Genomic DNA, 101,263 nt, shown 5'->3' with positions numbered 1-101,263 from the left:
CCCAAAAATTCAGTGGCATACTTCAGTGCCCATGTGAAATCCATTTGCTAGATTCTCCTTAAAATTTTTTAGATAATTCTTATTCTATCAATTTTTATATCTTTTAGCAACTACTTTCCCAAAAGATTATATAAAAAAGCGATTTTATTTATTGTAATACTCAATGAAAATCAAAGAGCAAACTAGGAAGTTAGCCGCAGGCTACTCAAAACACCGTTTTGAGGTTGTAGATAAGACTGACGAAGTCAGCTCAAAACACTGTTTTGAGGTTGTGGATAGAACTGACGAAGTCAGTAACCATACCTACGATAAGGCGACGCTGACGTGGTTTGAAGAGATTTTCGAAGAGTATAAAAAAGCAAAAGGATTAAGGGAGTGAATTTCCTTAATCCGAGAGTTCTTATTCTTGACGTTGTCCGAAATCTGCAATCATCTGCTCCATTTCTTGTCGACTCGGAGTTGTCAGCATATACAGGTAATCTCCTTGAAGTTCTGAAAAGGCCGCTGGCATGATTTTCTTAACCTTGAACTGATGGCTGTATTTGGCAAGCAAGTCCTCCTCAGAATAGACATAATGGGCATTTGCACGACGTGATGTAGCCAAACAATACTGAGATGCAAATTCTGACGCTGGGAACTCCTCTCCTGCAACAATATCTGCATAGCCACGATAGAGGTCTAAAGAATGCGCAAAGTTATAAACATCGATAGTGAAACCACCTGCAGGGCGGTTATTGTACTCAATAGCGATAAAATCGTCTCCCTCACGGAAGAACTCAATATGGAAGAAACGTTCTTTCATCCCAAATTCCTTAACAATAGCCTCACCATACTTGCGCAGTTTGAGGTCCATATCCTTGAGCACATAGTAAGAATTGTCCATCTTGTACATCATGAGATCAAGCGGTGTATAGGCGTAGTCAAAGGTCGTTGAAAAGACAATCTTTCCATCCTTGTCCACAAGACCATCAAAGGTACAAATTTCACTGGAAGTGACAAATTTCTCAAAGAAATAAACGGTCGAATGGTCCCATTCTCGCTTGAAGTGATTGATATCGTTTTCTGTCTCAAGCTTAAAGGTTGCGGCTGCTCCCACTCCATTATTAGGTTTGGCAATCATTGGAAGACCGATTTCTTTCACTGCTTGATCAACATCTGCTTCCGTCTTGATAACAGCTCCAGGTACCACAGGAACACCTGCTTTTTTGAAAAGTTTCTTCATTTCAGACTTAAATTTAGTCTTTTTGAGATCCTCTGGTTTGGCACCAAAAATATTAAATTGTTCTCTGAGTGCTGCGTCCAACTCAAGCCAATATTCATTGTGGGACTCGATGCGGTCAATTGGGCCATGTTTATAAAAGAGAAAAGCAACTGCTCGTTTGACTTCGTCTATGTTCTCAAGATTGTCTACACGGAAATACTCGGTCAAGCTATTGCGCAAGGGCTCATCCAATTGCTCGTAAGGTTCTTGACCAATTCCCAAGACTGTGATGCCTTTATTGGCTAGTTCGATAGTAAACTGTTGAAAATTTTGCGGATAATAGGGAGAAATAACAAGGTAATTCATAGGTAGCTCCTTTTATAAATAGAGATTGCCGAGGAAATAAGGTATTTGTTTGCGCCACCATTCCCAGTCGTGAGCGACATCGTGTCCCCATTCAGCAAACCAAGCTGGAATTTGTTTCTGATCAAAAGCTTCTTTGAGCTTGTAGAAAGATGGTAGACCGTCTTGTTCCCAGGCACCAAGTCCCGTACAAAGCACAATCTCTGCCTGACGGTAACGGTCGATAAACCAGCCATCGTTCTGATTCCAGATATAATCTACTGGCGAGTTTTGGTAAATGGCATCATCATTGTAATAATCGCCGACAAAGAAACGTGCATCGTAAACACCACTAAGAGCGATCACCTTGGTAAAGACATCTGGATGCTGGAGGAAAAAGTTGACTGCATGGTAGGCGCCCATGGAGCAACCTGTCGTCATCATGCCATCAAACCAACCTGTTTTATGCTTGATAAAAGGAATAGCCTCCTCAATCACATAGCGTTCGTAGGCACGGTGCATCTCTGCTTGGTCGTGACCATTTTTCCAAGTGGCCAACCAGCTCTCACTATCTACACTGGATAGGGTAAAGAACTGGACACGACCTTCTTCGATCAAGGAAGCACAGGCATCAATCATGCCAAAATCATAGTATTCGTTGTGACTACCACCTGATGAAGCAAAGACCACAACTGGAATCCCAGCATGTCCATAACGGTTGAGGTACATTTCACGGTTAAGATTGCCACTCCAGTGGCTAAGATGTTCAATATTCATTTCGTTTTTTCCTTTCTTACTTTACCATTTTTCTGCAAAAAATCTCAAACAATCTGGTAAATTTTCCGACCAAGGAATTTCACTATGGATGGCACCAGACTGAACTTTCAGTACAAGATTATCCAGATGAACTCCCCCTGCTATCAAATCATGGTAATAGCGTAGCGACGAGTCGATATAGGCTTGTTTGATATTACCAGCCATCAAGGTCTTGTCTGTATCATCTGCTTCTTCTGTTCCTACATAGATGAAGATGCGCTGGTCAGGCGATAGTTTCTGTCGCTCGATATAACGGTTAAATGCTTCTTGGTGGAGCCAGTTAGCAGATGAAAAGACCCCTAGACAACCAATTTGGTCTTGGTATTCCAAACCGATAAACTGGGTGATATTTCCTCCTAGTGAGGAACCAATCATAGCCGTATGCTGGCGATCAGCTTTGGTACGGTAGGTCTCATCAATAAAAGGCTTGACCACCTCCATCACAAACTCAGCATACTCCACCCCTTTACCACCAAACTGCTGCCCCGGAATAGGAGATTCTTGGAACTTCCAAGCCGCATACTCATTCATCCGCCCCATGCCATCATTGTCAATGGCAACGACAATCATGCGACTGATATCCGGATTTCGTTTAATAGCTGGGATAATCTTCCACGAGTGACCAATAAAAGATTCCTTACTATAAAAGACATTTTGCCCATCATGAAAGTAAACAACAGGATAAGAACGATCCGTATCTTTCTCATAATCTTTAGGAAGAAGAACACGTACACGGCGTTCCTTACCTGTATAAGGAACCTTGAGTTTGTGTTCTTTCATTTTTAAATAAAAGTAGGATTGATTCATTGTCAGAAAACTCTCTATATTCAAAATTTTATCTCATTATATCATAAAAATAGAAAAAAAGTCAGTTTTTCACCTATTTTTAGAGAAAAAACTAACTTTTTTTACTGATTTTCGCTATTCTTTTGGATTTTCTGATTAGAGCAGATTGTCAATCAAGTCATCGACTTCATCTTTTTCGGCTTGAGGTGTAATCTCAGTGATCATAATCCCAGCCACTGCTCGCTCAACCAAGCCTTCAACATCCATACGCGCTTCGTACTGCTCTGCATTCTTAATCTTAGGATTTGTTTTCGGACGGTCAGGTGCAAAAATAGTACAACAGTCTTCAAAAGGCTGGATTGAAATGTCAAAGGTATCAATTTCCTGGGCGATGTCAATGATTTCCAACTTATCCATTGTCACAACTGGACGGATGATGGGAGTGTTGGTCACAGCGTTAATAGCCTGCATACTTTCAAGAGTTTGACTGGCTACTTGACCAAGACTTTCCCCATTGATGATAACTAAACCATTTCGTACCTCACGAATACGGTCAGTAATCCGCATCATAAAACGACGCGTCAAGGTCATGAGGTAGGCTTCTGGCGCCTTGGCCTTAATTTCCTCTTGAATCTCAGTGAAAGGCACCTCGATAAACTGGATATTGCCGCCAAACTTGGTCAATTTACGGGTCAAATCCTGCGCTTTCTTGAGGGCACCGGGACTAGTATATGGTGGACTAGCAAAGTGAACAGCCTCAATATCCACCCCACGCTTAAGAGCAAGATAACCTGCTACAGGTGAATCAATCCCTCCTGACAACATAAGCATCCCTTTACCTGAAGTTCCAACTGGCAAACCACCAGCCCCACGAATAGTTTCATAAGAAAGGTAGGCTGCCTCTTCTCGAATCTCTACTTGGAGATTGATATCAGGACTCTTCATTTGAGCCTGCACATTTGGAATAGCTTCGAATACAGCCCCTCCAAGTGTTTGATTGAGTTCACGACTGTCGAGTTCAAAGTTGTGGTCGCTACGCTTGCTAGAAATCTTAAAGGTCATGCCATCCTTGTAGATATCTTTCATAATCTCTTGGACAGCAGACTTCAGAACTTCTACAGATTTTTCTACCTTATATACTGGAGAAAAATTTTGAATTCCAAAAACTTGTTTGAGCGATTCTGCTACTGCTGTGTAATCAGCTCCATTGAGATAAGCATGGGCACGGTCGCGATCTGCTGTTACCTTAACTTGGGGATAGATAGACAAAACGTCTGAAATATTATTGCGAAGTTTATTGATGAAACGCATACGGTTTTTGCCCTTGGTTGACAACTCACCGTAGCGAATCATTATTTCTGAATACTGCATGAATGCTCCTATCTTACTTTTCTAGTTTGATTGTAAATCAATTTTAACTTGGTCAAAAACTGCTCGACCTGACTCATATCATTTTCAAGGTCTAGACTAAGGCGCACAGCTGACTGGGCCTTATCCTTATCCACTCCCATGGCAATCAGGGTTCCGGCTGGTTTTCCTGCCTTGGACGAACAAGCCGAGGTCGTTGAGATGAAAATATCATAGTCTTCAAAGGCGTGAACAATGACCTCACCACGAACACCCTTGATTCCAAAAGTCAGGATATGAGGGGCAAAGTCTTCCTCATCTGAAAAGACAAATATATCTGGATAATCTAAAAGAGCTTGGCGAATCACTGCCTTCATCTGTCCTGTCTTACTAGTAAAGAAATCTAGCTTTTCCATAGACAAACGGAGAGCCTTGGCTGTCGCTGCAATCCCTGCCACATTTTCAGTTGTCGAGCGATAATCACGCTCCTGACCACCACCTGTTAAAAGAGGGGTAATCTTCTTGCCAGACTTGATATAGACAAATCCAACACCTCGAACTCCGTGAAACTTGTGACTAGAGAAGGTCGCGAAATCCACTCGTTCTGTCAGATACTTTTCAGTCGGAATTTTAGCAAGTGCCTGAACAGCATCAACGTGGAAGGAAATAGTCGGCTGATCTGCCAAGAGTTCTGAAATAGCCTCAATGGGCTGAACAGAGCCGATTTCATTGTTTACAGCCATGATGGAAACGAGGGTCGTATCAGGTCTTATCAAATCTGCTAGAGCTTCAACATCCACAAATCCTTTGTTATCAACTGGAGCAAAATCCACTTCAAATCCTTGACTTTTCAACCAGAGGGCTGACTCTTTGACTGCCGGATGTTCAATGGCTGATACAATGATGTGCTTACCAAACTGAGCCTTTTCAAAGGCCACACCCTTGATGACCCAGTTATCTCCTTCTGTCCCACCAGAAGTAAAGAAGATTTCATCGCTTTTCTTACCGATTAAATCTGCAATCTGTTGACGGGAAGCATCTAAAATTCGTGTTGCCTGGTCTCCCAAACGATGGAGACTAGATGGATTTCCTAAAATTTTTGAAGCCACCTGCATATAGGTTTCAAGGGCTTCAGGATAAGGCTTGGTCGTCGCCGAATTATCAAAGTAAATCATGTTTTCTCACGCTTTCTAAAATCACTCCTTCTATTGTATCATGAAACGGAGCTTGCGACAAGAAAGGGCAATTCCTCTTTTTTTAAGATTTTTTTAAAGAAATGAGGTATAATAAATTTTAATTAAAGGAGAGAATATATGTCTAATTATCGTAGAACTTCAAAACCAAAAACAGAACACATCAAAAAAGGCTTCACGGTCTTTCAAAAAACTGTTGCCACTATCGGTAGTATCCTCGGCTTAATTACCGCAAGTATCACTATCATGAATGCCTTGGATAATAATAAAAATACTAAAAAAGAACCTACGACAAGCCAGACGACAACCATTGTCAAAGAAATTCAAAAGGAATCCCCTCAGGAAAACACTAGTCCTAATAAGGAAAATAACACTTCTCAAGAAAAAACACAACAAGAAGAAACACCAAAATCTAGTGTCAAGGAAGAGAAAAAAGAAGATCAGAAAACATCAACTCAGGATTCTTCCACTCCTACTCCAAGTAAACCTGCCGCTGAAAATGAAAAACAGTCCAATACCCCAACTTCAGAAAGTAAAACTACTCAATAGCCAGTAAAATGAGGCTGGGCAAAAACTAGCTTCCAAATAAAATCACTAAAAAAACGAGCATATCCAACTGATACAATGCTCGTTTTTTTACTATTTTAGAGGTTTTTTTTGGCTCAACCTCTTTTTGATTACTAAAAATTAAAAAATTCCATGGCCTGTTTGAAAAGCAATTCAGTATACTCTGGGTCTTCTTGAGCAATGGTAACTTGATCTTGAATCATTTCCAAGTCATCTGTTATCATGCCATCTGCTCCCAATTGAACTGATTTATCAAAGGACTCTGAACTATTAATGGTCCAAACGTACAATTTCTGATCGGTATTCCAAAGCTTGTTGACAAAATTTTCATCTAAAGTTGAATACTCCATAGTGTAACCTGTAGCCTTGGTTCTTGGAAAAATACTATTGTAAGGTAGGATGAAATAGACTGGAATTTGTGAATCGTAGGCTAACACTTGGTCAATCACATGGTAGTCTAAGGACTGCATTTGGTGACCATTCTGCTTAAGAACAGTTCCATATTTTCCCATAAAGCGTTTCATCATATCTGGGCTATCTTTTCGACTGGTCTTAATCTCAATAAGGAGTTTTTGATGCAATTCATTGGCTTTATTGAGATAGTCATCAAAACTGGACACCTTGCTATGATAACCATTTTCTGAAATATCAAGTTTGGTTAATTCTTTCAAAGTTAGATCCTGTGGATTGGCATTAACTCCTGTCAGGTTCTTGATATTGGCATCATGCATCATGACAAACTGGCCATCTTTTGTTTCCTGAACATCTGTCTCAACGAAATCTGGAGATAACTGAGCGGTTTTTTCTAGTGATTGGACGGTATTTTGCACACCATTCTTATTGGATACTCCCCTATGAGAAATGATTAAAGGTTTATTGGCGACTGGAGCTTCTAAATAAACATAACCCTCAAGAGTGAAAAAGATACAAGCACAGCCCATCACTCCCCATCTCATCCAGTGGTCTTTCTTTCTCCTTGGTGTAATTTCTAGTTCTTCTCCTGTTAAGAAGGAAACAAATTTAATGAGAAAGTAAGTCAAGGCCATATAGTGGAAATTCTTAATCAAGACAAAGTTAAGAATTCCCAGTACAAGAGATTCCTTATGAGTCAGACCATCCATCAGTGCCTGACTTGCTAATATTGGAATCAATAAAAGAATGAAAAATAGGTAGGTTTTGACGATAATCCAGAGTAAGTTCCAAATATAAAACCAGGAGTGCTTTCTTGTCTTTTCTAGACTGTATTTGACTGCTTCTTTGACTGTTTTTTTCTCAAATAAAAGCTGGGGTAGGGCAAACATCAAACGTATTGAAATGTAAAACAGCAACAAGGCTAGAACAGTGATTACCAAACCGACCAACCAGTACTTATCTTCTACATAGGCTACTATGAATTCCGGAATGACAATTTTATTGAGGTAATAAATCTTTAAAATCTTTCGAATCAATGGAAAGAGCATCATGACATAAAAGAAAATAAAGGCCATTTTTGAAATCGTCACTTGCTTCATAAACAAGAAACTTTGACGAAAGACCTTGCGACTGTACTCCAGCAAGGTCCTCCTTTCATGATAGAGGAGATGGCGAGCTCCGATAAAGAGAAGTCCTATCTGGTAATAGGCAATCAGTAAATTAGCAATTACCAAAACAAATAAAGCAAGACTAACAAATGGCGACCCTTTTATAATGGCAAAAATATTGTTGTAGGAAAGAAAGAGATAGCCTGTCTGACGGAGTAACAGTCCAGCAATCCAAGAATTAAGTGGTAACCAGACAAACTCAATCATCATGAATATCAAGAAAAAGAGAAAGAGAATTTTATCTAGATTAAAGTAGATTTTCCTAAAACCTAGATTTTTAGGTTTTTCAGGTTTCATAGGCACTCCTAGTCAAATAATTGAGACAAGTCCAAGCTGCCAAAAGGATTGTTTGATAAGCTACTTTCTGCCTCTAACAATTCTCTAGCTTGATCTGACTCTAGGAAGGACTCGTAAACACGCGCCGTCATCCGAGCATCCTCCAAGCTATTATGGGACTGACCTTGAAATCCAAGAAACGAGGCAACAGCTTGCAATTTGAGATTGGCAATACCATGTAAATCCGAACTGCGACGTTCAAAAGCTTCATCATACAAATCCACCTTATACTGCTGGCTATAATCTAAACCATGATCCGCTAAAATAGGTAGATCACTTTTAGCAGCATTGTAGCCTACCATGGGTAAAGAACCCACAAACTCTTGGAATTCTTTTATGACTTCCTCCACTGGAGGAGCATCTTTTAAGGTCTCGGCTGTAATCCCAGTCAAACCATTGATAAAACTTTTTAGAGGCACACTAGTATGGACATAGGAATCATAGGCGTCGATTTCCCGACCATCTCTAAAACGCACTGCCGATACTTGAATCAAGTGTGTTTGTCCTTCATGCTGATTAAATTCTAAGTCAAAAGCAATGTAATCTTCTAATCGTTCCATTTTCTACCTCTCCTATACTGTTATTTTATACTCTTCGAAAATCAAATTCAAACTGCGTCAGCTTCGCCTTGCCGTAGATATATGTAACTGACTTCGTCAGTCTTATCTACAACCTCAAAGCAGTGCTTTGAGCAGCCTGCGGCTAGCTTCCTAGTTTGCTCTTTGATTTTCATTGAGTATTAATTGAGCAACTATACTATTTAGATTAGAAATAAAAGAAGCCATTAGGTTAGCATTTAACCTAAACAGCTCCTTGATTATCCTCCAAATAAACGAGCAAAAAAGCCTTTCTTAGTGGATTGGACTTCTTCTTTTGCTTGGTCCAGCTCTAGCTTAAGATTTTCTTGATCCTTCATGGCTTGAAGGGTCAATTGTTGCTGCTGATCGAGTTGTTTGTCTTTCTCAGCAATCTGACGGTCTTTGATACGCATCTGCTCGTCTTTTTCTGATAACTGACGATCCTTGGCTTTTAATTGTTCATAAAGGCGGAGAATTTCTGCATTCTTCTCATCAACCAGAATCTCCATCAGTTCACGTTGCTTGACATCCTCACTGACAGGCTCATCTTCAAAAATCGTTTTTTTATAGATTTCTTCTAGCTTAATCAAGCCACTTCTGGTAACTACTGTTACCCCTTTGTCATTTTTATCTGTGTCTTCTTCTGGTAATTCTTTGACACGGTTATTGATTGCTTGGCGAGATAATCCTAAGACCTCTGCAATCTCACTGACGGTCATTTCAATACTCATAATATCCTCTGAAACGTTTTCTAGCTTTTCTTTACTTAAATCTTATCATAAGCTAGAAAAACTGTCAAATTTCCGCTTAATCTAAGGCCTTCAAAAAGGCTAATAAGACTTGGGCAGAGCGACGTCCAGCTTCGATAATAAACTCATCAAAAGAGATGTTTGCTTCATGGTTGGCATTGTCACTCATAGCTCGGATGACTAAAACTGGAAGATTAAGGGCATGCGCTGCTTGAGCAATAGCTGCTCCCTCCATCTCAACAGCCAAAACATCTGGGAAATGAGATTTAATCGCTTCGATCTTGTCATTTCCTGCAACAAAACTATCTCCTGTAGCAATCAAACCAAGATGCCAGTTTTGATCCAATTGAGATAAACTCTCTTGGATTTTGGCAACAAAGGTTTTGTTTGATTCAAAATAAAGAGGTTGTTGCGCCATTTGTCCATAGGCATAGCCAAAAGCTGTGACATCCACGTCATGAAAGGCTAATTTGTCAGCAATCACAACATCCCCAACAGCAATACCCTCTGCCACTGCTCCAGCTGATCCCGTGTTAATCAAAGCATCCACTTGGAAATGATCAGCCAAAATTGCCACACTCATAGCAGACATGACCTTACCAATTCCACTTTCTACAAGAACGACTTCATGCGAGGCAATGGTGCCTGTATGATAGGTATTGCCTAAAACAACTTGCTCTTGGGCATTTTCTAAATGCTGGACCAAATAAGCCAGTTCTTCTGGCATAGCCGCAATAATTCCTATTTTCATTTCATTTCCTTTTCGATTACAACAGTTTCATTGCTAAGACAAGCAAAATCAAGAGAAAGATGACTGCGAATAAGATTTTATTCAGTTTAGAATTGAAGACATTTCTCTTGGTATTTTCAATGCGACGGCTTTTATGAATAGACGGTTCGACCTGAATCTTCAAGGTTTCCTGGCTAAAGCCATGCCCCTTAGGATTGGCATAACCAAAACGGGAAGAAGAGGTTGGTAAAATCTTAGTCTCCTCATTATCATCTAGCAAAGGAGGACCTGAAATTTTTTCGCCTCTATTAGCTCTTTCAATCATTTCATCCGTTAATAAAGGTTTACCCATACTGACCTCCTCTATTTTTTCTGCAATTCCCAGTATTGAACAGCCATAATGGTCTTGGCATCACAGATATGACCTGATTGGATCAATTCCTTGGCTTCCTCTAAGCTAACTTCAAGGACTTCCAAGGTCTCATCTTCATCCTGCGGACGCGGATTTTCCACTTTCGTCAAATCGCTTGCTCGGTATAGTTTTAATTTTTCATTACAAAAGCCAATGGCTGAGTAAAAATCATACAAGAGTTCTAATTTCCCTGTATAGGCTGTTTCTTCCTCTAATTCTCGAAGAGCTGCTGCTATAGGGTCTGTATTTTCTCCTACTTCCAATTTTCCTGCTGGAATTTCGTAAGAGACAGCCTCAATGGCTTTGCGGTACTGCTTGACCAAGATAAGTTTTTGCTCATCCGTTACTGCTAAAACACAGACAGCTCCATTGTGGAAAATCAAATCCCGTTGGGCAACTCCTTTGCCTTCTGGTAATTCAACCTGATCTTGGACCAGTTTGAATATTGGTCCTTGATAGATTTCTTTTCGACTAAGCGTTTTTTCTTCAAATTCCATGACAGACTCCTACTGATTCTTAGGATGATGAGGAAGGCGAGTTGCATATTCGTCTTTGTTGACCTGACGACCGCGACCAATAGCAATAGCATCCGCCGGCACGTCTTTAGTAATAGTTGAACCAGCACCAACAAGAGAATTGTCACCTAACTCAACTGGCGCAATAATGGTTGAATTCGAACCAACAAAGACATTGTTGCCAATGATTGTCTTGTATTTGTTTTTGCCATCATAGTTGACTGTAATGGTTCCTGCACCGAAATTAACCTTGCTACCCACTTCACAGTTTCCGATATAAGTCAAATGACCAGCCTTGGTATTCTCACCGATAGAAGAACCTTTCACCTCAACAAAGTTTCCAATATGTGCTTGGTTAGCGATACTTGAACCTGGACGAATGTGGGCATACGGACCGACTGTCACGTCGTCTGCAACACTACTTTCCTCAATCATAGAATTGGTAATGATCGCTCCTGCTCCGATAGTGCTATCCACTACATACGTTCCATTTGTCAAAACAGTCTCAGCACCAATCTTCGTTTGCCCCTTCAAGGTAACATTGGCTTCGATTTGAACTTCAGGCGCAATCTCAACATCAATATCGATATAAGTTGCTTCTGGATTGACAAAACTGACCCCATTGACCATGTGCTGATGATTGATTCGACGACGCATAACTGAATCAGCTGTCGCAAGAGCCACACGGTCATTTACCCCAAGACTCTCATCAAAATCTTTCAAAGTATAAGCACCAACTTTTTCACCAGCTTCACGGAAAATGCCAATGACATCTGTAATATAGTATTCACCTTGAGCATTGTTGGTATTGATATTTTTCAAAGCCTCAAACAAACGTTCGTTGTCAAAAACGTAAGTTCCAGTGTTAATTTCCTTGATTTGCTTTTCAAAATCTGTAGCATCCTTCTGCTCAACGATGCAAAGAACCTCAGCATTGTCATTACGAACAATTCGCCCATAACCAAAAGGATTATCTGTTTCAGCAGTCAAGATAGTGGCCACATTTTTATGATTGATGTGGAAATCAATCAAGTTTTTCAAGCTTTCACCTGTGATTAAAGGAGTATCTCCTGCAATGACCAAGGTGTGACCTGACAAACCTTCTAAGATAGGCTCTGTCATCATAACCGCATGACCAGTCCCCAACTGTTCAGATTGAGTCACAAATTCTGTCTGTCCAGCCAAGACCTCCTCAACCAATTCTGCCTTGTGTCCTACAACTGTTACTGTCTTTTCAGGTTGGATAGCTCCCACACTACGGAAAACATGTTCCAGCATAGAAATACCCGCAACCTTGTGCAACACTTTTGGCAAATCAGATTTCATGCGAGTCCCTTTACCCGCTGCTAAAATAATGGCATAATTTGGCATAATCTTCTCTTTTCTGTAGAAATTCCCTTTTATTATACCATATTTCAAATCATTCCGCGCCCTTGAATGAAAAAATGCTCCAAAGTCCTTTCCTTAACCCATTTTTTGAGTATTTTTTTGATTTTTTCCCATTTTTAAGGTAAAATTATGAGATATGAGAAAGAAAATTAATCCGCTTATTTTGTTTGGTTTTTTTGGGATTATGATGTTCATTTTAATCCTGAATCGCCCACTTAATGACAACCAATCGTTTAAAACAAAATCCAATATAGCACAGATTGAAGCACAGGCTTTGAAACACATAGACAAACCGATTATTGACCTCTCTGGCTGGCAGCGTCCTGAGGAAATTAATTACGATACTCTCGCACAAAATATTTCAGGCGCTATTGTTCGTGTTCACAGTGGTGCTCAAACAACAAAAGAAAATGATGCTTCCTTTATCAATGGAATAGACAAGGCCTATAAGAGTCATATCACTGAACTTCAAAAGCGGAATGTCCCAGTTGGGGTCTATGCCTTTGTAGCTGGAAAAAGTGTCCAAGAAATGGAAAAAGCCGCTGAAGTTTTCTACAATGCTGCCTCTCCTTACAGCCCTAGTTACTATTGGCTAGACGTAGAAGACAAAACCATGTCCAATATGAACGAGGGTGTTGAAGCCTTTCGAGCAAAACTAGCATCACTAGGTGCTAAAAACATCGGAATCTACGTTGGGGTCTACTTCATGGAAGAACACAGTATTGATACAGGCAAGTTTACCTCTGTTTGGATTCCGTCCTACGGCTCAGACTCAGGATTTTTGGAAAGCAGTCCTAAAACTGATTTAGATTATGATATTCACCAATACACATCTAAAGGGAAAATTGCCGGCTTTGACCACGATTTGGATATCAACGTCATCTCTCCCTTAAAAAATAAAGAAGAAACCTTTAGAAAAATCTTTTTAAAACCTTAAAAGCATTTGTTTAGCATTTGCTTTTTCTTTTTGTGTTTGATTGTGATACAATATAGTAAGGATTTTTTGAAATAGAAATAGTTGGAGGAACTATATGCTCTCATGGTTAGCGCGCCTTATTAAAGGGATTGTGATTGCTCTTGGATTTATTCTACCGGGAATTTCCGGAGGGGTTCTAGCAGCAATCTTAGGCATTTACGAACGAATGATTGGCTTTCTGGCCCATCCTTTTAAAGACTTTAAAGAAAATGTTTTGTACTTTATTCCAGTTGCCATCGGTATGCTTCTGGGAATCGGCTTATTTTCCTACCCAATTGAATACCTGCTTGAAAATTATCAGGTCTTTGTCTTATGGAGCTTTGCGGGTGCCATCATTGGTACAGTTCCTAGCCTCCTCAAGGAATCAACTCGAGAATCTGACCGAGACAAGATTGATTTAGCTTGGTTCTGGATAACCTTTATCATTTCTGGATTAGGACTCTATGCCTTAAATTTTGTCGTTGGAACCTTAAGTGCTAGCTTTCTTAATTTGGTCCTAGCAGGTGCACTGCTGGCTCTTGGCGTCTTGGTTCCTGGCCTCAGTCCATCAAATCTACTTTTGATTTTGGGTCTCTATGCTCCGATGTTGACTGGTTTTAAAACCTTTGACCTCTTGGGAACCTTCTTCCCGATTGGAATCGGAGCAGGTGCCACTCTCATCGTTTTTTCAAAATTGATGGATTATGCCTTAAACAACTACCACTCACGTGTCTATCATTTCATCATCGGTATCGTCCTATCAAGCACCCTTTTGATCTTGATTCCAAATGTAGGAAACGCTGAGAGTATCCAATACACAGGCCTTTCTCTTGTCGGTTATGTCATCATCGCCTTCTTCTTTGCACTAGGAATCTGGCTTGGTATTTGGATGAGCCAATTGGAGGATAAGTATAAATAATGGCAAAAAAAGTTAAAATCAAAAAAACATTGGTGGAACAAATCCTGTCTAAAGCAGGTATCCCACATCAGGGGATTCAAATCAATGCCCTGGAAGGAGAACTTCCGCAAGGTTATGAACGAGATCAGATTTTCAAAACCTTGGCTCTTTTGGGAGACAAGACAGGACCGATTATTGGAATTGTGCCTATCACTCAACACCTGTCAGAAAAGAAATTAGCTAAAATTTCTGGCAATAAAAAAGTGAGCATGATTCCACAAAAGGACTTGGAAAAAACAACAGGTTATATTCATGGAGCCAATAATCCCGTCGGAATTCGTCAGAAACACAATTATCCCATTTTTATCGATAAGATTGCTCTAGACTTGGATCAAATGATTGTCTCTGCAGGCGAAGTTGGTCACAGCATTATCGTAGCACCACAAGACTTGGCTAGCTTTGTAAAAGCTGACTTTGCAGATATTTTGGAGGACAGTAAGTAATGAAACTCTACTTTGTCCGCCACGGCCGTACCGTCTGGAACCAAGAAGGTCGTTTTCAAGGTGCTAGTGGAGATTCTCCCCTTCTTCCTGAATCCATTGAAACCCTAAAACAACTCGGCCAGTATCTCAAGGAGATTCCTTTTGATCAGATTTATGCAAGTGATTTACCTCGAGCGGTCAAATCTGCTGAGATTATCCAAAATCAACTCCAAATTCCTTGTCCTTTAAAATGCGTTCCTAATCTCCGTGAATGGCAGCTGGGGAAGTTGGAAGGTTTGAAAATCGCAACCTTGGAAGCAATTTACCCGCAACAAATCAAAGCTTTCCGATCTAATCTTGCCAAGTTTGACACTCAAATGTTCGGAGCCGAATCCCTCTATAGCACCACACAACGGACCATCCAATTTATCAAATCCTTAAAAGATAGTCCGGCTGAGCGTTTTCTAATTGTCGGTCACGGTGCTAATCTTACTGCCAGTCTTCGTACTCTTCTAGGTTATCAAGAACCACTTCTTCGTAAAGATGGCGGTCTAGCAAATGCCAGCCTAACCATTCTAGAAACCCATGACTTTGAAACATTTACCCTTGATACTTGGAATGATACTTCCTATCAATAACAGAACTTGATTTTAGCGTCAAGTTCTTTTTAGTTTTGAAAGATTATCCGTGAATTTCTTGCTTATTTATGATAAAATGGGAGTATCGCAAAAAAGACTCATCGTATTCAATTTTGAGTAAAACTAGGAGGATCCCATGTCAACAGAACATATGGAAGAACTAAATGACCAGCAGATCGTTCGCCGTGAAAAAATGGCTGCGCTCCGTGAACAAGGAATTGATCCTTTCGGAAAACGCTTTGAACGCACTGCAAATTCACAAGAATTAAAAGATAAATTTGCTGACCTCGATAAAGAACAATTACATGATAAAAATGAAACAGCTACTATCGCAGGACGCTTGGTAACCAAACGTGGTAAAGGTAAAGTAGGTTTTGCCCACCTTCAAGACCGCGAAGGTCAAATCCAGATCTACGTTCGTAAAGATGCTGTCGGTGAAGAAAACTACGAAATCTTCAAAAAAGCAGACCTTGGTGACTTCCTTGGTGTCGAAGGCGAAGTGATGCGTACAGATATGGGAGAACTCTCTATCAAAGCTACTCATATCACACACTTGTCTAAGGCTCTTCGTCCTCTACCAGAGAAATTCCATGGTTTGACAGACGTTGAAACAATTTACCGTAAACGTTACCTTGACTTGATTTCGAACCGTGAAAGCTTTGAACGCTTTGTCACTCGTTCAAAAATCATCTCTGAAATCCGTCGTTACCTTGACCAAAAAGGTTTCCTTGAAGTGGAAACACCTGTTCTTCACAACGAAGCTGGTGGTGCTTCTGCCCGTCCATTTATCACTCATCACAATGCCCAAAACATTGACATGGTGCTTCGTATCGCGACTGAGCTTCACTTGAAACGCCTTATCGTGGGTGGTATGGAACGTGTCTATGAAATTGGCCGTATCTTCCGTAATGAAGGAATGGACGCTACTCATAACCCTGAATTTACTTCTATCGAAGTCTACCAAGCTTATGCTGACTTCCAAGACATCATGGACTTGACTGAAGGTATTATCCAACATGCTGCTAAATCAGTCAAAGGTGATGGCCCAGTCAACTACCAAGGAACTGAAATCAAAATCAACGAACCATTTAAACGTGTTCATATGGTGGATGCTATCAAAGAAATTACTGGTGTCGATTTCTGGCAAGACATGACTTTGGAAGAAGCTAAAGCTATCGCTGCTGAGAAGAAAGTTCCAGTTGAGAAACACTACACTGAGGTTGGTCACATCATCAATGCCTTCTTTGAAGAGTTTGTTGAAGAAACTTTAATCCAACCAACCTTTGTCTATGGACATCCAGTAGCTGTATCTCCACTCGCTAAGAAAAACCCTGAAGACCAACGCTTTACTGACCGTTTCGAGCTCTTCATCATGACTAAGGAATACGGTAATGCCTTTACTGAGCTCAACGACCCAATCGACCAACTTAGCCGTTTTGAAGCCCAAGCTAAAGCTAAAGAACTTGGTGACGATGAAGCAACAGGTATCGACTATGACTACATTGAAGCTCTTGAATACGGTATGCCACCAACAGGTGGTTTGGGAATCGGTATCGACCGTCTCTGCATGCTTCTCACTGATACAACCACTATCCGTGATGTATTGCTCTTCCCAACAATGAAATAAGCTCTTATCCTCTGGCTCTTGTCAGGGGATTTTTTTATAATCAAAAGAAATAGACTGAAGTTTTCACCTCAGTCTATTTTTTATCAAACTTTAGAAAGGAAGTTTCTTTCTTAGTCTTCTTTTTTCTTACGAGCTACGAGCCCAAATGCACTCAACATTCCAAGAAGTCCAAGACTAGCTAAACCACCCTTATCCTCTGTACCAGTATTTGGCAATTCCTTCTTGTCATTGGCTACGGTTGTTTCAACGGATACTGGTTTAGAATCTGTAGAACTTGTCTGAACTGGAGTAGCTACTGGTTTTTCAGGACTTATAGGAGTCTCTGGAGAGCTTGGTTGCTCAGAACGAGTTGGGGTAGTTACTTTCTTATAGGTATGAATCACATTGCCATTTTCATCTGTTTTAGTACCAATATATTCATAACCTTCTAAAGTCTTAGGTCCATGACTACCATTTTCTTCTGGAGAAATTTCTTTACCATCACCATCTTGATAACGTGTTACGATATGAATAGTTGAACTACCATTGTTACCTTGACTATTACCATGATTAGATTTAGGTGTTACTTTCACAGGAACTTCTACTGTCACTTTACGTCCATCCGGTAATTCAATCTCAACCGTTACAGATGGCTTATCACCAGGTGTACTTGTTTTTGGAATTTCGCCCACTTTAGTAATCTTCCATCCTTCAGGAAGATCTACATGTTTCTTCACATCATTTTCAGTAATAGGTGTTCCAACTTCAACAACAATCGGAGTTGTTTTCGGAGTAACAACGACAGGAACTTTGATAGTTACACGTTTACCACCTGGTAGTTCAATTACCACTGGTACACTTGGTCTTTCTCCTGGAATATCTGTAGATGGTTTATCTCCAATACTGATAATCTTGCCACCTTCTGGAATCTGAATATGTTTTTCAACATCTTCATTTGTAATTGGATCCCCCAATTTCTTCACAATATCTTTAATTGGAGTTACTTTGACAGGGACTTCAACTTCAATTTGTTTACCATTAGGAAGTTCAATTTTAACTTTGACAGTACCTTTATCTCCTGGAGTATTTACTTTTGGAATTTCACCTACTCCAACAATTTTTCCACCTTCTGGTACTTTAACGTACTTGGCAATATCCTCTTTTGTTAAAGGTGTATTTGTTACTGGGGTTTCAATTGGTGTTGGTTTTGCTTCTACGACTTTAATCGTTGCTGGAACCTCTACCAATACTTTTCCATTTTTATCTTTTACAACTACCGTTACTGGTTTATCCCCAACAGTTGTTGCATCAAATGGTTCTTTTTGGCCATCTGGAATTTTATATTCAAATGTTGAACCTTCTGGATAATCACTTGGAGTAATGTTATCTCTTGCTTGTGGTTTTTCAGTTGGATTTACAGGAATTAATTGTTCTTTACCTTCTACTACTTTAACCTTAGCAGGAACTTCTACAATTGTGTCACCATCAGCATCTTTCACAACTACAGTTGCATCTTTTTCACCTGGTGTTTTTGTATCTACTGGTTCTTTATATCCAAACGTAGCATCATCTGGGAATTTATTGTTATCTTTATCTTTATCTGTAAGACTCTTAGATGCATCTGGTTGAGTATTCTCAGGATTTGCTACAACGTATTGAGTTTTAGGCCCTACTACAGTAACTTTTGCTGGAATTTCTGCAATTGGTTTACCATCTAGTTTAGCTACAACTACAACATCTTTATCTCCTGGTGTTGATGTGTCAACTGGAGTTTTATATTCAAATGTTGTTCCATCTGGGAAGTCAGTTGGTACAATATTTTCTGCAGGTACCACTTTAGTTGGATCAGTATTTACTGGTACATATTGTCTATAAGCGTCCACTACACGTACTGTTGTTGGTACTTTTACTAAAGTATTTCCATCTTTATCCTTAACGACAACTGTTACTGGATAATCTCCAGCTTCAGAAATGTTAACTGGATCTTTTCCATCTACTTTTTCGTATTCGAATGTAGCACCTTCTGGATAATCTCCTGTATTAATACTATTTTCAGCTAAAGGTTGTCCTTGATCTACAGGGATAATTTGTGGGTATCCCTGAACAACCTTCACTTTTGTTGGTACTTCAACAAGTGTGTCGTCTCCATCTTTTGCTTCTACAATAACATCTTTTTCTCCTGGTGTTGTTGTATCGACTGGAGTTTTATACTTGAATGTTACTCCATCTGGATATTGTTCAGGGTCAATACTCTTAGATGCATCTGGTTGTTTGTTTGATTTATCGACTGGCACATATTGTGTTTTAGGTTCTACAACCATTACTTTTGCAGGAATTTTCGCAATGACTTCATCTCCAATTTTCGCTACTACTACAACATCTTTTTCTCCTGGTGTTGTTGTGTCTACAGGAGATTCATAACTAAATTCAGTATCTTTAGGGAATGCTTTAGGATCGATACTTCCTACCACATTTGGTTGTTTCTTATCTTTGTCTACTGGTACAAATTGTGGATAACTTTCTACCACACGTACAGTTGCCGGTACTTCTGCAATAGGATTACCATCTTTGTCTTTTACAATGACATTGACTGTATAATCACCAGGTTTTGTAGTATCTACCGGAGTATTTGGATTATATTCAAATGTTGAACCATCTGGATATTCTGTTTTGTCGATACTGTTTTCTGGATTTGGTTGTTTATTATTTTCATCCACTGGAACTATTTGTGGAACTCCCTCTACAACAGTAACAGGAACTTTAACAACAGTTTTCTTTTCTTCTCCATCAACGGTATATTTCACAGTCACATTTACATCCGTATCATCTGACAAATCTGGACTTGTCACATTTTCATCAATACTTACATTAGTAACATTTTCTGGAAGTTTTCCTTTGAAAGCACCGTCTGCAATAGCTTCTTTGGCTTTAGCAAGAGCTTTTTCTTTTGCTTTTTCCTTGTCGCTATCTTTGGCAACAAAAATTCCTTTTGGTGTTGGTTTTGGTAAAACTGTTACTTTAACTTTCACGGGTTCTGTTAAAGTTTCTCCATTTTGATCCGTATAAGTTACTGGAACAGTTACTTCTTTGACACCTGGTTTAGCTGTAATATCGTCAGCAATGGCAGGTTCACCTTTTGTCCCTTCTGTTGTTACAGCACCTTTCACATCATCTTTAGTAACTTTATCACCTTCAAACACTACTACTGGTTTTGGTGTTGAACTTACTACTTTAACTGGTACATTAATTGTGTCTTCACCAACTACATTACCTTTATCATCTTTATATAATACTTTTACAGGAACTGTATCTTTATCCCCATTTGAATCTGTTTTTGGCAATGTGTAAGAAGTTTCTCTTTCATCTAATGATGCAGTAATTCCATCTGGTAGGTTTGTTAATTTACTTACAGCTTCAGTTGCTTTTGCTTTTACAGCATCTGTTAAAGCATTTTCATCAGTATCTTTCAGTACTGTTACACCTGTTGGTGTTGCTTTGGGCAATACTTTAACTGGAACATCTACAGTTTCATCCCCTGTTGGATATTTAACAGTTGCTTTAACGTTTAAGTCAGTTGCTCCTACTTTAACTTTATCTGTAGGAACATCTTTATTGATGTCAGCTTCAGTTACAGGGGTTAAGTTTCCACCTTTATCAGGTGTAATTGCTTCATTAACATCTGCTGGTTTTGGTTGAGTTCCTTCTAATGTATATACCGTTTTTGTTTCTGAACCTAATACATTAATTGTTACTGGAATTGTCGTATTGTATGTTTTTCCTTCTACTATATAATTTGCTGGAACATTTACAATACCTTTATTTGTACCTTTTTCATTTGTTAGAGTTTCTGCTACGGCTTCTGTTATATCACCAACTGTAACTGTTGCTCCTGTTGGTAATTTCCCAGTGAAGTCTGTTGCTTTTGTTAAAGTTTGTGCTTTTGCTTTAGCAACTTCTTTAACTTTATCTACTGAAGCTCCTTTATGAACTTGTACTTCACCAGTTGCTTTTGGTAATACCAACACAGGAACTGTTACTGTTTCATTAATATTTGTACCATTTGAATCATGAGTTACCGTTGTTGGAATTTTTAATCCTGCTTCTCCAGCTTTTCCTGTCGTACTAAAAACATCTGCTTCATTAGGATTATTCACAACTCCCGCTTTAGTATCGATTGTAGCCGGAGTAACTGAAGATTTAACTTGATCATTTGTAATCTTATCACCTTCAAATACTACTAACTTATCTGTAGTTGATTTTACAACGTTTACTTCGATATCTACAGTATTTTTATAATTTTTTCCATCTCGACTATGAACTACTGGCACTTTTATAACACCGGCATTCTCTTTCGCTACGTCAGTAGCAACAACTCCCGTAGACGTTCCTTGATCATCTAGAGTAGCCGTAGCATTAGTTTCATCCAGTTTTCTCTTGTATTCTTCTGATTCAATCTTTTCTTTCGCTTTTGATTTAGATAGCTCCTTGATCTTATCTAAACTAGTTCCGACTGGAACAGTTATAGAGCTATTTCCTGTCATAGAATCAATATAAATACTACGATTATATTTATAGTCAGGATTATCGGAAGTTTCTAAACTATTAGCTCTAAAATTTTCTGGCAAATTATATCTATTAGCATCTGGAGCAAATCCGTAGGGATATATAGCATTTCCTAAAGCATCTTTTCCTCCAAAACCATTCTGACCAGTAATTTTGAAAGTTGCTTCACCTACATAATCAGGAGTCACTATAAATGGAATTTTTACAGTATCTGTTTTTCCAGTCTTAGGTTCTATTTTTCTATTTGGAATATTAATCTCAAAAGATAACTCTCTCGTTTGCTTATCATATCTAAAACCTGTAGTATAACTAGGTGCAAATACCGCAAAACCATTAGCTTCATTTAAATCTTTACCTTGAATAGACCCTAATTTTACTCCTTGAGGAACTGTCACTGTTACTTTATACTTAGTATCACGAGAAACATCTAGCCCTCCTCTATTACTCAACGTAACTTCAAGAGTACCTTCTTGTTCATTTTTATAAATAGAGTCGTCTGTAAATCCATAGGCTTCTTTATCTCTACCGGATACAACAGTCGTTGTTAAAGATAACGCGGGACCTGTTGTTAATCCTAATCCTGCAACGATATATCCATCTTCTACTTCTCCACCTAAATTCGAACCAGTTGGTTGATCAGCTGCCTCAATAAAGACACGTACCTTTGTAGTACCATCTGGAATTTGAATAACTCTTCGAAGAGCACTAACTCCTCTATTCCCGCTACCTGGAGCAAGAAGAAATTCCGTATCTGGTGCTTTTTTATCTTCTCTTTTTAGTTCAGATAAAGGAGCTCCTGTGTATGCATCAACAATTTTTAATTTAACTTTTTCCCCTGTTGAAGCCAGAGCAAGTTTCCCATATGCACCTGCATATAATAAATGTGCATATAAATGTGAATTAGGATTAACATCAAAATCTTTGTAAATTGTAGTTCCTTGTTTTCTTAATTCTAGATAAAAATCTTTATTTACAGTACCACTCCCCGCTTCTGGAGCTTCAATTTTTGGAGTTATAATCATAGTATTAAGGAATTTACCACTAGAATTAGGTGCTCCTTGTCCATCCATATTTGCCTTGCCTTTATTATCGTATACTTTTGCAGAGTTAGGATTATATTCCCTCTCTGTTGCACCATTTTGACGTTGAATATCAGTTGGTTGTTCTGGTTTAACAAGTGTTACAATATTCTTCCCTGGCTTATCTACTATTTTCCACCCGTCCAATGCACCGGCAATAGCATCACTAACTGAAATATTTTTTTCTTTCCAATGATATTTTGCAGAACCTAGAATTGTCCCTGATAATCCATTTCTTTGATTTTCAACAACTTTTTCGTGCGAGTCAGATACTGAGAAATCAGGAGTTCCAAAAGTATCATTTAAATTACTAATTATAGCATTTGTCGGATTATTCCCATAATTTGCTAAGTGGTTATTAGCAGGTGCTCCCCAGTCTAATTTTTTAGCTTGATATAGTTTTAATAAATCAACTTTTGCTTTTAACTCTTGTAAAAGTGCATGCTTTTCTTTTTCTGTTGTTGGAATGTTGCTCCCTTTATTTTTAACAGCTTGTGCAGACTCTTTTACCTGTGTCAAGATTTCTATAAATTCCTTATCTTTTTTACCTTCTCTTTTAGCATTTTCAGCTGAGATTAAAGATTCAACTTTTGCAATTTCTGCCTCTAATTCAGAAGCTTTTTGTGTAATATCATTTGTATTTACAACAACAGGATTTTCAGTACCATCTGCAACCGTACCTGTATCTCTAAACCCACTCTCACCTTTTCCTGGAATCTCTTTTCCGTTTCGTGGATCTTGGTTCTTGTTTACTTTTTCTTCTTCAGTTACTTCTGATTTGATACTGTTTAAAATGACAAGGCTACTTGAAAGTTGTTTAGCAAGTGCAGCAACTTTTGCCTGTGTTTTTGTATCATCGTTCAAAAGTTCTTTTGCTTTATGAACCAAATTTTTAGCATCATCAATGACTGATTTTGTTTTCTTACCTTCAGTTAATTGACTTAATCGACTTTCAACTTTAGCCACTAAATCTTCTAACGATGCGGTATTAATAGTAACTTTTTCTGTCACTACAGTTGGAGTTTCAACTTCACTGGCTTGTTTGTCAGTAGCAGACTCTTTTACAGAAGTATTATTTTGTCCATCGGCCACTGTAGCAGTAGCAGATACTTGTCCAGCAACTTCCTTAGAGGGGTCTGGGGACTTAGCATTTAGATTTGTAGACTCTGGATTAGTTACTGGTTCAGCTGCTTGGACGCTTCCTCCACCAAGGAAAAACAAACCAGTAGCTACAGCCACACTAGCCGCACCAAAACTAACCTTACGGATACTGTAACGTGTGAATTTCTCCACTTGCGATTGGCGAACATGACGCACTTTGGGTTTAAACATTTTCTTACTCCTTTTTCCGATAACTATCGGTTAATATACTTAAGGAAGCTAAATAAAAAGCCCCCCCTCTAAAATATTTTTGTATATTTTAAAAGGTTATAACTTATTATACTCTTTTTAAAACAACAAATCAAGCAATTTCAGGTATAGTCGCTACAGTAATTTCATAAACTCTTATTTGTGGTAAGCCCTTACAAAAAATAAAATTTATATTACTTTAGAGATTTTCTATATTATTTGATTGTTTATATAATTTGATTACAAAAAGGAATTTTCTGATATTTTTTATTACGTCTTCATTGAGTTTTAGCTATAGATAAGGGATTACAGAATGAAGCTAGATGCACAAGATCTACCCAAAATAGCTAAAAAATTTAGAAGTTGCTATAGCTTTATAAAATAAAATCTATAAAAAAACAAAGCCCAGTTTTAAAAACAAAACTAGGCTTGCTATTGATTTTATTTTCCTTCTTTTACTTCTTTGGTTGCTACATCTTCTCCAAACCATTTTTGGCTGATTTCCTGGAACTTTCCTTCTTGGTATAGTTCAATAAAGGCTTGGTTTAAAGCTTGTAGTAATCTTTTGTCAGCTGGTCTAACTCCGACTGCAAAGGATTCACTTTCAAATCCAGCTGAAAAAACATTATAGTCATTTAATATCCCTTCAGACTGGAGATAGTAATTTGCATATACTCGGTCAATTAACAGAGCATCAATCCGGTCATTTTTCAAGTCAATCAAGGCTTCATTGAAACTCTGATATTGATTGGCCTTCTGGTCTTTGACACGATTTTTCAGTAAATCTGGCTGGGCCTCAAAGTCAAGATAACCAGAGGACCCAGCTTGGGCACCCAAGGTCTTATCCTTCATATCCTCTACTGAATGAATTTGCTGGCTTTTCTTGGCAACCAGAACTTGCTGATTTTCCATATATGGAATGCTAAAGGCAACCTTTTCTCGGCGTTCACCAGTCGCAGAATAGCCATTCCAAATGGCATCTATGGTTCCATTTTGCAGTTCCGTCTCCTTCATATCCCAGTCGATTGGCTGAAATTGAACTTTAAAGCCTAATTTTTCAGAGACAGCTTGTGCCAAATCAATATCAAAGCCTGTATATTGACCATTCTTTTCTTCAAAACCCATGGGAACAAAGGTATTGTCAAAACCAATAGTAATGGTCCCCTGATCTTGATACTTATCCCAGTTATCCTGCTTTGGATCACTAGCCTTCTGAGTACAAGCTGTTAAAAAGAAAATCAGGAGAGAAACCAATACTAAAGCAATTTTCTTATTAGTCATCGGCACCTCCTACTTGGGCTCAACCTTGAGAATATGATCTGCGATGTTTTCAGCGAACTGTAAATCGTGGGTAACCACAATCTGCGTCATGCCTAATTCTCTATTTTGCAAGATCAGTTTTTCCACTTCCAAGCGCAATTCTGGATCTAGGGCCGAAGTTGGTTCATCGTAACCAATGATTTCTGGGTCAATCATCATAGCACGCGCCAAGGCCACACGCTGCTTTTGACCACCAGATAGTGAGAAAGGATAGGCGTCTGCATGACCAGCCAGTCCTAATTGTTCCAAAAGCCCTCGCGCCTTCTTCTCAGCCTCTTGCTGCTTCATTCCCATAGTTTTCACAGGCGATAAGGTCAAATTATCTAGAACTGATAAATGAGGGAAAAGTTGAAAATCTTGGAATACAAATCCCAGTAAATTCCGCTTCTCTAGTTCATCCAGTTCCAAAGGTTCTTCATTATAAAAGATTTGCCCTGAATCAATAGTTTCAAGGCCTGCAAGCATACGTAAGAGGGTTGTCTTACCTCCACCAGAAGGTCCTACAATAGCCAGGATTTGCTTTTCAGGAATTTTTAGACTGAAATTGGACAAAATTTGCTTTTGACCAAAACCCTTATTGATATTTCGTAATTCTAACATATCAGCCTCCTATCTATAGTAACTGTACTTCTTCTCAACTTTTTTGGCAAGAATGGTCACAATCCCAATCAAAATCAAGTAAATAGCACCTGCCAAGAACATAGGAACCAGGCTAGCATCACGGTTGGCAGCTGTGCGACTAGCCAAGATAAGGTCTGAAATTCCTAAAGCATAGACCAGAGAAGTATCCTTGACCAAACTCATGACTTCATTAAAGACACTAGGAAGAACAATCTTGGTCACTTGGGGCAAGATAATATAGCGTACTGTGGCAAAAGGACTGAACTTCAAGACCTTGGCAGCCTCATATTGACCTTTAGGAATAGTATCAATTCCCCCACGAAAGATTTCAGCAAAGTAAGCCGCATAATTGAGAACAAAGGCAATGATAGCCGCAGGAAGACGGTACAAACGAATCCCAATACTTGGAAGCACATAATAGATAAAGATCAATTGCAAGAGCAAGGGTGTTCCCCGCATAATCCAAATGTAAATGTTAATCAGATGATGGAGGGGCTTCCAATGGACTTGCAAGGCAAAGGCAATCAAAACGCCCAAGGGAATAGAAAAAATCAAGACCAGTGCAAAAACCTGCAAAGTCATGCTTGCACCGCTCAATAAACTCGGTAATATCTCAAACAAATAAGACATACTGCACCTCCTAAAAATAATTGTTCCTATTATAGCATGAATAAACAAAATAACCAACCATTTTTGCAAAAAAATTCTTTTTAATAGAAAAAATACAGTGTCTTGAAGCTAGAATAGGACAACACGACTTATAAAGCCTTGTTAGAAATTTGATTTGAATTCCCTAGTCTATTTGTTGATATTCTATTTCAATATATTATACTTTATAAATCATGACCACCCGTCTAACGGGTGGTTTGAACCAGGGCTATAAGCCCAAATTACCAGCCAGCGCCTAAAGACGCTGGCTTTCACGTTGTTCAAGCCTCATTGCTCTTGACTCGTCACTTGCCTCTTAAAGAGGCTTTAGTATTACTTACCACTATCCCTAAAGGGATCCTCATATTCTTTTACACTCAATTTATCTAGTGCTATATCATGCTTTTCCTGTTCTTGGATATATTTCTTAATTGTGGCTTCATTAAGCCCTACTGTACTTACATAATAACCTTCTGCCCAGAAATGCCGATTTCCAAACTTGTACTTGAGATTGGCGTGTTTGTCAAACATCATGAATGCACTTTTTCCTTTTAAATAACCCATGAAACTCGAAACACTTATCCTTGGTGGAATACTGACTAACATGTGTACATGGTCTGGCATTAAGTGACCCTCGATAATTTCAACTCCTTTATAACTACACAAGCGATGAAATATTTCGCCTAAACTACTTCGATATTGATTATAGATGACTTTTCGTCTATACTTAGGGGTGAACACAATGTGATACTTACAGTGCCACTTTGTGTGCGATAAACTATGAGCCTTTTGTCCCATATTTTTCTCCTTTCGCTTTACAATTGGCTTGAACACCTTTATTGTATCGCGTTCGGAGTTTTTTTGGTATAACCTTCGACGCGCACCCGCATAGCGGGTGGTTTTTTTGTCTCGCACCTAACGGAGCGAGACGGACTAATAGTCACATAATAAAAAGAAAGGACAAATTTTGCCCTTTCTCGATCTTAGCTTCTATTTGTTACAGTTAACTTGACTGATAATTGGAGTTTTATCTTACGTATTTAAGATGGATTGTCTTTTTTAATTCGTGCCAATCTCAGAGCACGATTTGGATTGAGACGATTAAACAGTTCTTCCAATTTCTTTTCATTCCAAACATCTGCGGCGGAAACGAAATTGCCATCCGCATCTCGGAAAGATATCGGTTTATCTCCCATACCAGTCTCCTAGTCTACAAATTCAAACTCAAATTTACCAATGCGAACCAAGTCACCATCTTTAGCACCACGCGCACGAAGGGATTCATCAACCCCCATACCACGAAGTTGGCGGGCAAATTTCATGACAGATTCATCACGATCAAAGTTGGTCATATTAAAGAGTTTCATGAGTTTTTCACCAGAAAGTACCCATGTCGCATCGTCATCACGGCTAATCTCAAAGGCTTTCTCTTCCTCGTCAAATCCATAGTAAGCTTCTTCTTCCATATCTGACTCGTCGTAGAGCAAGAATTCTGGTGTCTTGTCTAACAATTCAGCTGTCGCATCCAAAAGCGTTGCCAAACCTTGCTTGGTCAATCCAGAAATTGGGAAGATAGCTGGTAACTCTTCAAATTCATCGTAGTTTTCAGCCAATTTCTTCTTGAATTCTTCAAGATTTTCTTGACTCTCAGGCATGTCCATTTTGTTGGCTACGATAATCTGTGGACGCTCCATGAGGCGAAGATTGTATGACTCCAGTTCTTTATTGATGGCAAGATAATCCTCATATGGATCACGGCCTTCGCTAGCTGACATATCAATGATGTGAAGGATGACACGTGTACGCTCGATGTGACGGAGGAACTGGGTCCCCAGACCAACACCTTGACTAGCCCCTTCAATCAAACCTGGTAAATCAGCTACTGCAAAGGATTCACCTGATTGGGTACGAACCATACCTAGATTTGGCACAATTGTCGTAAAGTGGTAGGCACCGATTTTTGGTTTAGCCGATGTGATAACACTTAAAAGTGTTGATTTCCCTACAGATGGGAAACCTACTAAACCGACATCCGCAAGGATTTTTAGTTCCAATTGTAACTCACGTTCCTGACCTGGTTCTCCATTTTCAGAGATTTCCGGTGCAGGATTTTTTGGTGTTGCGAAACGAATATTTCCACGTCCACCACGACCACCGTGGGCTACAATAAATTCTTGCCCGTGTTCAATCAAATCTGTCAAGACCTTGCCAGTATCCGCATCACGAACTGTCGTACCTTGTGGCACTCGAACTCTAAGATCCTCAGCACCACGCCCATGCATCCCTTTGGTCATTCCTTTTTCACCAGAATCAGCCTTGAAATGACGGTTATAGCGGAAATCCATGAGGGTACGTAGTCCTTCGTCTACAACGAAGACCACATTACCTCCACGACCACCATCACCACCCCAAGGACCACCATTAGGGACATATTTTTCACGGCGAAAGGCAACCATGCCATCACCACCATTACCAGCCTTGACCTTAATCTTGGCTGTATCTAAAAACATACTCATTTTTTCTTCTCACTTTAAAAAAGGGCTGGGAAATCCCAGTCACTAAATTTTCTTGAATCTATTTTATAGATTACTGAGGGCACCAATTGCAGTTGCAAAAATTCCCAATAAACTTGCTACTAGCATGATAATCACGATAAACAAGGTTATTTTCTCAAACATAGTTTTTTTACGATTTCCATTATCTCCAAATGCCATTTTTCTCTCCTTCGTTACATTCTATTTTCTATTATCTTAGCATGAATTTAGCTAGTTTTCAATAGTCACTTGCTTCTGGCGCAATAATCCATAAAATGATATAAGCTACAACTCCTGCTCCATAACCAAAAGCAAGAACACCCCATATTACGCGAACAATAGTAGGATCCATATCAAAATAATGGGCTACCCCAGCACAAACACCAGCAATCTTTTTATCACGACCGCTTCTCATTAATTGTTTTTTCATACTGTTCCTCTTTCTATTCTTCATGGTCTTTCCAATAATCTCTTATGCTGATTAACTGTGTTTTTGAAGCCTTCAGCATGCGTCTAGAGCCTTTTACCGGTACAGCGACCACCTGTTGCGGAAGATACAAAACTGTCTTAAAAATACGCTGACTGACCGTATCATCTTTTGCTAAATCTTTCTGGAAATTATTTGAAATAATAGCATCAAGATAGAACTCATGCACCCGTTTCCCAAAGTTTTCAGCTGAAATCTCGTACAACTTCTCTGATAAAGTATGCTCATTCATGTCTGGTGTTGCAATCAGGGCTTCCAAAATAGCACCAGCCAAATCATGTTCTCCATAGTACAAGGTTCCAAACATCTTGTCATTGATCAAATTGTCCAGATAAGGATTTCCGTGTGCAATGACAGGCGTCCCACTAGCTAAGCTTTCCAAGTAGGTCAAGCCTTGCGTTTCACTTGTCGATGCCGATATGAAGAAATCCGCCGCCTTATAGTAAAGAGCGGTCTCACTAGGAGCAATCATCCCTGTAAAGATGACCGAGTCTTGAATCTCTAGTTTCTGGGCTTGCTCTTTAAGGTCATCCAGATAAGGACCATCCCCAGCTACCACCAGTTTAACCCTGTCCTCCTCTTTCAGAACTTCTGCAAAGGCTGCTAATACTGCTTGAATATTTTTTTCATAGGAAATTCTGGAAAGACTCAGCAACATCTGTTCATCATCTTGAATCCCTAGTTTACTACGTAGTTCTTTCAGATTTTCTTGCTTAATTTCTGGACGTTCAAACTTGGCTAATTCAATCCCTGTTGGAATGACGCGTTTTTCAACCTTGACCTTATAGTCCGATAGCAAATCATGGACAATCTCACTAGGGCAAATGACTCCATCCACATCATGCAGGAAACCTCTGACCAAATACTTGACCATGCTAGGACGAATCAACATCCCCTTGGCAATATAATGCACATAGTCTTCGTACTGGGTGTGATAGGTATGGATGACTGGAATCTTCAATTCACGCGCAATCCAAATCCCCAACAAGCCAAGAGAAAATTCTGTCTGGGTATGAATAACATCCAGTTGATACTGTTTGGCAATTTCAAGCGCCTTGCTGAAGCCTCGATAGGCAAAGCGGCGATCCTTAAAAGCAAAGAAAGGAACACTTGGAATGCGGATAATTTGCCAATCTTCATAGCGATTGACATCCTTATCCGTCGTCGTAAAGATAAAAACAACATGCCCCTGCTTTTCCAGTTCTGTTTTCAAAGTTCGAATACTGGTCGCAACACCAGAAACCTGAGGAAAATAGGTATCTGTAAATAAACCAATTCGCATAGATTACCTCACTTTTTACTTTCTCCCTAAAGCGGCTTGTTTCTCATAAAAGTCCAACCAGATTTGTAACAGATGCTCTTCTGAATACTCTCTGGAAATATTCTTAGCTTTTTCTTTGAGGTCTTTTAAGGCAGCAGGATTTGCTTGATATTCCAAAATAGCTTCTTTCATCTCTTCTCTATCTGCTGTCGCCCGATAATTTCCCTCCAAAATTACCTTATAAAGATCTAAATCACGCAGCATAATAGGAGCTTCACAACTGGCAGCCTCTAAAATCGTCATCGGAAAGAGCTCATTATAACTAGGCAACAAGAAAAGGTCCGCTAGGGCATACAATTCGCGCATACGCTCTGGCGATACAATACCTAGAAAAATCAAATTTTTAGGGGGATTCTCCATGATTTTCTTGTAGCGTTCATAACCATCTGTCATACCACCAAAAGAGAAACCACCAGCCCAGATAAAGGTAATTTGCGGCAATTCCTCAGCTAGACGGATAAAATCATCAATCCCTTTGCGCTTCTGAACTTGACCAGCACCTACTACGATAAACTGATTACCACTAAGACCTAGCTCTGTTCGCAGTCTGACTACCTCTTCTTGTGGTAGAGGATGCCATTTTTCCTTGTTGACAAAGTTAGGAATATAGGTCACTTTTTCACGTGGAATACCCGCTGCCACCAAATCCTCAATAAACATCGGATTGACCACCACCAAGTGCTCCATCCGATTGTAAAAAGAAAATACATAGCGTTTCACAATTCCCTTTAAGAAAAATGGAATTTTCAAACTCCCCTCAAGTGTATCAGGTAAGAAATGCACATAGCCAATTTTCCTTCCTGAGCGTTTCTTTTGGAATGTTGATAAATAATAAGGGAAATCAATTGTATGAAAGTGAGTCACATCTGCCTCGATTGGAAGATTTTCTGTAACAATCAATTGGTCCTTGGCATCACGGTGAAGAAGACGAACTAATTCACGGTAAGCACCTGAAACTCCTTGTCCTGCTACTTTCTCACTTGAACTCAACATATTGATGCGTAATTTCTTTTTTTCCATAACTACCATTATATCATTTTCTTTGAATAAAATCAGCAAAAGAAAGGAGAGACTAGAGGAAAAGAAGGGAAATTTCCTCGCTTTTCCAATAATCTCTCACATGCTATTATATGTTTACTTAATGCCTAGGGCAATGCGGGCATAGCGACTCATTTTTTCAACAGTCCAGGCTGGATACCAGACTAATTTAACTTCAGTATCCGTTACTTCTGGTACCTCTGTCATGGCATCATAAATCTGGTCTGTCAAAAGGTCTGCTAAGGGACACCCCATGGTTGTCAAAGTCATATCAATCTCTGTTTGCCCTGTGTCGCCGTCAAAACGAATCTCATAAATCAAACCAAGGTTGACAATATCGATTCCCAACTCAGGGTCGATGACTTCTTCCAAGGCTGTTAAAATGCGTGTTTTGATGTTATCAATTTGCTCTTCTGTATAAGCCATATTCATCCTCACTCTTAGTCTTCAATAAAATCACGAAGCGGTTTACTACGACTTGGTTGGCGTAGTTTTCTCAAAGCCTTGGCTTCAATCTGACGGATACGCTCACGAGTTACGTTAAAGACTTTACCCACATCTTCAAGGGTGCGCATTTTTCCATCATCTAGTCCAAAACGGAGACGAAGAACATTTTCTTCACGGTCTGTAAGAGTATCCAAGACCTCATCCAACTGCTCACGCAAGACGATACGAGTTGTATAATCCACTGGATTTTCAATCACTTCATCTTCGATAAAGTCCCCAAGGTGACTATCATCCTCTTCACCGATTGGAGTTTCAAGGGATACCGGTTCTTGAGCAATCTTCAAGATTTCACGAACCTTATCAGGTGTCATATCCATACGTTCAGCGATTTGTTCTGGTGTTGGATCTTGTCCCAATTCTTGAAGGAGGTTACGCTGTTCACGAACCAATTTATTGATGGTTTCAACCATGTGGACTGGGATACGGATGGTACGAGCTTGATCCGCAATAGCACGAGTGATAGCCTGACGAATCCACCAAGTTGCATAAGTTGAGAACTTGAATCCTTTAGAATAATCAAACTTGTCAACCGCCTTCATCAAGCCCATATTTCCTTCTTGAATCAAGTCAAGGAACTGCATACCACGCCCGACATAGCGTTTGGCAATAGAAACAACCAAACGAAGATTGGCTTCCGCAAGACGTTGTTTGGCTTCGATATCGCCAGCTTCAACTGCTAGTGCTAATTCTTTTTCCTCTTCATTGGTCAAGAGAGGAACGACCCCGATTTCTTTCAAGTACATACGGACAGGGTCATTAACCTTAGCCGAAGTTGAACCAATCAAGTCCTCATCGCTGAGTTCTGGTTCTTCTTCATTGCTAAGAACACGCGCGCTTGGATTTCCTTCGTTATCTGTGATAGAAATACCTGCATCCTGAATCCGTTGCAAGAGATCTTCAATCCCATCAGCGTCCAAGGTAAAAGGAAGGACTAGACTGGCATTGATTTCATCATCTGTTGCTGTCCCTTTTTGTTTATGATTACGGATAAATTCTGCTACTTGTACGTCAAATGTTGTTACTTCTTTTTGTTTTGTTGCCATTATTACTCCATTCTTCTCTTTTGGGAAATTAAACGTTCCAATTCTTCTAGGGCTGTGTCTGTATCTCCTACATGGCTAGCTTCCTGCACCTTCTTTTTGATTCTCATATTGTCCTGATTCAAGAGAGCCTTGTTTCGAGTCATTTCTACTTCACTAAGTTCCTGAGGTGACATCTCAGCAGGCAAATCCTGAGCTAAGACTTGGTACCAAGCTCTCTCAACTTCCTCTGTCTGTTCTGCTAGAACTTCTGGAGGAAGATTTCCATACTGACCAAGCAAGTCATATAAGACCTGAAATTCAGGTGTAGCAAATGCAAAGTCTTCTCGCAAACGGTAATCATTCAAAATAAGGGGAGATTCCATCATTCGATAAAGTAGATGAGCTTCTGCCCTCATAACAGCCGATAACTGCTTGGTAACAGGCATGGTGATTGGCGTCGGTCTGGAAATTCCTTCCATGCGATTCTGCCTTTGTGCCTGACGACTCTCATTAACAATCTGCTCAATCTGGGCATAATCAAAAGATGCCAGACTGTCAGCTAAAATATGAATATAGCTGTTTTGAGCAGTGATAGACTTTTCTTGAACAATCAAGGGAGCTATTTTTTCAATAAACTCAATCTGAGCCTGCAGATTTTCACTATTTTCAGGTTTGTACTGGTGAATGTAGAACTCAATCGGACTAATACGAGTTTTCGTTAATAGATAGGCTAAGTCTTCCGGACCATTTTTTTGTAGATACTCATCTGGATCCAAGTTATCAGGCATGCTGATGATTTGCACAGGCATATCACCAATTTCGTCCAGCGCTTTCAAAGTCGCGGCTTGCCCAGCTTTATCGCCATCGTAAACAAGGACTAACTTCTTGGTTAACCTTTTCAGATGCTCAACATGCTCTCGACTCAAGGCTGTTCCCATAGATGCGACAGCGTTTTCGATTCCAGCCCGATAGGCTGCGATGACATCCATGAACCCTTCCATGAGGTAAATCTCACTGGCTTTTCCAGAAGATTTTTTTGCCCTATCCATATGATATAATTCGTAACTTTTGTTAAAAATTGCAGTCGATCGGCTATTTTTATACTTAGAAGTTTGTGAATCCGTTTTCTGCCAGATACGACCTGAGAAGGCAATAACCTTTCCCTGGTCATTTGTCAGGGGAAACATAATCCGATTGTGAAAGGTGTCTACAAATTGATTTGCATCCGATAGGTAAAATAGCCCTGAATCTAGAAAATCTTCATCACGATACTGACCAGACAAACGTTGATAGAGATAGTTTCGTTCTGGAGGTGCTAAACCAATCCGAAAATGCTTGAGCACTTCATCTGTCAAACCACGCTGATAAAGGTAGTTTCTAGCCTCTTCCCCCATGGTCGTTGTCATGAGAATAGCATGGTAAAATTTGGCTGCATCTTCGTGCATATCATAAAGAGCTTGGTGAGGCGAGGCTGGCCTCTGCTCACTATAAAGCGGTTTTTCAACCTCAATTCCAACACGCTGACCTAAGATTTGGACAGCCTCCATAAAGGGAACCCCTTGGTACTCCTCGATGAATTTAAAGACATCACCTGAGCGCCCACAACCAAAACAATGGTAAAACTGCTTGTCCTCTACAACGTTGAAAGAAGGTGTTTTTTCACCATGAAAAGGACAGAGCCCTAGATAGTTCCGTCCTGCCTTTTGTAAAGAAATCACATCTCCTATGACTTCCACAATGTTGGCATTGTTTTTGATTTCTTCAATGACTTGTTTGTCAACCATACACAATACCTCCATGTTATCATAGTTTACTTTATATAGTATACTTTATTTCAGAAAAAAAGTAAACCATTTCACTCATTTTCCTTACTTTATTCAAAGAGCTGATAATAATCAGAGATTTTCATTTTTGTTTTTTCTTCTTGGTTCAAATCTTGGATAATTCGTCCTTCTTTCATGACAATTAAGCGATTGCCATATTTGAGAGCATCTTCCATATGGTGGGTAATCATAAGCGCTGTCAGCTGATCTTTCTTGACAAATTCATCCGTCAATTCCATGAGGGCAACACTGGTCTTTGGATCAAGGGCTGCAGTATGCTCGTCTAACAAGAGTAATTCAGGTCGCTTCAAGGTTGCCATCAAGAGACTCAAGGCCTGTCTTTGCCCACCTGATAAGAACTCAATTGGCGTATTCAAGTGTTTCTCAAGACCATTTCCCACTTTTTCAATGGTTGCCTGAAATTCATCCTTATAGCTAGTCAAGCGTCGTGGTAACAATCCACGCTTTTCACCACGAAACTTGGCAATCAAAAGATTTTCAGCTACTGTCATACGGGGAGCTGTCCCCATCTTTGGATCTTGGAAGACACGAGACAGATACTTAGCGCGCTTCTCTGGTGAAAACTTGGTAACATCTTCACCCAAAATACGGATGGTTCCACTGGTTAATGACAAGGTTCCTGCAATAGTGTTAAAGAGAGTTGACTTCCCAGCACCATTTCCACCTAAAATCGTGATGAAATCCTGTTCAAAAATTTCTAAGGAAACATCATTTAAAATAATCTTTTCTTCATCAAAGCCATTTTTAACGACTTTGGTTGCATTTTTTAATTCTACAATTGCTGTCATTTGCTTAATTTGGCTCCTTTCAAGATTGTTTGCTTAAATGTTGGAATCATGAGGCAGACTGCCAAGATCACGGCGCTGTACAAACGAAGGTAACTTGTATTAAAGCCAAGCGCAATAACTGCCCACACTAAGAATTGATAAGCGATAGAACCTACAACGATGGTAACCAGACGTTCTGCCAAGCTCAAACTCTTGAAGATAACTTCTCCAATAATCAAACTTGCAAGCCCCACAACGATAACCCCTATTCCTCGAGATACATCGGCATACCCTTCTTGTTGGGCAATGAGAGCTCCTGCAAGGGCAATCACACCATTTGATAAGACCAACCCCATAAGCTCCATGCGCCCAGTATGAATCCCGAAACTTCTAGCCATATCAGGATTGTCACCTGTAGCAATATAGGCTTGTCCGAGTTTAGTGTCCAAGAAAAAGAGCATGAGAGCAATAACAAGACTGACAAAGATAAGACCTGTCAAGAGTTGATTCAAGTCTGAATCAAAAGGCAAGACATCCTGAATTTGCTTGGTTCCAAGCAAGCCTAAATTGGCACGTCCCATAATCAAGAGCATGATAGAGTGACAGGAAGTCATCACCAAAATCCCTGAGAGCAAGGTTGGAATCTTCCCTTTTGTATAAAGAAGTCCTGCTGTCATTCCAGCCAAACAACCTGCTCCTACAGCAACAAGAGTCGCTAAAAATGGGTTCACGCCTTTGGTTATCAGAGTGACAGCAACAGCTCCGCCAAGAGGGAAGGAACCTTCTGTCGTCATATCTGGAAAGTTTAAAATCCTAAATGTCATAAAGATTCCCAGACCTAAAATAGCCCAGACAAATCCTTGAGAAATAATGGAAACAATCATATTTTATTTAATCCTTTCTATATTCATCTTTTTAAAAAATAGGAAGAGTCTCCTCCTCCCTACCTTATTTATTCGATGACTTGTCCTGCTTCTTTGAGAACAGACTCAGGAATCGTAATACCTAGTTCTTGTGCTATTTTTTTATTGATGACTGACTTACCAGTTGAAAAGACATTGACTGGGGTATCGGCTGGTTTTGCACCTTTCAAGACTTGCGCAATCATTTTACCAGTTGCCACACCAAGGTCATGTTGGTCAACTACAACTGATGCCAAACCACCTACTTCTACCATAGCTGTCGCACTTGGATAAATTGGTTTCTTAGAACTTTGATTGCTAGAGACAACCGTTGGAAATCCTGATGCAATGGTGTTATCAATTGGAACCCAAATAGCATCTACCTTGCTAGTCATAACAGTGACAGTTGAGGCAATTTCATTTGTTGAAGGAACTGCAAATGTTTCCACTGTCAGACCTGCTTTTTCAGCATAAGCCTTAAATTCTTCAACCTGTGTTTTTGAATTGTCTTCGCTACTTGAGTAAAGAGCTCCGATTGTTTTCACATTCGGTGTCAGAGTCTTGATGAGTTCAACTTGTTGTTGAGCTGGATTGTGGTCAGATACCCCTGTAACGTTGCCACCTGGTCTTTTCAAATCTTTAACCAAGTTAGCACCAATTGGGTCTGTAATAGCGGCCATGATAACAGGTAGGTCTTTTGTGGCACTAGCTAAACCTTGAGCAGCTGGTGTTGCAATACCAACCACAAGGTCATTTCCATTTGCAACCAATTGTTTACTCATTGTCGCAACCTTACTTTGGTCACCTTCTGAGTTCATAAAGTCGATCTTCAACTGGTCATCTTTATATCCTTCTTCAGCAAGTCCAGCTTGAATCCCTTTATAAATCAAATCAAGGGATGGATGGCTCACAAATTGAAGCACACCAATCTTGGTTATTTTCTTCTCATCCTTATTATTCTGAGATTCTGGTTTATTCATTGAAGAGTAAATCAAGCTTCCTGCTACTAAGACTGCTAAGGCAGCGACAATTCCAATTAAACGTTTATTTTTCATTCTGTTTCTCCTTTTTAATTCCTTTAAAATACTTCACTTATCTAATACTCTTCGAAAATCTCTTCAAACCACGTCAGCGTCGCCTTACCGTAGGTATATGATACTGACTCTGTCAGTTCTATCCACAACCTCAAAACAGTGTTTTGAGCAGCCTGCGGCTAGCTTCCTAGTTTGTACTTTGATTTTCATTGAGTATAAACAAGCGACGCCATCGTTTTCTTTCCATACTAACCTCCATCAAAAAAAGTCCTCACACAAAAAACTTGTGTGAGGACGTCGATGCGCGGTACCACCTCAATTATAGGGAATTTCCCTATCGCTCTGTCTCGCAATAACGAGATGCACTGTAAGGTGTGCTCACCGAATTTTTATGATTTCAAATTCTAAATAACATTCAGCCCAATTTTCATCATCGCCACTTATCTGTTTTCAGCTACCACAGACTCTCTTGAAAGTTTGTACGATTACTTTTCTGAATGGTTAAATTATATCATTTTTAAACTACTTGTCAATAGTCTATTAGAATTTTTTTCATCTTCACTTTTGAAAATGATTAGCCTGAATTACGCAATCCTGTTGCAATTCCGTTGATGGTGATATGAATCAATCGTTCTTGATCACTGGACAATTCTCCACGACGTTGGCGTTTGATCAACTCCAACTGAATATAGTTGAGAATATTAAAGTAAGGCATACGGTAATCCAGACTAGCTTTTAGATATGGATTGTCAGCTAAGAGTTCGTCATGTCCTTCAATAGCCAGGATAACGTTCTTAGTAACTTGCCATTCATTTAAAATAGTCTCATAGATGGCCTTAACTTGCTCGTCTTCACAAAGTTTAGCATATTCAAAAGCAATATTCATATTTGATTTTGACAAAACCATATCAACATTTGAAAGAAGCGATTGGAAGAAAGGCCAATTTTGGTACATATCTCGTAAAATAGCAATATTTTCTGGATTTTTATCGATAAATTCCTTGAAGCTTGAACCAACCCCGTACCATCCAGGGAACATAACACGACTTTGTGACCATGAGAATACCCAAGGGATGGCACGCAAACCACCGATTTCAGTAATCGTCTTACGGGCAGCTGGGCGAGAACCAATGTTAAAGCTTGAAATAGCCTTGATTGGACTTGACTCGAAGAAATAATCATAGAAATGCTCATTACCAAAGACCAAATCACGGTAGATATCGTAACTACGGTCCACTACTTGATCCATAATGGCTTCATAACGATTTGAGGTATTGGTATCGCTCTTCTTCTGAGTAATCATACGGTTAATAGCTGCCGATACTAGCATTTCAAGGTTATAGTAAGCAGCGTCTTTATTACCGTATTTATTGCCAATTACTTCACCCTGCTCCGTCAAGCGGATACGATCCTTGATAGACTTGAGCGGTTGAGATGTGATGGCTTCATAGGTTGGCCCACCACCACGACCGACAGTCCCACCACGGCCATGGAAGAAGGTAACCTTAACGCCAAATTCATCTCCAATAGCAGTCAATTGTTGTTGAGCCTTGTAGAGGGTCCAACATGATGACAAGTAACCGCCATCTTTATTACTGTCAGAGTAGCCCAACATGATTTCTTGATAGTTATTACGTGAAGCAATCCATTTTTTGGCAAGAGGAAGAGAAAGATATTGTCTCATTGTTTCCTCTGAATGATCCAAGTCTTCAATTGTTTCAAAAAGGGGAACAATCTGAACACGCGCCCTTTCCGTATCCACCAGTCCTACTTCTTTTAATAGAATAGCTAATTCTAGCATATCAGAAAGGCTGGTTGCATGTGAAATGATAGTCTGACGGATGACATCATCTCCCAACTTATCTTTCAAAACACGAGCCGTCTTAAAAATAGCTAGTTCTTTTGCTAATAATTCTGATTTTTCTGCGTGAGTCGCAGAAAGAATTCGGGGATCTTCTTCTAACTCTTTCAAGAGAAGATCGCACTTTTCTTCTTCGCTCAACTCGCTATAGCGAGAATGAATTCCTGCTGATTTCAAGAGTTCTGCCACACAGGCTTCATAGACGCTAGAGTCTTGTCGCATATCAATTGATGCTAGGTAAAAACCAAATATCTCTACTGCCTGCAATAATTCCACAAAATCACCTGAAATCAAGGACTCGCCCTTATTTTCTAGTAGAGAATCTCGAATGGCAATCAAATCCTTGTAAAAATCATTGGCGGTTTCATAACGAGTCCCAACTTCCTTATCCTCAATCAGATAGGTTTTTGTTGCTTGAATTTTTGATTGAATATCAAACAAGGCACGACGGTAAAGCTCTTTTTCGCGGTAAATCGAGTTATCCTTGGACTGACGAGCCATTTCTCTGACTTGCTTACTTACATTGACAATGCTAGTTGAAAGAGAAAACTCACGATAAAGTTGGTAAATCTTTTCATCATAGTAGTTCATGATGACTTCACACTGAGTGAGTGCAGACTGCTTCAAGGTATCTGCAGTAACAAATGGATTTCCATCACGGTCACCACCTATCCACATACCCATGGTGATTGGTTTAGCCTGTTTTAAATTCAGACCATGTGCTTGCGCTAAGCGCTTATACTCCGTCGTCAAGTGAGGTACAGCTTTCAAAAAGGAGCTGTTGTAATATTCCATAGCATTCGTGATTTCGTTAGTCACTTTTAATTTTTTCTCACGAATCATGTCTGTCTGCATGATAATTTCGATGTAACGACGCAAATCATTGTGCCATTTTTCTTTATTGATCAACCCCAACTTAACATCACGGTATTTACGCAAAAGACTATGAATATGATTTGTTAAATCCAACATACTTTTGCGTTGCACTTGTGTTGGATGGGCTGTCAAAACAGGAACAACATTCAAGTGTTCTAGGATCTCAACGGCATTTTCTTTTTCAGCAACCATTTTGATCGTTGTAGATAATTTACCTAAATAGTCCTGATCAATATTATTTTGATGATTGATTTCATAAGCTAAATCCACATCCTCTGAAATATTAATCAAAAGAGGTAAGATTGAAAAATAGCGTGAAATATAGACCATTTCATCATTTGATAAGCTAGTCACTAGACGGTTTAGACCTTGATAATCTTCCTGCGTTGATAATTCTTTCAACTGCATGATTTTTTCAAAGGTCTCTGGTGCAAGCATATTTTTAGTAATATCTTCCAGCAATTCTGTTAGAATCAATACTTCTTCTTGCACAACACTTTTATTACTATAATTTTCTAATTTTTGAAGAGACATAGACTATCCTTTCTTTATTCTACTTCACAGAAGGTTCATTGGTTGATTTTCCAATTCTCGGTACAACTTAGCGCGTTTTTCACTGGCGTCAATATTTAAGACAAAGGCCACTGCCACTGATAAGACTAGAAGACTATTCCCCCCCTGGGATAAGAAGGGGAAAGTCACTCCTGTAGATGGAATCAAGCCCGAAATCCCTCCGATATTGACAAATACCTGAACCAACATCATCCCTCCGACACCGAGTGCAACCATGGCATTGAAAGGATTCTCCGCTCGGATACCGACCAAGATAATCCGCAGAATCATGAAAAACAAGAGAGCTAAAATGAGACTGGCACCAACAAAGCCAAATTCTTCAATCACGATAGAAAAGACAAAGTCTGTATGAGCTTCTGGTAAATAACCTCGTTTTTCAATCGAGTTTCCAAGACCTAGACCAAACCAACCGCCATTGACCATGGCAAAATAAGAATTAGATAACTGGTGACCCGCATCAGCACGATCCGCAAAAGGATTAAAAAAGGCACTAAAGCGCTTGGCTACATAGCCAAATACTGGAATTTTTGAAAAGGTCTCAACACCGATTAGACTGATAGTGGTCAAGACAAAGACAGAAGCGGCAGATACGAGCGCCAGAATGGTTGAAAACCAGCGATAAGCGATTCCACTAACTGTATACATAATCAAGGAAACTAAGACTAAAATAGTCGCATTTCCTAAATCAGGGAAAATTCCCAAACTTCCAATCAGAACTAGGAGAACGAATCGCCAATCATTAAAAGCACGGGGAAGCCATTGATTTTGAGTCAAAACTTGAAAATCATAAATAGCTATTTCTTCTTGCTGTTTGGAGAAGCGGTGAGCCAAATACCAAATAATAATGATTTTTAAGTACTCAGCTGGCTGAATAGTTACTCCTGCAACCGAAATCCAACCGTATGCCCCGTTTACGGAAATACCAATAAAACGAGCTAAGAACAATAAAAGCATTTCTATCAATATAACTAAAATGATTAGTCGCTCATTTCTCAAAAAATCTAGTCTCAATTTATAAATTAAGGCAATCAGTATCAAACTAACAATCCAAAAGATTCCTTGGTTTCGAACCAATTGCAAGGCGCTCTTGCCTTCTTCAATTAAAATAGCGCTGGTGGTCGAATAGACCACAATCAAGCCCAAAATAGATAAAAGCAAGTAGGGAATCAAGATGGAATAATTTAATAAGTGCCTCTTACTAATCTTCATAGTATCACCACTCTAGTAGGATACAGACAAATCTGTTCCAAATTCCGTTTTATTTTCTAGTTTTGATTGCTATTATACCATTTTTTCAGAAAGAAAAAAACTCTTACCTTACAATCCTTCGAATTTTACTGTTTTTACAGAATCATTTCCAGACTCAAGTTCAAAAAATACAAACCTCAAAAGAGATTTGTATTGATTTGGACTATTCGTTTGATGTACTACTGCTTGAGCTTGAATCTCCACCACCGATATATTGGGTAAAGATATTTTGGAAGGCTTGGTCCTTAACCTTGATATTGGCTGCTTGTAATTCTTTTCCGATAATGCTTTGAACAAATGTTGAATCATTTTGTTTTTGAGTCAAGATAACAGTTTTTAATTTTTCTTTATAGTCATCAATATTAGATGATTTTTCTGTTTTCTTAATGAGTTTTACAATGTAATATTGGCTACTGTAGGCTTGTGTGCCAGTTGCTGTAATCACATCAGAAATGCCATTTACATCTAAAGCGAAAGCGGCTTTCTTGACTTGCTCAGGTACTTCCGTTGAAGCAGAATCAAAGGTAATTTCTCCACCATTTGCTTTTGTTTTTTCATCAGTTGAGTTATCTTTGGCTAATTGAGCAAAATCAGCACCTTCTGCCTTGGCTTTTTCGAGAACTTCTTTGGCCTTATCTTCATTATCAAGACGGATGATTTGAACCGTTACATCTGGAGTGTATTCGTCAAAGGCCTTCTTGTAAGCATCATCTGTCAATTCAGCTTCTGCTGCCTTCTTAACTGCCAACTCAACTAATTTACTTGTACGAATTTGAGCTTTACGTGTTTCAAGAGTCATACCCGCTTGTGACAAGACACGTTGGTAGTTTTCGCCATATTGTTTTTCTTCTTCGGCAATAGTATCATCAACCTCTTTATCATCAAGCTCTGAGCCATATTGTTTTTCAAAAACTTTTTGGATGGTCATATTTAACAAGACTTGTTGGGCTGAAGGGTTGCTTTTCACTTGCTCATAAAATTGATGTTCTGTGATGACATCCCCTTTCATGCTGATAAGGTCTGCCCCTTCTGAACCTTTCGAACAAGCTGCTAAAGTTGCTACTGATAATAGTGTGATGGCACCTGCCAATAGTTTTTTCTTCATGTCTACTCCTTTGAGATAAGTGTTACTCTATCTATTTTACTATATTTTCTTAAATTTTTCTGAAAATCATTCGCTGTCAGGCAATTGAACATCTGCTACATTTTTACGAAGCATGAGAATGCCATCTCCCAGAGGTACTAATGTTGCGGTGAGTCCTGGATTGTCTAAGGTTGCGTCAAATAGTCTTTGAAGTCCTCGATAGATGGTTCGCTGACCTCGACGGACTTCCATAATGTCCTTGGCAACATCACCGCCTTGAAAAATATCATCCAAGACAACCACACCTCCAACTTCCAAATGTTTGAGGATTTCTGGCAGAAAGACGATGTATTTAGACTTGGCTGAATCCATAAAGACGAAATCATAAGACTCTGTCAAGGTTGATAAGACATCTACCGCATCTCCTTCTAGGAGAGTGATTTGCTTACGACTATCAAACTGGGCAAAATTTTCCTTGGCAAAACCAATCATTTCTGGATTGCGGTCAATGGTTGTAATCTTAGCATTTTGCGCATGTTCTGCCATCAAAAGGGCAGAAAAACCAATAGCCGTCCCAATTTCCAGAATGTTTTTAGGTTGCATGGTTTGCATGAGAAAACGGAAATAAGCAACCGTTTCATGGGGAATGATGGGAATATTTTCCTTACGGGCAAAGTCTTCCAATTCTTTCAAATCGCCTGTGACTTGCTTTTGACGCTGACGCATCAAGTCCACAATTTCTTCCTTGACAACAGGACGACGCATGTTATGGTTGGCATTTTTACTATACGATTCAACCATCTTATGCCAATCCCAATTTTTCAACAAGGGCTTCAAACTCATTTAAACGACGTTCGAAGACTGCAAAGGCATCGTTGAGGTAGTCTTCCTTCTCCATATCAACACCAGCTTTTCTCATGACATTGAGTGGATAGTCAGACTTACCTGCCTTGAGGTAGTCGATATAGCGGTCACGGTCTTCTTGACTACCATGGACAATCTTTTCAGCCAAGGCTGAGGCTGCTGCAAAGCCTGTTGAATATTGGTATACATAGTAGTTATAGTAGAAGTGTGGAATGCGTGCCCACTCGTATTGGATTTCAGGATTGTCTTCCTTACTCAAACCATAATACTCTTGGTTCAAGTCTGCGTAGAGTTTATTTAGGAAATCGCTTGTCAAGACTTGACCATTTTGATCCGCTTGGTGAATGGCGTGTTCAAACTCAGCAAATTGAGTTTGGCGGAAAACTGTTCCACGGAAACCATCTAGGAAGTTATTGAGGATAGCAAAGCGCGTTGCGTCGTCTTCCACTTCTTCCAATAATTTCTCCGTCAAGATATTTTCATTGGTCGTTGAGGCAATCTCAGCCAAGAAGATCGAATAATCTCCGTAAACATAAGGTTGCGTTTCACGAGTATAGCTTGAATGCATACTGTGACCTGTTTCATGAACAAGAGTAAAGAGATTGTCCAAATTGTCCTGCCAGTTAAGAAGCATAAAGGCATTGGTATCGTAAGAACCACCAGAGTAAGCCCCTGAACGCTTGCCTTGATTTTCATAAACGTCAATCCAACGCTCACTAAAGGCACGTTTAACACGGCTCAAGTAATCCTCACCCAAGACTGCCAAGGCATCTTCTGCCTTTTTCAAGGCTTCTTGGTAGGTAAAACTATATTCAACAGATGAAAGTGGTGTGTAGACATCGTACATCTTGAGATCTGAAATTCCCAAGATTTTTGAACGAAGTTCAAGGTAACGATGCAAGAGGGGTAAATGCTTGCGAACTGCTGCTACTAAATTGTCATAAACACTTTCTGGAACAAAATTGGCTGCTAGGGCTGCATGACGAGCACTCTTGTAATTGCGAACTTTGGCACGGTAGTTTTGAACCTTAACATTGGTTTGCAAGGTTTTAGCATAGGTATGTTGGAATTGTTGATAAGTCGCATAAAGAGCTTGATAGGCACCACGACGCACCTCACGATTTTTAGACTCCATCAAACGTGTGTAAGTCCCATGAGATAGCTGAACTTCCTTACCATCATCGTCAAGAACATAAGGGAACACAATATCCGCATTGTCCAAGATAGCGAAGGTTTCACTTGCTGAACCAAAGATTTCTCCAGCTCCAGCCAATAATTCTTCTTCACGTTGTGATAGAACGTGTTCCTTACCTTGCAAAAGCTTGTCGAAATAGTGTTGATAAACCTGCAATTTTGGTTGAGCTTCTAAAAAGTCAGCATACTGCTTTTCACTGATTTCCATAAATTCAGGTTCATAGAATGAAAAGGCTTGGTCTAGCTGACTGTAGAGAGTCATGGCCTTGGCATAGTACTCTTGGTACTTGGCTTCACGTGTATCCTGGTCATTTTTCATATGAGCATAAACGTAAAGCTTCTCCATATGGCGTTCCATTTCAAGAGAAACTTCAGTGATTTCGAGTAGGCTATCCGCACTATCTAGGAGATGGCCTTCATACTGGCCTACTGTCTCCAATTGTTCTGTTAAATCTTTTAAGGCTTCTTCCCAAGCCTGGTCAGTTGGGTAGATCGTTGATAGATCCCATGTATCTTTTTCATTTATTTCATGTCTTTGTAATACCATTAGATTCCTCCATCCTTTCTATTCTACCATATTTTTCAAGAAATATTGCTGATAAAAGGCTGGTGGATAGAGCTTTTGCCAATCATTTTGAGGATTTTCTTGATAATAGGTGAAAAAGTGCTGATAATAGCTATTCAAGTCTTGTTCAATCTGGAAAAATTTGCCCACTAGTGGTCTAATTTGGGGATACCATGCTTTTAGCTCATAAGTCAGGATATTCTCTCCCTTTTGATAGGCTTCTGCTTGTTCTTTCATCCAAAAAGGATTTTGATAATACAATTGTTGCCGGATATAGCGACAGATGTCCTTATCCTCAGAAACTGTAAAATGAGATATTTTTTGTTTCTTATAGGGAAGACGCAATATCTCCAGTAGACTAGCCTGACCATAGGGAAATTCCTTAATCTGATAATGGAGTTTGCCTCGGAGATCCTGGTAAATCAGGTATTTAAGCCTTAAAACCTGTTTTCCCTTGTCTACTTCCCAAATATAAAAGCCCATATTTTGACTGAAATAAAGAAAACCTTGTTGTAGACGAGTCAATCGCTCCTTGAGCCACAGTTTTTCTCCCAGCAACCACAGTACTTGGTAACCCTGACTACGATAGCCCTCACTACGCTCTTTAAGAATTTTTTGAGGCAAGGGACTACACTGAACTTCTAAAGCTAGATTGCCATTTACAAATACATCTGCAATCTGTTTAAGCTCTGGAAGCGGGTATTCTAATTGCACCTCAGCCTCTGTCTTCAACCAATGATAGAGGACTTCCTTATTGGACAGGTGTTCTGGACTTTCATTTTCAGAGGAATAATCACAGTCTTTTAAAGATTTATGTGCAAAATGGGTCCGGACACTTGGTCCTTGACGCAAACGGAGCTGACCTGCACAAGCTGGGCAGGTTTAGGCTTGATTCTCCAGCTTATCCTCTAACACATTTACCAACTCTCCCCTAGCATCTCTCGCAACAAACATGATTTTCCCCCTTTTCTATATTATTCGTAAAAAAAGAAAAAAGATCAGGAAATTTCCTAATCTTCATCACTCTATAATTTTAGAGTTGCAAGCGACTTTCAAGAGCTTGTGTCAACACTTCAGAATAGTTCACTTTCTCACGATCTGCAAGTCTGACTAGCCACTCTGGAACCGTAACATTTTTTCGAATCGCTTTATTATTCTTTACGAAAGGCAAGGGATTGACCTGAATCAAAGTCACAAATCCATCAGAAGCTTTCAACATAGAAATGTCACTAGGAGTAGGTAGAGCCAATCCTTCATCAATATAAGAAGCTAAAACACTCTCAAGCATTTCCCGAGCATTTTTCATTGCAAGTTCAATCGTTGCTCCTTCAGTCCCGCCTCCAAATTCAGGAAATTCAACCCAGTATCCAGTGCCTTCTTTATGAAAAATAGCAGGATAAGATTTTAGCATAATACACCTCCACAATTTCCAAATCAACTATAATCCCAAATCTTTTAATATTTTTCTCTCTAGACCTTTTCCTAAATCCTCATTACCGTGAACTGGAATAGTGACAAGATAGGGAACCCCTTCTTTCTTAAAATGATGATGACTTCCTCTCTTACGTACTTCAATCCATCCATTTGCAAGAGCTAATACTCTTCGAAAATCAAATTCAAACCACGTCAGCTTATCCTTGCCGTACTCAAGTACAGCCTGCGGCCAGCTTCCTAGTTTGCTCTTTGATTTTCATTGAGTATAATTTTACCATTTCCTTACCTGTGATTGTCATTTATGGTCACCTTTCTAGCTAAAATTATACTTATAATGCGTATTTTTGTCAATTCTTCTATCTTATCTATTCGTAAAAAAGAAAAAAGATCAGGAAATTCTCCTAATCTTCATGTATGTTTACTTGATTTTCTTAGCTAGCATGGTCGCAAAGCGTAGTTGAATACGATTGCCATTCTCATCGCGACGGTGCAAATGGCCTGGATTTTCATTGTACTTGACCAATTCCCAGTCCTTGTAATAGTTCGCTAGTTCGCCTTCCTTAAAGGTGAATGGGAAGTTAACTGAGCAAGGATAATCCTCCGTGTCCATGGCACAAACGATAAGGTTATAGCCACCGACCGCGGTTTTCTCCTGCATATTTTTGATAATTTCAGGAATGCGGTCTGCTTGCAGAAACATCAAAACAACTGTCGATACGATGAAATCATACTCTTGACCAATGCTAGCTGAATTGATATCGTAAAGACCAACAGGCATGTCCAAATCTTCCTGCTCAACAATGCTTTGCAAGATTTCAAGGGCCAGTTCATTTTGATCCACAGCTGTCACATCGAAACCTTGCTGGGCTAGAAAGAGTGCATTACGACCTTGACCACAGCCCAAATCCAAGGCTTTCCCTGGTTTTACTGACTGCATGGCCTCTAGAACCTCTGAATGAACAGGATTGGTATTGTATTTCTTAGGGAAATAATCCTCAGGTTTACAATAAAATTCCAAATACCATTCCACATCATCTGTGGCAGCCTCCACTCGATGCCAAGCTTGAGGTTGTGCCATGGGATTGTCGGCTCCTGCTTCAAAGAGATGTTCAGCTAGAACCTCACCATCCTCTGTCAATTCAATAAACTTGAGAGTTCCCTTCAAAACAGTAATTTTCCCCCAAGTCCCAACCTTGGTATTGTGTTTCTGCTGAACAGCCTCTGGCATGGTTTCTTTAGTCCATAAAGGCATGCGTTTATAGGCAACTAATTTTTCCATTTTCATTTCCTCTTTTTATCGCTGATTAACAGCTTTCATCACGCGCGCAATGTCTCGATTTTGTTCACGACGTTTGATAGACTCCCGTTTGTCGTAGTCATGCTTCCCTTTAGCTAGGCCTAAAAGGAGCTTGGCATAGCCATCTTTAATATAGACTTTTAGGGGAACCAGGGTCATTCCTGTTCCTTTAGTCTCTTGTTCCAACTTTTGGATTTGCTTTTTATGGAGTAAGAGTTTGCGACGGCGTTCTGGTTCTTGATTCCAGATATTACCCTCTTCGTAAGGAGCGATGTGAACATTGCTCAACCAGACTTCTCCATTTTTTACTTGGGCAAAGCCATCTTTGAGATTGATTCGAGCAGCTCGTACACTCTTGATTTCAGTTCCAGTCAGGACCATCCCTGCCTCTAGCGTATCTACGATTGTATAGTCATGACGCGCCTTTTTATTTTGTGCGACGACCTTTCCCTCGCCCTTTGCCATGCTTAACTCCTTTCTTAGCTACTTCCTTATAAAAAGGTTTCTTTCCTTTTTTCTTCTTGTCTTTTTGTGAATGCTTGCGCTTATCATTTGAGCGTCCTGATTTTCTCTTGTCTTCCTTCTTATCTGAACGACGACTTGAACCACGCCCTCTGTCACTACGATTAGACTGTTTCAAGCCTTTTTCGATCACATCAAACTCACTTGGAATGTAAGAGAAGTCAATTTCACCTGTCATCTTATCAGCTCTTTCAACGCGAATACGAATTTGTTGACCTACACGGAAGGTTGTTCCTGATTTCTCCCCACGAAGGGTCAAATCACGCTCATTGAAATGATAAAATTCAGGTAGATTGGTGAGGTGAATCAAGCCTTCAACTGTGTTTGGCAATTCGACAAAGAGACCGAATTTGACAATACTTGATACAACTGCATCGTACTCGTCACCCACGTATTCTTCCATATACTCAGCCTTTTTCATGGCTTCGACTTCACGCTCGGCCTCGATAGCACGACGCTCACGGTTTGAGGACTGGGTTGCAATCTCTGGGATTACTTGCTCAAAATGCTCTGCTATTTCCTTAGAACGGCCGTAATCACGAATCATACGGTGAACAAGAAGGTCTGGATAACGGCGAATCGGACTGGTAAAGTGAGTGTAATAATCAGCCGCTAATCCATAGTGGCCGTGATTGTGCTCCGAATAGCGAGCCTGCTGCATAGAGCGAAGAAGCATCATGGACAATACATCTGCATAAGGTTCTCCCTCAACAGCACGCATGATGTCTTGGAGAGCCTCCTGGCTAATCTCACTGGCAGTTCCATAAATGCGCAAGCCAAAACTCGAAGCATAATCAATAAACTTTTGAACCTTTTCAGCCTTAGGCTCCTCGTGAATCCGATAGATAAAAGGCAAATCCAGCTTGCTAAAATGCTCGGCAACTGTTTCATTGGCCATCAACATAAAGGACTCAATCATGCGCTCGGCAATTCCACGCTGACGAAGAACGATATCAACAGGCTTACCTTGTTTATCAACCAAAATCTTGGCTTCATTGGTATCGAAATTGAGGGCTCCACGTTTCACACGCATGTTTTCTAAAATTTCATGGAGCTTGGCCATAAGTTCTATACTAGGAACAATTTTCTGATACTCTTGTCTCTTCTCCTCGTCACCTGCTAAGATATCATTGACATCACTATAGGTCATACGAAAACTGGTCTTGATAACCGTTTGTGTAATAGTGTAGTTGACCACACGACCATGTTTATCAATCTCCATAATGGCAGACTGGGTCAGACGGTCAACTTGAGGATTAAGGGAGCAAATGCCATTTGACAGTCGTTCTGGAAGCATTGGAACCACACGGTCTGTCACATAGACTGAAGTCGCACGGTTAAGGGCTTCCTTATCAAGGACAGAACCCTCGGTCACATAGTAGGAAACATCTGCGATGTGAACTCCAAGCTCCAGATTGCCATTTTTCAAGGCCTTGATATGCACTGCATCATCCAAGTCCTTGGCATCTGCACCGTCAATGGTAAAGATAATCTCATCTCTTAGATCCAGACGACCTTCCATATCCTTTTGAGACGGAGCATCCGGCACACTTTCTGCTTCCTTAACAACTGCATCTGGAAATTCTGAGACAATGTCCATAGACTCCAAAACTTCAAGGACATCAATTCCGACATCCGTTGAATGCCCCACCACATCAAGGACGCTCGCGACAAAGAAATCATGTTTCTTGCTTGGGTATTTGTCGATAAAGACCTTGAGAACTTCTGTTCCTTCTAGTTTAAGGGCAGGTTTCTTAACATAAATCGGTTGGCTGATTTTCTGGTTTTTCGAACGGATGTAACCAGCATACTTAGGTTTTTCCTGATCCAGAACTATTTGACCGACAACGGTTGTTAAGCTACGTTCTAGGATATCAATAATTTTTGCTTCCGCTGCTGTTCCCTTGTTTCGGTCAGCGACTTTTTTGATGACGACCTCAACGGTATCACCATCAATAGCATAGTTGACATCGTTTTTTCCTACAAAAAGGTCGTCCTCTTCCCCTTCCAGACTGACAAAGCCAAAGCCATTTTTATGGGCATGAAAAATCCCCTTGAGGGTAATCTCATGTTTTTTCTTAACTTCCAAGGTCAGACTGCCATCTTCTTCAAAGCGTATCTGGTGCTTTCTTTCCATTAGGGACAAGGTTTTAATCAACTCACGAAAATCCTTGGAACCGTCTTTTCCCAAAGCTTGAGCCAAGTCATTGACAGTCACCCTTCCCTTATCTTGTAAATATTCTTTTATTCTATCTTTCATATTTTCTTTCTAGATTTTTTAATTTTCTTTTACTGTAAAACCTTCTCAAACATCCTTTAAAAATAAAAAGAGGCAAAGACCTAGTCCTGCCCATTATTTTCTTATCTACTTGATAATACCGTCAATGCTAAGGCAATGGCTAGCCAGAAAAAGACTAAAATCCCTGTCAAACGCTGCATTACAGCTTCAAAACCGCGTGCTTTACTGCGTTCAAACAAATCACCTGAGCTGGCATCAAATACATTGCTGGATTGGTTTTTGGTTGGTTGCATGAAAATCGCAATCACAATCACAACAGATAATACTAATAAAATGGTTAATAATAGGTTATACATATCAAACTCCTTAAAATCCTTATTATTTTACCATAAAATCTACTTAGATTCAAGATGTAGGGTTACTTTTCTTTCCTTGGGACAATACTTTAAAACCTCAATCTTGTCTGGATGGGTTTTTGAATTTTTACTGGTTAGGTAATTGATACTGCCACAAGAGGAGCATTTGAGATTAATTTTTACTCGCACTAGATTTCCTTTACTTTTAATAATGTTCGAAATTGAAGCAGGTTAAAGAGACAACTAAAGGCAACACAAAGGCTTGTCGCATAAAAGACTGCATGGTAGCCAAATTGTCCTGCTACTGCAGAACCTGCCATAGGACCAACGACACCACCCAGATAAAAGAATACCTGATTGAAGGCAAAGACCCTCGAAATGCCGGCTTTGGGAGTCATTTTGCTGAGTAGCGCATTGACCCCGGGAATCAGCGCACCGGTTCCCAAGCCAAAGAGGAATCGATAGAGTCCCAGTTGGAGGGGGCTAGAAGCATTGGCGCAGAGGAGATAGATGATGACTGAATAAAACTGGGCGACAACCAAGAGACGATGATTGCCCACCTTGTCACCTAGCTTGCCCATAACTCCCGCACTCATCATACTGGAAAAGCCCATACTGGATACAATCAAACCAGATACAAAAAGAAGATTCTCTGTCTGCCCTAAGTCACGCACATAAAGAGCCAAAATAGGACCAATCGATTGGGCTGAAAATTGGATGACAAAACTGGTTAAAAAGAGATTGACCAAAAGATAGGGATATTTGACCGATGTAAATAATTCCTTTGTTGGAATAGCCCTTTCCTTGGCTACTGGTTGAAAATCTTCCTTGATAAAGCAAATAGTCAAAATAGCAGCTAAAAATAAAAAACTACCAACCAGTAAGAAAACCGTACGAATGCCAAATAATTCTGCGATAAAGCCACCAATAAAAGGACCAGTTAGAGTACCTGCAACTACGCCTGTAGACAGAGTACCTAAGGCAGAGCCTGATTTCTCCTTGGGAACCTGACTGGCTATCAGGGCTGTTGCATTAGGAACAAAACCTGCAAATACACCATTCAGTAAACGAAGAAAGATTAGCCAATAGATATTTGGGACAAAGGCTAAGCCTCCCATAGTAATGGTCATGGCAAGTCCAGCTCGAATCATCATGGGTTTTCTTCCGTATTTGTCAGCAAGGATTCCCCAGATAGGAGAAAAGAGCGCCGCGGAAATAGCAGATACAGAAATAGCCAAGCCTGCATAAAAAGCAGCTTGCTCACTCCCAACACCTAGATTTTCCACAAAAATGGGCATAAAGGGCACAACCAAAGAAATACTGGCTCCTGTCAGAAAATTACCAAACCAGGCAATGCGCAAATTATCCTTCCAGTTAATCTCTGTCATCTTGTGCACCTCCCTCGAGAAGGATACGCACTTGAGTAAGAAGCTGGTCCAGATTTCCATTGTTATCTAAAACATGACTAGCCAAATCTTTCTTTTTCTCTAAAGGCCACTGGGCTGCCAGACGAGATTCAGCTTCATTTTTGGACAAGTGGTCTCTTTTCATTAAACGTTCTACTTGGACATCTCGATCCACATAGACCAACCATGTCTCATCAAACCAAGCGCTGTAGTCCTGTTCAAAAAGCAAGGGAATATCCATGAAAAAGATAGCTTCTGTCTGAGCCAACTGGTCTCTCAAAGTAGCCAGTTCTTCACGAATAATCTCCCCTTGGATTCGTTTAGACCATTCCCGTTCATCAGGATTTGAAAAGATGAGACTAGCTAGGAGAGGGCGATTGAGTTCTCCGTTTTCTAGAATGATTTCTTGACCAAAGTGCTGGACTAGAGCCTCAAACAGACGACCACCAGATTTCTGTAGCTGGTGTACAACTGCGTCAGCATCCACCACTTGAAAACCTTGTTTTCTTAAAAAATTTGTCACAGTTGACTTACCAGAGGCAATTCCTCCTGTGATTCCAATGATTTTTCCCATCAGTCCCTCCTTTGACAGTTTGGACAAAAGTGGGTTCCACGTCCGCCTAGTTGAATTTTCTCAATCACAGTTCCACAGCGTGAGCATTTTTGACCAGCCTTGTCATAGACCTGATGAAAATCCTGCATGGTTCCGTCTTCCCCAAAGGCATTGGTATAAGTCCGAATGGTCGAGCCACCTTTTTCAACAGCCTGACCCAATACAGCAATGGTCTGGTCATGAATGGCTGACGCTTCTGCTGCAGTCAAAGTCTGAGAAGGTCTTGCTGGATGAACCTGAACTCGCCAGAGAACCTCATCCACATAGATATTGCCAAGACCAGCAACCAAGGTCTGGTCTAGGAGATGGGATTTGATAGGCTTTTTGGACTTGGTAAGAGCAGTTTGAAAGACCTGCAAATTAAAATCCTGCTCTTTCGGCTCCGGACCTAGTTTTTTAGAAATAAAGTAGGCTTTCAAAAGGTCAGGCGCCAAGAGTTCCATAGTACCAAACTTGCGAACATCCTCATAAACAAGCGTGCCACCATCCTCAAACTGGAAGAAAACATGGGCATGCTTGCGTTCAGGAACTTGGTTCGGATAATAAAAATACTTGCCCTCCATCCGTAAATGGGAAATCAAGACCTTGTCTGTCAGGTAAAAAAGCAAATATTTGCCACGACGTCCCATTGACTCAACAATCTGACCAGGCACTTCCTTTTGAAACTCGTCCAGATTTGTCTTAATCATCTTGGGATAGCGAATTTCTATACTCGAAATTTTCTTACCTAGAATCAATTTTTCTAAGCCACGACGAACCGTTTCAACTTCAGGTAATTCAGGCATAAGTCCTCCTTCTGTAAAAACAAGAAGCAGGCATGAGCCCACCTCTACTTAATATTCTTTTTCATTATAGCCAAAGTCAGCCAAATCTAGTTTTTTATCGCGCCAGTTTTTCTTGACCTTGACCCATGTTTCTAGGAAGACCTTGTCTCCTAGCATGAGTTCGATATCACGACGGGCCATACTACCGATTTTCTTAAGCATAGCGCCACCTTTACCGATGATAATGCCTTTTTGACTATCGCGCTCAACCATGATAGTTGCACGGATATGCACCTTGTCTGTCTCTTCGTCTCGTTTCATAGAATCCACAACTACTGCTACCGAATGCGGAATCTCTTCACGAGTTAGGTGCAAGACTTTCTCACGGACCATCTCTGAAACCAAGAAACGTTCTGGATGGTCTGTGATTTGATCAGACGGGAAATACTGGAATCCTTCATCCAAATTTTCACTCAAAATATCCACTAGACGAGACACATTATTCCCCTGAAGAGCTGAGATTGGAACAATTTCCTTGAAGTCCATTTGGTTACGGAAATCATCGATCTGAGATAAAAGCTGGTCTGGGTGAACCTTATCGATTTTATTCACCACCAAAATCACAGGAACCTTAGCAACCTTGAGACGCTCGATAATCATGTCGTCTCCCTTACCACGCGCTTCATCAGCAGGCACCATGAAAAGAACGGTGTCCACTTCGCGAAGGGTACTGTAGGCAGACTCAACCATGAAATCTCCGAGAGCTGTTTTAGGTTTGTGAATCCCTGGTGTGTCGATAAAAACGATTTGTTCCTTATCAGTCGTGTAAATTCCCATGATTTTATTGCGCGTTGTCTGCGCCTTATCACTCATGATGGCAATCTTTTGCCCCATGACATGATTTAAAAAAGTTGACTTCCCAACATTGGGACGTCCTAAAATGGCTACAAAGCCTGATTTAAAAGTCATAATTTCCTCTTACTGTTTAAAATAATAAATCCCAGATTCGTGGGAGAAAAATCAATGCGCCTGTTAAGGCTGCGAAAAGAGAGACCACTAATACCGCGCCAGCCGCCATATCCTTGGCATTTTTAGCCAGCATGGAAAAGTGATAATGACTGGCCAAATCCACCACATTTTCAATAGCAGAATTGATAATTTCAAAGGCTACTACCAAGAAAATGCTCAATAGGAGAAAGAGCCATTCGATTCGTGACACCTGAAAAACAAAACCTGCAAGAATGACTACAAGAGCCGTTACTGCATGTTTTCGCATATTGCGTTCTTCCTTGATAGCAGTAAAAATTCCTGTGAGAGCAAATTCTAAACTGGATATCAGGTCACGATTTTTCCATTTTCGTTTATTGTCTTGTGAGTCCATAGGCTGTCAAAATTTCTTCTTGTAAACCGAACATCTCTGCTTCTTCTTCCGGAGTGTAGTGATCATAGCCGTTGATATGTAAAAAGCCGTGTACTGCCAAGAAGCCCATCTCACGCTCAAAGCTATGGCCATATTCCTCGGCCTGCTCATGAGCCTTATCAATAGAGATGAACAGTTCCCCAATATAGGCATCAAACTCAGACATCATCTCTGCCAATTCCGGATTTTCAAGCAAATCTTCCTCGTCAAAGGCAATTTCCAATTCTGGTTTATACTCAAGGCTGATGACATCTGTCGGACGGTCTGTGTCACGGTACTCAAGATTGAGTTCATGACTACGCTCGTTAGTCACAAAGGTAACTGCCATCTCCTTGTCTTCTTTGCCTAATTTTTGGGCTGCAAATTCCAAAATTTCTTGGGTTTGTTGCAACATTTCTTTTGAAACTTGACCAGTTTCATCTACCATTTCAATATACATGTGCTTCTCGTTTCTCTTTACTTGGCTTTATTATACCACATTTCCATGATTTTATTCTACCTTTTTGATATAATACTATGGAATACAATCACAAGGAGAGAACGATGTCATTTGACGGATTTTTTTTACACCACATGGTTGAGGAATTACGAAGAGAGTTAGTGAACGGTCGCATCCAGAAAATCAATCAGCCTTTTGAACAAGAGTTGGTCTTGCAAATCCGCAGCAATCGCCAAAGTCATCGCCTGCTCCTCTCTGCCCATCCAGTTTTTGGACGCATTCAGCTGACCCAAACGACTTTTGAAAATCCAGCCCAACCTTCCACCTTTATCATGGTTTTGAGAAAATATTTGCAGGGTGCCCTGATTGAGTCGATTGAGCAAGTGGAAAATGACCGTATTGTGGAAATTACAGTTTCCAATAAAAACGAGATTGGAGACCATATCCAGGCTACCTTGATTATCGAGATTATGGGTAAACACAGTAATATTCTACTGGTTGATAAAAGTAGCCACAAAATCCTCGAAGTCATTAAACACGTCGGCTTTTCACAAAATAGCTACCGTACCTTGCTTCCTGGGTCGACCTACATTGCTCCGCCAAGTACGGAATCTCTCAATCCTTTTACGATCAAGGACGAGAAACTCTTTGAAATCCTGCAAACACAGGAAACGACAGCTAAAAATCTTCAAAGCCTCTTTCAAGGTCTGGGACGCGATACAGCAAATGAATTGGAAAGGATACTGGTTAGTGATAAACTATCTACTTTCCGTAACTTTTTCAATCAAGAAACCAAACCCTGCTTGACTGAGACTTCCTTCAGTCCAGTTCCTTTTGCAAATCAGGTGGGAGAGCCTTTTGCCAGTCTTTCTGATTTGCTGGACACCTACTATAAGGATAAGGCTGAGCGAGACCGCGTCAAACAACAAGCCAGTGAACTCATTCGCCGTGTTGAAAATGAACTTCAAAAAAATCGCCATAAGCTGAAAAAACAAGAAAAAGAGTTACTGGCGACAGACAATGCGGAGGAATTTCGTCAAAAAGGGGAATTGCTAACAACCTTCCTCCACCAAGTGCCTAACGACCAAGACCAGGTTATCCTAGACAACTACTACACCAACCAACCGATCACCATTGCGCTTGATAAGGCCTTGACTCCCAACCAGAATGCCCAACGCTATTTTAAACGGTATCAGAAACTCAAAGAAGCTGTCAAATACTTGACTGATCTGATTGAGGAAACCAAGGCAACCATTCTCTATCTGGAAAGTGTGGAGACTGTGCTCAACCAAGCTGGACTAGAAGAAATTGCCGAAATCCGTGAAGAATTGATCCAAACCGGATTTATCCGAAGAAGACAGCGAGAAAAAATCCAGAAACGCAAAAAGCCAGAACAGTATCTGGCCAGTGATGGCAAAACCATCATCTATGTCGGTCGCAACAACCTACAAAATGAGGAGCTAACCTTTAAAATGGCCCGCAAGGAAGAACTTTGGTTCCATGCCAAGGACATTCCTGGAAGTCATGTTGTCATCTCAGGAAATCTAGACCCATCTGATGAAGTCAAAACAGACGCAGCAGAGCTGGCCGCCTACTTCTCTCAAGGTCGCCTGTCAAATCTGGTTCAGGTAGATATGATTGAAGTCAAGAAACTCAACAAACCAACTGGCGGAAAACCCGGCTTTGTCACTTACACAGGACAAAAGACCCTCCGTGTCACACCAGACCCCGAAAAAATCTCATCCATGAAAAAATCCTGATTTAACTTAAAATCAGGATTTTTAGCTTAGACTCAAATCATATCCAATTATAGGACTAATCTTTGCCACCTAGTTTTTCATTGATTTTCATCATCACACTAGCAATTTTTTCGCCCCAATATGGGTCTGAGGCATATTCCATATTCATACCAGACGCCTTATTTCCAAGGAAAGTTCTGCCCCTATCGATATAATTTTCCTTAATCCACTTGGTTGCACCTAAAATTCCCTTATCCACATCATCAAATGTCTTGGCAGAAAGGTAAGGGGTCGTGTCATAGGCTGTAATTCCAAAGAAATTATTCTTATCTTTGGCAATCTTACTTCGTCCCCAATCACTTTCTAAAGCACTATGGGCAAGGAGGTAAAGGGCATTGATATGGTAATGTTCTTCAGCTTCCTTAAAGGTAGCTCCCTTATTTTCCAAGAGACTATTGTCAATATTTAACAAACTAAATACCTTATCCAAATCTTCAGCACTGTAGTTTGTAGCCTCTGTCAAATCTTTGAAAAGGAAGGGATTCTCAAGGTTAAAACCATCAAAATGCAGCCCATCTGCCGAATAATATTTCTTGCCTACTTCCATATCAGAAAGATGAGAAGCTACTGGGATACTAGCATTCTGAGCCACATAGTGATAAAAACGGTGTCCATCACTCTCATAATAAGGGATAAAGTCCTTACTAGCATCCAGCGCTTGTAAATCTTCTGTTTTCATATAGCCTGACAAACCAGAAATAGTAATAGCCAGGCGCTTGTCATCACTTTTTCTATCCTTATCTAGCCAGACGACACTACCTTGCGATATATAGGAGAGCTTTTCACCATCTGCATTATAAACATTTGCTGTGACAGGCACTACTTGATAATAAGCAGCATTTTCATTTGTAGCTTTTTCTCCAAGCCATTTACCGTCGCTTCCAAGCTGATAACCTTCTACTGTCTCATTTTTCGCCATGTAGCCACCGGATTTGAAGTAGTACCAGGCTTGACCTTTAGAATCGTATAACCATTCTTTCTCAGCCATTTTACCATCAGATTTGATGTAAAACCATGACTCCTTATCCCAAATCCATTCATTGGCTGCCATATAGCCTCCCGATTTTAGATAATAATAGTGACCATTTTCGAAAATCCATTCTTTGTCAGCATGATTTCCAGTTTCTTTGATGTAAAACCAAGATTGGTATTGTTTGTCAAAAAGCCAACCTTGCTGTACTTTGGCGCCACTGGCATTCACATAAGCCTGGTCAATCCACTGACTTGTCAGTAGATAACCACCGGATTTGAAATAATAGTCCTTCCCTTTAATTTTGAGCCATTCTTTCTCTGCGTGCTCTCCATCTGCTTTGATATAAAACCAAGCGTCGTATTGAGAATCATAGACCCAGTCTTCGATTACTTTGGCACCTGTTGCACCAACATAGGAAGTTCCTACCCAAGCATTTCTTTTCATCTTTCCATTTTGGTCAAGATAATAGAAGGCTCCCTTGTCTTCTATCCATTCTGACTTGGCCATATAGCCACCAGATTTGAGATAAAAATAGTCGTCACCTTGTTTCAGCCATTCATTTTCAGCATAGTTGGCATCTGCTTTTATATAAAACCAAGATTGATAATGAGCATCAAAAACCCACTCATTGGCTGCTTGACTGCCATCTGCTTTCAGGTATTGTTTTCCTTGCCAAGTACCATCACTGGCCATTACACTGTCTGGTCTAGCTAAGAAAAATAGCAGGGCTAAAAAAATAAATCTTACTTTCTTCATTAACCTTCTTCCTCTGTTCTTATTTATTTTATTGTACCAAAATTCTCTGAAATTCATATTACAAACTAATAAAAAATCAAGAACAGATTGATTGCAGTTTACCTCAGAGACTCTTTTACTTCCTTGCGGAGATTTTCCAGACTGCTAATGCCGTATTTATCCATGACTTTTGGTAGCTTTTCGATGATATCAGGACAGGCATATGGATTGGTAAAGTTGGCTGTTCCAACTCCGATTGCAGATGCTCCAGCCAGATACATTTCTAGGGCAGATTCAGCCGAATCCACTCCCCCCATTCCAATGATAGGCAGGTCTGTTGTTTGGGCGACTTGGCGGATGAGTTTGAGGGCTACTGGAAAGACTGCTGGACCAGACATTCCACCTGTTCCATTGGCCAAGATTGGTTTTCTGGTTTTGAGGTCAAAGCGCATTCCAACTAGAGTATTGATCATGGTTAAGCCGCTTGCTCCCGCATCTTCTGCAGCTTTTGCGACAGTAACGATATCGGTCACACTAGGGGTTAATTTGACATAAACTGGCACATCAGAGGCTTCCACAGCTGCTTTCACCACATCATAAGCCAAATCTGGGTCTTGACCAATCAAAAGTCCATGATTACAGTGGTCAACATTGGGGCAAGAAATATTGAGCTCAATAGCCTTTACATTAGCTGCCTTGGAAATCCCATGAGAAACAGCTGCATACTCTTGTTTTGAAAAACCAGCCACATTAGCAATAATAGGAAGATTTGGATATTCTCTTTCCAGCCAAGGTAACTTTTCAGCCAAAACAACTTCCAAACCAGGATTTTGTAAGCCAATTGCATTGAGCATACCAGCGGGTGTTTCTGCCACCCTTGGAGTTGGATTGCCAAAACGGGCTTCAAGGGTTGTCGCCTTGATCATAATAGAACCTAAAAGGTCTAAATCATAGTACTTGGCATACTCTTGTCCAAAACCAAAACAGCCTGATGCTGGAATGATCGGATTTTTCAAATCCAAGCCTGGTAGAGAAACTTGTAAACGATTTGTAGTCATAATTTTCTCCTTATAATACAACTGTTCCTGTGCGGAAAACAGGGCCATCTTCACAGACGCGTTGGCTGACCGTCTCGCTTTCTGGCACTTTTAGGACACAGGCATAGCAGGCACCCATCCCACAAGCCATACGAGATTCCAGAGATAGATAGGCTCTTGGGTGGTCATAAAAGATTTGATTGATATACTTCATCATTCCAGGTGCCCCACATGAGTAAACAGCATCAAACTGATTATCTAAATCCTTGATAACAACGGAAACATTTCCCTTGATACCATAAGAACCATCATCTGTCGTTACAAAGACTTGACCATATTGAGCTAATTCCGTCTCTAAAATAACAGCATCCTTATTAGCAAAACCGAGGACTGTCACTACTTTCACTCCACGTCCATGCAATTCCTTGGCCACCTCAAGCAGAGGAGGTACACCAATCCCCCCTCCAACTAAGAGAACCTGACTCTGCTCATCAAGGTCAGACAAGTCAAAACCATTTCCCTGAGGACCCATCACATCAAGAGTATCTCCCTGACTTAAGGTTGAGAAAATAGCGGTTCCAGCCCCCTCAATCCGATAAATAAGATGACACTGCTTATTAGCCTTATCAATAGACGAAATTGAAATAGGGCGACGCAAGAGATGAGCATCATCAGGCACACGCAGATGAAGAAATTGACCTGCTCGCATAGCTTCAACCATTTCCCCTTCTAGGACTAATTTAAAGATTGCTGGCGCAATTTCCTCCTGTGCAACCACCTTCATGGTTTCCAAACGAATGGCACCCAAACGTTTCTTACATGTGGGATTCATGACTTTTCCTCCTTAAATTTTAAGGGGACCAGACAAAGAAAAGACCTTGCTAGTGCAAGGCCTCAGTTAAAATCGTACAACACAAGAGAGCACACTCAAAAAGTCTCCTCTAGAAAATTGCACTATTCTTTTATCTGACACCTTGTGAGTCTCTCTGGACTCCCCTTAAAGGTTAAATTTTTATTAGTATACTCTTTCAGCTAAAAAAAGTCAAGTAGAAAACGAACATTCTACTTGACCTCACGAGATTATTTTTCACGAATGACTTCGACCTTGTAGCCATCAGGGTCTTTGACAAAGTAATAATTAGGTGCAGTTCCTGGTAGACCATTTGGCTCAGTCACTTCATATCCTTTGGCACTGTGCTCTTGATGAAGTGCCTCAAGATCAGGTGTACTGAGGGCGATGTGGGCAAATCCATCTCCAACCACATAAGGACCGTGATCGTAGTTATAAGTCAACTCCAACTCATAGTCGTCACCCTCAAGTCCTAGATAGACAATCGTGAAGGCATGGTCTGGAAAATCTCTGCGACGCAATTCTTTAAAACCAAAAGCATCTTGATAAAATGCGATTGATTTTTCAAGATTTTCTACTCGCAAGCAAGTGTGTAGCATTTTTGAAGCCATATTCTTCTCCTTTATTTTTAAAAAGACTGGGACAATCCTGTTCCAGTCTTATCAGTTATTATTTACCAAGTTTTGCTTTAGCTGCATCTGCAAGAGCTGTGAAAGCTGCTGCATCGTTAACAGCCAAGTCAGCAAGCATTTTACGGTTAACTTCGATCTCAGCCAATTTCAAACCATGCATCAATTGTGAGTATGAAAGTCCGTTCATACGAGCTGCCGCGTTGATACGAGTGATCCACAATTTGCGGAAGTCACGTTTTTTCTGACGACGGTCACGGTATGCATAGTAGTAAGAGTTCATTACTTGTTCTTTTGCAGTACGGAACAAGATGTGTTTAGCTCCATAGTAACCTTTTGCTAATTTAAGAATACGTTTACGACGTTTGCGTGATACAACGCCACCTTTAACACGTGCCATGTTTTATTTCCTCCAAATATTTCCTAGAATTGTTTACTTACAGTCAAACTATTATTTCAAGCGAGTAAGCATTGCTTTGATACGTTTGTAATCTCCTGAATGCACCATAGATGCTTTACGAAGATGACGACGTTGTTTCTTAGTTTTTCCGTGGAAACGGTGAGAAGTGTAAGCACGGAAACGTTTAAGTCCACCAGAACCTGTACGTTTGAAACGTTTAGCTGATGCGCGGTGTGTTTTTTGTTTTGGCATGATTTTTTCTCCTTTATTTAACTTTCTGACAATTATTTTTTGTCAGTCGCTGGCGCCAATTGCATGAACATTTGACGTCCATCCATTTTAGCACGTTGTTCGATGATGGCAATATCTTGAGTTGCTTCAGCAAACTCGGCTAAAACTTTTGCACCAATCTCTTTATGGGTAATCATACGACCCTTAAAGCGAATAGATACCTTAACTTTATTTCCTTTTTCAAGGAATTTGCGTGCATTGCGAAGTTTTGTATCAAAGTCACCCTTGTCAATCGTTGGACTTAGACGAACTTCTTTCACAGTAACAACACTTTGTTTTTTACGTTGTTCTTTTTGCTTCTTCTGGTACTCAAATTTGAACTTACCGTAGTCCATAATTTTTGCAACAGGCGGTTTGGCTTGGGGTTGAATCAATACTAGGTCAACATTAGCGTTATCAGCCAAAGCTTGCGCTTCACTGAGTGGCTTGATGCCTAGCTGTTCTCCTTCAAGACCAATCAAGCGAACTTCACGTACACGAATCTCATCATTGATGAATAAGTCTTGCTTTGCTATGGTTTTCACCTCTTTTGTTTTATTAGAGAAAAACAATAGCGGACTCGTAATTATACAAGCCCGCACGTTATGATAGCGTTTCTTAGAAACTTTTCATCCGTAGGGCCAGGCAACTTAATGTCACAAGGCGAGAAGCTCTCACTTCTGCTTTTCTCAACTTTTATATGATACCAAGTTTTCTAGCCCTTGTCAAGATAAAAAGTTATTTTTTTGAAAAGTTTCTGCTCATTAACCAACCGTTTCGATTTTCCAACTTTTCCAACCTTTAAATCGTATAGCTCCTTGCTGGTCAGTTCGATAAACTTTGCTATTGATACCTTCCAGTCGTGTCAAAGTTTCCTGATGGGGTAGTTTCGTTCGATTGCTCTTTCCAACTGAGATAAGAGTAAGCTCTGGTTTGAGCTGTTCTAGAAAGGCTGAACTTGGTGATTTTTTAGAGCCATGTTGGCTAGCTTTCAAAACATCCACTTTCAAGTCTGGATAGTGCTTCAGCAAGTCCCTCTCTCCTTTCTCCTCCAAATTTCCCGTGAAGAGAAAGTGCTTATCCAAGAGTTTTCCATACAAAACCAGGGAATCTTCATGATCGCCATCTCCCATTTTCCTTGGAGATAGAACTTCTAACTGACTTCCAAAAATGGATAAGTTCTCCCCTACTGTCACACTACGCACGTTAGTTTGAGTCGCCTGTAGTTCTGCCACAAATTCCTTCTGTTTTAGACTGCCTTTTGACACTAAAATTTCGCCTACATGGAATTCCTTGCTCACCTCCAACAAATCTCCAACATGTTCCTTGTCCGTGTTGGTCAAAATTAGCTGGTCAATCTTGGCTACTCCTCGACTTTTAAGATAGGGAATCAAGGTTCGCTGAGCATTGCTGGTCGTCGTCTTTTCTTGCCATTTTTCGATTTTCTTATCAGATTCTGCCTTGCCACCTACATCTATGAGAATAGTTTTACCAGCTACATCCCGTAGGAAAATACTTTCGCCTTGCCCCACATCCAGCATGGTGATTTCATTTTCTAGTGGATACTTGGTCAAGAAAAAGAGACCTGTAATCAATAAGCTCAACACCATTAGCCTTTTAATGTTTTTCCTCAAATCATAAACTAATGCCAAGGAAATTAACAATAAAATTAAAAGCCATGCATTGGGTTGTCCAAAGACAAGCGGTCTACTTGCCACCTGTGATACAAAGCGAATCATTCCCTCCAACCATTCAAAAATAAAATTCAGCTGAATGACTGGATAGAGAAAGGAAAGGGCAAATAAGATAGACAGGAGCGGTAAGAAGATTAAGTCAAATAGAAAGGAAAAGACAAAGGTCAAAAGGATAGACCAAGGCTGAAATTCTGCAAAATAGAAGGATAAAATGGGCAATATTCCCAAGGAAATGACTAGACTTTCTCTGGCAACAGCCTTAAGCCCCTCCCCTTCTTTGCTTGTCATAGTCAAGATAAAAGCATAAGCACATGACAAAACTCCTCCTGCAGTCAAGAAAAAGTTTGGCATGACAATAAAGAGGACAAGCACCGTCAAGGCAAAATTATCCAAGCCCTTAACACCATGTTGAGCCAGTAGCTTCTGCAAGAGACTGCGAATGACCGATACCGAAAATCCTGTCAGACCAGCATAGATAAGGGAAAAGGGATAAGTCAGCCACCTCAACTTTTCTTGGATCAAGCCTAATCGCAAGAGTAGTTTCTTAAAGCCATCCATGAAAAATCCTACCTGCATGCCCGACAAGGCAAAAAGATGAATAATTCCTAGACTGGAATAAAGCTCATTCATCTCTTCAAAGTCGGTGTCCAGATGTCCTAATAGAAGCCCTGTCATGTAATTGCGCATAGGGTCTGGAAAGTGCGTCTTAATCCAAACCACAGCCTTACGGCGTAAACTGGACAGGTTTTCACCTATATCCCAACTGCCGACTTTTTGAAGCGACTGGATTCTTTTTATATTGAGAGTCTGGTAAATTCCCTGAGTCTTCAGATAGGCTCGGTAGTCAAAGCCACCAAAATTTCTCTTCCCTTCTGGCTCCGAAAGTTTTCCTTCTAGTTCTATATCATAAAGGTCTGTCAAGGTTTGAAAGGCTTCTTTCTCCTCCTCGGACTGGAGTTTATAATAAACTTGAAAAATGAGTCCATCAGACTTGCCACGAAAGGATAGACTGTCACCATTGACCTTAATAGTGTCAGTCAAAATCCGTACCCTTTCAACAGAATACGCCAAATTTTGACCCGCTTGACTCTGTTGCCAATTTTGAAACAGAAACCAAAAGCCAAAGACTCCGCAAATCATTAGAACTTTGCCCGCAGATTTCCAAGGAAATTGGATAAAGAGGCAGACTAGCAGAAAAACGAAGCCCAACAAAGCAAGATAGGATGCTGAAAAAATGGCGTAGTAAAGCCAAAGCAACAGAAAACTCAGGTAAATTAGAGGAATTGAGAAATTCTTAATCCACTGTAACATAATCTTTTAGCTTTTCTATGGTCTTGGCACCAATGCCAGAGACTTTCTTGAGCTCGTCTACTGACTTGAATTTCCCATTTGCCTCACGATGGTCGATAATGTCCTGAGCTCGTTTTCCTCCCAGTCCCTTGACCTGCTTGAGTTCTTCCAGACTGGCCTTGTTGAGATTGACCTTCTTTTCCTTGCTTGTTGAAGAAGCCACTCCAGAACCAGTCTGTTGACTAGCTGTCTCTTCTCCCTTAGTAGGAACGTAAACCAGAGCCTCATCACTAACTTTCTGAGCTAGATTGAGTGCCTTACTGTCTGCTTGCTCTGTCAAGCCACCAGCCTTCTGAACAGCATCATTGACCCGACTACCTACCGGCAAATCATAAATTCCAGGTGCTTTAACAGCACCTTTGACATCTACTGTAATTAAATCTTGTTCAAGGGGTTCATCCTTTTCTTCCTTTTTCACTTCCTTTTCGGTCGATGAATCCTTGGAAACAGCTGCAACTTCAGCCTGTAAATTCGTTTCTTTTACAGATGTTTGTGGAGCTGGTTTTAGCAGGAAAAATCCGCCAACAAGCAAGCCTAGACCTGTACAGATAACAATGATTTTATACTCTTTGATTTTCTCGATAATTGCTTCCATATATTCTCCTCTCTTAGATTATTCGTAAGAGAAAGAAAAAACAGTTGAAAATTTCTTTTCAACTGCTTATTTATTTGCAAAATAGTCTTCCTTGGTCAAGACATAATGAACTCTTGTCACGATTCGGCCTTCTTCATGCTGGTCCATACAAGCATAAGCTTCTTCGTGAGAAAAACGCATTCCTGATTTCTCCATGACCTTTCCTGACGCGGGATTAGCCTTATCGTAAAGGGCGGTCAACTTGTTCATTCCAATCTTCTCAAAAGCCAGCTCAATTACGGCACGATTGGATTCTGTCGTCAATCCTTGATTCCAATACTTTTTATTGATAATGTAGCCAATAGCTGCCTTCTTAAGAACAGAATCAATCTTGTGCAAGTCAATGGTTCCGATAAACTGACCATTGCTTTTTAGTTCTATTCCCCAACGTCCCAAGGGATTAGCCAAGTAGAACTGAGCAATATTATTTTTGGTTTCTTCTAAATTTTGATTGGTTAGAAAAGTGTAACGTGTATTATCCTTGTCCGAGGCATAGTCAAACATTGCTTCCGCATCGTCCAAGGTTACAGGTCTAAGCAATAAACGCTCCGTTTCTATAGACGGATACTGGGCAAGTTTTACAAAAATTGATTCCATACGTTTCTACCATTCAAAAGTATTTTCTATCAGTATAGCATAAAAAAGAAGTGATAACAAATTTTTCTTGCTTTTTAAAGCGGTTTCATATAGAATAAAATCATCACCTTATTTTATAGATAATTGTGATAAATCATTTACAACCCGTCAATAGAAAGTGAGTTTTTCTCTATGTTAATCGGAATTCCAAAAGAGATTAAGAATAATGAAAACCGTGTTGCCCTCACACCTGCTGGTGTCCACAGCTTAGTCGGTCGTGGTCATCGTGTCCTTATCGAAACAAATGCTGGTCTCGGTTCTGGCTTTACTGATGCTGACTATCAAAAGCAAGGAGCTGAAATTGTCGCTACTGCTGGTGAGGCCTGGTCTGCAGAGTTAGTCGTGAAAGTAAAAGAACCATTAGCTTCTGAATATGATTACTTACGTGACGACCTGCTTCTCTTCACCTACTTGCACATGGCCGCTGCTCCAGAATTAGCAGATGCTATGTTGGAAGCAAAAACAACTGGGATTGCCTATGAAACTGTCCGTGATTCCCAAGGTCAATTACCACTCCTCGTACCTATGAGTGAGGTTGCAGGCCGTATGGCAGTCCAAATCGGTGCTCATTTCCTAACTAAGCAAGCAGGAGGTTCTGGTGTCTTACTGGGTGGTGTGCCAGGTGTACCTAAAGGGAAAGTAACCATCATCGGTGGCGGTGTCGTAGGTACCCATGCTGCTCGAATTGCTCTTGGTCTTGGTGCACAAGTAACCATCCTTGATAACAGTGCTAAACGTCTCTCCATTTTAGAGGAGGTCTTTGGCCATCAAATCCAAACACTTATGTCAAATTCATTTAACATCGAAGCAAGTGTGAGAGATGCGGATGTGGTGATCGGAGCGGTTCTTATCCCTGGTTCCAAAGCACCAAAATTGGTGACTGATGAGATGGTCAAGCAAATGCGCCCAGGTTCAGTCATTGTGGATGTTGCCGTTGACCAAGGTGGCGTTATCGAAACAGCTGACCGTGTGTCAACGCATGATGAACCTGTCTATGAAAAACACGGTGTTCTCCACTATGCCGTTGCCAATATACCTGGTGCGGTTGCTCGTACTTCAACCATTGCCCTAACCAATGTCACTCTTCCTTATATCGAAGCTTTGGCTGGTAAAGGTTTTGTACAAGCAATCTCTGAAGATGAGGGCTTGCGCCAAGGTGTTACCACTTATCAAGGTTACTTAACCAGTCTTCCAGTAGCCCAAGGCCTCAATAAAAAACATACTCCAATTGATGAACTAGTATAAAAAATCTAATTATCAGATAAAAGAAAGAGCAAGTCCACCTGAACTGCTCTTTTTTGCTATTCTGTTTCTTCTTGGACTTCTTCACTCTCTTCTTTTTTAACTGGAGCTGGTTCATAAGCTCGAATAATCTGAGCAACAACTGGATGGCGAACCACATCCTTAGCTGAAAAATGAACAAAGTCAATCTGGTGAATGTTCTTGAGCTTTTCTTGGGCATCAATCAAACCGGACTTGACATTACGTGGTAAGTCAATCTGACTGATATCTCCATTGACAATCATCTTAGAATTAAAACCTAAACGAGTCAAAAACATCTTCATCTGCATGATAGTCGTATTTTGCGCCTCATCGAGAATGACAAAGGCATCATCCAAGGTTCGTCCACGCATATAGGCAAGGGGGGCGATTTCGATAATTTCACGCTCCATGAGACGAGTCGTTTGGTCTTTCCCCAGAATCTGATACAAGGCATCATAAACAGGTCGAAGGTAAGGATCTACCTTCTCTTTAAGATCTCCCGGAAGAAAACCTAGACTCTCGCCAGCTTCCACTGCCGGGCGTGTTAGGATAATCCGCTTAACCTGACCACGTTTAAGGGCAGTCACTGCCAAGGTCACTGCAAGAAAGGTCTTCCCTGTTCCTGCAGGTCCGATTCCAAAGGTCACATCATGCTGTTTAACACTGTCCACATAAAGTTTTTGACCTAGTGTTTTGACACGGATAGGCTTCCCTGTATTATCCTTGATAATTTCTTCTTCATAAAGGGCGACAAATTTGTCGATTTCATCGTTTTTGACCATGCTAATCGCAGTCACCACATCTGGCGTCCCAACCGTCATCCCACGATTCACCAAGACCATGAGAGCTTGAATAACCTGACGAGCTTCCTCACAGGCAGTCTCTTCTCCCAAAACCTGGACAATCTCCGTACGGGCATGAATCACCACATCAAGCTCTTCTTCCATCAAACGAAGATGGCGTTCATTGGAACCAAAAAGATGAAACAGGTCATCTGGATGACTCAGTTGAATGTCAATTGAATGTTCCTTCAAATAAAGAACCTCTCTAATCCTTTTATTTCTTTTTATTATAGCAAAGGGATGGATAAATTACTAGCCCAAACCTAATGAATAAAGTCTAGTGTTCTAAGTATTCTTGCCAGATAGCGTCAAAATCTCCTAGGTTAAAAGAGAAACTGGCATGCTCCTCCAAAAAGCGACTCACCTCATCAAAATCATCTGTGTGTTTTGGGAAGGCTGACTCCTCAAAAGCTAGGTCTGCCAATATAGCCTTGGGACTGTTGCTTTTAGGATTGCGCTCGGTCATGAGCCAAGTGTAAAATGATTTTCTCATAAGTCTCCCTAGATCAACTCTGTCCCAAACTGGTCTTGCTTGATTTTACCAGCCTTCATCAAACCACCGAGTGCTTTCTTGAACTGACCTTTAGAAATGCCAAAGGTTGCCTTGATATCGTCTGGAGATGACTTATCATTTAAGGTCATGAAACCGCCATTTCTTTCTAAATAAGTCAAAATCATCTGGGCATCATTTTCCAACATCTCAAAAGAACGTGGTTTGAGGGAGAGGTTCAAGGTACGGTCCACTTCACGGAAACCAATAACGCGCGCTTCTAATACTTGCCCCAAACGTGGCTCTGTGTAACGCTCGCTAGGATGGATAAAGCCAAGCATGTTATTTTCTGGCAGGTAAACAAAAGTTCCTGACAGCTTGAGGCGGTAAACAATGGCTGGCCAGTTTTGGTTCTGCATGTTGTTGTAGGCAGGACGAGCTAGACGTTGGAAGTCTTCTTGATAAGCCAAGAGGCCCCAGATACGGTCTTTCTTGTCCACTTCAAGACGGATGTAGAGTTGGTCGCCCTTCTTAGGCCAGAGTTCCTTGAACTCAGGGAGAATATCGAGTGACACAACGATTTCCTTGTCAGGAAGGCCTGTATCCACAAAGACACCCAAGTCCTTACGAACCTCTGTGACACGTCCCCAACCAAATTGGTCCTGAGTGGCAGTCACTTCTAGAGTTGTCAATCGGAGTTTTTGCTTCATATCCGTGTATGCAAAACCTTTGACCGTATCCCCTACTGTATGTTGGCCCTCTTCCTTAGCAAGAGCATAGGTTTGACCATCCTTTTGCACAAAGTAAAAACGGTCGTTTTCATCGATGATCAGTCCAACGATAAAACTTGCAAGATTTGTATTCATATTTCCTTCTTTCGAATAAAACTCAGCCAGCAATGCCAACTGAGTTTTTCTGTTTATTTTTAGACTTCCAAAAGTTCTTTTTCTTTATTAGCAGTCATGTCATCGATGTGTTTGACAGCATCGTCTGTTACTTTTTGAATGTCTTTTTCAAGAGTCTTCAATTCGTCTTCAGTGATTTCTTTTGCTTTTTCTTGTTTCTTAGCTTCGTCCATAGCATCGCGACGGATATTGCGGACAGCCACTTTAGCATTCTCACCGACCTTCTTCACTTCTTTAGCAAGGTCACGACGAGTTTCTTCTGTAAGAGCTGGGATAACCAAGCGAATCACAGAACCGTCATTAGCTGGTGTGATACCAAGATCAGAAGCGTTCAAGGCACGTTCGATGTCTTTCAATGAAGATTTGTCAAATGGTGTCACCAACAAAACACGCGCTTCTGGAATCGTAATTGAAGCGATTTGGTTAAGAGGAGTTTCTACTCCGTAGTATTCTACATGTACACGGTCAAGCAAGCTTGCATTGGCACGGCCAGCACGAATACCACCAAATTCACGAGCAAGTGATTGGTGAGACTGGGTCATTCTCTCTTTAGCTTTTTCAATAATTGCGTTAGCCATAATCTTTCTTATTCCTTTTCTTAGATATTATTTGAAACTGTTGTTCCGATATTTTCACCAAATACGACACGTTTGATGTTGCCTGGTTGGTTCATGTTGAAGACAACCAAGTCAATGTCGTTGTCCATTGAGAGGGTTGAAGCTGTTGAGTCCATGATACGAAGACCTTTATTGATAACGTCACGGTGAGTCAATTCTTCAAACTTAACGGCTGTCTTGTCTTTCTTAGGATCGGCATTGTAAACACCGTCGACGCCATTTTTAGCCATAAGGATGGCATCTGCTTCGATTTCAGCTGCACGAAGAGCCGCTGTTGTATCTGTTGAGAAGTATGGTGAACCAATTCCGGCACCAAAGATAACGATACGGCCTTTTTCAAGGTGACGAAGGGCACGTCCACGTACATAGGGCTCTGCCACTTGTTGCATGGCAATCGCTGTTTGTACACGCGTATCGACACCAACTTGTTGCAATGAATCTGCCATCACAAGAGCATTCATAACAGTCCCAAGCATTCCTGTGTAATCTGCCTGAACGCGGTCCATTCCTGCTTCTGCAGCAGGTTCACCACGCCAGAGATTTCCTCCACCGATAACAAGGGCAATTTCGATACCTAAGCTATGAACTTCTTGAATCTCTTTTGCGATTGTTTGAACTGTTTGGATATCAATCCCTACGCCACGTTCTCCGGCAAGGGCTTCACCTGATAACTTGATTAAAATACGTTTATACTTGGGATTCGCCATTTTCACTCTCCTTCTTTTATCCTACCTATTTTATCACAATTTCTAAGATTTTTATAGTATCATGAGCAATTCTTTGAAAAAAATTAGACAGTTAAAAATTCCTCTAAGTCGCTAAGAGCACGCTCTGCAATTTTTTCATAACGAGCCTTCTTATCACGGATACGCTCGCCTTCCAACTCCTTGATGATCCCAAAATTGACATTCATTGGTTGGAAATGTTTGCTGTCGGCATGGGTGATGTAATGAGCTAAGCTTCCGATAGCCGTCGTCTCTGGGAAAATAGCCTCGCTTTCTCCCTTGAAAAGACGAGCCGCGTTAATTCCCGCAACTAAGCCTGACGCCGCTGATTCAACATAACCCTCTACACCCGTCATCTGACCAGCAAAGAAGAGATTTGGTTGTTTCTTAGAACGGTAAGTCTGTTCAAGAAGATTTGGTGAATCCATGTAAGAATTGCGGTGCATAACACCATAACGAACAAACTCAGCATTTTCAAGACCTGGAATCATTTGGAAGACACGCTTTTGTTCTCCCCATTTGAGGTGGGTCTGGAAACCAACAATATTGTAGAGGCTACCAGCTGCATTGTCCTGACGAAGCTGAACCACCGCGTACGGTGTTTTAAATTCTCCATCACGAGGTCCTGTGTAGTCATCTGGATACTCCAAACCGACTGGTTTCATAGGACCATAAAGCATGGTTTTAATACCTCGTTTGGCCATGACTTCGATAGGCATACAGCCTTCAAAGTACTTTTCTTTTTCAAAAGAATTGAGCGGTGCTTCTTCCGCATTGACCAAGGCTTCATGGAAATCCATAAACTCTTGCTTGGTCATAGGGGCATTGAGGTAGGCCGCTTCCCCCTTATCATAACGAGACTTAAGATAAACCTTGCTCATATCGATAGTGTTGACGTCGATAATAGGCGCTGCCGCATCGTAGAAATAGAAGCCATCGCCGTCATTAAGGGCATGAATCTTCTCAGCTAGGGCATTGCTGGTCAAAGGACCAGTAGCGACAACCGTAATAACATCCGTCGGCAATTCTGTAATCTCATCACGCACTACTTCGATTAAGGGATGATTGGCTACTTTTTCGGTCACCATTTGGGAGAAACCATCGCGATCCACCGCAAGGGCACCGCCTGCAGGAACACGTGTAGCTTCTGCTGATTCCAAAATGACAGAACCCAAGCGGCGCATTTCTTCCTTGAGTAGCCCGACAGCATTGGTCAAAGCATCCCCACGTAGGGAATTGGAACAAACCAACTCAGCAAAATTGTCTGTTTTGTGTTGAGGTGTTGACTTGACACCACGCATTTCATAAAGTTTAACTGGAATACCACGTTCTGCAATTTGGTAGGCTGCTTCAGAACCTGCCAAACCAGCACCGATAACATTGATATAAGATTGAGACACGACACTAATACCTCTTTGGGAGTGTGAAGACAAGGTTCACATTGAAAAAGCCAATCGGACTTAAGAGTTTTCGAATTTCTTGGCTCAGGGTGAAAAAGTCCCCCAGACTTTTTCACTCCCACAAATCTTTCTAATTTTTTCTTCTACTAGTATAACAAAAAAAGGGAAGAAGGCAAACTTCCCTGTTTAGTCATTTTATTGATTTTCTTCCCAATCGTGGTAGGCAGCGTAGAGTTGACTCTTATTCCACTGGTAAATCTTAGCTACTTCCTTAATAGCTTGATTTTTCTTCATGCCTTGCTGGATACGGGCTTGGATTTCTACGAACAAGTCTTCCTCGTCTTTTTCCTCCACATCCTGACTGGCACCTTCAACAATCAGAAGACATTCACCCTTGAGAGACGTTTCAGAGATGCTTTCCAGTAATTCAGAAATTGTACCTCGTTGGTATTCTTCGTAAATCTTTGTCAATTCTCTAACCAAGACCACCGAGCGGTCACCGTAGACTTCTAACATATTTTCCAACGTGTCTGCTACACGATGAGGTGATTCATAGAAAATTTGTGTTTCAGGATAGTCTTTTTTCGAGTCGAAAAATTGCTTTTGTTGGCCTGATTTTCTCGGTAAAAAACCATAAAAGATATGTGGCTGTGGCGCCAAACCACTGGCAATCAAGGCAGAAATTCCTGCAGAGGCACCTGGAACAGTCACAACCGCAATATCTTCCTCAATAGCTGCCTTGACTAAATCATGACCAGGGTCTGAGATACTAGGCAAACCTGCATCCGATACCTGAGCAATACTTTGTCCTGCTTTCAGGAAACCAATCAAATCAGGAATCTTTTCCTTGGCATTGTGCTCATGAAAACTGATCTGCTTGGTGGAAATATCAAAATGTTTGAGCAAAAGCCCTGTATTGCGCGTGTCCTCAGCTGCAATCCAATCCACTTCTTTCAAGGTTTGGATGGCTCGAAAGGTCATATCATCTAGATTGCCAATCGGCGTTGCCACTAGGTACAGCTTGCCGTAGGGAGACTGCCCCTTAAAACTTTTTTGAATCTGCATGCTTACTCCCTATATAACAACTCGTCACAGAACATACATTCCTCGTCCTGCTCTCGACGTTGTCCATAAAAATCATTACAAACGTGAAATCCATCACGGTATATGCGACGGACACTTTCGCGAACATGTTTGGCCTTGACAGGAGCATCTGCTTCCACCTCACCCAAGCGTTCTCGCAACTTACTATTTTCCAAGCGAAGAGCTGTATTTTCTTCTACTAGGCTCTTGAGATTTTTCTTGATGGCTTCCACATCGGCCAAGGTCACCAATAACTGTTGGGAAAAATCGTCCAGCGCGTCAAATAATTCTTTTTTGTCCATAAACCAGCCCTTTCCTTTCTTTATCATTCATTTTTGAGTTTACATTTCTTTCAAGACCAGATATTCCATGGCATTTTGAAAGCTGACATTGGCTTGCCACATTTTTCTGGCTTCTAGCAAATCTTGTAGAATCACTCTTACTCTTGCTTGCAGGAGGTCCTGCCCACAGAGGACTTCAAGAATCCGTAAAACCTGATCTTGTTTTTCCTTGTCATCTGCCAAGCTAGCTAGTTTAGCAACCTGCAGATAACTTTCTTTTTTCTTAGCTACTAACCAAGTCAGCAGGCGTTCACTTTCATCGACCAAGGTCCAAAAGCCTGCCTGATTAGCCAACTTTTCTGCTTCAGCTCGCGATTGACTAAACTGGGCTAAAAGAGTCGCTTTTTTCTTAACCAGTCCCATTTGTTCTAAGAGCAAGATGAGCTTCTCTTCCTGCTTTTTAAAGTGGAAAATCTGGGTCCGACTTCGAATTGTCGGTAAAATCTTTTCTTCATCGCTGGTCAAGAAGAAAATGTAAACCTCACTCTGGGGTTCTTCGATGACCTTGAGCAGAGAATTAGCTGCGTTAGGATGCATTTTATCAGCTTGCTCGATAATAAAGACCTGTTGCTGGCTTTCAATCCCTGCTTGAGAAAACTGGCCCACCAATTCTCGAATGCGTTCTGTCTTGATGACCTGATTGACTGGCTTAATCAAGGTGACATCGGGAAATTCTCCCTGTTCAATCAGATTACAATTTCGGCATTTCTCACATGGTAAAACACCTACTTTATCTGTACAAAAAAGGCTCTTAGCCAAAAACTGCGCCATTTCCAAACTTCCAAAGAAACCTGAAAAGAGATAGGCGTGATTGAGCTGATTTTGCTCCAAGATATGGACAAAGCTGTCAAACTGATCTGGCTGCCAAGCCTTTAGTTGATCTTGTTTCATTTGGCCAAGCCCATTCTGTCAAACAAGACAGCCTTGGTAGTTTCCACAACTTGCTCCAAAGGGAGACTAGCATCAATCTTGACAATGCGATTTCCTTCTTTGTACAGAAGAGAAAGGTAGCCTTGACGAACTTTTTTATGCAAGTCCAACCCTTCCAAATCCAAACGATTGATCTCACGATTGCTATTAGCAGCAATGCGAGCCAGTCCTTCTTCCACCTCGATGTCAAAATAGAGTGTCAAATCAGGTTTAAGGCCATCTGTCGCAAACTGATTGAGCCAGTCAATGGCGTCAATATCCAAGCCACGACCAAATCCCTGATATGCAAGAGAACTATCGATGAAGCGGTCCATAATGACCAACTTGCCATCTTCAAGTGCTGGAAGAACTTTTTCCACCAAGTGCTGTCTGCGACTAGCGATATAGAGCAATAGCTCTGTTTTAGCATCCATCTGAGTATGACTTGGATCCAGAATCACTTCCCGAATCTTCTCTCCTATCAAGACTCCGCCAGGTTCACGGGTCGTCAGCACCTCTATCCCTTTTTCCTCTAAAATTGGGAGCAGAGCCTCTAAAACACTGGTCTTTCCTGCTCCCTCTGGTCCCTCAAGAGAGACTAAAAATCCTTTTGACATGTCTAACTCATTTCTTTTTTACTACTTCTATTCTATCAAAAAAATAGGGGTTTGTGACAATCTTTTTGTCTTCTCATTTCATACTCAATGAAAATCAAAGAGCAAACTAGGAAGCTAACCGCAGGTTGCTAAAAACACTGTTTTGAGGTTGCAGATGGAAGCTGACGCAGTTTGAAGAGATTTTCGAAGAGTATCAACCACCATAAAAGAGGCAGTCAAAGCCACCTCTTATTTACCTAGTTCTTGTGTTCGTTTATAGGCTTGACCAACTGCATCCATGACCGTTCCTCGAAAAGCATGCGCTTCTAGGCTCGCTACAGCAGCGATAGTCGAACCGCCTGGGCTACAAACTTGGTCTTTCAAGACCCCAGGATGTTCTTGGCTTTCTAGGACCAATTGCCCAGCTCCTACCACAGTTTGAGCCGCCATTTTCAATGCTGTTTCTCGTGGCAATCCAGTCTGAACACCTGCATCTGCCAAGGCCTCAATAAAGAGATAGACAAAGGCCGGCCCACAGCCTGCAAGACCTGTCGCTGCATCGATTAAGCCTTCTCCTAGTTCAACCAAGAGACCAGCATTTGCTAATAACTGACAAAAGAGCTCACTGTCCTCAGCCCTGCAATTAGGAGACAAGGCATAACTAATCACTCCTTGACCAATAGAAGCAGGGGTATTTGGCATCATACGAATAATTCGGTGTTGACTTGGGATAAGACTTGCTAGTTTTTCTAAAGTTAATCCAGCTGCCATAGAAATCAAAAGAAGGCTCTCTCTTTTTTCAAGGATGGTCTGGTATTGAGAAAGCAGTTCAGAAAACTGAGCAGGCTTCACTCCTAGAAAAATCACATCTGCTTCTGCAAAGATTTCGTCATTGCTAGAAGCCTGACCACCAAAGTCTGCAATGAAAGCATCTACCTTGGCTTGGCTACGATTGGCAAGGAGAAGGTCATCACCCGTCTTAGCCTGCAAAACAGCCTTGGCCAAGCTAGCACCCATATTCCCCAAGCCGATAAATCCAATCTTCATCTCTTACTCCCTTATCTGCCCATCACCAGCAACCACATACTTGTAGCTGGTCAACTCTTTCAAGCCCATTGGACCACGCGCGTGCAATTTCTGAGTTGAAATCCCCATTTCGCATCCAAGTCCAAATTGGCCACCATCGGTGAAACGAGTTGAGGCATTGACATAAACCGCTGCAGAGTCCACTTGATCTGTAAAGTAAGCTGCAGCTTCAGCATTTTCCGTCATAATGGCATCCGAATGATGGGTACTGTGGGCTTCAATATGGGCAACCGCTTCTTCTAAACTGCTCACAACCTTAACAGCTAGGACATAGTCTAAAAACTCAGTGTCAAAGTCTTGTGCTTCAGCTGCGTGACCTGAAAGAAACTGACTTGCTTTGCTATCAAGTCGGAATTGAATTGGTTCCAACCCAGCTTCTTTACGCTCTGCAACTAGAACTTGCTCCAAGCGAGGAAGGAAGCTTGCTGCTTTGTCTTCATGAACAAGTAGAACCTCCATGGCATTGCAAACAGAAGGACGACTGGTTTTAGCATTGTTGATGATCAATAGAGCCTTGTCTTCATCTGCATCCTTATCCACATAGACATGGACAATCCCAGTTCCTGTCTCGATAACAGGTACGATAGCATTCTCAACCACTGCATTGATCAAACCAGCTCCTCCACGAGGAATGAGAAGGTCTAAATAGCCCTTGGCCTTCATCATAGCATAGCTACTTTCTCGGCTAGTATCTTCCACCAGTTGAATCACATCTGGGTGAATAGTAGTCATCTCCAAGCCCTTCTTCAAGGCTGTGACAATAGCATGGGCAGTTTGATAGGCATCCTTCCCACTACGAAGAACAACTGCATTTCCACTCTTGAGAGCCAAAGCAGCCGCGTCAGACGTCACATTTGGACGACTTTCATAGATAATACCAATAACCCCCATAGCCACACGTTTCTTGGTAATAACCAAGCCATTTTCAAGATGATTGGTTTCTAAAACTTCACCGATTGGATCTGGTAAGGCAACCACTTCACGAATTCCTCTTGCCATTGCTTCTATACGACTTGCATCCAAATAAAGACGATCCAGCATCACATCTGAAATTTTACCCTTTGCTGCTTCCATATCGAGGGCATTAGCCGCTAAAATCTCCTCAGTAGCTGCTAGTAAGTGATCAGCCACGGCTAGCAAGGCTTGGTTCTTCACTTCTTCACTAGCTGTGTTAATCGATTTTTTAACAGCCTGTACCTGTTCAAATTGTTCTTGTGTACTGACCATAGTTTACCTCTAAAATTCTGTAAAGAGTAGTTGGATTTCAGGAGTAATGGAAATCCAGTCGTCACGGTGAATCAAGACACCCTTGGCTTTTTGAGAACGCAACATATCCTCCAAAGCAGATGCACCAAATTGCACACGCCCTTTTCCAAGTGATTTTCCACTTTCCTTGTCAAATACTGTCACAATATCGCCGTAAGAAAAGGCGCCTTCTGCTTCAACGATACCAGATAAGAGAAGACTCTTTCCATGTTGAGAGAGAGCTTCTGCAGCCCCTTTATCAACCCAAATAGAACCTTGACTCTGAGCATAAAAGGCCAGCCATTGTTTCTGGGTACGAAGTCCCTTCTCTTGAGCAACAAAGTAGGAACCATCCTTTGTCTCCTCAGCTGCCTCAATCATGGCATCTGACTTCAAGGATGAGCAGATATAAACAGGAACTCCTGATTCTGTCGCGATAGTTGCAGCTTTGATTTTGGTTAACATGCCACCTGTACCATTAGACGAACCTGCTCCACCGGCCATATCAATAATCTCACGATTGATGGTCTCGATTCGCTCCAAACGTTTGGCTCTTGGGTCTGAATTAGGATTTCCAGTATAGAGACCGTCCACATCTGTCAAGAGAACCAAAAGATCTGCTTGGACCATGGCTGCTACCTGAGCACTTAGAGTGTCGTTGTCCCCAACCTTGAGCTCATCAATAACGACACTGTCATTCTCATTGATGATAGGAATCGCTCCACGGCTAAGTAGAACTGACAAAGCCTGATGGGCATTTTTATAACGGCGCTTGTCCACAAAATCATCCTGGGTCAGCAAGATTTGTGCAGAAACGATTTGGCGCAAGAGAAGATTGGTCGTGTATTCTTCCAACAAAAGCCCCTGCCCTACCGCTGCTGAAGCCTGTTTATCAGCAATCTTAGTCGGACGCTTTTTAAATCCTAAGGCTCCAAAACCAGCAACAATGGCACCTGAAGACACCAAAATCAATTCATGACCAGCTTCATGCAGCATAGCCAACTGCTGGGTAATAGCCTTTACCTTACTACGTGATAAACTTCCATCCTCATTCGTCAGAGAAGAAGTCCCCACCTTAAAGACAATCCGTTTGTATTTCATAGTCTCACTCCGATTCTTCATATTTATCCATTATAACATGAATGGCAGGAAATAGAAAAGAGTTGATAGGAAAAAGAAGGCCCTAAAACCTTCTTTTTTACTACTGTTCTGATTCCGATTTGTTTGTACTCGTTTCAGAGCTTTGTGAAGTTGATGATGTCAAATCTTGACTAGTTGAAGAACTTGTAACACTTTCATGTTGACTCGTTTCTTTATTTTCAAGATCCTTTTTCACTACTTCTTTGGATACTTTTAAATCTGAATGACTTGTAGTTTTAATTGTAGCAGATTTTTCGACTGGAACATCCACTAACCAGACACCACTTGAGTCAACAGTATAGCCTTCTGGTGTCTTACCGTTCACAAGTAATTGACCATTTTCTTTCAAGAAGTACCATTTATCCTTGTCCTTGATCCAACCCACAGCTCGTGAACCGTCTTCCTTATAGAAATACCAATCGTTTGCCTTTTTAAGCCAACCTTGCTTCATAGCTCCTGAATCTTCTAGATAGTAATGATGTCCAGCAACTTCTATTTCACCTGTCTTCATAATACCAGTAGAATCCATATAGTACCAGGTTTCTTTATCTTTTACCCAGCCCGTTTTCATTTCCCCTGATGGAGCAAAATAATACCATTGACCCTTATATTGAAGCCAACCTGTCTTCATAGAGCCATTGTTTGATAAATAATAGTTCTGACCTCCAGTATTTACCCAACCAATTTCCATCTGATTTTCTTTGTTGAAATAATACCAAATTCCATCAATTTTCTTCCAATTTTTAGCAGAAGCACCAGAGTCTGTCAAATAGAACCAACGATTGTTCCATTTTTTCCATTGATTCTGTAACAAGATACCCGTTTGGTTGAAGTAATACCATTCACCTTCGATTTCATTCCAACCGACAGCATACTCTCCTGTAGAATCAGGTGCTTGATACCACCAATTCCCATACGCACTCTTATGCCAGCCAGCTTGAAAACTTGGAATCGGCTTGTAGGAAGTTGAAATGTTTACTAAACCGTCTTTTCGAATATCAAAAACTGTTGCATCATAGTCTTTGCTGGCTGCGTTGATCCTCTCAATTCCTCGTTCTTTGAGCCAATTAACATACTCACTATCAACACCATTTTTCCAAGGTAGACTATCCGAAGTTTGAACAATCAAACTCGGACTCAAATTTTTAATGAAATCCTTGGTATTTGATTTGTTTGTATCATGGTGATGATTAAACTTCATCAAATCAACTTTTCCAATGAGAGGTCCATACTTATCTTCCGCTCCATGCACATTATCTAAGTCGCCCCCAAGGTAAATTTTCTTACCATTGACTTTCACTACACTAATCAAAGAATTAGAATTGTCATCCCAAATTTTCTTTAATTCACCTGATGAATCAGTTTCATTTTCATAGTTATAGAGTTGAATATCCATGTCCCCAAACTGAAAATGAGCATCTCCTTGTGTAATGTTTTGAATAACTGAAACACCTTTTTCGGCGGCAGTCTGTAAAACCTTATCGTAGCCATACAGATTATCCCATAGACGTTCAGAATTAGTAATACGACTATCACTATATTTTTTAAGATAGACTCGGTCAACTGGATAGGTAGACAGTAATTCATCAACATTTCCAATATGATCACTGTGGGTATGGGTCACCAAAATAAAATCAAGTTTTTGGACACCCAATTCCTTCAAACGACGAAAGACACGGTCTGTTAGAACATGCTTATAAGACGTTTCAATTCCTTCTCTCCATGGATAGCGAGAATCACTACCGTCTGGGAAATCATAATCTTCTCCTGTATCCACCATGGCAAAATGTCCATTGCTTTCAAGAATAATCGCATCACTGCCACCTTCTTGAACATTGATAAAGTGGATTTTATTTCCTGAACTTTCTTGAGCTTGAACATTCCCATACCATGATAAACCTAAAAAAGCGCCTGCAAGTGCTAAACTAATCAATTTCTTTTTCATTCTTACTTCCTTAATCTCTCCAAAGTTTCCTTAAAAATCTCTGGGATGTCTGCTGTAAATTCTAAGGTCTCACCTGTTCGTGGATGGGTAAAGCCTAGGGTCTTTGCATGAAGAAATTGTCCATGTCCTTTCAGAGTCTTGCGAGGACCATAGACCTCATCACCAGCGACTGGATGACCAATATAAGCCATGTGAACACGGATTTGATGGGTACGCCCTGTCTCCAGTTGTAACTCCACTAAGCTATAATCACCAAAGCGTTCCAAGACGTGGAAACGGGTCACTGCAGGCTTCCCTTTAGCAGTCACAGCCTGTTTCTTACGGTCTTTTTCACTTCGACCAATGGGTGCTTCAATCACACCGCGATCATTTGGAAGATTTCCATGAACAATCGTCCAATATTTGCGGAGAGACTTTTTATCTTTCAGTTCTTGGGCAAGTGCTAGATGCGCCTCATCATTTTTAGCAATCATGAGAAGGCCTGATGTATCCTTATCAATACGATGAACAATTCCTGGACGCAGAACCCCATTGATACCCGACAAGTCCTTAATATGGTACATAAGGGCATTTACCAGAGTTCCACTAGTATGACCAGCACTCGGATGCACCACCATCCCCTGAGGCTTGTTAACGACAGCCACATCCTCATCTTGGTAGATGATTTCTAGCGGAAGATTCTCAGCTACATACTCTAAAACCTCTGGTTCTGGCACATGGTAAGTGACGACATCGCCCTCTTGGACAGTGTATTTAGCTTTCTTGACTTGGCCATTGACCAAGACCTGGCCTGATTTAATTTGTTCATTCGCGAGACTGCGTGATAATTCTGTCAAATCTGACAAAGCCTTATCTAAACGCAGGCCACCAGTTTCAATTTTAATTTCCATTTATTTCCTCTTTTAGCATTGCAATCAATAAAATAATCACTCCAACAGTCAGATAGCTATCTGCCACATTGAAAATTGCAAAATTGATAAAGTCAAGGTGAAACATATCCACAACAAAGCCCTGACTGACCCTGTCAATAAAGTTTCCAAGACCACCTGCAATAATCAAGGTCAAACCCAAGACCATCCAGAATGAGTCCTCCATGTGTTTATGTAAATACCAAATAGCACCTACCATAACGACCAGTGTAATAATAGCAAATAACCACTGCTGGTCTTGTAGCATCGAAAAGGATGCCCCTCGATTTTGAAGGTAGGTCAAACTAACGAAATTGGGAATCCAGGAGCGTACTTCACCCAGTGGAATCTGCTGGACGATATAGGATTTGACCAACTGATCCAGCCCAATCAAAAGCAGTACAATGACTGCCACTATGCCTCTTTTTTTCATGATTTCCTCTTTTGATCAAAATATTCTTGCATGACTTCTACGAAGAGAGTCCCAGCTTGACTAAGCTCCACTTCTTCACGTTTAACATAGACCATGCGATTATCTAGGTTATCCTTGAGACGAATAACTGTAATTCCATTAACACTGTCACTATCTAAAAATCCAGAACCTGTTGCATAAGCATCCGTCCGCTCCAAAATACCATTCAAGGTAGCACGGTCTGTCACATTAAACATCTGTGAGCTAGCGCTGGTATCGACAAAGTTCTCTGAATAATAAAGGTACTCGTCTTTCTCTTGGGTAAAACGGACTGTCGGTAAGTCCGCTAAATCCTCCATGACCAATACATCTTTCTGAGCTAAAGGATGCCCCTCGCGGAGATAAATGTGGGTATGGAAGGAAATCAATTCAATGACCTCAAGGCCTAGCTTTTCAACGCGTTGCATAATCCCCTTTTTATTTTGATTGTTGAGGTAGATAATCCCAATCTCACTATGACCTTGCGCTACTTCATCTAAGATTTGAACAGTAGTCGATTCAAAAATACGGAAGTTCTTATAATCAGGATAGCGCTCTGAAAAGGCAGTAATAGTTGGGGGCAAGAAGTCATAGTGCTGGCTAGCAATGGAAAATTCATCTTTTTCTTCTTCAGGATTGGCATACTGATTTTGAAAAATATCAAATCCTTTAACCAATTCTTGCGCTTTTTCATAGAATTCCATACCGCGACGAGTCAAGAAAGTCCCTGAGCTGGTCCGACGGAAAATCTTAAAGCCCAACTCTTTTTCCAAATCACGAACAGAAATAGACAGACTCGGCTGGCTGACATACATCTTTTCAGCAGCTTCACGGAAAGTACCACTATTGGCAATAGCCACAACATAGCGTAATTGTTGAATGTTCATCTTCTACCCCCAACTTCTTTATCTTTTCATTATACCATATTTTAGAAGTTTTCCATCGAAGAAAAATAATGTCACTCATAAAATTCATCTACACTAAGAACGAAAAAATCATGGGTATCAAAACAAAAATAGACTCTCCGAAAACTCGGAAAGCCTTAGTTTATGCTACTTCTAGCTTCCTCGCCTTTACATTTCAAGGCTCGGGATAAAAAGGTTCACTGGACCTTTTTATTTAGCGATTGGATAAACAGAAACCTGCTTTTTATCGCGTCCTTTACGTTCAAAGCGTACTACGCCTTCAACTTTAGCGAACAAAGTATCGTCTCCACCACGTCCAACGTTTACACCTGGGTAGATGTGTGTACCACGTTGACGGTAAAGGATTGAGCCACCTGTTACAGTTTGTCCGTCAGCTGCTTTAGCTCCAAGACGTTTCGCTTGTGAATCACGTCCGTTTGATGTAGAACCTCCACCTTTTTTGTGGGCGAAAAGTTGCAAGTTGTTAAGAGTCATTTTTAACATAATGTTTTCCTCCGTGTTAGTTTTCTGTGATAACTCTGGTTTGGACGAACTCAGAAGAGTTCTCCGATAAGTTTGCCATACCTAAGAAAAATGATTCAAAGAATAACTGGGTCATTTCTCTCTGGTGTGAAGGAAGATCTTTTGGAATTTCAACCATCAGATAGCCACCTTCATCTTCGTTTAATTCTAGGATTGGTTCATAGCCTGCAAATTTTTCAATAGAATTGATAAAGTTAATGGCAAGCGTAGAAACCGATGCACACACGACATCTAAGCCGTATTCGCCACTCTCGGCGTGTCCAGTAATTTCCGCACTCCTCAGCTCGCCATCTTCGGCTCTCTCAAAGACTGCTTGTATCATGTGTTCTCCTTAAAATTAAGCGTTGATTGCGTTGATGACAACTTTAGTATATGGTTGACGGTGACCTTGTTTACGGTGGCTACCTTTTTTAGGTTTGTACTTGTAAGTAACAACTTTCTTTTGTTTTCCTTGTTTTTCAACAGTTCCAACTACAGTAGCTCCAGTAACAAGTGGAGTTCCGACAACAGTGTTTTCACCACCAACAAGAACAACTTCGTTAAAAGTAACTTCTTGACCAGCTTCAACGTTCAATTTTTCAACGTAAACTGCTTGACCAACTTCAACTTTAACTTGTTTTCCGCCAGTTTTGATAATTGCGTATGTGCTCATTATGCACCTCCTATGATTTTTATGGGTTTCCCCGAATTTTTTGTGAAGACTCGCCTAGCATCGTGGGACGAACCACTTAAACTTGAATAATCAAGCGACGATGTTCGTGCGGTTGCACAGGAACGTGCATAGTCAACTCTTCAAGTATAGCATATCTCCTATTTTCTTACAAGTAATAACACCTAAAATGAAGCTTTTTCTTTTACTTTTTTCCGCCACGAGGCAAAAAGCATACTGAGGTAAAAAATGCTCATCATAATAGGAACACCAAGAATAGTTTTTTCATTATAAAAAATCGTCAAATAGGCTGAAAAGACAACGCCAAGGACAAAGCTGGTAAGTAGGCTAACGAAAATCAAGGCTTCACGCAGGAAGGGCGTATGCTTGGTCCTAAAATAATCCCCAAAAGCCAACATGGTCCGTTTGATGTTCCCCGTCATAAAGGCATTATTATAAGCAATCCCCGACACTTCTCCAAAAGCAGTTGTCACCAGTCCCATACAGAAGGCCAAGGGCGGCACTAGATAGATATTATCTACAGTTTGGGGCATAAAACCAATAATGATTGATAAGATTGCCAAAGGAAGCAATGACAAAATTGGCTTTTTCACAATTCTCAATTTTTCCTTATAAACAGTTAATAAAAAGACCCCCATCATAAAAGCTAGCAAGGTGAGAACCTTGTCCCTAACATCTGAAACATTATTTTGAATTAATTCTACTGAAAGAAAGACGACATTCCCAGTTTGTCCAGCTACAAGAGTGTTCCCTCGCACAATAAAAGTGTAGGCATCTACATAACCTGCGCAAAAAGTCAAAAAAAGCGCTAGCCTCTTAGACTGACGTGATATTTTTCTTATAGGTAATAATCTCATTTTCCCTCCCATTTCATTTACTCATCTCATTATTGTACCACTTTCTTTGGAAAAGGCCTAGTAGCTTATTTGAAATTTTTTACCCTCTGTTGGATAGGGTAACTTCTCAAAGTAACTTCCACTCGCCTAACCGAAGTGGAAATTAGTCTAAAACGGATTTTTATGGTGGAATTAAGTGTGAGACGTTTGAATTAGAAATGAGGTCTACTATGACAAAACATAAACACCTTACCCTTTCAGACCGCAATGATATCCAACTGGGCTTAGAGCGCGGTGAAACCTTCAAAGCTATTGGACAATCCATTCTAAAAGACCCAACTACTGTTTCTAAAGAAGTCAAACGAAACAGACAAATCCGAGAGTCTACATGCCATAACCTTCCTTGCCCTCTACTCGACAAAGCTCCCTTTGTCTGTAATGGATGTCCTAAAAGAAGACAGAATTGTGGCTATAAGAAGATCTTCTACCTCTCTAAACAAGCTCAAAAACAGTACGAACAAACTCTTGTAGAAGCTCGTGAAGGAACTCCTCTCAATTCCAAGACCTTCTGGGACATGGACAAAGTCATTTCTGATGGTGTTAAAAAGGGACAACACATCTATCATATCCTCAAAACTCATAACCTTGATGTCAGCTCCTCAACTGTCTATCGACACATCCGAAAAGGATACCTATCTATCGCTCCTATTGACCTAGCCAGAGCCGTTAATTTCAAAGAAAGACGGAAAAATAAGCTACCTTCCATCCCTAAAGAAGCTAAAAAAGGCCGTTCCTATGAGGATTTCCAAAACTATTTAGCCCTTAATCAACTAGACTCTTAGCTAGAAATGGATACAGTTCTGGGGAGGATGGGAGGGAAAGTCTTACTCACCTTCAACCTGTCTTTCTGTAACTTTATCTTCGCTAGACTGCTGGATAATAAAACTGCCCTTGAGGTTACCAAACACCTCTATGACATCAAGAACACTCTTCACCAAGCTGACAAAGATTTCTTCCAACTCTTTCCTGTCATCCTGACAGATAATGGTGGAGAGTTTGCCAGGGTCGATGATATCGAAATGGATGTGCGAGGAGAGAGTAAACTCTTCTTTTGTGACCCTAATCGCTCTGACCAGAAAGGGAGAATTGAGAAAAATCACACGCTGATTCGCGACATTCTGCCTAAAGGAACTTCTTTTGACAATTTAACTCAAGAGGAAATCAATCTCGTCTGTTCGCATGTCAACAGTGTCAAACGCGCTGCTTTGAATGGAAAGTCAGCCTATGAACTCTTTGCCTTTACTTACGGAGAAGAAATTCCTAAACTTCTAGGTATTTCTAAAATACCTGCAGAAGACGTCTGTCAGTCGTCTAAATTACTCCAACATAAGTTCTAAAAACTAATCTTTAACCGCATTCAAACGTCTCACACTAACTTCCACCATAGCGGAACTTAATCTGAAACGCTTTCAGATGAGGGGATTTTGTGCGCTCTTTTTTTCTATTCATTTTGGCTACAAAAGCGATGAAATCAAGCATGATTAAAACCAGTGGAACTTACCCTGACACGGATTTCCACTGGTTTTTAGGATTTTTATCAGACTAACTTCCACTTGGATTAGCGGTGGAAGTTAGTTTGGGAATTTACCCTCTGTTGGATAGTCCCGTCTATCTATGTTATAATGAAAGAAGGATTTAAAATTGTAAAAGGAGTATTTATGCTAAAATTAGGTGTCATCGGAACAGGCGCTATCAGCCATCACTTCATAGAAGCAGCCCATTCCAGTGGAGAATACAAGCTGGTCGCAGTCTATTCTAGAAAACTAGAAACTGCGGCAACCTTTGCTTCTCGCTATCAGAATATCCAACTATTTGATCAATTAGAAGACTTCTTCAAGAGCTCCTTTGATTTGGTCTATATTGCTAGCCCAAACTCCTTGCATTTTGCTCAGGCAAAAGCTGCATTGTCTGCAGGTAAACATGTCATTCTTGAAAAGCCAGCCGTCACTCAGCCACAAGACTGGCTGGATTTGGTTCAAACAGCTGAAACAAATCACTGTTTTATCTTTGAAGCAGCTCGGAATTACCATGAAAAAGCTTTCACTATCATCAAAAACTTTTTAGCAGACAAACAGATTTTGGGAGCAGATTTCAACTATGCCAAGTATTCTTCCAAAATGCCTGATTTGTTAGCTGGGCATACGCCCAATGTCTTTTCAGAGCGTTTTGCTGGTGGAGCTCTTATGGATTTGGGAATTTATCCTCTCTATGCTGCTGTTCGTCTTTTTGGAAAAGCTAATGACGCGACCTATCAAGCTCAACAGCTTAACAATAGCATTGACCTAAATGGAGATGGAATCCTCTTCTACACTGACTATCAAGTTCATATCAAGGCTGGAAAAAACATCACTTCCAATCTTCCTTGCGAGATTTATACGACAGACGGAACCTTGACCCTCAACACCATCGAGCATATCCGCTCAGCTATTTTTACCGACCATCAAGGCAATCAAGTCCAACTCCCTATCCAACAGGCTCCTCATACGATGACTGAGGAAGTCGCTGCATTTGCACAGATGATTCAGCAACCAGACCAGACACTCTACCAGAACTGGCTGGATGATGCAGGCTCTGTTCATGAGCTACTATATACCATGCGCCAGACTGCTGGCATTAGATTTGAGGCAGAAAAATGAAAACCAAACTACCGACTGAATGGCAAGAACTGAGTGACCAACTCGGTTTCCAAGAATTCACCCCCATTCAAACTCAACTATTTGAGCCCATTCTTGCAGGAGAAAACCTTCTAGGAGTGAGCCCAACAGGAACCGGTAAGACCCTAGCTTACCTCCTACCAAGTCTTCTCAGACTACAAAAGAAAAAAGCGCAGCAACTCTTGATTCTAGCACCAAATACAGAGCTTGCTGGACAGATTTTTGATGTATGTAAAACGTGGGCTGAAACTATCGGCTTAACTGCCCAACTCTTCTTATCAGGTTCGAGTCAGAAACGCCAGATTGAACGCCTCAAAAAAGGACCAGAAATTCTAATCGGTACTCCTGGCCGTATCTTTGAACTCATTAAACTGAAAAAAATCAAGATGATGAATGTGGAAACCATCATCCTGGATGAATTTGACCAATTGCTTGATGATTCTCAGATACACTTTGTCGAGAAAATAACTCACTACGCACCTCGTGACCACCAACTCATCTACATGAGTGCTACGACCAAGTTTGACCAAGAAAAGATTGTGCCGAATACACGTACCATTGATCTTTCTGACCAAAAATTGGACAACATCCAACATTTCTATATGCAGGTGGAGCAACGCCATCGTGTGGATATGCTACGAAAACTGTCTCATGTAGAGGATTTCCGAGGTCTTGTCTTCTTTAACAGCCTATCAGACCTTGGAAGTGCAGAAGAAAAACTACAGTATCGGGATATCTTGGCTGTTTCCCTCGCTAGTGATGTCAATGTCAAATTTAGAAAAGTCATCTTAGAAAAGTTTAAAGACAAGCAACTAACCCTACTCCTTGCAACAGACCTTTTGGCTCGTGGAATTGATATCGATAGCCTAGAATGTGTCGTAAACTTTGATGTTCCTAGAGATAGCGAAACCTACACACACCGTGCTGGCCGTACTGGCCGTATGGGCAAGGAAGGTTATGTTATCACTCTCGTCACTCATCCAGAAGAACTTAAAAAACTCAAGAAATTTGCTACGGTTCGTGAAATTGTCTTGAAAAACCAAGAACTCTATATCAAATAATCCCCATTGCTCTATGCACATCCGGTGTATGGAGCTTTTTCTGTAAGCAATTCAATTTTATACTCTTCGAAAATCTCCTTCAAACCGCGTCAGCTTCGCCTTGTCGTATGTATGGTTACTGACTTCGTCAGTCTTATCTACAACCTCAAAAACATGTTTTGAGCTGACTTCGTCAGTTCTATCTGCAACCTCAAAACACTGTTTTGAGCAGCCTGCAGCTAGTTTCCTAGTTTGCTCTTTGATTTTCATTGAGTATTAGTTCAATATTCGAAAAAAAGAACCTTGCAAAGCAAGATTCTTTTAGTGTCTGACTTAAATAATTGTTCTTCTGGGAACTAAATCGAATTAAGCTTCGATTTCTGTAACCATACCTGAACCAACAGTACGTCCACCCTCACGGATAGAGAATGTAGTACCTTGTTCTACGGCGATTGGGTGGATCAACTCAACGTCGATTGTCACGTTATCACCAGGCATTACCATTTCAGTACCTGCTGGAAGTTCAATTGAACCTGTAACGTCAGTAGTACGGAAGTAGAATTGTGGACGGTAGTTGTTGAAGAATGGAGTGTGACGTCCACCTTCTTCTTTAGTAAGGATGTAGACTTCACCTTTGAATTTAGTGTGTGGGTTGATTGAACCTGGTTTAGCGATAACTTGTCCACGTTCGATTTCGTCACGTTGAACACCACGAAGAAGGACACCTACGTTATCTCCGGCAAGACCTTCGTCAAGTTGTTTACGGAACATTTCAACACCAGTAACAACTGCTTTTTGAGTTTCTTCTTTGATACCAACGATTTCGATTTCGTCGTTGACTTTAACGATACCACGGTCGATACGTCCTGAAGCAACTGTACCACGTCCAGTGATTGAGAATACGTCTTCGACTGGAAGAAGCAATGGCTTGTCAGTGTCACGTTCTGGTTCTGGGATGTACTCATCAACTGTGTTCATCAATTCCATAACGATGTCTTCGTATTTAGAGTCACCTTCAAGAGCTTTAAGTGCTGAACCTTGGATAACTGGAAGATCGTCACCTGGGAAGTCGTATTCTGACAATAGGTCACGGATTTCCATTTCAACCAATTCAAGCAATTCTTCGTCGTCAACCAAGTCAACTTTGTTCATGAAGACGATAAGGTGTTTAACACCAACCTGACGTGAAAGAAGGATGTGCTCACGAGTTTGTGGCATTGGTCCGTCAGTTGAAGCTACTACAAGGATAGCACCGTCCATTTGAGCGGCACCAGTGATCATGTTTTTAACGTAGTCCGCGTGTCCTGGAGCGTCGATGTGAGCGTAGTGACGTTTTTCAGTTTCGTACTCAACGTGCGCAGTGTTGATAGTGATACCGCGTTCGCGTTCTTCTGGAGCAGCATCGATAGACGCATAGTCTTTAGGTTGGTTAACTGATGAAGGCAAGCGACGTGCCAAAACAGTTGTGATAGCTGCAGTTAGGGTAGTTTTACCGTGGTCAACGTGTCCAATAGTACCAATGTTCACGTGTGGTTTACTACGATCGTATTTTTCTTTTGCCATTTGAGTAAAAGCCTCCAATAAAATATATTTTATAGATAGACAGTAGGCAATACAGTCTAACTTTCCTTACTATTTTATCAAATTTCAGCTAAATTGCAAGTGTTTTACAACGTTTTTGTGAATTATTCTTAATCTACTATTCTAAACGGCACTTCTACTCCTATAACTTACCTAAAGAAAAAGAAAAATCAGGGTTCTCCTGACTTTTACTTAGCTAATTCTCTTTCTCGTTCTTTCATTATTTTATGATTTTCATACAAACGGGATAAGAACTTAGAAATTTCTTTTAAGATAGAATAGGTTGGCACTGCGACAATCATTCCAACTACACCATAGATATTGCTTGACAACAAAAGTAAAACCAAAATCGTGATTGGATGAACCTTCATAACACTTCCTACGATTCGAGGATATAAGATATTACCATCTACCTGCTGAACAACAAGCATATAAATCACTGCAATCAGCATTCTATGGGGATCAGTGAATATATTTGCGATGATCATAGGAATCAAACCAATACTTGGCCCCACATAAGGAATTAAATTGGCTACACCAGAAAAAATAGCAAAAACTAAAGCATATTTTAAACCAATAATACTATAGCCAATATAAGCCAAACAACCTATAATGATTGCGTCAATCGAAACTCCACTAATATAGCGAGCAATCGTCGCATTTAAATTCTTTAATAAACCTGCAATATGCAAGCGATCCCTCTTTAGAATCGTTCTTTCAAGCATGGGCAAGAATTTATGTCCATCTAATAAGAAATAAACCAAAAAAACTGGAGTCATAATCAAAATCAAAACAGTACTGATAAGAGCTGACAAGACGCTCCCCACACTATTTGATACGCTATTTAGGATATTTTGAAGAATATCAACATAGGATAAGTTTAACTGCTGAATTGTAGCTTCTACATCCAAATTCTGGAGCGCAGGGTAATTAGATAAGTCTATGATTAAGTCTTGTACTCGACTATAAATAGTTTGACTAGATATAATCAAACTAGATAACTGATTAATCAAAATAGGTAAGAGATAGACAACACCTATGACCATTCCCCAGACCAAAGCACACAAGGTAATTAAAATACCAAGCAAACGATTGAGTTTACAGACTTTATTTAAGAAAGTAACAATAGGGTTTGTCAAATAATAAAGAAAGCCCCCTAATAAAAATGGAATCATAATTGTATTAAGCACGCTAACAAAAGGGTTAATCAAAGACCCCATCTGTCTCCATAGGTAAAAGATGATTGTTAAGAGTAAAATTTCTGTGGTCCAAAAAAATAATTTATTTCTACGAAACATGAGTTACCTCCCTCACTCTATTTTACCATATTTTCAAAAAGCTTAACGGATGAATTATTAAAGCAAGAATATTTTTTTTCTTTATGATAGAATAAGACTACTATGAAAAAAATATTTTTAACTTTATTAACTGTCTCCCTTTTAGGAGGTGCTTCTACTGTTGCTGCTCAAGATTTTAATATTGCTGCAAAACATGCCATTGCTGTTGAGGCAAATACTGGTAAAATTCTCTATGAGAAGGATGCAACGCAACCTGTCGAAATTGCTTCCATAACAAAATTGATTACTGTTTATCTGGTCTATGAAGCACTCGAAAATGGAAGTATCACACTATCCACCCCAGTAGATATTTCTGATTATCCTTATCAATTGACGACAAATTCTGAAGCCAGTAATGTTCCTATGGAGGCCCGTAATTATACTGTCGAAGAGTTACTTGAAGCAACTCTAGTATCTAGTGCCAACAGCGCCGCTATTGCCCTAGCTGAGAAAATTGCTGGCTCAGAGAAAGACTTCGTCGATAGGATGAGGGCAAAACTTCTGGAATGGGGAATCAATGATGCCACGGTTGTCAATACAACTGGTCTTAACAATGAGACTCTAGGGGATAACATTTACCCAGGGTCTAATAAAGATGATGAAAATAAGCTCAGCGCTTATGATGTTGCTATCGTTGCTCGTAACCTCATCAAAAAGTACCCACAAGTCTTGGAAATCACCAAAAAACCTTCTTCTACTTTTGCTGGAATGACAATCACTTCTACCAACTACATGTTAGAAGGTATGCCTGCTTATCGTGGTGGTTTTGATGGACTGAAAACAGGAACAACAGATAAGGCTGGAGAGTCTTTTGTTGGTACTACTGTCGAAAAAGGCATGAGAGTCATCACAGTTGTTTTAAATGCAGACCATCAAGACAATAATCCCTACGCTCGGTTTACAGCTACATCTTCCCTAATGGATTATATTTCTTCTACATTTACACTTCGTAAAATCGTTCAGCAAGGCGATGCCTATCAAGATAGCAAAGCACCTGTACAAGATGGAAAAGAAGATACAGTCACTGCAGTGGCCCCAGAGGATATCTATCTAATTGAACGTGTCGGGAATCAATCTTCCCAATCTGTTCAATTCACACCTGATTCTAAAGCAATCCCAGCACCACTTGAAGCTGGAACAGTAGTTGGCCATTTGACTTACGAAGACAAGAACTTGATTGGTCAAGGTTACATCACCACAGAGCGCCCTAGTTTCGAAATGGTTGCAGAAAAGAAAATTGAAAAAGCCTTCTTCTTAAAAGTTTGGTGGAATCAGTTTGTCCGCTTTGTTAACGAGAAATTATAAAACATACTGGGCAATAACTTGCTTCAAAATAGAGACAGAGAAAGAAAATGTTAAAGTCAAAAACGCATGGTATCAGGTACTAAAAAAACTTGATATTATGCGTTTTATTGTGGTAATATTTACTTCGTTTTCTCCTAAAATTGAATTTTATCCCAGTATTTGTTGAGATATTTTTTTCATTACTTTAGGAAGACAATTACTAATCTCCGTTGGCAAGACCACATACTGTTCTTGAGCTAGTTCTTGGGCAATAGCTGAATGAAGATGGGTCGCTACTGCCACACGCTCGTAGAGACTAGCTTGTTTAAACTGGCCTGCAAATCCTGAAATCATTCCAGCAAGCGTATCTCCCATACCACCAGTCGCCTGATAGGGACCGCCAACCTGTAACTGGTAATAATCAGACTGGCCAACTTGCCAAATACGAGTAGTTGGACCTTTCTCTACCAAAATTGTTCCTTGAGGGAAAGAAGTCAGGGCACTAGATGTTGTATCTTCGTTTTGCTTTTTAATCGTAATACCAGACAGCTTTTCCCATTCTTTTTGGTGGGGAGTTAGGATAAGCTGGTTAGACGGAAATGACAAACTTGTTCTAGCAAGAATGGTCAAGGCACCTCCGTCTACAATCAAAATCTGATTCTTTTTTAAGCTAGTAGAGACCTGTTTTACTAGATTTTCTCCAAAAGTATCGTCTCGTAAACCAGGCCCCAGCAAGACAACTTCTGCCTTCTCCAATTGCTCTTTTAACAACTGCTGGTCTTGAAGAGAAAAGCCCATAGTCTCAGGTAAATGGCTGTGCAGAGCTGGAATATTTTCCCTGTCCGTTCCAACGGTCACCAATCCTGCACCGCTTTTAACAGCTGCCAAAGCAGCCATGATGATAGCACCACCATAAGGATAAGTCCCACCCAGCAACAGCAGACGACCGTAGTCTCCTTTATGACTGGTACGAGAACGTTCAATAATGACTTTTTCTAATAATGCTTGATCAATCACTTTCATCCTTTTTTCCTCTCTCTTTTATTATACAACAAAAAGGAGGCTCAGACCTCCTTTTATAAACTTATTTCTAAAATTTAATAGACTGTTCGCGAACGATTGACACAATTCGATTTGATTAATTCATTCTTAACGATGGTTTCAAACGACATACAATTTTATATATACAAATTAAAAACAGCTTTCAATTCACTTCCTACGACTTTTCAGACACAGATAGCCAAAGAAGCTTTCATAGAGGGCAAAAAAGAGGAGGAAGGCATGAAGGAAAAAGGTCTCTGGCAAAATCAGAATCACTGGATCCTTGCCTGAGTCAAAAAGCCAGGTATCATCTCCCACAAAGAGAATTTGATGGAAAAGAGTAAAGAATTGGTCAAAACCAATCAAAATTCCCCCAAGACCAATCAGCAAAGGCAAGACTACTAGGGTCAGAATCCCCTTACTAAATAGAGACAAGAAGCCCTTTTTCACAATCCCTTTGACAAAGAAATAGAAGCTTGGTAGTGTCACAAGGGCAATAAACTGAACTAGATGAAAGAGATTCTTCACAACCACAAAGTGGTGCAGACCAGCTGCTGACGAACGAAAATCTGGCATCTCTAAGACTTGGCTAAATGGATTGGTCAGGTAATCCATCAAGATATGAAAGTTATATTGAATGGTTTCGGGTTTTAGATAAACTCGATCCGTCAAGTTCAGCCACTGAACTTCCAGCGGATAAAAAATCCAAGCCAAATAAATAGTCAAAAGGATTGAGAGGGAGAGGAGAAAGAGCATAGAACTCCAAAAGATCAGTTTAGTTTTCATCAAAATCCCACTCCGCAAGGCTAGAAACTACATGAGTCGGTGCGATTGGCAGGTCTGCCACTTCTTCTGCCTTGGTAAAACCTGTCGTCACCAAGAGCGTTGGAATGCCATTGTCAATCCCAGCCCGAATATCAGTCAGATAATTGTCCCCAACCATGATCAACTCTTCACGTTGCAAACCTAAGTGCTCAACCGCCTTGTCCATAATGATAGCATTTGGTTTTCCGATATAAATAGGCTTCACTCGTGTTGCTACTTCAAGAAGTGTAATTAGTGAACCAGCCCCTGGCAAAAGACCGCGTTCTGTAGGGATGTTGAGATCAGGATTGGTTCCGATAAAGTGAGCACCCTTTTGGATAGCTAGAGTTGCTGTGGCAAATTTTTCATAGTCGACTTGCCAATCCAGGCCTACTACTACATAGGCAGGATTTTTCTTGTCTTCTACATAACCAGCCGCCTTGATGGCTTCCTTGAGCCCTGATTCTCCAATAACATAGACGGTCTTTTCAAGACCCAAGTCATTCATATAGTCGATGGTTGCCAAAGTCGCTGTGTAGACAGTCGATAGGGGCGTATCGATATTAAAATTCTGAGCCAACATCTCTTGAACACTCTCAGGAGTACGGGTTGTATTGTTTGTTACAAAGAGATAGGGGATGTCTAGCTTTTGCAATTCATGGACAAAAGCCTCTCCAGCCGGGATTCGGTCTTTTCCCTTGTAAATAGTACCGTCTAAATCAATTAAATAGCCTTTATATTTCATCTATTTCTCCCTAATCCTTCTTCATTTCTTGCCAAGTGATGATAGCTTGGGCATTAGTAGCACCGTCGCTTGTAATTTCATGCTTGCTTTCCAATCCAGTCCGTTCAACAGCCGATGTGATTACCCCACCTGGTCGAACTTCCTTGACATACTTGAGGTTGATTTTCTTGGGAATATATTGGGTCAAAAAGTCCGCTCCCAGAACCTCAAAAATCCAGTCCAAGTATTTACTGTTATTGACATGGCCATTCATATCCAAGTCGTAAAAACGAACATGGTAATCCTTGCTGACTGGCTCGTCCAAGGATTCATACTTTGGTCCGCGGATGAGCTTTTTATCAAAATCAGACTGGTAAGGAGCCACAATCTCAGGTTCAACAGCATGGACTTTTCGACTGTCGCGGTCCATGAGAACAAAAGTCGCCATCATATGGATGAGCTCCTGCCCCGCTTCATTATAAATAGTAAAGCGACGGTAGCAAAAAAGTCGATTGTAGCTCAAGGCTTCCGTTTCGATGGTAATTTCTTCCGCAAAACGAGGCAAACGAACCACCTCAATATCATATTCTACGATAATCCAGACCAGATTATAGTCTTCCAAAATGGCCTTATCACTAACTCCCAGTTCAATCGACTGCATCCCTGAAACTTGCAGGGATAGCAAAATCACATCTGGAAGCTTGATATGACCGTTCATATCAGCCATATCAAAAGGAATTTTCATTTTCATCTGATAAGTTAAGCCCATCATTCTACTCCAAAATAAATCGTTCTGCTACGGTGTCTCCTAAAAAGAGACCTCTTTTTGTCATGCGAACTCGGTCACCCTCTATTTGCATGAGACCTTGTTGAACCAAGTCCTTGACAATTTCTCCATAAAGTCCATCGAAAGACCGTCCAAATTTTTCCTCAAATCGCACCATGGAGACTCCTGATTTCTTGCGGAGTCCCAGGAACATTTCTTCTTCCATTTGCTCTTTTTGACTCAGGTGCTCTTCTGTGATACGAGCATTGCCTTCCTCAACTGCACTGAGATAATGGCGAATCGGGCCATGATTTTTATAGCGAACACCATTGACATAACCAGATGCTCCAGCACCGATGCCATAGTATTCAGCATTGTCCCAGTACATGAGATTGTGGCGACTTTCAAAACCAGGCTTGGAGAAATTAGAAATCTCATAATGCTCAAAACCAGCTCGCTCCAGCTCTGCGATGATATACTCAAACATCTCAGCTTCCAGTTCCTCCTTAGGCAGAGGCAATTTCCCTCGTCGCATTCGGTTCATAAAGACCGTATGATTTTCTAAAATCAAGCTATACAGACTCATATGGGGAATATCCAGTCCAATTGCCTTAGCCACATTTTCCTTGACTTGATCCATGGTCTGACCAGGCAGCGCATAAATCAAATCAATGGAGATATTGTCAAAACCAGCCAGTTTCAAACGGTCGATATTTTCATAAATATCCTTCTCCAAATGACTGCGCCCAATCTTTTTCAGCATCTTGTCATCAAAGGTCTGCACGCCTAGCGAAACACGATTGACAGCCGAGTTCTTCAAAACAGCAATCTTATCCGCGTCCAAGTCGCCTGGATTGGCTTCAATGGTCAACTCATCCAAGACAGACAAGTCCAAGTTTTTAGTCAAGCCATCCAGCAATACCTCCAGTTGCGGAGCTGACAAAGCTGTTGGTGTCCCACCACCGATGTAGAGGGTCCGCAACTTTTGAATATCATAAGATTGAAACTCTTCTAACAGATGTTCCAAATAGCTGTCGACTGGCTGATTCTTGATGAAAACTTTTGAAAAATCACAATAATAACAAATCTGGGTACAAAATGGGATGTGCACATAGGCTGACGTTGGTTTTTTCTGCATAGTAATTATTATACCACAAAAAGCGAACAATACTTAGAATTCCCTTTAACAAAATCCTAGCATTGTTCGCTTTCTTTATCTAATCATTCTTTGTATTTTATGGATAACACAACTATCAGAATCAATCTAGTTCGTTGTTAAAACACAAAAGAATGAATGTTCATTTGACTAATTTTTTAGTCTTCTTTTTTCTTTCCAAGAGCAAGTCCGAGACCACCTAGCATACCAAGAAGTCCTAGAGATGCAAGAGTCGCATTTGATTCTGTTCCTGTATTTGGTAATACATTTTGAGAATCATTTGACTTAGCTCCATTATCACTAGCATCTGTAGTATCTTCATGATTTGCATTCGGAGTAACTGCATCTGGAATTGGACTTGTTGGTGCAGGTGTATCTTGACCAGAACCTCCATTAGTATTTGGTGTGACTGGCGTATCAGGTGTCACTGGTGCAACTGGAATTGTATCTGTTGGTGTTGCTGGTGTTACCTTAGCTGGAGTTTCTACTGGAACTTCTACAGCTGATTGACCTGGTTCTGTAATCTTACCTGTACCTGGAACTTTACCGTCTGGTAATTCACTGTTTGGTACTTTACCTTTACCGTCTTGTCCAATTATTACAGTGATTGTATTTCCATTCTTACCTGGAATTTCTACCGTAGTTCCTGGTGGGTATGTTGACCCATCTGGTTTCTTAGGCGTTACTGTTACTTCCCCTGTATCTGGATCTTGTTGTAACTCTATTGTTGGGGTCTTACGGGCTGGCGTTGTCACATCAACTGGATTAGATGGTCTCTTATTCGGTTCTGTTACGATACCTTTTCCTGGTAAATTTCCTTTTGGAAGTTTATCATTTGGCACTTCACCTGATCCATTATCTCCGATAATAACTTCGATTGGAGTATTGTTATCACCTGGGATAACTACTTTCGTTCCAGGTGGGTATGTTGTTCCATCTGGTTTCTTAGGCGTTACTACTGCATCTCCATTTGGTTTTCTTGTAATTTCAATTTCACCTGGTTGTTCTGTTTGAGGTGCATTTGGATCTAATTTCTTAGGTGTTTTTACGTTTACTTCAACAGAAGGTTTTCCTGGCGGTGTAATTTTACCTGTTCCTGGAATTTCCCCATCTGGTAAGTCTTTATTCGGAATAATTACTTTTCCATCTGGTCCTGTTGTTACCACAATCGGTGTGCCATTCTTACCTGGAATTTCTACCGTAGTTCCTGGTGGATATGTTGTTCCATCTGGTTTCTTAGGTGTTACCGTTACATCTCCTGTATTTGGATCTTGATCTAATACTATTGCCGGTGTTAAACGAGCTGGTGTTTCAACAGTCACATTTTCAACAGGTTTATTCGGTTCTGCTATCTTAGCATTACCTGATGTTTTTCCGTCTGGTAATTCACTATTTGGAACTGTCCCCTTACCATTTTGTCCAATTTCTACTCTAATTGGATTTCCATCTTTTCCTGGAATTTCAACTATCGTTCCTGGTGGGTATGTTGACCCATCTGGTTTCTTAGGTGTTACTGTCACGTCTCCTGTATTTGGATCTTGATCTAGTTCAACCGTTGGTGTCTTACGGGCTGGTGTTGTTACATCAACTGGATTAGATGGTCTCTTATTCGGCTCTGTTACGATACCTTTTCCTGATTTATCAGTTTTTGGAAGTTTATCGTTTGGAACTGTTCCTGAACCGTCATTTCCAATCACTACCTCAATTGTTGTATTATTATCACCTGGAATAACTACCTTCGTTCCTGGTGGATATGCTGAGCCATCTGGTTTCTTAGGCGTTACTACTGCATCTCCATTTGGTTTTCTTGTAATTTCAATTTCACCTGGTTGTTCTGTTTGAGGTGCATTTGGATCTAATTTCTTAGGTGTTTTTACGTTTACTTCAACAGAAGGTTTTCCTGGCGGTGTAATTTTACCTGTTCCTGGAATTTCCCCATCTGGTAAGTCTTTATTCGGAATAATTACTTTTCCATCTGGTCCTGTTGTTACCACAAT

The 101,263-nt window shown here is 40.6% G+C and carries 98 protein-coding genes, 3 pseudogenes and 3 other annotated features; of the genes and pseudogenes, 14 read left to right on the top strand and 87 right to left on the bottom strand.

The window, feature by feature from the left end; genetic code table 11:
• Positions 1-163 precede the first annotated feature (163 nt).
• Positions 164-379: a hypothetical protein gene (locus HT689_RS09765; protein WP_240148131.1), complete on the top strand. Its 216-nt coding sequence runs from the start codon at positions 164-166 to the stop codon at positions 377-379.
• Positions 380-400: 21 nt separating this feature from the next.
• On the opposite strand, the gene HT689_RS06535 is transcribed toward HT689_RS09765, so the two are convergent.
• The 5 genes from HT689_RS06535 to HT689_RS06515 form a co-directional block, all read right to left on the bottom strand.
• Positions 401-1,567 carry an ATP-grasp domain-containing protein gene (locus HT689_RS06535; RefSeq protein WP_173226485.1) on the bottom strand — a complete coding sequence of 389 codons (1,167 nt, stop codon included), beginning with the start codon at positions 1,565-1,567 and terminating at the stop codon, positions 401-403.
• Between the two features lie 12 nt (positions 1,568-1,579).
• The gene (locus tag HT689_RS06530) at positions 1,580-2,320 is read right to left on the bottom strand and encodes an esterase family protein (RefSeq protein WP_173226483.1); all 741 of its coding nucleotides are present in this window, start codon (positions 2,318-2,320) and stop codon (positions 1,580-1,582) included.
• A 21-nt stretch (positions 2,321-2,341) separates the two neighbouring features.
• A complete protein-coding gene (locus HT689_RS06525; protein ID WP_120770027.1) occupies positions 2,342-3,166 on the bottom strand; it encodes an alpha/beta hydrolase in 825 nt (274 codons plus the stop codon).
• Positions 3,167-3,301: 135 nt separating this feature from the next.
• On the bottom strand, positions 3,302-4,516 hold the full coding sequence (gene thiI, locus HT689_RS06520) for a tRNA uracil 4-sulfurtransferase ThiI (RefSeq protein ID WP_173226481.1): 1,215 nt from the start codon (positions 4,514-4,516) through the stop codon (positions 3,302-3,304).
• Between the two features lie 8 nt (positions 4,517-4,524).
• On the bottom strand, positions 4,525-5,667 hold the full coding sequence (locus HT689_RS06515) for a cysteine desulfurase family protein (protein WP_173226479.1): 1,143 nt from the start codon (positions 5,665-5,667) through the stop codon (positions 4,525-4,527).
• Positions 5,668-5,805: 138 nt separating this feature from the next.
• On the opposite strand from HT689_RS06515, the gene HT689_RS06510 reads away from it, so the two are divergent.
• A complete protein-coding gene (locus HT689_RS06510) occupies positions 5,806-6,234 on the top strand; it encodes a DUF6556 family protein (RefSeq protein ID WP_173226477.1) in 429 nt (142 codons plus the stop codon).
• Positions 6,235-6,365: 131 nt separating this feature from the next.
• Here HT689_RS06510 and HT689_RS06505 read toward each other — a convergent pair whose 3' ends face one another.
• From HT689_RS06505 to glmU, 7 genes are all read right to left on the bottom strand, one after another.
• A complete protein-coding gene (locus tag HT689_RS06505; RefSeq protein ID WP_049524932.1) occupies positions 6,366-8,129 on the bottom strand; it encodes a glycerophosphodiester phosphodiesterase in 1,764 nt (587 codons plus the stop codon).
• 8 nt (positions 8,130-8,137) lie between these two features.
• Positions 8,138-8,728 (bottom strand): 3'-5' exonuclease, encoded by a 591-nt coding sequence (locus HT689_RS06500; protein WP_049524933.1) that lies wholly within the window; start codon positions 8,726-8,728, stop codon positions 8,138-8,140.
• Positions 8,729-8,985: 257 nt separating this feature from the next.
• Positions 8,986-9,477 carry a chromosome segregation protein RocS gene (gene rocS, locus HT689_RS06495; protein WP_000021242.1) on the bottom strand — a complete coding sequence of 164 codons (492 nt, stop codon included), beginning with the start codon at positions 9,475-9,477 and terminating at the stop codon, positions 8,986-8,988.
• A 76-nt stretch (positions 9,478-9,553) separates the two neighbouring features.
• A complete protein-coding gene (locus HT689_RS06490; RefSeq protein ID WP_173226475.1) occupies positions 9,554-10,246 on the bottom strand; it encodes a 5'-methylthioadenosine/adenosylhomocysteine nucleosidase in 693 nt (230 codons plus the stop codon).
• Between the two features lie 16 nt (positions 10,247-10,262).
• The gene (gene macP / locus HT689_RS06485) at positions 10,263-10,577 is read right to left on the bottom strand and encodes a cell wall synthase accessory phosphoprotein MacP (protein ID WP_000517867.1); all 315 of its coding nucleotides are present in this window, start codon (positions 10,575-10,577) and stop codon (positions 10,263-10,265) included.
• A gap of 11 nt (positions 10,578-10,588) precedes the next feature.
• Entirely contained in the window at positions 10,589-11,134 is a 546-nt protein-coding gene (locus HT689_RS06480; protein ID WP_125454427.1) for an NUDIX hydrolase, read from the bottom strand.
• A 9-nt stretch (positions 11,135-11,143) separates the two neighbouring features.
• The gene (gene glmU, locus HT689_RS06475; protein WP_173226473.1) at positions 11,144-12,523 is read right to left on the bottom strand and encodes a bifunctional UDP-N-acetylglucosamine diphosphorylase/glucosamine-1-phosphate N-acetyltransferase GlmU; all 1,380 of its coding nucleotides are present in this window, start codon (positions 12,521-12,523) and stop codon (positions 11,144-11,146) included.
• Positions 12,524-12,677: 154 nt separating this feature from the next.
• Between glmU and HT689_RS06470 the strand changes: the two genes are divergently transcribed.
• From HT689_RS06470 to lysS, 5 genes are all read left to right on the top strand, one after another.
• Entirely contained in the window at positions 12,678-13,478 is an 801-nt protein-coding gene (locus HT689_RS06470; protein ID WP_173226471.1) for a glycoside hydrolase family 25 protein, read from the top strand.
• 94 nt (positions 13,479-13,572) lie between these two features.
• Positions 13,573-14,415 (top strand): DUF368 domain-containing protein, encoded by an 843-nt coding sequence (locus tag HT689_RS06465; protein ID WP_173226469.1) that lies wholly within the window; start codon positions 13,573-13,575, stop codon positions 14,413-14,415.
• Positions 14,415-14,897 (top strand): aminoacyl-tRNA deacylase, encoded by a 483-nt coding sequence (locus HT689_RS06460; protein ID WP_050278930.1) that lies wholly within the window; start codon positions 14,415-14,417, stop codon positions 14,895-14,897. The genes HT689_RS06465 and HT689_RS06460 overlap by 1 nt, the downstream gene beginning before the upstream one ends.
• The gene (locus tag HT689_RS06455; RefSeq protein ID WP_173226467.1) at positions 14,897-15,514 is read left to right on the top strand and encodes a histidine phosphatase family protein; all 618 of its coding nucleotides are present in this window, start codon (positions 14,897-14,899) and stop codon (positions 15,512-15,514) included. The genes HT689_RS06460 and HT689_RS06455 overlap by 1 nt, the downstream gene beginning before the upstream one ends.
• A gap of 136 nt (positions 15,515-15,650) precedes the next feature.
• Positions 15,651-17,141, top strand: a complete 1,491-nt coding sequence (gene lysS / locus HT689_RS06450) for a lysine--tRNA ligase (protein ID WP_050207953.1) — start codon at positions 15,651-15,653, stop codon at positions 17,139-17,141.
• Positions 17,142-17,251: 110 nt separating this feature from the next.
• Here the strand turns inward: lysS and HT689_RS06445 are convergent, their stop codons facing one another.
• The 36 genes and pseudogenes from HT689_RS06445 to ybeY form a co-directional block, all read right to left on the bottom strand.
• Positions 17,252-24,094, bottom strand: a complete 6,843-nt coding sequence (locus HT689_RS06445; RefSeq protein WP_173280883.1) for a Rib/alpha-like domain-containing protein — start codon at positions 24,092-24,094, stop codon at positions 17,252-17,254.
• Between the two features lie 459 nt (positions 24,095-24,553).
• The gene (locus HT689_RS06440) at positions 24,554-25,393 is read right to left on the bottom strand and encodes an amino acid ABC transporter substrate-binding protein (RefSeq protein WP_173226464.1); all 840 of its coding nucleotides are present in this window, start codon (positions 25,391-25,393) and stop codon (positions 24,554-24,556) included.
• Between the two features lie 9 nt (positions 25,394-25,402).
• On the bottom strand, positions 25,403-26,032 hold the full coding sequence (locus HT689_RS06435; RefSeq protein WP_173251515.1) for an amino acid ABC transporter ATP-binding protein: 630 nt from the start codon (positions 26,030-26,032) through the stop codon (positions 25,403-25,405).
• Between the two features lie 9 nt (positions 26,033-26,041).
• Positions 26,042-26,683, bottom strand: a complete 642-nt coding sequence (locus tag HT689_RS06430; RefSeq protein ID WP_173251513.1) for an amino acid ABC transporter permease — start codon at positions 26,681-26,683, stop codon at positions 26,042-26,044.
• A gap of 351 nt (positions 26,684-27,034) precedes the next feature.
• Positions 27,035-27,499, bottom strand: a complete 465-nt coding sequence (tnpA, locus tag HT689_RS06425) for an IS200/IS605 family transposase (RefSeq protein WP_173226460.1) — start codon at positions 27,497-27,499, stop codon at positions 27,035-27,037.
• A 242-nt stretch (positions 27,500-27,741) separates the two neighbouring features.
• A complete protein-coding gene (locus HT689_RS06420; RefSeq protein WP_173226458.1) occupies positions 27,742-27,897 on the bottom strand; it encodes a hypothetical protein in 156 nt (51 codons plus the stop codon).
• A gap of 9 nt (positions 27,898-27,906) precedes the next feature.
• Positions 27,907-29,217 (bottom strand): GTPase ObgE, encoded by a 1,311-nt coding sequence (gene obgE / locus HT689_RS06415; protein ID WP_173226457.1) that lies wholly within the window; start codon positions 29,215-29,217, stop codon positions 27,907-27,909.
• Between the two features lie 63 nt (positions 29,218-29,280).
• Positions 29,281-29,415: a DUF4044 domain-containing protein gene (locus HT689_RS06410; RefSeq protein WP_000863859.1), complete on the bottom strand. Its 135-nt coding sequence runs from the start codon at positions 29,413-29,415 to the stop codon at positions 29,281-29,283.
• A gap of 58 nt (positions 29,416-29,473) precedes the next feature.
• Positions 29,474-29,650, bottom strand: coding sequence for a PspC domain-containing protein (locus HT689_RS06405; RefSeq protein WP_049532910.1), 177 nt, complete (start codon positions 29,648-29,650; stop codon positions 29,474-29,476).
• 28 nt (positions 29,651-29,678) lie between these two features.
• Positions 29,679-31,004, bottom strand: coding sequence for a glycosyltransferase family 4 protein (locus HT689_RS06400; RefSeq protein WP_173226455.1), 1,326 nt, complete (start codon positions 31,002-31,004; stop codon positions 29,679-29,681).
• A 15-nt stretch (positions 31,005-31,019) separates the two neighbouring features.
• Positions 31,020-32,063 carry an alpha-galactosylglucosyldiacylglycerol synthase gene (gene cpoA / locus HT689_RS06395; protein ID WP_173226453.1) on the bottom strand — a complete coding sequence of 348 codons (1,044 nt, stop codon included), beginning with the start codon at positions 32,061-32,063 and terminating at the stop codon, positions 31,020-31,022.
• A 114-nt stretch (positions 32,064-32,177) separates the two neighbouring features.
• Entirely contained in the window at positions 32,178-32,507 is a 330-nt protein-coding gene (locus tag HT689_RS06390; protein ID WP_000331921.1) for a metal-sulfur cluster assembly factor, read from the bottom strand.
• A gap of 14 nt (positions 32,508-32,521) precedes the next feature.
• Positions 32,522-33,631, bottom strand: a complete 1,110-nt coding sequence (gene rpoD / locus HT689_RS06385; RefSeq protein WP_049510554.1) for an RNA polymerase sigma factor RpoD — start codon at positions 33,629-33,631, stop codon at positions 32,522-32,524.
• A gap of 2 nt (positions 33,632-33,633) precedes the next feature.
• On the bottom strand, positions 33,634-35,394 hold the full coding sequence (dnaG, locus tag HT689_RS06380; protein WP_173226451.1) for a DNA primase: 1,761 nt from the start codon (positions 35,392-35,394) through the stop codon (positions 33,634-33,636).
• Positions 35,395-35,483: 89 nt separating this feature from the next.
• Positions 35,484-36,242 carry an ABC transporter ATP-binding protein gene (locus tag HT689_RS06375; RefSeq protein WP_173226448.1) on the bottom strand — a complete coding sequence of 253 codons (759 nt, stop codon included), beginning with the start codon at positions 36,240-36,242 and terminating at the stop codon, positions 35,484-35,486.
• Complete coding sequence (locus HT689_RS06370; RefSeq protein ID WP_173226446.1) at positions 36,239-37,105, bottom strand: ABC transporter permease; 867 nt, start codon at positions 37,103-37,105, stop codon at positions 36,239-36,241. Before HT689_RS06370 ends, HT689_RS06375 begins: the two co-directional genes overlap by 4 nt.
• Before the next feature lie 68 nt (positions 37,106-37,173).
• Positions 37,174-38,178 (bottom strand): tryptophan ABC transporter substrate-binding protein, encoded by a 1,005-nt coding sequence (trpX, locus tag HT689_RS06365; protein ID WP_173226442.1) that lies wholly within the window; start codon positions 38,176-38,178, stop codon positions 37,174-37,176.
• Between the two features lie 266 nt (positions 38,179-38,444).
• Positions 38,445-38,662 (bottom strand) — a binding site (T-box leader).
• A gap of 69 nt (positions 38,663-38,731) precedes the next feature.
• The gene (ppc, locus tag HT689_RS06360; RefSeq protein WP_173226440.1) at positions 38,732-41,428 is read right to left on the bottom strand and encodes a phosphoenolpyruvate carboxylase; all 2,697 of its coding nucleotides are present in this window, start codon (positions 41,426-41,428) and stop codon (positions 38,732-38,734) included.
• Positions 41,429-41,452: 24 nt separating this feature from the next.
• On the bottom strand, positions 41,453-42,676 hold the full coding sequence (locus HT689_RS06355; protein ID WP_050242906.1) for an FtsW/RodA/SpoVE family cell cycle protein: 1,224 nt from the start codon (positions 42,674-42,676) through the stop codon (positions 41,453-41,455).
• Between the two features lie 202 nt (positions 42,677-42,878).
• Entirely contained in the window at positions 42,879-43,820 is a 942-nt protein-coding gene (prsA, locus tag HT689_RS06350) for a peptidylprolyl isomerase PrsA (protein WP_138701950.1), read from the bottom strand.
• A gap of 66 nt (positions 43,821-43,886) precedes the next feature.
• Positions 43,887-44,600 carry an O-methyltransferase gene (locus tag HT689_RS06345; RefSeq protein ID WP_173226438.1) on the bottom strand — a complete coding sequence of 238 codons (714 nt, stop codon included), beginning with the start codon at positions 44,598-44,600 and terminating at the stop codon, positions 43,887-43,889.
• Position 44,601: 1 nt separating this feature from the next.
• Complete coding sequence (pepF, locus tag HT689_RS06340) at positions 44,602-46,404, bottom strand: oligoendopeptidase F (RefSeq protein WP_173226436.1); 1,803 nt, start codon at positions 46,402-46,404, stop codon at positions 44,602-44,604.
• An 18-nt stretch (positions 46,405-46,422) separates the two neighbouring features.
• Positions 46,423-47,376: pseudogene (locus HT689_RS06335) on the bottom strand (competence protein CoiA family protein).
• Positions 47,377-47,455: 79 nt separating this feature from the next.
• Complete coding sequence (locus HT689_RS06330; protein WP_173226432.1) at positions 47,456-47,833, bottom strand: type II toxin-antitoxin system HicB family antitoxin; 378 nt, start codon at positions 47,831-47,833, stop codon at positions 47,456-47,458.
• Positions 47,834-47,860: 27 nt separating this feature from the next.
• Complete coding sequence (locus tag HT689_RS06325; protein WP_115904484.1) at positions 47,861-48,052, bottom strand: type II toxin-antitoxin system HicA family toxin; 192 nt, start codon at positions 48,050-48,052, stop codon at positions 47,861-47,863.
• Positions 48,053-48,274: 222 nt separating this feature from the next.
• Positions 48,275-49,135 (bottom strand): SAM-dependent methyltransferase TehB, encoded by an 861-nt coding sequence (gene tehB / locus HT689_RS06320; RefSeq protein ID WP_173251731.1) that lies wholly within the window; start codon positions 49,133-49,135, stop codon positions 48,275-48,277.
• A 15-nt stretch (positions 49,136-49,150) separates the two neighbouring features.
• Positions 49,151-49,618 carry an SsrA-binding protein SmpB gene (smpB, locus tag HT689_RS06315; RefSeq protein WP_001051750.1) on the bottom strand — a complete coding sequence of 156 codons (468 nt, stop codon included), beginning with the start codon at positions 49,616-49,618 and terminating at the stop codon, positions 49,151-49,153.
• Positions 49,581-51,935: a ribonuclease R gene (gene rnr, locus HT689_RS06310; protein ID WP_173226428.1), complete on the bottom strand. Its 2,355-nt coding sequence runs from the start codon at positions 51,933-51,935 to the stop codon at positions 49,581-49,583. The genes smpB and rnr overlap by 38 nt, the downstream gene beginning before the upstream one ends.
• A gap of 101 nt (positions 51,936-52,036) precedes the next feature.
• Complete coding sequence (secG, locus tag HT689_RS06305) at positions 52,037-52,270, bottom strand: preprotein translocase subunit SecG (RefSeq protein WP_000282517.1); 234 nt, start codon at positions 52,268-52,270, stop codon at positions 52,037-52,039.
• A gap of 39 nt (positions 52,271-52,309) precedes the next feature.
• The gene (gene rpmG / locus HT689_RS06300; protein WP_001809104.1) at positions 52,310-52,459 is read right to left on the bottom strand and encodes a 50S ribosomal protein L33; all 150 of its coding nucleotides are present in this window, start codon (positions 52,457-52,459) and stop codon (positions 52,310-52,312) included.
• Entirely contained in the window at positions 52,459-53,658 is a 1,200-nt protein-coding gene (locus tag HT689_RS06295; protein ID WP_173226426.1) for a multidrug efflux MFS transporter, read from the bottom strand. Before HT689_RS06295 ends, rpmG begins: the two co-directional genes overlap by 1 nt.
• Entirely contained in the window at positions 53,645-54,250 is a 606-nt protein-coding gene (gene coaE, locus HT689_RS06290) for a dephospho-CoA kinase (protein WP_173226424.1), read from the bottom strand. The genes HT689_RS06295 and coaE overlap by 14 nt, the downstream gene beginning before the upstream one ends.
• A complete protein-coding gene (gene mutM, locus HT689_RS06285) occupies positions 54,250-55,074 on the bottom strand; it encodes a DNA-formamidopyrimidine glycosylase (protein WP_173226422.1) in 825 nt (274 codons plus the stop codon). Before mutM ends, coaE begins: the two co-directional genes overlap by 1 nt.
• 48 nt (positions 55,075-55,122) lie before the next feature.
• Complete coding sequence (gene era, locus HT689_RS06280) at positions 55,123-56,022, bottom strand: GTPase Era (protein ID WP_173226420.1); 900 nt, start codon at positions 56,020-56,022, stop codon at positions 55,123-55,125.
• Between the two features lie 16 nt (positions 56,023-56,038).
• On the bottom strand, positions 56,039-56,434 hold the full coding sequence (locus HT689_RS06275) for a diacylglycerol kinase (protein WP_000378166.1): 396 nt from the start codon (positions 56,432-56,434) through the stop codon (positions 56,039-56,041).
• Positions 56,415-56,912, bottom strand: a complete 498-nt coding sequence (gene ybeY / locus HT689_RS06270; protein ID WP_000275156.1) for an rRNA maturation RNase YbeY — start codon at positions 56,910-56,912, stop codon at positions 56,415-56,417. The genes HT689_RS06275 and ybeY overlap by 20 nt, the downstream gene beginning before the upstream one ends.
• Before the next feature lie 104 nt (positions 56,913-57,016).
• On the opposite strand from ybeY, the gene pavA reads away from it, so the two are divergent.
• Complete coding sequence (gene pavA / locus HT689_RS06265; protein WP_173226418.1) at positions 57,017-58,672, top strand: Rqc2 family fibronectin-binding protein PavA; 1,656 nt, start codon at positions 57,017-57,019, stop codon at positions 58,670-58,672.
• A 55-nt stretch (positions 58,673-58,727) separates the two neighbouring features.
• Here pavA and HT689_RS06260 read toward each other — a convergent pair whose 3' ends face one another.
• The 10 genes from HT689_RS06260 to HT689_RS06215 form a co-directional block, all read right to left on the bottom strand.
• Entirely contained in the window at positions 58,728-60,497 is a 1,770-nt protein-coding gene (locus HT689_RS06260; RefSeq protein WP_173226416.1) for a glucosaminidase domain-containing protein, read from the bottom strand.
• Positions 60,498-60,538: 41 nt separating this feature from the next.
• Positions 60,539-61,525 (bottom strand): dihydroorotate dehydrogenase, encoded by a 987-nt coding sequence (locus HT689_RS06255; protein WP_173226414.1) that lies wholly within the window; start codon positions 61,523-61,525, stop codon positions 60,539-60,541.
• Positions 61,488-62,288, bottom strand: coding sequence for a dihydroorotate dehydrogenase electron transfer subunit (locus HT689_RS06250; protein ID WP_173226413.1), 801 nt, complete (start codon positions 62,286-62,288; stop codon positions 61,488-61,490). Before HT689_RS06250 ends, HT689_RS06255 begins: the two co-directional genes overlap by 38 nt.
• A 248-nt stretch (positions 62,289-62,536) precedes the next feature.
• A complete protein-coding gene (locus HT689_RS06245) occupies positions 62,537-62,917 on the bottom strand; it encodes a VOC family protein (protein ID WP_000157153.1) in 381 nt (126 codons plus the stop codon).
• 58 nt (positions 62,918-62,975) lie between these two features.
• The gene (gene rplT, locus HT689_RS06240) at positions 62,976-63,335 is read right to left on the bottom strand and encodes a 50S ribosomal protein L20 (protein ID WP_000124834.1); all 360 of its coding nucleotides are present in this window, start codon (positions 63,333-63,335) and stop codon (positions 62,976-62,978) included.
• 51 nt (positions 63,336-63,386) lie between these two features.
• Positions 63,387-63,587, bottom strand: a complete 201-nt coding sequence (rpmI, locus tag HT689_RS06235) for a 50S ribosomal protein L35 (protein ID WP_001125943.1) — start codon at positions 63,585-63,587, stop codon at positions 63,387-63,389.
• 32 nt (positions 63,588-63,619) lie between these two features.
• Positions 63,620-64,150: a translation initiation factor IF-3 gene (infC, locus tag HT689_RS06230; RefSeq protein ID WP_000848180.1), complete on the bottom strand. Its 531-nt coding sequence runs from the start codon at positions 64,148-64,150 to the stop codon at positions 63,620-63,622.
• Between the two features lie 15 nt (positions 64,151-64,165).
• Positions 64,166-64,297 (bottom strand) — a sequence feature (ribosomal protein L20 leader region).
• Positions 64,298-64,369: 72 nt separating this feature from the next.
• The gene (locus tag HT689_RS06225; RefSeq protein WP_173226411.1) at positions 64,370-66,610 is read right to left on the bottom strand and encodes a DNA internalization-related competence protein ComEC/Rec2; all 2,241 of its coding nucleotides are present in this window, start codon (positions 66,608-66,610) and stop codon (positions 64,370-64,372) included.
• The gene (locus HT689_RS06220; protein ID WP_173226409.1) at positions 66,594-67,244 is read right to left on the bottom strand and encodes a helix-hairpin-helix domain-containing protein; all 651 of its coding nucleotides are present in this window, start codon (positions 67,242-67,244) and stop codon (positions 66,594-66,596) included. Before HT689_RS06220 ends, HT689_RS06225 begins: the two co-directional genes overlap by 17 nt.
• A gap of 66 nt (positions 67,245-67,310) precedes the next feature.
• On the bottom strand, positions 67,311-67,880 hold the full coding sequence (locus HT689_RS06215; RefSeq protein ID WP_173226408.1) for a GNAT family N-acetyltransferase: 570 nt from the start codon (positions 67,878-67,880) through the stop codon (positions 67,311-67,313).
• Positions 67,881-68,051: 171 nt separating this feature from the next.
• Between HT689_RS06215 and ald the strand changes: the two genes are divergently transcribed.
• Entirely contained in the window at positions 68,052-69,164 is a 1,113-nt protein-coding gene (ald, locus tag HT689_RS06210) for an alanine dehydrogenase (protein ID WP_173226406.1), read from the top strand.
• Positions 69,165-69,220: 56 nt separating this feature from the next.
• Here the strand turns inward: ald and HT689_RS06205 are convergent, their stop codons facing one another.
• The 17 genes from HT689_RS06205 to HT689_RS06125 all read right to left on the bottom strand — a co-directional run bounded on the left by HT689_RS06205 (position 69,221) and on the right by HT689_RS06125 (position 84,752).
• Positions 69,221-70,216 (bottom strand): PhoH family protein, encoded by a 996-nt coding sequence (locus HT689_RS06205; protein WP_050242508.1) that lies wholly within the window; start codon positions 70,214-70,216, stop codon positions 69,221-69,223.
• An 85-nt stretch (positions 70,217-70,301) separates the two neighbouring features.
• Positions 70,302-70,517: a YozE family protein gene (locus HT689_RS06200; protein ID WP_001232084.1), complete on the bottom strand. Its 216-nt coding sequence runs from the start codon at positions 70,515-70,517 to the stop codon at positions 70,302-70,304.
• A gap of 8 nt (positions 70,518-70,525) precedes the next feature.
• Positions 70,526-71,380 carry an RNA-binding virulence regulatory protein CvfB gene (cvfB, locus tag HT689_RS06195; RefSeq protein WP_173226404.1) on the bottom strand — a complete coding sequence of 285 codons (855 nt, stop codon included), beginning with the start codon at positions 71,378-71,380 and terminating at the stop codon, positions 70,526-70,528.
• 59 nt (positions 71,381-71,439) lie between these two features.
• The gene (gene frr, locus HT689_RS06190) at positions 71,440-71,997 is read right to left on the bottom strand and encodes a ribosome recycling factor (RefSeq protein ID WP_001262225.1); all 558 of its coding nucleotides are present in this window, start codon (positions 71,995-71,997) and stop codon (positions 71,440-71,442) included.
• A 20-nt stretch (positions 71,998-72,017) separates the two neighbouring features.
• On the bottom strand, positions 72,018-72,743 hold the full coding sequence (gene pyrH / locus HT689_RS06185) for a UMP kinase (protein WP_000002995.1): 726 nt from the start codon (positions 72,741-72,743) through the stop codon (positions 72,018-72,020).
• Positions 72,744-72,826: 83 nt separating this feature from the next.
• Entirely contained in the window at positions 72,827-74,161 is a 1,335-nt protein-coding gene (gene trmFO / locus HT689_RS06180; protein WP_173226402.1) for a methylenetetrahydrofolate--tRNA-(uracil(54)-C(5))-methyltransferase (FADH(2)-oxidizing) TrmFO, read from the bottom strand.
• A gap of 195 nt (positions 74,162-74,356) precedes the next feature.
• On the bottom strand, positions 74,357-75,226 hold the full coding sequence (gene rsmI / locus HT689_RS06175) for a 16S rRNA (cytidine(1402)-2'-O)-methyltransferase (protein WP_173226400.1): 870 nt from the start codon (positions 75,224-75,226) through the stop codon (positions 74,357-74,359).
• Between the two features lie 2 nt (positions 75,227-75,228).
• On the bottom strand, positions 75,229-75,546 hold the full coding sequence (gene yabA, locus HT689_RS06170) for a DNA replication initiation control protein YabA (RefSeq protein WP_000358228.1): 318 nt from the start codon (positions 75,544-75,546) through the stop codon (positions 75,229-75,231).
• A 39-nt stretch (positions 75,547-75,585) separates the two neighbouring features.
• Entirely contained in the window at positions 75,586-76,476 is an 891-nt protein-coding gene (locus HT689_RS06165; protein WP_173226397.1) for a DNA polymerase III subunit delta', read from the bottom strand.
• Positions 76,473-77,111 (bottom strand): dTMP kinase, encoded by a 639-nt coding sequence (gene tmk / locus HT689_RS06160; RefSeq protein ID WP_173226395.1) that lies wholly within the window; start codon positions 77,109-77,111, stop codon positions 76,473-76,475. Before tmk ends, HT689_RS06165 begins: the two co-directional genes overlap by 4 nt.
• A 228-nt stretch (positions 77,112-77,339) precedes the next feature.
• Positions 77,340-78,137 carry a pyrroline-5-carboxylate reductase gene (proC, locus tag HT689_RS06155; protein WP_173226393.1) on the bottom strand — a complete coding sequence of 266 codons (798 nt, stop codon included), beginning with the start codon at positions 78,135-78,137 and terminating at the stop codon, positions 77,340-77,342.
• A 3-nt stretch (positions 78,138-78,140) separates the two neighbouring features.
• Positions 78,141-79,403, bottom strand: coding sequence for a glutamate-5-semialdehyde dehydrogenase (locus HT689_RS06150; RefSeq protein WP_173226391.1), 1,263 nt, complete (start codon positions 79,401-79,403; stop codon positions 78,141-78,143).
• A 9-nt stretch (positions 79,404-79,412) separates the two neighbouring features.
• Positions 79,413-80,522, bottom strand: coding sequence for a glutamate 5-kinase (proB, locus tag HT689_RS06145; protein ID WP_240148117.1), 1,110 nt, complete (start codon positions 80,520-80,522; stop codon positions 79,413-79,415).
• A 100-nt stretch (positions 80,523-80,622) separates the two neighbouring features.
• On the bottom strand, positions 80,623-82,506 hold the full coding sequence (cbpE, locus tag HT689_RS06140; RefSeq protein ID WP_173226387.1) for a phosphorylcholine esterase CbpE: 1,884 nt from the start codon (positions 82,504-82,506) through the stop codon (positions 80,623-80,625).
• A gap of 2 nt (positions 82,507-82,508) precedes the next feature.
• Entirely contained in the window at positions 82,509-83,396 is an 888-nt protein-coding gene (locus HT689_RS06135; protein ID WP_173226385.1) for an RluA family pseudouridine synthase, read from the bottom strand.
• A complete protein-coding gene (gene lspA, locus HT689_RS06130) occupies positions 83,386-83,847 on the bottom strand; it encodes a signal peptidase II (protein ID WP_173280880.1) in 462 nt (153 codons plus the stop codon). Before lspA ends, HT689_RS06135 begins: the two co-directional genes overlap by 11 nt.
• Positions 83,844-84,752: a LysR family transcriptional regulator gene (locus tag HT689_RS06125; protein ID WP_173226383.1), complete on the bottom strand. Its 909-nt coding sequence runs from the start codon at positions 84,750-84,752 to the stop codon at positions 83,844-83,846. Before HT689_RS06125 ends, lspA begins: the two co-directional genes overlap by 4 nt.
• Here HT689_RS06125 and HT689_RS09760 point away from each other — a divergent pair.
• Positions 84,745-84,816 (top strand): annotated as a pseudogene (locus tag HT689_RS09760) (AraC family transcriptional regulator); the annotation flags it as partial. The gene HT689_RS06125 and the pseudogene HT689_RS09760 overlap by 8 nt on opposite strands.
• A gap of 164 nt (positions 84,817-84,980) precedes the next feature.
• Here HT689_RS09760 and rpmA read toward each other — a convergent pair.
• The 4 genes from rpmA to HT689_RS06105 form a co-directional block, all read right to left on the bottom strand.
• Positions 84,981-85,274, bottom strand: a complete 294-nt coding sequence (gene rpmA / locus HT689_RS06120) for a 50S ribosomal protein L27 (protein WP_000916509.1) — start codon at positions 85,272-85,274, stop codon at positions 84,981-84,983.
• A gap of 16 nt (positions 85,275-85,290) precedes the next feature.
• Positions 85,291-85,635 (bottom strand): ribosomal-processing cysteine protease Prp, encoded by a 345-nt coding sequence (locus HT689_RS06115; protein ID WP_000613699.1) that lies wholly within the window; start codon positions 85,633-85,635, stop codon positions 85,291-85,293.
• A 15-nt stretch (positions 85,636-85,650) separates the two neighbouring features.
• A complete protein-coding gene (gene rplU / locus HT689_RS06110) occupies positions 85,651-85,965 on the bottom strand; it encodes a 50S ribosomal protein L21 (protein ID WP_125827743.1) in 315 nt (104 codons plus the stop codon).
• A gap of 36 nt (positions 85,966-86,001) precedes the next feature.
• Positions 86,002-86,089 (bottom strand) — a sequence feature (ribosomal protein L21 leader region).
• 58 nt (positions 86,090-86,147) lie between these two features.
• The gene (locus tag HT689_RS06105) at positions 86,148-86,852 is read right to left on the bottom strand and encodes a YoaK family protein (RefSeq protein WP_173226380.1); all 705 of its coding nucleotides are present in this window, start codon (positions 86,850-86,852) and stop codon (positions 86,148-86,150) included.
• A 197-nt stretch (positions 86,853-87,049) separates the two neighbouring features.
• Here HT689_RS06105 and HT689_RS06100 point away from each other — a divergent pair.
• From HT689_RS06100 to HT689_RS06090, 3 genes and pseudogenes are all read left to right on the top strand, one after another.
• A pseudogene (locus tag HT689_RS06100) lies at positions 87,050-88,216 on the top strand (IS30 family transposase).
• Positions 88,217-88,537: 321 nt separating this feature from the next.
• Positions 88,538-89,515: a Gfo/Idh/MocA family oxidoreductase gene (locus HT689_RS06095; protein ID WP_173226378.1), complete on the top strand. Its 978-nt coding sequence runs from the start codon at positions 88,538-88,540 to the stop codon at positions 89,513-89,515.
• Positions 89,512-90,594, top strand: coding sequence for a DEAD/DEAH box helicase (locus HT689_RS06090; protein ID WP_173226376.1), 1,083 nt, complete (start codon positions 89,512-89,514; stop codon positions 90,592-90,594). The genes HT689_RS06095 and HT689_RS06090 overlap by 4 nt, the downstream gene beginning before the upstream one ends.
• Before the next feature lie 345 nt (positions 90,595-90,939).
• Here HT689_RS06090 and tuf read toward each other — a convergent pair whose 3' ends face one another.
• The gene (gene tuf / locus HT689_RS06080) at positions 90,940-92,136 is read right to left on the bottom strand and encodes an elongation factor Tu (RefSeq protein ID WP_001040724.1); all 1,197 of its coding nucleotides are present in this window, start codon (positions 92,134-92,136) and stop codon (positions 90,940-90,942) included.
• Positions 92,137-92,342: 206 nt separating this feature from the next.
• Positions 92,343-93,452, bottom strand: a complete 1,110-nt coding sequence (gene cozE / locus HT689_RS06075; RefSeq protein WP_050079225.1) for a cell elongation protein CozE — start codon at positions 93,450-93,452, stop codon at positions 92,343-92,345.
• A gap of 102 nt (positions 93,453-93,554) precedes the next feature.
• On the opposite strand from cozE, the gene pbp3 reads away from it, so the two are divergent.
• Positions 93,555-94,796, top strand: a complete 1,242-nt coding sequence (pbp3, locus tag HT689_RS06070) for a D-alanyl-D-alanine carboxypeptidase PBP3 (protein ID WP_173226374.1) — start codon at positions 93,555-93,557, stop codon at positions 94,794-94,796.
• Between the two features lie 147 nt (positions 94,797-94,943).
• Here the strand turns inward: pbp3 and HT689_RS06065 are convergent, their stop codons facing one another.
• From HT689_RS06065 to HT689_RS06040, 6 genes are all read right to left on the bottom strand, one after another.
• Positions 94,944-95,798, bottom strand: coding sequence for an NAD(P)H-hydrate dehydratase (locus tag HT689_RS06065; protein ID WP_173226372.1), 855 nt, complete (start codon positions 95,796-95,798; stop codon positions 94,944-94,946).
• A 186-nt stretch (positions 95,799-95,984) separates the two neighbouring features.
• Entirely contained in the window at positions 95,985-96,602 is a 618-nt protein-coding gene (locus HT689_RS06060; protein WP_173226370.1) for a TIGR01906 family membrane protein, read from the bottom strand.
• On the bottom strand, positions 96,592-97,365 hold the full coding sequence (locus HT689_RS06055; RefSeq protein ID WP_173226368.1) for a TIGR01457 family HAD-type hydrolase: 774 nt from the start codon (positions 97,363-97,365) through the stop codon (positions 96,592-96,594). The genes HT689_RS06060 and HT689_RS06055 overlap by 11 nt, the downstream gene beginning before the upstream one ends.
• 10 nt (positions 97,366-97,375) lie before the next feature.
• Positions 97,376-98,113, bottom strand: coding sequence for an acyl-[acyl-carrier-protein] thioesterase (locus HT689_RS06050; RefSeq protein ID WP_173226366.1), 738 nt, complete (start codon positions 98,111-98,113; stop codon positions 97,376-97,378).
• Positions 98,114-98,117: 4 nt separating this feature from the next.
• On the bottom strand, positions 98,118-99,248 hold the full coding sequence (gene hemW / locus HT689_RS06045; RefSeq protein WP_173226364.1) for a radical SAM family heme chaperone HemW: 1,131 nt from the start codon (positions 99,246-99,248) through the stop codon (positions 98,118-98,120).
• Between the two features lie 176 nt (positions 99,249-99,424).
• Positions 99,425-101,263, bottom strand: a 1,839-nt coding sequence (locus HT689_RS06040; protein WP_173280877.1) for an LPXTG cell wall anchor domain-containing protein, incomplete at its 5' end; no start/stop codon positions are given.

The sequence above is a fragment of the Streptococcus sp. 2342 genome (assembly GCF_013276795.1).
Classification (GTDB): Bacteria; Bacillota; Bacilli; order Lactobacillales; family Streptococcaceae; genus Streptococcus.
This window is presented reverse-complemented; position numbering and strand designations above follow the sequence as displayed.

Coding starts and splice junctions, on each gene's coding strand:
- HT689_RS09765 (WP_240148131.1), top strand. CDS start 164: ATGAAAATCAAAGAGCAAACTAGGAAGTTAGCCGCAGGCTACTCAAAA.
- HT689_RS06535 (WP_173226485.1), bottom strand. CDS start 1,567: ATGAATTACCTTGTTATTTCTCCCTATTATCCGCAAAATTTTCAACAG.
- HT689_RS06530 (WP_173226483.1), bottom strand. CDS start 2,320: ATGAATATTGAACATCTTAGCCACTGGAGTGGCAATCTTAACCGTGAA.
- HT689_RS06525 (WP_120770027.1), bottom strand. CDS start 3,166: ATGAATCAATCCTACTTTTATTTAAAAATGAAAGAACACAAACTCAAG.
- thiI (WP_173226481.1), bottom strand. CDS start 4,516: ATGCAGTATTCAGAAATAATGATTCGCTACGGTGAGTTGTCAACCAAG.
- HT689_RS06515 (WP_173226479.1), bottom strand. CDS start 5,667: ATGATTTACTTTGATAATTCGGCGACGACCAAGCCTTATCCTGAAGCC.
- HT689_RS06510 (WP_173226477.1), top strand. CDS start 5,806: ATGTCTAATTATCGTAGAACTTCAAAACCAAAAACAGAACACATCAAA.
- HT689_RS06505 (WP_049524932.1), bottom strand. CDS start 8,129: ATGAAACCTGAAAAACCTAAAAATCTAGGTTTTAGGAAAATCTACTTT.
- HT689_RS06500 (WP_049524933.1), bottom strand. CDS start 8,728: ATGGAACGATTAGAAGATTACATTGCTTTTGACTTAGAATTTAATCAG.
- rocS (WP_000021242.1), bottom strand. CDS start 9,477: ATGAGTATTGAAATGACCGTCAGTGAGATTGCAGAGGTCTTAGGATTA.
- HT689_RS06490 (WP_173226475.1), bottom strand. CDS start 10,246: ATGAAAATAGGAATTATTGCGGCTATGCCAGAAGAACTGGCTTATTTG.
- macP (WP_000517867.1), bottom strand. CDS start 10,577: ATGGGTAAACCTTTATTAACGGATGAAATGATTGAAAGAGCTAATAGA.
- HT689_RS06480 (WP_125454427.1), bottom strand. CDS start 11,134: ATGGAATTTGAAGAAAAAACGCTTAGTCGAAAAGAAATCTATCAAGGA.
- glmU (WP_173226473.1), bottom strand. CDS start 12,523: ATGCCAAATTATGCCATTATTTTAGCAGCGGGTAAAGGGACTCGCATG.
- HT689_RS06470 (WP_173226471.1), top strand. CDS start 12,678: ATGAGAAAGAAAATTAATCCGCTTATTTTGTTTGGTTTTTTTGGGATT.
- HT689_RS06465 (WP_173226469.1), top strand. CDS start 13,573: ATGCTCTCATGGTTAGCGCGCCTTATTAAAGGGATTGTGATTGCTCTT.
- HT689_RS06460 (WP_050278930.1), top strand. CDS start 14,415: ATGGCAAAAAAAGTTAAAATCAAAAAAACATTGGTGGAACAAATCCTG.
- HT689_RS06455 (WP_173226467.1), top strand. CDS start 14,897: ATGAAACTCTACTTTGTCCGCCACGGCCGTACCGTCTGGAACCAAGAA.
- lysS (WP_050207953.1), top strand. CDS start 15,651: ATGTCAACAGAACATATGGAAGAACTAAATGACCAGCAGATCGTTCGC.
- HT689_RS06445 (WP_173280883.1), bottom strand. CDS start 24,094: ATGTTTAAACCCAAAGTGCGTCATGTTCGCCAATCGCAAGTGGAGAAA.
- HT689_RS06440 (WP_173226464.1), bottom strand. CDS start 25,393: ATGACTAATAAGAAAATTGCTTTAGTATTGGTTTCTCTCCTGATTTTC.
- HT689_RS06435 (WP_173251515.1), bottom strand. CDS start 26,032: ATGTTAGAATTACGAAATATCAATAAGGGTTTTGGTCAAAAGCAAATT.
- HT689_RS06430 (WP_173251513.1), bottom strand. CDS start 26,683: ATGTCTTATTTGTTTGAGATATTACCGAGTTTATTGAGCGGTGCAAGC.
- tnpA (WP_173226460.1), bottom strand. CDS start 27,499: ATGGGACAAAAGGCTCATAGTTTATCGCACACAAAGTGGCACTGTAAG.
- HT689_RS06420 (WP_173226458.1), bottom strand. CDS start 27,897: ATGGGAGATAAACCGATATCTTTCCGAGATGCGGATGGCAATTTCGTT.
- obgE (WP_173226457.1), bottom strand. CDS start 29,217: ATGAGTATGTTTTTAGATACAGCCAAGATTAAGGTCAAGGCTGGTAAT.
- HT689_RS06410 (WP_000863859.1), bottom strand. CDS start 29,415: ATGGCATTTGGAGATAATGGAAATCGTAAAAAAACTATGTTTGAGAAA.
- HT689_RS06405 (WP_049532910.1), bottom strand. CDS start 29,650: ATGAGAAGCGGTCGTGATAAAAAGATTGCTGGTGTTTGTGCTGGGGTA.
- HT689_RS06400 (WP_173226455.1), bottom strand. CDS start 31,004: ATGCGAATTGGTTTATTTACAGATACCTATTTTCCTCAGGTTTCTGGT.
- cpoA (WP_173226453.1), bottom strand. CDS start 32,063: ATGGAAAAAAAGAAATTACGCATCAATATGTTGAGTTCAAGTGAGAAA.
- HT689_RS06390 (WP_000331921.1), bottom strand. CDS start 32,507: ATGGCTTATACAGAAGAGCAAATTGATAACATCAAAACACGCATTTTA.
- rpoD (WP_049510554.1), bottom strand. CDS start 33,631: ATGGCAACAAAACAAAAAGAAGTAACAACATTTGACGTACAAGTAGCA.
- dnaG (WP_173226451.1), bottom strand. CDS start 35,394: ATGGTTGACAAACAAGTCATTGAAGAAATCAAAAACAATGCCAACATT.
- HT689_RS06375 (WP_173226448.1), bottom strand. CDS start 36,242: ATGACAGCAATTGTAGAATTAAAAAATGCAACCAAAGTCGTTAAAAAT.
- HT689_RS06370 (WP_173226446.1), bottom strand. CDS start 37,105: ATGATTGTTTCCATTATTTCTCAAGGATTTGTCTGGGCTATTTTAGGT.
- trpX (WP_173226442.1), bottom strand. CDS start 38,178: ATGAAAAATAAACGTTTAATTGGAATTGTCGCTGCCTTAGCAGTCTTA.
- ppc (WP_173226440.1), bottom strand. CDS start 41,428: ATGTCTCTTCAAAAATTAGAAAATTATAGTAATAAAAGTGTTGTGCAA.
- HT689_RS06355 (WP_050242906.1), bottom strand. CDS start 42,676: ATGAAGATTAGTAAGAGGCACTTATTAAATTATTCCATCTTGATTCCC.
- prsA (WP_138701950.1), bottom strand. CDS start 43,820: ATGAAGAAAAAACTATTGGCAGGTGCCATCACACTATTATCAGTAGCA.
- HT689_RS06345 (WP_173226438.1), bottom strand. CDS start 44,600: ATGGTTGAATCGTATAGTAAAAATGCCAACCATAACATGCGTCGTCCT.
- pepF (WP_173226436.1), bottom strand. CDS start 46,404: ATGGTATTACAAAGACATGAAATAAATGAAAAAGATACATGGGATCTA.
- HT689_RS06330 (WP_173226432.1), bottom strand. CDS start 47,833: ATGCTAAAATCTTATCCTGCTATTTTTCATAAAGAAGGCACTGGATAC.
- tehB (WP_173251731.1), bottom strand. CDS start 49,135: ATGGAAAAATTAGTTGCCTATAAACGCATGCCTTTATGGACTAAAGAA.
- smpB (WP_001051750.1), bottom strand. CDS start 49,618: ATGGCAAAGGGCGAGGGAAAGGTCGTCGCACAAAATAAAAAGGCGCGT.
- rnr (WP_173226428.1), bottom strand. CDS start 51,935: ATGAAAGATAGAATAAAAGAATATTTACAAGATAAGGGAAGGGTGACT.
- secG (WP_000282517.1), bottom strand. CDS start 52,270: ATGTATAACCTATTATTAACCATTTTATTAGTATTATCTGTTGTGATT.
- HT689_RS06295 (WP_173226426.1), bottom strand. CDS start 53,658: ATGACAGAGATTAACTGGAAGGATAATTTGCGCATTGCCTGGTTTGGT.
- coaE (WP_173226424.1), bottom strand. CDS start 54,250: ATGGGAAAAATCATTGGAATCACAGGAGGAATTGCCTCTGGTAAGTCA.
- mutM (WP_173226422.1), bottom strand. CDS start 55,074: ATGCCTGAATTACCTGAAGTTGAAACGGTTCGTCGTGGCTTAGAAAAA.
- era (WP_173226420.1), bottom strand. CDS start 56,022: ATGACTTTTAAATCAGGCTTTGTAGCCATTTTAGGACGTCCCAATGTT.
- HT689_RS06275 (WP_000378166.1), bottom strand. CDS start 56,434: ATGGACTCACAAGACAATAAACGAAAATGGAAAAATCGTGACCTGATA.
- ybeY (WP_000275156.1), bottom strand. CDS start 56,912: ATGTATATTGAAATGGTAGATGAAACTGGTCAAGTTTCAAAAGAAATG.
- pavA (WP_173226418.1), top strand. CDS start 57,017: ATGTCATTTGACGGATTTTTTTTACACCACATGGTTGAGGAATTACGA.
- HT689_RS06260 (WP_173226416.1), bottom strand. CDS start 60,497: ATGAATTTCAGAGAATTTTGGTACAATAAAATAAATAAGAACAGAGGA.
- HT689_RS06255 (WP_173226414.1), bottom strand. CDS start 61,525: ATGGCCCTGTTTTCCGCACAGGAACAGTTGTATTATAAGGAGAAAATT.
- HT689_RS06250 (WP_173226413.1), bottom strand. CDS start 62,288: ATGAATCCCACATGTAAGAAACGTTTGGGTGCCATTCGTTTGGAAACC.
- HT689_RS06245 (WP_000157153.1), bottom strand. CDS start 62,917: ATGGCTTCAAAAATGCTACACACTTGCTTGCGAGTAGAAAATCTTGAA.
- rplT (WP_000124834.1), bottom strand. CDS start 63,335: ATGGCACGTGTTAAAGGTGGCGTTGTATCACGCAAACGTCGTAAACGT.
- rpmI (WP_001125943.1), bottom strand. CDS start 63,587: ATGCCAAAACAAAAAACACACCGCGCATCAGCTAAACGTTTCAAACGT.
- HT689_RS06225 (WP_173226411.1), bottom strand. CDS start 66,610: ATGTTACAGTGGATTAAGAATTTCTCAATTCCTCTAATTTACCTGAGT.
- HT689_RS06220 (WP_173226409.1), bottom strand. CDS start 67,244: ATGGAAGCAATTATCGAGAAAATCAAAGAGTATAAAATCATTGTTATC.
- HT689_RS06215 (WP_173226408.1), bottom strand. CDS start 67,880: ATGGAATCAATTTTTGTAAAACTTGCCCAGTATCCGTCTATAGAAACG.
- ald (WP_173226406.1), top strand. CDS start 68,052: ATGTTAATCGGAATTCCAAAAGAGATTAAGAATAATGAAAACCGTGTT.
- HT689_RS06200 (WP_001232084.1), bottom strand. CDS start 70,517: ATGAGAAAATCATTTTACACTTGGCTCATGACCGAGCGCAATCCTAAA.
- cvfB (WP_173226404.1), bottom strand. CDS start 71,380: ATGAATACAAATCTTGCAAGTTTTATCGTTGGACTGATCATCGATGAA.
- frr (WP_001262225.1), bottom strand. CDS start 71,997: ATGGCTAACGCAATTATTGAAAAAGCTAAAGAGAGAATGACCCAGTCT.
- pyrH (WP_000002995.1), bottom strand. CDS start 72,743: ATGGCGAATCCCAAGTATAAACGTATTTTAATCAAGTTATCAGGTGAA.
- rsmI (WP_173226400.1), bottom strand. CDS start 75,226: ATGCAGATTCAAAAAAGTTTTAAGGGGCAGTCTCCCTACGGCAAGCTG.
- yabA (WP_000358228.1), bottom strand. CDS start 75,546: ATGGACAAAAAAGAATTATTTGACGCGCTGGACGATTTTTCCCAACAG.
- HT689_RS06165 (WP_173226397.1), bottom strand. CDS start 76,476: ATGAAACAAGATCAACTAAAGGCTTGGCAGCCAGATCAGTTTGACAGC.
- tmk (WP_173226395.1), bottom strand. CDS start 77,111: ATGTCAAAAGGATTTTTAGTCTCTCTTGAGGGACCAGAGGGAGCAGGA.
- proC (WP_173226393.1), bottom strand. CDS start 78,137: ATGAAGATTGGATTTATCGGCTTGGGGAATATGGGTGCTAGCTTGGCC.
- HT689_RS06150 (WP_173226391.1), bottom strand. CDS start 79,403: ATGGTCAGTACACAAGAACAATTTGAACAGGTACAGGCTGTTAAAAAA.
- proB (WP_240148117.1), bottom strand. CDS start 80,522: ATGAAATACAAACGGATTGTCTTTAAGGTGGGGACTTCTTCTCTGACG.
- cbpE (WP_173226387.1), bottom strand. CDS start 82,506: ATGAAAAAGAAATTGATTAGTTTAGCACTTGCAGGCGCTTTTTTAGGT.
- HT689_RS06135 (WP_173226385.1), bottom strand. CDS start 83,396: ATGGAAATTAAAATTGAAACTGGTGGCCTGCGTTTAGATAAGGCTTTG.
- lspA (WP_173280880.1), bottom strand. CDS start 83,847: ATGAAAAAAAGAGGCATAGTGGCAGTCATTGTACTGCTTTTGATTGGG.
- HT689_RS06125 (WP_173226383.1), bottom strand. CDS start 84,752: ATGAACATTCAACAATTACGCTATGTTGTGGCTATTGCCAATAGTGGT.
- rpmA (WP_000916509.1), bottom strand. CDS start 85,274: ATGTTAAAAATGACTCTTAACAACTTGCAACTTTTCGCCCACAAAAAA.
- HT689_RS06115 (WP_000613699.1), bottom strand. CDS start 85,635: ATGATACAAGCAGTCTTTGAGAGAGCCGAAGATGGCGAGCTGAGGAGT.
- rplU (WP_125827743.1), bottom strand. CDS start 85,965: ATGAGCACATACGCAATTATCAAAACTGGCGGAAAACAAGTTAAAGTT.
- HT689_RS06105 (WP_173226380.1), bottom strand. CDS start 86,852: ATGGGAGGGAAAATGAGATTATTACCTATAAGAAAAATATCACGTCAG.
- HT689_RS06095 (WP_173226378.1), top strand. CDS start 88,538: ATGCTAAAATTAGGTGTCATCGGAACAGGCGCTATCAGCCATCACTTC.
- HT689_RS06090 (WP_173226376.1), top strand. CDS start 89,512: ATGAAAACCAAACTACCGACTGAATGGCAAGAACTGAGTGACCAACTC.
- tuf (WP_001040724.1), bottom strand. CDS start 92,136: ATGGCAAAAGAAAAATACGATCGTAGTAAACCACACGTGAACATTGGT.
- cozE (WP_050079225.1), bottom strand. CDS start 93,452: ATGTTTCGTAGAAATAAATTATTTTTTTGGACCACAGAAATTTTACTC.
- pbp3 (WP_173226374.1), top strand. CDS start 93,555: ATGAAAAAAATATTTTTAACTTTATTAACTGTCTCCCTTTTAGGAGGT.
- HT689_RS06065 (WP_173226372.1), bottom strand. CDS start 95,798: ATGAAAGTGATTGATCAAGCATTATTAGAAAAAGTCATTATTGAACGT.
- HT689_RS06060 (WP_173226370.1), bottom strand. CDS start 96,602: ATGAAAACTAAACTGATCTTTTGGAGTTCTATGCTCTTTCTCCTCTCC.
- HT689_RS06055 (WP_173226368.1), bottom strand. CDS start 97,365: ATGAAATATAAAGGCTATTTAATTGATTTAGACGGTACTATTTACAAG.
- HT689_RS06050 (WP_173226366.1), bottom strand. CDS start 98,113: ATGGGCTTAACTTATCAGATGAAAATGAAAATTCCTTTTGATATGGCT.
- hemW (WP_173226364.1), bottom strand. CDS start 99,248: ATGCAGAAAAAACCAACGTCAGCCTATGTGCACATCCCATTTTGTACC.